The organism is Streptomyces sp. NPDC053474, from assembly GCF_044544845.1.
Lineage (GTDB): Bacteria > Actinomycetota > Actinomycetes > Streptomycetales > Streptomycetaceae > Streptomyces.
This window is the reverse complement of sequence record NZ_JBITXV010000012.1, coordinates 55,971-171,313: the sequence shown is the minus strand read 5'-3', so window position 1 is coordinate 171,313 and position 115,343 is coordinate 55,971. Positions and strand designations below refer to the sequence as shown.

Sequence of the window (115,343 nt, the reverse complement as noted above, 5' to 3'; positions counted from 1 at the left end):
GTGCCGCTGACCGTGCACACCGTGACCGCGTGTTCCTGGCCCGCCCCGCCGCGCGCCAGGACGCCGCGGATCGCGTCGACCGTGGCGTCGCGGCCGGTGAAGTCGGCGATGCCCGCCGGGAGCTGCTGGGGGAGCGGCCGGACCGGCGCCGCCGCGGCGGCCGGTGGTGCGGCGGAGTCCACCCGGCCACCGGCCCGGCCCTGCCCCGCGGGCCCCATCAGGCCCGGGTCGGCCGTGAGGATCCGCTGCTGGAGGTCCGTGAGCGAGGCGGAGGGCGCGACTCCCAGTTCGGTACGCAGGGCCTGCCGCACGGCACGGTGGACGGCCAGGGCCTCGGCCTGGCGCCCGCAGCGGTAGAGGGCGAGCATGAGCAGTTCGCTCAGGCGCTCGCGCAGCGGGAACTCGGCCACCATGGCCTGGAGTTCCGGCACGGCCCGCGCGTGCAGGCCGAGGTTGAGGGCGTGGCCGAAGCGCTCCTCGCGCGCCGTGGACCGCAGCTCCTCCAGACGGTCCCGCTCGCGCCGCGCCCAGGGGCCGGGCACGCCCGCGAGCGCGGCTCCGCGCCACCGGCCCAAGGCCGCGGCCAGCCGGTCGTGGCGGGCGTGGACGCTGCCGCTCCGGTCGGCCGCCTCCCGCTCGAACCGGACGGAGTCGACCTCGACGCCCTCGGCCCGCAGCGCGTATCCCCCGGGCACGGACAGGAGGACCTGACCGCTCTCACGGGCCTGCCGACCGGGTTCGAGCGCGGCCCGCAGCCGCGAGACGTAGGTGAGGACCGTGCGGCGCCCGGTACGCGGCGGCTCCTCGCCCCACATGCCGTCGATCAGCTCCGTCATGGAGACGGCCCGGCCCTCGGCCAGCAGCAGCATGGCGAGGACGGCCTGCTGCTGCGGCGATCCCACAGCGATCGGCTCGTCACCGGCCCGGCCGTCCACGGGCCCGAGCAGCCGAAAGGAGAGTCCGCCCTGCCGGTCGTGCACCTGGTGTTCCTCGCCGAGCTGTTCCCACGCCCCGCTCGGTGATGAGTGGGGCTCCCGGCGTTGACTCTAAGTCATGTTGCCTCCGGGGCACGGGACCGGCCCCGGAGGCCGGTCGAGCAGTGGCGGGCTTCGACTGTCGGGGTGCGGTGATCAGCGGTAGGCGGCGAGGAACACCCGGGTGCCGGCGGCGGCGTAGCGGTCGAGGTCGGCCTCGGTGTGCCGGGCGCCGCCGGTGAACATGGCCTGGTTCACCGGGATCCACAGCAGCAGGCCGGAGAAGTGGTTCGCGGCCAGGAGCGGGTCGTCGACGCGGAGCAGCCCCTGGTCGGACAGGCGCTGGAAGGTCGCCGCCAGCGTGGCGAGTCCTCGTTCGAAGCCCCGCTCGTACCACTTGCTGCCCAGATCGGGGAAGACGTCGGCGTTGGCGATGATCAGGCGCCGCAGCTGGATCACCCGGGGGTCGGTGAGGGCGGTCAGGAACTGACGGGCGAGCCGGGTGAGGCTCTCTTCCAGACCGGCGTCGTCGGTCGGGAGGTCGGCCAGCAGGTCGATGGTGGTGTCGAGCCGGTCGGTGGTGGCCAGGACGATGTCGGCGAAGAGCTTCTCCTTGTCGGAGAAGTGCTTGTAGACGGTCTGCTTGGACACCGCGGCCAGTTTCGCGATGTCGTCCATGCTCGTTCCCGCGTACCCCTTGTCCAGGAAGACGCTGGTCGCGGCCTCCCGGATCGCCTCGTGCTTGCGTGCTGAACGGCTGTCCATCATCGACTCCTTCTCCTGAGGCCTGCCTCCCGGAAGGGTACTGGACTGACCAGTACTCGCGTGAGTACTGTACGGTCCAGTACTAAACGCGGGGCTTCCGGCCCTGCGTACCGCACAGATTTTTTGGGGGTCTCTCATGGACAAGGTGTTCTCCGCCGACGGCACGGCCATCGCCTACGAGCAGCAGGGCTCGGGCCCCGCCGTCGTGCTCGTCGGCGGCGCGTTCATGACGCGCGGCGACTCCGCCGCGCTCGCCGGTCTGCTGGCCGAGCGCTTCACCGTGGTCACGTACGACCGCCGGGGACGCGGTGACAGCGGGGACAGCCCGGAGTACGACGTGCAGCGTGAGGTCGAGGACTTGGACGCGCTGATCGGGCGCGTGGGCGGCGAGGCGATGGTCTTCGGCATGTCCTCCGGTGCCGTACTGGCGCTCGAGGCCGCGGCGCGGGGCAGCGCCGTCTCGCGCCTCGCCGTGTACGAACCGCCGTTCATCACCGACGACAGCCGTCCGCCGCTGCCCGCCGACTACGTCGCCCACCTGACGGACCTCGTGCGGCAGGGGGCGTACGGCGACGCCGTGGCCTACTTCATGACCGCGGCCGTGGGCCTGCCCGCCGATGCCGTCGCCGGAATGCGCCAGGCCCCCTTCTGGGGCGGCATGGAGGCCACCGCCCGCACCCTGCCCTACGACGGCCAGATCATGGGCGACACCATGTCCGGCCGTCCGCTGCCCGCCGACCGCTGGCGGTCCGTGACCGTGCCCGTCCTCGTCGGCAGCGGGGACGCGGGCGCACCACAGATGCTGAGCGGGGCGCGGGAACTCGCCGCGCTGGCGGACAACTTCGTCCTGCACGTCTTCCCCGGCCAGGAGCACGCCATCGCCCCGGACCTCCTCGCTCCCGTACTGACCGGCTTCTTCGACGGCGGGGAGCGGGCGTGAGCCCGCACGGGACCCCTGGGTGCGGAACGGAATCCGGCGGCTGATCGACGACGGCGTCCGGCACGTCGAGGCTGGCAGAATGCGGAACCGACGAAGCTTGCGTGGTCGGTGTGTTGAGCGGAATCACCATGCCGACGGCGTGTTGCCAACAGCTCGGGGTCTCGGCCGCTCCGCCACTCGACGCTCGGAGGAGTCCATGTCGCCCATCGGCTATGACGGACCCGTCATCGACCCGCACATGCACCTGTGGGACTTCGCCGCCGACATCCACCCGTGGCTGTCCCCGGCGGACTGCGGCGTCCTGCCCGGTATCGACAAGCTCCACCACGACTACCTGGTCAACGACTACCTGGCCGACGCCGCAGAGCAGAACGTCGTGGCGAGCGTCCATGTGGAGGCGCTCTGGGACCCCGCCGACGACCCCGTCAACGAGACGCGATGGCTGGAGACCCTGCCCAAGCATCGAGGCATCGCCCGGCGCTACGTGGCCGCCTGTCCCTTCGGGACTCCGTCCACGGAGCGGACGCTGTCAGCCCAGGCCGCCTTCGACCGCGTCGTCGGAGTCCGCCAGACCATCGGCTGGCATCCCAACCCCGCGCGGTCCTGGGTCACCGACCAGTTCCTCACCCGCGATCCCGGCTGGCGTGCGGGCGTCGAGCAGGCACGCGAACGCGGATTGCTCGTGGAATTCCTGATGTTCCCCTGGCAGGCCGACCAGGTCGCCGACCTCGCTCGTACCTTCCCGGACGTCACGATGGTGGTCGATCACGCCGCCAGTCCCGTGGAACGCGACTCCGTCGCACTGGCCGCGTGGCAGGACAGCATCGCCCAACTCGCCGCGGCGGACAACGTGGCGATCAAGATCTCCGCCCTGGGCACCTACGACCCGGCCCCGACCGACGAGTCGTTCGCCTTCGTCATCGACACCATCGTCCACGCGTTCGGCGCCGACCGCGCGATGTTCGCCAGCGACTTTCCCGTCGGCAGCATCCAGATGTCGTTCGACGACATCTACGGCCTCTTCCGGCGCGTCGCCGCCCGGTACGCGCCGGAGAGTCAGACGAAACTCTTCCACGACACGGCTCAGCGCCTCTACCAGCTCTGAGCCGCCAGCCTCCCCCCCCCCGGGGGGCTGGCGAACAGCGGACGTCAGCCCTGGGCCTTCACGCACAGGGCGAGGGAGTCCGTCAGCCACAGATGGGACGCGCCGAAGGTGACGGGGTCGCCGCTGGCCTCGGCGACCAGGTGCCAGTAGCGGCGCATGCCGCGGTCGTGGTCGGCGGCCACGTCGGACAGGAGGCGGCGCCGGAACTGAGGGGTGTCGGTGGTGCCGCGCACCGACGCGTGCACGGCGACGAAGCGGTCGAGCTCGGGGCCCACGCGGGGTGCCTCGCCCGCCTGCACCCGGGGCTTGGCGAGGGCGCACGCCTCGCGGATGCCGTGGATCAACTCGTCCTCGTCGGCGATGAGTTCGGCGTTGGCCCGGGCCATGGCCAGCAGGCCGCGGGTCAGCACCCGGTCCCCGGTCAGGGCGACCAGCTCGGCGAACGCGACGACCTGCGGCGGCGTCGGGTCCGCGGGCGGCTCCGGCACCGCCATCGTCACGAAGGCGGAGAGCGTCGCCTCGGACACCGGGGCGACCCTCGTGCGCTTCCAGAAGTCGATCAGCGCGTCGCGGGCCGCGCCCCCGCCCGCCACGGCGGCGAGCAGTTCGAGGCGAGCGGCCCGGTCGGCCGGTTCGGCCTCCTCGACCGCGCGCAGCGAGGCCCGTCGCCAGGCCAGGTCAGCGAGCTGTACGTCGAGGGCGGCCCGCTCGGCGGCGACGACCTCCGCCACGGAGCGCTCGCCGACGAGCACGTTCCTGATGGACGGCAGGCCGAGGCCGAGCCCGCGCAGCCTTCGGACCAGATGGAGCCGCTCGACCGCCGACGGGTCGAACCTGCGGTGACCGCCCGTGCTGCGCACCGAGTCGACGATGCCCTCGTCGCAGTAGAAGCGAACGGTCCGCACCGGCACGCCGGTCCGTCGTGCCAGGTCGCCGATGCCGAGCGTGCCATCGAGTAAAGGCACTTGAACCTCCACTGGACTGGAGCTCCTACCGTACCGGCGTAGCCGCATGAGAGGAGATTTCGTGATGTCGTCGACGCTGCACACCGCACGGCTCGTGGCGGGCCTGCGGGAGCAGACCGGAGGGTTCGTCCGCGCGGTCGCGGGAAAGCCCCAGGACACGCGGGTGCCGACCTGCCCGCAGTGGCCGCTGCGCACCCTCGTCGGGCATGTCGGCCAGGAGCACCGGTGGGCGGCCGAACTGGTGCGCAAGGGTGCACAGCTGCCGGTCCCCGACCCGTGGGAGGCCGATCCCGGCAGTCCCGACGACTGGGCCGGGTGGCTGCGCGAGGGCGCCGAGGACGTGATCCAGGCGCTCCAGGAGACCGGCGCGGACACCGTGGTGCAGACGTTCCTGGGGCCCCGGCCCGCGGTCTCCTGGCTGCGCAGGATGCTCAGCGACACCTGCGTCCACCACTACGACGCCGCGCACGCGACGGGCACCGCGTTCGAGGTCGCCGACGACCTCGCCGCCGAGGTGCTCAGCGAACACCTGGAGCTCCTTGCCGCACCGGCGTGGGAGACGCTCAGGCCCGCCGTCGCCGAACTGCGCGGCCACGGCGAACGCATCGGACTCCGGCCGCCGTCCGGAGCGGGCTGGGTGATCACCCGCACGCCCGGCGGGGTGCGCTGGCGGCGCGGCCCCGCCGACGCCGACACGGAGGTCTCGGGCGCCCTGGCGGACCTCCTGCTGCTGGTGAACCGCCGGATCCCGCCGGAGGACGCCCGCGTGACGGTGACGGGCGACCACGCGCTACTGGACCACTGGCTGACCCACTCGGCGCTGTGACCTCTCAGGCAGGCGCTCCAAGGGCGGAAGTCCCTTGAGCGGGGAGGGATTTCGTTGAAAGGGCGAGAAGGAGGGGGTCTTAGTCTACACCAATCACGTCGATCCCAGTACCCTCATCCGTGGCCAGTAGCACACCATCCCCCCACCCAGGTTGCGTGCTGGCACGGGCGACACCCCCAGATCTGCCCCAAGCAGCCGGGTGACCTCCCCCTTCGCCGCCTCCAGGAGGATCACGGTGAACGTACGCACCAGAAGCTCGGCGATCGTCGGCGCCCTCTGCCTCGTCGCCTCCCTCGCCCTGACCACGGCCTCCGCCGACGAGCGCGTCGCCCCGCCGCGGGCGGCGAAGGTCGCGCTCACGAAGGTGGCCACCGCCCAGAACCCCGTCGCCGGAACCCCGGGACCGGGCGGCACGGTCTGGATAGCCGAACGCGCGGGCACCGTCAGGCCCCTGGACGCCAAGGGCCTCGGCAAGCCCGTCCTCGACATCTCGAAGGAGACCACCACCGACGGTGAGCGCGGCCTGCTGGGCATCGCGTTCGACAAGAGGTTCGCGCACTTCTACATCTCGTTCACGAACCTCGAAGGCACCAGCGTCGTGGACGAGTTCGCCGTACGGCACGGCAAGATCCGGCCGGACACGCGGCGCACCGTCCTCACCCAGACGCAGCCGTACGCGAACCACAACGGCGGCGACATCAAGTTCGGCCCGGACGGCTACCTCTACATCGCCTTCGGCGACGGCGGCGCGGGCGGCGACCCGCACGGCAACGGGCAGAACCTCGACACCCTCCTCGGCAAGCTGCTGCGGATCGACCCGAGGGGCGGCAAGCCGTACGCGATCCCGCGCGACAACCCGTTCGTCGACGACCCGAAGGCGAGGGACGAGATCTGGTCGTACGGGCTGCGCAACCCCTGGCGGTTCTCCTTCGACGCGGGCACGGGCGACCTGCTGATCGGTGACGTCGGCCAGAGCGCCTGGGAGGAGATCGACTGGGCCCCGGCCAGGAGCAAGGGCGGCGAGAACTACGGCTGGTCGCGGATGGAGGGCACCCACCCGTTCCGCGGCGGCACGGAGCCCGCGAACCACGTCCCGCCGGTCCACGAGTACGACCGCAACGGCCTCGGCTGCTCGGTGACCGGCGGATTCGTCTACCGGGGCCGGGCCGTTGCGGCCCTGCGGGGGCAGTACGTCTACAGCGACTACTGCGACGGCACCCTGCGCACCCTGAAGATCGAGAACGGCAAGGTGACCGGCACGAGCGACCTCGGCGTCAACGGCGGCGAGGTCGTCTCGTTCGTGCAGAGCCGCCAGGGCGAGCTCTACGTGCTCGACCTCGGCGGCAGCATCCACCGCATCGACCCGGCGTGACGTCGGCCCCGGGCGCGCGCGGCGCGTAGGCGAGCGCCCCGGCGGTCGACGGGGCTAGCCGGGCCGGTGCTCCCCGGCCCTCCCGAGTGCCGCCAGGCGGGTCAGCGCGGGCAGTGCCGCGGCCAGCGCCTGGCGGTCCTCCGGGGCGAGCCGCTCGACGAGCGGGGCCAGGTGCCGGGTGCGGTCGTCGTGGCGGGAGCGGCCGATGCGTCGGCCCGCCTCGGTGATGTGGACGAGGACGGCGCGCCCGTCGCTCGGGTCGGGTCGGCGCTCGACCAGGCCGTCGCGCTCCAGGCGGGTGACCAGCTGGGTGATGGCGGGCTGGGTGAGCTGCTCGGTCCGCGTCAGCTCGGTCAGTCGCCGGGGGCTGCCGCCGAAGGCCAGGGTGTCGAGCACCGACAGGGTCGTGAAGGGGTGCTTCTCCAGGGTGGGCAGCCGGATGTAGAAGCGATTGAAGTCCTCAAGGGCCGCGGTGAAGGCGTCCACGTCCAGGTCGGGGGTGTGCGGGGCGGCGCTGCCCCGCGCGGTGTCGGCATGCGCGTTGTGGTCCACGGCCAAAATATATCGCGTCTCTTATATAAGCGGCTTATGCTGTTCGTGGTGGCTGCCTCGCGGAGCGTGTGGCGGGGCGTGCCCGCCACTTCGGCACGCGCCCGCGCGGCACGCCACGGCTCGGCGTGCCGCGCGGGAGCGCCCCGCGCAAGGACGACCAAGGAGAGACCATGACTGTCCGCATCGGCGTCAACGGCTTCGGCCGGATCGGCCGCAACGTCTTCCGCGCGGCGGCGGCCCGCGGCGAGGACCTGGAGATCGTCGCGGTCAACGACCTCGGCGACGTGGCCACCATGGCCCATCTGCTCGCCCACGACTCCCTGCTCGGCCGCTTCCCCGGCGAGGTGACGGCGGAGCCCGGCGTGATCCGCGCCGCGGACACCACCGTCCGGGTGCTGGCCGAACGCGACCCGGCCGCGCTGCCCTGGGGCGACCTCGGTGTGGACGTCGTCATCGAGTCCACCGGCGTCTTCACCGACGCCGCCAGGGCGCGCGCACACGTCGACGGCGGCGCCAAGAAGGTCATCATCGCGGCCCCTGCCAGCGGCGAGGATGTCACGGTCGTGCTCGGCGTGAACGACGACGCGTACGACCCGCTGCGCCACACGATCATCTCCAACGCCTCGTGCACCACCAACTGCCTCGGCGTCCTCGCCAAGGTGCTGCACGAGGCCGTCGGCATCGAGACCGGCATGATGACGACCGTCCACGCCTACACGCAGGACCAGAACCTCCAGGACGCCCCGCACAAGGACCTGCGCCGCGCCCGAGCCGCCGCCCTCAACGTCGTGCCGACCTCCAGCGGCGCCGCCCAGGCCATCGGCCTCGTCCTGCCCGAACTCCGCGGCCGCCTCGACGCGTTCGCGCTCCGCGTGCCCGTGCCCAACGGCTCGGTCACCGACCTGACGGTCACCACCACCCGCCGCACCACGGCGGAGGAGGTCAAGGCGGCGTACGCGGAGGCCGCGGCGGGCGCGTACAAGGGGCTGCTGCGCTACACCGAGGCCCCGCTCGTGAGCACCGACATCGTCGGCGACCCCGCCTCGTGCGTCTTCGACGCCGAACTCACCCGTGTCGTCGGCCCGCAGGTGAAGGTCGTCGGCTGGTACGACAACGAGTGGGGGTACTCGAACCGGCTCATCGACCTGGCGCTGCTTGTGGGCGGCTCCCTTCCCGCGTGAGGAACTGCGTGGCGGCCAGCCGCCGGTAGAGGGCGTCGCCCGCCAGGAGTTCGGGGTGGGTGCCCACCGCGCGGACCCGGCCCTCCTCCATGACGACGATCCGGTCCGCGGCGGCGACGGTGGAAAGCCGGTGGGCGACCACCAGGACGGTCGTGGTGCGGGCCGCCTCGGCCACGGCGTCGCGCAGCGCGGCCTCGTTGGCGGCGTCGAGCTGCGAGGTGGCCTCGTCCAGGAGCAGCAGCCGGGGCTTGCGCAGCAGGGCGCGCGCGATGGCCACCCGCTGCCGCTCACCGCCGGAGAGCCGGCCCCCGCGGTGCCCGACGGGGGTGTCGAGGCCGTGGGGGAGCCGCCGCACCAGGGCGTCGAGGCGGGTGCGGCGCACCACGTCGTCCACCTGGGCGCCGGTGGGGCACGGGACGCCGTAGACCAGGTTGTCGCGCAGGGTTCCGGCGAGGACGGGGGAGTCCTGCTCGACGTACCCGATGGCCGTGCGCAACCGCGCCAGCTGCCAGTGGCGGGCGTCGACGCCGTCGACGAGGACCTGCCCGCTGTCGGGGTCGTGGAAGCGCTCGATCAGGGAGAAGACGGTGGTCTTGCCCGCTCCGGACGGTCCGACGAAGGCCGTCGTGCCACCGGCGGGCACGGTGAACGACACCTGGTGGTGGGCGGCGGCCCCGCCGTCGCGGTAGGCGAAGCACACCCGGTCGAAGGCCACAGTCGCGGGCCCCGCCCCCGCCCGGGGCGGCACGGTGGCGCCGGGGCGGGCGTCCACGGCCTCGGTGGCCATCGACTCGACCTCGTGGATGCGCGCGGCCGCCGCCGCGCCCATCTGGAACTGGCCCACGGCCTCGGCCAGTTGACCGACGCGCGGGGCCAGCGAGAAGAGGTACAGCAGGAAGGCGACCAGCGACGCGACCGGGACGGCACCGGAGGCCACCCGTGCGCCGCCGACCCCCAGCACGACCAGGAACGACAGCTGGACGGCCAGGGCGGAGGCGGTGGCCGCCGTGGACTGCCAGACCGCGGCGCTGACCCCGGTCCGCCGCGCGCGCTCCGCCACCGCGCGCAGCCGGTGGCTCTCCTGCTGCTCGGTGCCCGCGGCCTTCACCGTACGGAAGGCCCCCAGGGCGCGTTCGAGCCCGGACCCCAGGGCGCCGACGGCCTCCTGGGTCCGGCGGGTGGCGCGACCGATGCGGGGGGCCACCGCGCCGACCGCGAGCCCGACCAGGGCGATCACCAGCAGCGTGACGCCGAGCAGCACGAGGTCGAGCAGGCCCATCAGGACGAGGGTGGCGAAGGTGAGGACGGTTCCGGTGACGGCGGCGACCGTTCCCTCGACGGCGATCTGGCGCAGCAGCGTCGTGTCGGACGTGGCCCGGGCGATCAGTTCGCCCGGCTCGTGACGCTCCCACTCCGGTACGCGCAGCCGCAGCAGACGGTCCGTCAGGCGTTGGCGCGTGCCGCACAGGACGGCTTCGGCGCCGCGTTCGAGGACGTAGTAGCCCACGCCGACGACGAGCGCGCCGCACAGCACGAGCACGCCGAGGAGCGCCAGCGGCCCGGCCGTGGAGCGGCCCTGCGCGAGCCCGTCCACCAGCCACTTGGCCGCCAGCGGCTGGAGCAGCGCGAGCCCGCCGCCCACGAGGTTGAGCGCGGTGCCGGTGGCGAGGGCGGCCCGCTGGGGGCGCAGCGTGCGCAGCAGGGCCCGGCGGCCGCTGCCCGCGGGCGCCGCCGGTGCGTCGGGGCGCGGGGGCACGCCGTCTACTCCACGGTGAAGAAGCGCTGGAAGTAGTCGCGGGGGCAGCCCTCGCCCACGAGGACGCCCTCGGCCTCCACCCAGGCGTGCGCCGCGAACGGCGGGCGGGTGCGCACCCCCACGCACCACGTGGGCCACTGGCCGCGCGTCCGGCACAGCAGGACCGTGGCCAACGACCGCGCCAGACAGCCCTTCTGGCCCGCGCAGGAGAGGCTGACGGTGACCACCGTGGTGCGCGCCGCCTCGGCCTCGGCGGCCGTCGCGGGCCGGGCGCCGCGGCGCAGCAGGGTCAGCAGCGAGCGGATGCGGCCGGGCGGCTGGGCGGCCAGCAGATGGGCCAGCGCCACCGCGCACCGGGTGGCGAGCCGACCGGGCAGCGGGACGGAGCGCGGGTCGTGGGGAACCGCTTCGGACAGGGTCATGCGTCGTCGCCCTCCAGACTCACAAGCCGCGCCGAACGCAGCTCGTCGACGATGCGGGCGACGTCCTGCTCGGCGGTTTCGGCGGTCACGTCGTACTCCCCGGTCAGGGCCCGGACCGCGTCGTCGGTGGAGCGGCCCTGGACGAGGCAGCGCAGGACGCAGGCGGCGGTGGGGTTGAGGGTCCAGTAGTCGCCGCTGCGCTGGTCGAGCAGCGCGGCGCCGTACTCGGTCTCGGTCAGCAGGACGGTGGGCCGCAGTGCGAGCGCCATGTCTCACTCCTCGGGCGTGCGGATGAACCGCGAGCGGTGGTGGTCGTACGGGCGGTGCGCCGGACGGTCAGGGACCGGCGGGGGCGGGCGCCGTCCGCCGGGAGCGCAGCCACACCTCGCAGGCCACGGTCGGGTGCAGCAGGTCGCTCTCCAGCTCCGCCGACAGCGGCCGGGCACACCAGGCGCGCAGGGCCCGCGCGTCGATGAGCCCGAGCCGGGCCAGGTGGGACTGGTCGCACAGCGCGAGGAGACCGGCCCGGTGCGCCCGCAGACCGGCCTCCTCCTCGAAGGTGGCGTTGGCCTTGGTGGCGCGGGTGCGCACGGCTTCGGGCACGGTGCCGCGCATCGCCTCCACGATCAGCGGCTTGTAGCGCCAGGGCGTGATGCGTTCCCGCGGCGCCACCGCCAGGCAGGCCTCGACGACCTGGTCGTCGTAGTAGGGCGCGGCGAAGGTCACGCCGTGGGCAGCGGAGATCTGGTCGATGTAGCGGGCGGTCCGGGACAAGGAGGCCATCGCGGCCAGTTCGCGGTGCTCGCCGTGTCCGCGGCCGAGCGGCCGGGCCGACGGCGCCCGGTCGCGGAGGAGTTCGCGTACGGCCGCGACCGCGTCGGGCGTCGCCCAGGGCGGCATGCGCGGTGGCACGGCCCAGTCGAGCAGCGGTTCGTCCACGGCGGGCGGCGGGTCGGTGAGGTGGTCGGCGACGCGGCGCAGCCAGGAGCCGTAGCCGCGCCGGTCGCACAGGGCGCGCAGCACCCGGTGCCGGGGCCAGCGGTACTTCGCGGTGTAGCCGCGCAGCTGGCGCAGCGCGGCGGCCGGATGCCCGGGCAGCAGGGCGTGCAGCCGGGCGGGGGTCCCGGCGAGGAGTTCGTCCCCGCCGAGGCCGCTCAGATGCAGCCGGGACCCGCGTGCGGCGGCCAGCTCAAGCAGGCACATGCGCCGGTTGCGGTCCACGGTGATCGGGCTGGGGCCGTCCAGGACGTCGTCGAGCGCGTCCAGGCCGTCGTACGTCATCGGCACCGCGTCGGCGGATACGACGTGGTGCTCGACGGGGCCGCCCCCGTCGACGGCCGCCACGGCGGCGAGGGCGTCGATGGTGCGCCGGGCCCAGTGCACGTCGTCGCCGAGTGCGTCGTGCTGGGCCACGGTGTAGGCCACGACGGGCGTCCCGGAGCGGACGGCGGTGCAGCACACGGCGGTGGAGTCGAGGCCTCCCAGGTCGGCCGTCACCAGGTCGCGGCCGCGGGTACGCACGCGCACGGCGGCGCTGAGCGCGTCCCGCAGGGCGGCGGCCCCCACGGCGAGGGGCACCTCGCCCTCGGGCGGGGACCACCAACGGGTCTCGCGGGCCGCTCCGCCGGGGGGCAGCGTCAGGCTGTGGCCGCCCGCGACCGTGTGCACTCCGCGCCACAGGGGCTGCCCGGACAGCGGGTGCAGCATGTCGAGGGTGAGCAGCTCCACCGCGAGGCGCCGCTCGTCGAGCGGCGCCCCGATCAGGTCCGCCAGGACGTCGGCGCGGTCGCAGGCGAGCGTCACCGCGTCGCCCGCGGCACCGGTCCTCGCGTGGTAAACGCGCCGTACGCCGATGGCGCCGCACCGCACGCGTACCTGTCCGGCGACGGAGCTCACCAGGTGGAAGCTGCCCGGCCAGGCGGCGGCGCGGCGGTCGAGCGCGCCGGGGGATTCCGCCACGGCCGCCGCGCGGTCCGCCTCCCCGGGCGACACGGCGTGGTCACCGATGACCACGATCCGCGCCCGGCCCCGGCCCCCGCACGTCGCGGTGGACGGGGCCCAGCGGCCGATCAGCCACGGCCGTCCGGAGGGGTGGTGCAGCCGGCGCGTGGTGTGGGGGAGGGCGGCGCGTGCGACGGGGGCCGCGGCGTCGGTGTCGGGCAGGACGAGGAACCAGGCGGGCGCCGCCCGGAGGGAGAACAACGAGTCCACGGCATACCCCTCTTGGGGCCGCACGGCCACCGGTGGGCGACGGTCCGTGCGACGGATGAGCGGGGGCGGAAGGGCCGGGTGGCGGCCAGGAGCCACCACCCGGCGTCGGGCCGACTACGGCGCCGACCGGATCAGATCAGAGGAGCTGCTTGCGACCGAGAAGGTCCTTCGGACCCCTGCTTCCCGCGCCGGTCACCTTGCGGAAGCCACCGGCCTTGGCCAGTGTGGGGCGTTCGTAGGTGCGCATGAGATTCTTCCCTCCTGCTCGCTCGTTTTCGGGGACGTACGTGCCGCAGGTCACCTGCCATGGAAATTCTGAAGGGAATTGAGCGGTGCCTGTGCATTTCCTCCGAAGCGCCGCATGCCCTCCTGCGCGTCAGGTAAATGCAGAGATTCAGGAATTCCGGATCCGTTTCCTCCGGTCCGCGCGGATCTCACGCCACCGGAGAAGTGTGCCGGGCTCCGTGAATTCCTGTCCCGAATTTCCGGTGCCCTACGTTAGGGAGAGGGTCACATCATCACAATGGGTCGCGCAGGGTGCCGGGTTGCACTCCGCCGGACGTGCGCCCTGAGCCGCCGGAGTGCGCTCCCGCGTGGGCACTGCCGGTGGCGGAGGTGCGGAAAACACCGACAGGGCCCTGTCGTTACTCGAAGTCGCAGCCCGGGTTGGGCGCGTCCTGGGAGAAGGGCGCGCCGTGCGGCAGTACGTAGAGGACCTGGAGCACGAGGTCGGTGGTGCCGCGGTTCTGGCCGAGGTGCACGTGGTCGGCGCCCGGAGGCTCCTGGAGGGTGCTGCCCTCGGGATGCACCCCGCTGGAGGCGCAGGTGGCGTCGAAGTGGCTGAGGGTTCCCTGCTTGACGCGGGCGTACAGCGTGCCGTCGTGGTAGTGCCATCCCGTGGCCTGACCGGGCGGGATGGTGACCTCGCGCAGGATGTAGTCCCGGTCGCCGACGGTGGTCCGGGCGATGACCTTGCCGACGACGCCGGGTCCGCCGGGGGTCGCGTGGGCCGCGCCCGCGGGAAACGCGAGAGCGACGAGGACGGCGCCGATCGCTCCGAGCCGTGACAGATGGCGCATGACGGTCCCTCCAGGGTGGTGTGATGGACAGGCGTCCACCCGGCGGACACCGGGCGGACGGTGGTCAACAGTGTGGTGCCCCTGGGGTACTTGAGTCCGCCGAACCGCGCACCGGATGAGCGCCACTGGCGCCGCGTCCCCCGCGCGGAGCCGCCCGCGGGGAAGGGCGGCTCCGCGGAGGCGGGCGTCTCAGCCGAACTGGCCGGGCTTGTAGCTCCCGGCGGGCTGCTGGTTGATGACGTTGATGCGGTTGTACGCGTTGATGAGGGCGATCAGGGAGATCAGCGCGGCCAGTTGGTCCTCGTCGAAGTGCTTGGCCGCGTTCGCCCAGGCCTCGTCGCTGACGCCGCCCGCCGCGTCCGCCGTGCGGGTGCCCTGCTCCGTGAGCTCCAGCGCGGCGCGCTCGGCCTCGGTGAAGACCGTGGCCTCCCGCCAGGTGGCCACCAGGTTGAGCCGCCGGGCGGTCTCACCCGCGTGGGCCGCGTCGGTGGTGTGCATGTCGGTGCAGAACCCACAGCCGTTGATCTGGCTCGCGCGGATCTTCACCAGTTCCTGCGTCGCGCGCGGGAGAGCGGAGTCCGACACCACCTTGCTCGCCGAGTTGATGTGCTTGAGGACCTTGGCCCCGACTGCGTTGCCGAAGTAGTTCAGGCGTGCGTCCATGGTGTGCTCTCCTCGCCGTAGTGGTGGTTCACCAGTACTGACCGGACTGACCCGGTCAGTTGTGACAGGGCGAGGTGGGTGACCTGCGCCACACGCGGCGCGGTCCATGGAAGGGCGCGGAGGGCGCCCGCCCGCGGCGGGCTCAACGCGCCATGTACCGGTCGAGTTCGCGCGCCCGCTCCCGCAGTCGGGCCGACCACTCCTCGTCCTCCCACTCCGCCGCGACACCGGCCCGTTCGGCCAGGGCGAGCACCGTGGCGAGGAACCCGTCCGTCAGGGCGAGGACGACGGCGTGATGGGTTCTGCGGTGGTGGGCCACCAAGGCGTTGACGAAGTCGCCGAACACATCGGGGTCGATGTGTGACTCGTCGTTCTCCATCGGGCCGACGCCGGAGGGCACGCCGAGCTCCGCCTCGAAGACCTCCACCTGGCGCAGGAACAGCCGCGCCGCTCCGCCGGAGGGGTTCCACAGCGTCTCGTCGCCCATCTCGAAGTACTGGCTCACCTGGGGCCTTTCGGATCGGGTGGCAGGCAGCGGGATCAACGGCCAAGATCGTACGACGTACCGCGACCCAGCGTGATCAAACCTCGGAACTTCGCCCCGGAAAGCCACATCCTCACGGCCAAGCCGTCACTGTCAGTAGTGTGCGGTCGTCTCACCGCGAGGAGCCGGTCGTCGATCGCAGGGGTGCGCGCCCCGCGCCGGAACTCCCCGCGGCTGTCCGGAATGTGCGGGTGCCGTTCGTCGCGTCAGTAGCATTTCCCGGTAGCTGTACGAGGACGCGCCGTTACCGGGCACGGGGGACTGGAGGACTGGTGGACGCGCGGAACACACGAGCCGACGTCATCGCGTCGGGGCACGGGCCCGCGGTCGCGTCGCAGTCGACGCGTCAGCTGCGGGCCACCGGGATCGGGGCGGTGGCCGTCCTGCTGTGGGCGTCCCTGGCCCTGGTCACCACGCTGACCGGGCGGATCCCGCCGTTCCAGCTCACCGCCATGGCCTTCCTGGTCGGCGGGCTCCTCGGGCTGCCCCGGGCCGTCCGCGGCGGCGCGGCGCTCGCCCGCGGGCTGCCCGGCGGCGCCTGGGCGCTCGGCATCGGCGGCCTGTTCGGCTACCACTTCTTCTACTTCCTGGCCCTGCGCAACGCCCCCGCGGTCGACGCGGGACTCATCGCCTATCTGTGGCCGCTGCTCATCGTCGTGTTCTCCGCGGCCCTGCCCGGCGAGCGGCTGCGCTGGTGGCACACGGCGGGCGCGGTGCTCGGGCTCGGCGGCACCTTCCTGCTCGTCACCGGCGGCGAGGGAGTGCACCTGCGGGGCGAGTACCTGCTCGGGTACACCGCGGCCGCCGTCTGCGCGGTGGTGTGGTCGGCGTACTCGGTCGCCAACCGCCGGTATCCGCAGGTCCCCACGGACATGGTCGCCTTCTTCTGCCTGGCCACGGCGGCCCTCGCGGCCGTCTGCCACCTGGTGTTCGAGGACACGGTCCGGCCCGACGGCTGGCAGTGGCTCGCCGTGCTGGCCCTCGGCCTCGGCCCGGTCGGCGGCGCCTTCTACGTCTGGGACCACGGCACCAAGCACGGCGACATCCAACTCCTCGGCACCTTCTCGTACTTCGCTCCGCTGCTGTCCACCGCCCTCCTCGTCGCCACCGGCCGCGCGGACGCGAGCTGGCCCGTCGCCGCCGCCAGCGTGCTGATCGCCGGTGGTGCCACACTGGCCTCGGCGGACGCCGTGCGGGCGGCGCGCAGGCGGGGCCATGCCGGGCCCAGCCGCCCGCGAGGGGGCTGAGCCCGGCCGGGTCAGGCGTCCACCGGCCAGGTGCCCCGGCGGACCATCTCCACCACCTTGTCGGCGCCGTTGGCCCGGACGAGCAGTTCCAGACGCGCGCGCTCGATGTCCTCCGCGCTCCACTTGTCGGTGGCCATGGTCCCCTTCTCGTGCGACCAGCCGTTGTCGTAGTGGCGTACGACGTAGTCCTTCTGGAAGTCCCACATCTTCGTGCCCGGCAGCGGCGTGACGATGAAGGGGTTGGCGTAGGCCATGCCGTGGCCCATGAGCGTGACCGCGTAGTCGATGGTCTTCTCGATCTGCTCCAGCGACTCGATGTACGGCTCGTCCCCGGGTCGCTCGGGCGGGTTGACGAACCCGAGCATGAAGCCGCCGGTGACCTGGATGCCGTACTCGGTGAACATCTCCACGATGTCCCCGGTCGCCTTCTGGAAGGCGTTGAGCCGGGGCTTGCCCGACTCCACGAGGCTGTCCTCGTTGGCACTCTCCACCGCGAGGTAGACGCTGTAGCAGCCGCCGTCGGCCATGGCCTTGATCAGGTCCCGGCAGGTGAGCCCGGCCCGCATCGCCGCGAGGACGTTGCGGAAGTTGGGGTTGCGCCGCTCGGCCTCGTCCATGCCGTCCGCGAACTCGGCGCCCAGGTGCAGCAGCACGAGGTTGAACAGGCTCAGGCCGCCCTCCTCGACCCACGGCAGGTCGTGCTTGCGCAACAGCTTGAAGGTCTCCATCGCGTACAGCGGGTCGTGCAGCAAGTGGTCGTCCTCGATGAGGACCTCGGTCACGCCGTGCTTGCGTATCTCGGCCAGGTGCAGATCGAACCAGTCGGTCCCGAGCGCCCGCCACGGCCCGTTCACCATCGGGATGTAGCAGAAGTCGCAGCCCACGTTGCAGCCGATGGTCGAGAAGATCTGCGCCCAGGAGCCCCGGTCGCGCACCCGCTTGCCCGAGGAGTGGTAGGCCTGCTCGTACTGGCGCATGTCCAGCATGCCGAAGTCGGGCAGCGGCATCATGCCGAGCCGCTGGTCGAGGCCCTGGCGCTTGGGCAGGATCCGCATGTACGGCGACATGGCGGTCGTCCGCACGACGGACCCGTCGGCGCGCCGGTAGGCGACGCCCGGCACGGCGTCGACGTCACCCTCCGGCTCGGTCAGCGCCTGAAGGAGCGCGGTGAAGGTCTGGTCCGCCTCGTTGATGACCACGTAGTCGAAGGGGGAGTCCGGCACGGCGTACCGCCAGTCGCCGCTGGGGTGCGCGCCACCGGTGACGGTCACGATCTCCGGGGAGATGTCCTTGATCAGGTCGGCGAGGGCGCGCGCGTTGCCCCACTGGACGGTGTAGATGCACTGGACGCCGACGACATCGGGGTCGAACTCCTCGATGACGGCCCGCAGTTGCGTGTCGTCGAGGCCGTAGCGCACCAAGGTGCTGCCGCCCCCGAGGTCCACGAGCCGACGCTCCTGCTCCCACCCGGCGAAGGGCGAGTCGACGATGCGGACGTCGAAGCCGGAGAGGCGGGCGTTCGCCGCGATGCGCAGCAGCCCGATCGGTGTGCCCGCCCGCTTCATGACCTCGAACGTGTCCAGGCCGAGCGCCCGGAAGCTGCTCCTTTGCGGGGAGGGCTCCACGACGCGGGTGTACGAGGGGACGAGGAGCAGCACGCGGGGCGACTCCCCGCTGGCGCGCCGCCGGGTGCCCGACTTCGACGTACGCAGGGAGGGTCTGCCCAGGTGCCGCAGGGCGGCGCGTTCGGGCGCACTGGAGAACTTGATGGACGGTTTCTCTATGAGCACGGGCGCATGGGCATCGGTACGCGTCATGAGCGCTCCATCTGTCCGCGGAATGATGTCACCGGTGAGTTCGCTTGATCCGTCCGATCGACGTGTTCGCTTGATCCGTCTTCTTGACGTGGCTGCTGGATCTGTCCGCTTGACCTGGCCGATTCGAACGGAGAATTTGTTCAGATCGTGACCGTCTCCCCCCAGTGAGGACAGGGTTCCGCGGCGAATGGCGTGAACCAGCGCATGTGGCTTTGTCCAACTGGTCTGCGAGGATTTGATGATCTGCGAAAAGCGACCCAGGGGGCCCCATGCACCTCGCCACTCCCGCTGTCTCCCGGCTCGGCCGTCTGCTGGCCGTCGGCGGCGCTGCCACCGTCCTCGTCCTCGGCGGGAGCGCCGCCGCGCCCGCGCCCGCGGGGCGGACGGCATCCGCCGTCGGCGCCTCGGTGCACTCCGGCCCGTACGGTCAACTCCGCACCGTCGCCGCGCTCTCCGCCGACCGCCTCGCCACCGCCGACCTCGTCGCCGCGGCCAAGTACGGCACGGGCAGTCCCATCGACGACCCTGCCCGTGAGCAGCAGGTCCTGGACGCCGTGGCCCGCCAGGCGGAGGAAGCGGGCGGGAACCCGGAGGCGACCGTGCGCGTCTTCCGCGATCAGATCGAGGCGAACAAGCTCGTCCAGCGCGCCCTGCACCGGACGTGGGACGCCGCCCCCTCGACCGCACCCACCGAGCGGCCCGACCTCGGCAAGGTCCGCGAGGAGATCAATCGCGTCAACGGAGAACTCGTCCGCGCCCTCGCCGCGTCGACGCCCGCGCGCACCGCCCCGTACTGCGGCGGGCTGCTGACGGCAGCCGCCCTGCACGTACGGCACGAGAAGGGCCTTGACCCCGTGCACGCGACAGCTCTGCGGAGAGCCTTGCCGTCCGTGTGCGGATGAGCGAGCGGTGGCGAGAAGTCACCCCTGAATGGATGCACGTCGGCATACACCTCCCCCAGCACGTACGGAAAATGCGACCCTGAGGGATCAGCTGTTGTGAGGCCGGTGTGAGCCGAGCGTGGGGGAGTGTGCATGGGCGAAGTGTGGGTTGACGCGGGAGACGCGGCAGGGGCGGGAGCGCTCGCCGGATGGTTGCGGCGCGACCCCGGCGTGGCGCGGTCGGGCATCGAGATCGAGTCCAGAGGAACCGCCCCTTCCGAACCGTCCGGCGCGGACGGCGCGATGGGCGCCGTGGAGATGGTCACCGCCGTCTTCGACAGCACGGTCGGCGTCCTCTCGCTGCTCGTGGCCGTCGCCGCCTGGCGCCGCCCGCGCGGCGCCCAACCACCCCTGGTGCGGGTCATCGAGGACGACGGAACGGTGGTGGAGGGAACCGCCCAGGACGTGCTCGACACCGTACGGGCACGTCGTGAGCGCCAGCAGTCCGAAGCATGACCGTGCGCCTGTCGGCCCACACGTCCTCCCGAGCGGTCCTGATCGGGGTGCACGCCTACGCCGAGGAAGCAGGACTGTCCCCTCTGCCCGCGGTGCAGCGCAACATCAGCGCGCTCCGGGAGGTCCTGTGCGACGAGGTCGGCTGGGGCCTGTCGTCCGCCAGCTGCCGCGTCCTCGGCCCCGAGGCCACCGGCAGTGACGTCATGCGGGCCATCGACGAGGCGGTGCGCGCGGCGAGCGACACCCTCTTCGTCTACTACGCCGGGCACGGCCTGCTCCACCCCGACCGGCCCACCGAACTCCACCTGGCCCTGCACGACTCCAACGAGCGGCAGATGTGGCGATCGCTGCCGTACGCCTACATCCGCGACGAGGTGCGCGCGGCCCACCGCCAGCGCCGGCTGAAGTGCGCCGTGGTGCTCGACTGTTGCTTCAGCGGCGCGGCCGTCGAAGGAGGCATGAGCCACCCCGAAGCGCTCCTGAAGCAGGCCGCCGACATCGACGGCGTCTGCGTGCTCACCGCGAGCGCCGCCACCGAGCTCGCCTACGCGCCGCCCGGCGACGAGCTGTCCGCCTTCACCGGCGCCTTGGTCGACCTGGTCCGGACGGGAGTGCCCGAGGCCGGGCCCGTGCTCGACTTCGGCACGCTCCACGCGCGCCTGCACCAGCGCCTGAGCGCGCGGCAGCACCCCCAGCACCCCCAGCTCGGCACCCACAACTCCGGCGAGCGGATCGCCGTCTTCCGCAATCGTGCCTACGTCGAGCGGGCACCGGCCGAGGAGCACCGGAACGCGGCGGCGCCGCAGCCGCCCCCGGCGGAGCGCCTGTTCGGCCGCGACCGCGAGCTGCGGGAGCTCGCCGAGGACGCCGCCAAGGGGCCCGGGCTCCTCGTCATCCACGGGCCGCCGGGCGTGGGCAAGTCGGCCCTGGCCGCCGAGCTCCACCAGCGGCTCACCGGCCGCCGCCCGGGGCACGCCGAGGCCGGTTTCCCCGTCGTCCTCCTCGACGACGTCACGGACGCCGCCGAAGTGGCCCGGGCGGTCGAGGCCTCTCCCGACGCGCTCGTCGTGGTCACGAGTCGCGCCTCGCTCACCGAGGCGCGGCCCGGCACCCGCCGCTATCCGCTCGCGCCGCTCGCCCTACAGGACGCGGTCGAGATGATGCGGCACCTGTGCGGGCTGACCGGGCACGACACCGAACTCGCCGAGATGGCCCGGATGCTGAGCTGCTTCCCGCTCGCCCTGTACTCCGTCGCCGCCCGCCTTCGCCGCACGCCACCCGACCTCATGCTGGACGCCATGCGCGAGTCGGACCGGCCGCTGGAGCACCTGCGCTGGGACGACGACCGCGTCCGCGCCGCGTACACCATGTCGTACGAGGCGCTCGACGAGCGGCAGCGGCACGTCCTGCGCGCCTGCGTCAGCCACCCCGGGCCGGACTTCGACCGGCACTCGGCGGCGGCCCTGAGCCGGATGCCGCCCGGGATCTGCGGGCTGATGCTGGAGGAACTCGTCGACGCGGGGCTGCTCCAGCGCAGCGACGGGCGCTACGCGTTCCACGCCCTCTACCGCAGCTACTCGCAGACCAGCGCCGAGGAGCAGACCCTGTGCCGCACCTGGCTGTACCTGCACCTGCGGCGGCGCCTGAAGGTCACGCGCGAGGGCGGCGCCGACCGGGGCTGGCGCGTCGCGGCCCTGCCCGAGCTGCGCGCGGCCGCGCGGGCGGCGCGCCGGGACCGGTGGACCGTGGCGACCGAGCTGACCTGCGAGGTGGCCGACGCCCTCCGCGAGGAGCGGTGCCTCGACGAGGCCAGGGAGGAGGCCGAAGCCGCCTACCGCTACGCGGCGGGCCGCGCCGACGGCCGGGGCATCGCCCGCGCCCGGGGCTGTCTCGCCCTCCTGGGCGGCGAGCACGGGCCTGGTGACCAGCGGCAGCGCGCCCGCGAAGTGGCCGCCGTACAGCAGGAGGTGACGGCCGAGCTGCGCCGGGCGGCCGCCAGCGCGCGGCAGCGGCCGGGCGGCACGGCCGACCCGGCCGATCTCGGCCATCGGCTGATGGACCTCGCCGAGCGGGCCCTGGTCTCCGGGCTCGTCGACGACGCCATGCGGTTCCAGGCCGAGGCCCACGCCTGCTTCGAGGAGGCGGGGGACGACAAGCTCCTGGCCGAGTGCCTCGTCGGGCAGGCGGCGCTGCACACGTTCGCCGGGCGGTTCCCGGCCGCGGCGAGCCTGGCCGACCAGGCCGCCGGGCTCCTCGCCGCCCACAGCGACGAGGAGGGCGCCGCCCACGCCCACGCCTCGGCGGCGGAGGCCCTGCGCAAGGCGGGCGACCTCCCGGCGGCCGCCCAGCACGCCCATCGCGCGCTCACCCGGTTCCAGACGGCCGGTGACCCCGCCAGCCTCAACTACGCCTACCGCCTGGCCGCGAAGATCGAATGGGCGCGGCAGAACCACGCGCTGGCCCGGGACCTCCTGGACAAGGCCCGCGAGCTGCCCCGCTACCCCGGCGCCGCCGAGGAGGGCCCGTCCACCCGGGCCATCGCCCACCCCTCGCGGGCCGCCCGGGCGGAGCGGCAGGGGGAGAGCGGCGCGGCCCCCTGGACGGGGACGGCACCGGCACCGGGCCCGGAGTCCGGTCAGAGCGACCGCTGCCGTACGGGGTGACCTTCGGCGGAGCCGCGTGATCCGGGTGGCGCGTGCGGCGCGGTACCGCATGTAATACACCTGACACACCTGACACCTGTGCCGCACAAGGCACTTGAGCCGTACACGGCGCTTGAGTGCACGCAACGCCCCTGTGGAAAACCGGATCTTCCCCTTCCCCAATGACCTAAGGACGGCCCGCATGGCCAACAGTGCTCTTCTGGTGATGGACGTTCAGCGAGACGTGGTGGACATCGCGCACGGCAGAGGCGCGTTCGCCGTCGGCGCGTACGACGGAGTGGCGGCGGGTGACAGCTCGGAGTACCTCTCCCGTCTGGGCAAGGCGATCGACGGCGCCCGAGCCGCGGGCATCCCCGTCATCTACGTCGTGATGGGCTTGCGCGCGGACAAGGCGGAGGTGAGCCCGCGCAACAAGATAGTCACCACGGTCGCGCAGGCCGGGCTCTTCACGGAAGGCAACCCCGGCAACGAGATCCACCCGGACATCGCCCCTCAGGAGGGCGACGTCGTCGTCACGAAGCGGCGCGGCAGCGCCTTCTCGGGCAGCGACCTCGACCTGGCCCTCCGGGCCCGCGACATCAACAGCCTCGTCCTCACCGGCATCGCCACCAGCGGCGTCGTCCTCCACACCGTCTGCGCAGGCAACGACCTGGACCTCGACCTCACCGTCCTCGGCGACGCCTGCCTCGACCTCGACCCCGAAGTACACCGATTCCTCACGGAGAAACTGTTCCCGCAGTGGTTCGACGTGCTCACCGTAGAGGAGTGGATCACGGCAATCGCCCCCTGAGGTTCGCGAGGAGTCCGTCTACGGTGCTCCCGTGACAGGTTCCACGCCGCCCTGGGTCGACGGCGAGATCTCCGGCATGGACCGGCCCTGGGCGGCGGCCTGTCGCCCAGGGCCTACCGCCGGGTGGTCGGTCAGGTGCGGTCGTGCGACTGCGGCGGTCAGGGCCGTCGAGGTCAGAATGCTGTCCGGGATGACCGAGACCGAGCAGCCGGACGCGTTCCGGGCCCTGAAGGGCATGATCCACTCCCTGCGCGAGGGCGACGCCGGTCGATGGCCCGCTCCCCGGCGGCCGTCACGCCGCGCCGGGACAGGAGGGCGGGCAAGCGATCGGCGGCCGCGCTCGCCGAGGGGTCAGGCCAGCAGCCGGGCGAGCGCGGCCATGTCCGTCTCCGGGTCCACGACGGGCTGGATCACCAGCTCGTCGACCCCGGCCTTCTCCAGCGCGTCGATCCGCTCGATGACCTCGTCCCTGGTGCCGACCAGGCCGAACGTGTCCACCAGGGAGGGCACGATGAGCTCGCGGTCCTCGGGGGCGAGCCGCCCCAGGTAGTTGCGGTAGAGGGCCTGGTGACGCCGGGGATCGGTGGGGGTGGTGCCGCGGAGCTGGAGCAGGCGGTCGACCGCCGCGGCCTCCTCCGGAGGGAGGCCCGCGCGGAAGGCGGGGTTCTCCGCGCCGAGGATCAGTGCGCTCAGCGCGATGTGCCCCACCGCGTCCTTGACCGCGTCGCCGTAGCGGTCCTCGCCGTCGGCGAGGACGTACAGGGAGGACATGAGGTACGAACGGGCCTTCCCGGCACTGCCCGCGTCCCCCGCCGCCGCCCGCCGGGCCTGGCCGAGGGCCGACCAGGCCGCGGGGTCGTGCAGCCCGAAGGAGATCACTCCCGCGCCGAGCCGACCGGCGACCGCGGCGGCCTTCAGACCGAACGCGGCCACGACGAACTCCACCGGAGCCTCGGTGTCGACGTACGGCCCGACGTGCAGGAACCGCACCCTGCTCGACCGGGTCCCCTCGCGGTAGTCCGACTCGCGGCCCGCGGTGAGGTCCTGCAGGGCGGCCGTGAACGACTCCAGCTCCGCCATCTTGGTGGGCCGCATGCCGAGCGTACGGCGCGCCGTGTTGCCGGTGCCGACCCCGCAGACGACGCGGCCGGGGGCGAGGGCGTTGAGGCTGGCGACGGCCGCCGCCGCGGCGGGCGCGGAACGCAGTGCCGGTGAGGTGACACCGATGCCGAGCCTGATCCGGCGGGTGGCCCTGGCGCAGAGGGCGAGGCTCACGAACGGGTCGCCGTGGACCATCGGCGTGTCGTACACCCAGAAGCTGTCGAAGCCGAGTTCCTCCGCGCGGGCGGCCAGGTGTTCCACACCCGGCCCCGCTGTCATGACGATGCCGGTGCGCATGGCGGCTCTCCTCGCCGTCGAGTGAGGTGGCTGACGTGGCCTTCCCACCCCGGCCCGCTTCCACACATCGCGCGCCCGGGCACGGCCCGCACCCGCCGACCCGTCAGACACCTGTGAGCGTGCTGTTTGACCTTGACACCGTGGCAAGGTCTTCACTGCTCGTCCAGGAGGTGGTCTCGATGACGGTCACGAGGCAGGACGCGGACGGGACGCGGGCGGTTCAGGGGCTGGAGGACGGGCGGGCGTCCGTGCGGCTGCGGGCCGCGCTGGAGGTGGGGACGGCGCCCGACCCCCGCTTCGTGGACCGGGTCATCGAGCGGTGTGCGGTCGAGCCCGAGTTCTTCGTCCGGGACATGCTGACCTGGGCGCTCACCCGGTACCCGGTGGCGGTGACGCTTCCCGCGCTGCTGCGCGAGACACGTTCGGAGCGCCCGCAGGCGCGCAGCCAGGCGCTGCACACGCTGTCCAAGATCGGAGATCGGCGGGCGTGGCCCGCGCTCACGCGGACGCTGCTGTGCGACGGCGACGACGAGGTGGCGCGGAGCGCCTGGCGGGCCGCGGTCGTGCTCGTGCCCGAAGGCGAGGAGTCCGCGCTGGCCACGGTGTTGGCGACGCAGCTCGGGCGGGGTGGACGGGAGACGCGGCTGAGCCTCAGCCAGGCCCTCGCCGCGCTGGGGGAAGTGATCGTTCCGGTGCTGCGGGCTGCGACGATGGCCCCTGACCCGCGCGTGCGCACGCACGCGCTGGCCACGGAACGCCTGCTGCGCGACCCCGACGCCGGATTCGAGCTCGCGGTCGAGGAGGCGAAGCGCGTCGTGGCCCTCGGGGGGCCCGGCCAGGAGGGACGGTAGGACGTGTTGATCGGTGAGGTGGCGCGCCGCTCCGGAGTCAGTGCCCGCATGCTCCGGCACTACGAGTCGCTCGGTCTGGTGCGCCCTTCGGTCCGTACGGGCTCCGGCTACCGGGAGTACTCCGGGGCGGACGTCCAGCGGATCTTCCATGTCGAGAGCCTGCGGTCGCTGGGGCTCTCGCTGCGCGAGATCGGACGCGCGCTCGACGACCCCGGCTTCACGCCCGCGGCGCTCGTCGACGACCTCATCCGGCAGACGCGTGAGCGCATCGCGGCACAGACCGAGCTGCTCACGCGGCTGCGCCGGATCGACGCGGCCGACCCCGCCGACTGGGAGGGCGTCCTCCAGGCCGTCGCGCTGCTCCAGGCGCTGGCGTCGAAGCGGGCCGACGTACGCCAGCGGGCGGCCCTCTCCTCGGCCGACGAGGTGCCCGTGCCGGTGGAGGCCCTGGTCGAAGCGGCACTGAGCGAGGCCGACCCGAACGTCGCCGGGGCTCTTCGGTGGGCACTGGCGCGTTCGCGCGGCGACGGCCCGGCGCTGCTGGCCGAGGCCCTCGCCGCACCGGAGGCCGCGGTGCGCGAACGCGCCGTCCAGTGCCTCGCCGAGATGCCCGGCGACGAGGCGGCGGCCCGGCTGCACGACGCCCTCGCGAGCTCCGACGCCGTGGTGCGCGGATACGCGGCACTGGCCCTCGGGACATCCGGCGTGGCCGACGCCGCCCCCACGCTCATCGACATGATCGTGGAGGGGCGGCGCGACACGGACGCGGCCGACGCGCTGAGCGTGCTGGCGAGCGATGCCGCGGCGGCGGACCGGATCGCGAGCACGCTCGTCGACCGCCTCGCGCAGGAGGAGACCCCGGCGCCCGCACGCGGACGGCTGACCCAGGCACTGGCGGGCATCCCGGGAGAGACGGCCTCCCACGCCCTCGTGGAGCTGTCGCGCGACGCGGACCGTGCCGTGGCCGTGACCGCGGCGTATCTGTTGCGCCTGCGCGACGCTCGGTGAGGGCGCGTGCCACGGCACCGGCGCGGAAGGCGCCCGCCTACCGCGTGAGTTCGGCCAGTTCGTCCAGGCGCGTCAGCTTCCGCGGGTTGCGGACCACGTAGATCCGGGTGACCCGGCCGTGTTCCACCACGAGGCTCACCGCGGCGGGTTCGCCGTCGAAGGCGACGCGGCCCGCGGGGGCGCCGTTGAGCCAGACCGGCCGCGCGTCGAGCGCGGTGACCACCCGGTGGGCGCGGGCGAGCAGGGGCGCCACCGCGTCCGCCCCGTGGATCGGGGTCAGCGCGGCGGCGACCAGGCCCCCGCCGTCGGCGATCATGACCACGTCCGGGGCCATGACCTCCATCAGCTCCTGGAGGTGCCCGGTGCGCAGCGCGGCCAGGAACCGGTCCACCACGGCCCTCTGCTCCGACCGGCTCACCCGCACCCGGGGGCGTCGGGCCGCCACGTGTTCGCGGGCCCGCCGCGCGATCTGCCGCACCGCGGCCGGGGACTTCCCGACGGCCCCGGCGATCTCGCCGTACGGCATCGCGAAGACCTCGCGCAGGACGAACACCGCGCGCTCCGTGGGCGCGAGCGTCTCCAGGACCGTCAGCATGGCGACGGAGACGCTGTCGGCGAGCTCGATGTCCTCGGCGACGTCAGGGCTGGTGAGGAGCGGTTCCGGCAGCCACTCGCCGACGTAGTCCTCGCGGCTGCGGGACAGCGTGCGCAGCCGGTTGAGGGCCTGGCGCGTGACGAGCCGGACGAGGTAGGCCCGGGGGTCGCGCACCCGCGCGTGGTCGGCGTCGGCCCACCGCAGCCAGGACTCCTGCAACACGTCCTCGGCGTCGGCCGCCGAGCCGAGCATCTCGTAGACGACGGTGAACAGCAGGCCGCGGTGGGTGACGAAGGGGTCGTCGCTCATGACGCGGAGGCCGCGCCGGACGGCTGCGCACGGGCCGCCAGGGGGATCTCGCAGGCGGACGAGAAGCCCTGTGACTCGACGCCGTTCGCCACGTTGGCCCGGGTCGCCAGGTTGACGAAGGCGATGAACGCCGTGAGTTCGACCATCGCCGCTGGGCCGAGCCGCCCCAGCAGTCCCGCGTACAGCTCGTCGGTGACGGTGAGCGGCGTGCTGCTCATGGCCTCGGCGTACTCCATGACGTCCTGCTCAAGGGGGGTGAAGACGTCCGCCTCGCGCCAGCGCGGCACCTGGCTCGCCTTGGCCAGGTCCAGGTCGGCGTTGTGCGCCTGGAAGTAGCCGACGTCCAGGCACCAGCTGCACCCGACGAGGGCCGCGACGGCCATGTGCGCGAATGACTTGAGGCTCGCGTCGGCCGCGCCCCACGCGCCCACCTTGCTGCCGAACTCCAGGTTGTCCTGGGCGACCTGGGGGCTGTGCCAGAGGACTTCGACGTTCTCGGGCACGGCCCCGAGCTGGTCGGTCATGCTGCGGGTGAGCTCGGCGGGGAGCTCGGCCTTCGGGATGCGCAGGGCCATGGCGGTTCTCCTTGTACGAGTGCCTGATCGGCTGTTCGACATGAAGACACCGCCGGGCGCGCGGATGTGACACCCAGGGGCACCCCGGCTCAGGCCTCCGCCGCCACCTTCCGGGCCCACCGATAGTCCGCCTTGCCGCTGGGCGAGCGCTGGATGTGGTCGGTGAACACCGCGGAGCGCGGGATCTTGTAGCCCGCGAGACGGGCGCGGCAGTGGGTCTGGAGGGCGCCCAGGTCCAGCGGCGCGGCGCCGGGGCGGAGCTGGACGACGGCCGCGACCCGGGTGCCCCAGCGCTCGTCCGGGACCCCGGCGACCAGCGCGTCGTACACGTCGGGATGGGATTTGAGGGCCTGCTCGACCTCTTCGGGGTACACCTTCTCGCCGCCGGTGTTGATGCACTGCGAGCCGCGGCCGAGGACCGTGACGATGCCCTCGGTGTCGACCGTGGCCATGTCGCCGAGCAGGACCCAGCGCTCGTCGCCGCGCTGGAAGAAGGTCTCCGCGGTCTTCACGGGGTCGTTGTAGTAGCCGAGCGGGACGTGGCCGCGCTGGGCGATGCGGCCGGGCTCGCCGACGGCGACCGGCTCGTGGGTCACCAGGTCCACCACCTGCGTACGGGAGTTGACCTGGATGCGGAAGCCGCGCTCGGGGCCCGAGTCGTCCGTGGCGGTGCCGTTGAAGCCCGACTCGGACGAGCCGAAGTTGTTGAGGAGCATGACGTTCGGGGCGAGCTCAGCGAACTGGGCGCGGACCGTCTCCGACATGATCGCGCCGGAGGAGGAGACGCTGAAGAGGGAGGAGAGGTCGGTGCCCGCGCAGGGCCCGGTCAGCGCGTCGATCAGGGGACGCAGCATCGCGTCGCCCACCAGGGAGACGCTGGTGACCCGCTCGCGCTCGATGGTGCGCAGCACCTCCTCGGGGGCGAACCTGCGGTGGATGACCAGGCGTTGGCCGAAGTGGAAGCAGATGAAGGCGGTCAGCGTCGAGGTGCCGTGCATGAGCGGAGGCGTCGGGAAGAACGTGAGGCCGTCGCCCCCGGCCGCCACCCGCTCGGCCACCTCCTCGGGCCGGGTGACCGGCTCGCCCGTCGGCGCGCCGCCGCCGAGCCCGGAGAAGAACAGGTCCTCCTGGCGCCACATCACACCCTTGGGCATGCCGGTCGTGCCGCCGGTGTAGATGATGAACAGGTCGTCCGCGGAGCGCGGCGCGAAGCCGCGCGCGGGCGAGCCGGACGCCTCCGCCTCGGTGAAGGGCACCGCCCGCGGCCCCGCCGCGGCGGGGCCGCCGACCCGGATCAGCTGCCGCAGCCCGGGCGCGCGGGGGAGCGCCGCCGCCACCCGCCCGGCGAACTCGGCGTCGAAGACGAGCGCCGCCAGGTCCGCGTCCCGGTAGAGATAGGCCAACTCCTCTTCGACGTAGCGGTAGTTGACGTTCACCGGCACCAGGCGGGCCTTGAGGCAGCCGAGGACCGTCTGGAGGTACTCCACGCCGTTGTACAGGTGCAGGCCGAGGTGCTCGCCGGGGGTGAGGCCGCTGTCGATCAGGTGGTGGGCGACGCGGTTCGCGGCCGCGTCGAGCTCCGCGTACGTCAGGCGGCGCTCGGCCCCGGTGCCGGGGTGGTCCAGATACACGAGCGCCTCGCGGTCCGGCACCGCGTCGACGACTGACTCGAACAGGTCGGCAAGGTTGTACTCCACCGCTCCTCCTGACCCCGACGCCGTGACGTGCCGTGTGGCGGTCATCACAGCAGAGGGGCCCGGAAGGCGGAAGGGGCCGCGCGGAAGAAATCTGACTGAGTGTCAGAATGCTATTGAACTGGCACCTCGCCTCCTGCAACCTGTTCCAGGTCTGAATGACGGGAGGACGGCCATGGGTGGCACGGACCATCTCCTGGTGCGGCGCGAAGGCGCCACACTGGTGCTCACACTGAACCGGCCCGAAGCCAGGAACGCGCTCTCGCTGCCGATGCTGGTGGGCCTGTACGACGGCTGGCTGGCCGCCGACGCGGAGGACAGCGTGCGGTCTGTCGTCCTCACCGGGGCGGGCGGCGCCTTCTGTGCGGGCATGGACCTGAAGGCCCTGGCGGGCAAGGGGATGGAGGGCGCCGAGGACCGCGAGTGCCGCGCGCGGCTCGCGGCGGATCCCGACCTGCACTGGAAGGCGATGCTGCGCCACCACCGGCCGCGCAAACCCGTCCTGGCCGCCGTCGAAGGGCCCTGCGTGGCGGGCGGGACCGAGATCCTCCAGGGCACCGACATCCGCGTGGCGGGCGAGTCCGCGACCTTCGGGCTCTTCGAGGTCAGGCGCGGGCTCTTCCCGATCGGCGGCTCCACGGTGCGCCTCCAGCGGCAGATCCCGCGCACCCACGCCCTGGAGATGCTGCTCACCGGCCGCGCGTACACCGCCCGGGAGGCCGCCGACGTGGGCCTCATCGGCCACGTCGTGCCGGACGGCACCGCCCTGGAGCGGGCCCTGGCCATCGCCGAGCGGATCAACGCCTGCGGTCCCCTCGCCGTCGAGGCGGTCAAGGCCTCCGTGTACGAGACCGCCGACCTGAGCGAGGCCGACGGGCTCGCCGCCGAACTCAAGCGCGGCTGGCCCGTCTTCGACACCGCCGACGCCAGGGAAGGCGCCCGCGCCTTCGCCGAGAAGCGCCCGCCCGTCTACCGGCGGGCCTGACCCGAGGAGTCGGCGACATGCCCGACGCGCTCAGCGCCCCCATGGCCGTGGAGTTCCCCTTCACCCGCTCCCTCGGCCCCGTCCAGTCCGCCTTCCTGACCGGCCTGCGCGCCCGCACCGTGCTCGGCGTGCGCACCGCCGCGGGCCGCGTGCTCGTCCCGCCCGTCGAGTACGACCCCGAGACCGCCGATGAGCTACGGGACCTGGTCGAGGTCGCCGCCACCGGCACCGTCACCACCTGGGCCTGGAACCCCGCGCCCCGGCGCGGCCAGCCCCTCGACACCCCCTTCGCCTGGGTCCTCGTCCGCCTCGACGGGGCCGACACCGCGCTCCTCCACGCCTTGGACGCGGCGGGGCCCGACGCCGTCCGCACCGGTCTGCGCGTGCGCGTCCGCTGGACCGCCGAACGCACCGGCGCCATCACGGACATCGCCTGCTTCGAACCCTACGAGAGCGAGCCGACGGTCCATCAAATGCGAGTTCATACAGGTGAGTTCGCGGGTGAGGCCGTGACCGGGATCGTCGCCCCCGCCCGCCTCGACTACACCTACACCCCGGGCCGCGCCCAGAGCGGCTACCTGGCCGCCCTGGCCGAGCGCCGCGCCGTCGGCGAGCGCTGCCCGCGCTGCCGGAAGGTGTACGTGCCGCCGCGCGGCGCCTGCCCCACCTGCGGGGTCGCCACCGCCGAACAGGTGGAGGTCGGGCCGCGCGGCACCGTCACCACCTTCTGCGTGGTCAACATCAAGGCCAAGAACCTCGATATCGACGTGCCCTACGTGTACGCGCACATCGCGCTGGACGGCGCCGACCTCGCCCTGCACGGGCGCATCGGCGGCATCCCGTACGACCAGGTCCGCATGGGCCTGCGCGTCGAACCGGTGTGGACCGAGGACGGGCGCCACCCCGACCACTACCGGCCGACCGGCGAGCCCGACGCCGACTACGACACGTACAAGGAGCTGCTGTGACAGGTGAGTTCACCGGCGCGCCCAGGGACGTGGCGATCGTCGCCTGCGCACAGAGCGACCACCGGCGCCGCACCGACGAGCTCTCCGAGGTGGAGATGCTCATGCCGGTCCTGCACGAGGTCCTGGAGCGAACCGGCCTGACAGCCGCCGACATCGGCTTCACCTGCTCCGGATCCAGCGACTACCTCGCGGGCCGGGCCTTCTCCTTCACCATGGCGCTCGACGGCGTCGGCGCCTGGCCGCCGATCTCCGAGTCGCACGTGGAGATGGACGGTGCCTGGGCGCTGTACGAGGCCTGGGTGAAGCTCCTGACCGGCGAGGCGGACACCGCGCTCGTCTACGCCTACGGCAAGTCCTCGCCCGGATCCGTACGGGACGTCCTCACCCGCCAGCTCGACCCCTACTACGTGGCCCCGCTGTGGCCCGACTCCGTCGCCCTCGCCGCCCTCCAGGCCCAGGCCCTCATCGACGCGGGCCACACCGACGAGCCCGCGCTCGCCGCCGTGGCCGCGCGCAGCCGGGACGCGGCCGACGGCAACGCCCACGCGCAACTGCCCGGCGCCCGCCCGCAGGGGGAGTACGTCGTCCGCCCGCTGCGCACCGGCGACTGCCCGCCCATCGGCGACGGAGCCGTCGCCGTGATCCTGGCGGCCGGGGGCCGGGCCCGCGCCCTGTGCGCGCGCCCCGCCTGGATCCGCGGCATGGACCACCGCGTCGAGGCCCACTCCCTCGGCGTCCGCGACCTCACCGACTCGCCCTCCACCCGCCTGGCCGCCGAGCGCGCCGGAGCCTTCGCGCGTCCCGTCGACACCGCTGAGCTGCACGCGCCCTTCACCTCCCAGGAAGTCGTGCTGCGCAGGGCGCTCCGGCTCGACGACGACGTCCTCGTCAACCCCTCGGGCGGCGCGCTGGCCGCCAACCCCGTCATGGCCGCCGGGCTCGTCCGCGTCGCCGAGGCCGCCGGGCGGATCCACTGCGGCGCGTCCGACCGCGCGCTCGCCCACGCCACCTCCGGGCCCTGCCTCCAGCAGAACCTGGTCGCCGTCCTGGAAGGGGAGCCCCGTGCCTGAAGCCGCCACAGCGAAGGAGCACGTCGCGGTCGTCGGGATCGGCCAGACCAAGCACGTCGCCGCCCGCCGCGACGTGTCCCTCGCCGGGCTCGTCCGCGAGGCCGCCCGCCGCGCGCTCGACGACGCCGAGCTGGACTGGGCCGACATCGACGCCGTCGTCATCGGCAAGGCCCCCGACTTCTTCGAGGGCGTCATGATGCCCGAGCTGTATCTCGCCGACGCGCTCGGCGCGGTCGGCAAGCCCCTGCTGCGCGTGCACACCGCGGGCTCCGTCGGCGGCTCCACCGCGCTCGTCGCCGCAGGCCTCGTCGCGAGCCGCGTCCAGCGCACCGTGCTCACCCTGGCCTTCGAGAAGCAGTCGGAGTCCAACGCCATGTGGGGGCTCTCCTTGCCCATCCCCTTCCAGCAGCCGCTGCTCGCGGGCGCGGGCGGCTTCTTCGCCCCGCACGTGCGCGCGTACATGCGGCGCAGCGGCGCCCCCGACGCCGTCGGCTCCCTGGTCGCGTACAAGGACCGGCGCAACGCGCTGAAGAACCCCTACGCGCACCTGCACGAACACGACATCACCCTGGAGAAGGTCCGGTCCTCGCCCATGCTGTGGGACCCCATCCGCTACTCCGAGACCTGCCCGTCGTCCGACGGCGCCTGCGCCATGGTGCTCACCGACCGCGCCGGTGCCGCCCGCGCGCCCCGCCCGCCCGCCTGGGTGCACGGCGGCGCGATGCGCAGCGAACCCACGATGTTCGCGGGCAAGGACTACGTGTCGCCGCGCGCCGGGCGGGACTGCGCCGCCGACGTCTACCGGCAGGCGGGCATCGGCGACCCGCGCCGCCAGATCGACGCCGTGGAGATGTACGTGCCCTTCTCCTGGTACGAGCCGATGTGGCTGGAGAACCTCGGCTTCGCCGCCGAGGGCGAGGGCTGGAAGCTCACCGAGTCCGGCGTGACAGAACTGGACGGTGACCTTCCGGTGAATATGTCGGGCGGTGTCCTGTCGACCAACCCCATCGGCGCGTCCGGCATGATCCGCTTCGCGGAGGCCGCGCTCCAGGTGCGCGGCCAGGCCGGGGAGCACCAAGTCGACGGCGCCCGCAGGGCACTTGGGCACGCCTACGGCGGCGGCTCGCAGTTCTTCTCGATGTGGCTCGTCGGGTCCGCGCCTCCCACGACCTGATACGTACGCTTCCGCCCCGCCGCTGACCTGACGTCGCGGCCTGTGCGGCACCGGGGCGGAAAGCTAGGCTGGCGGCGGACGACGCACTGGGAGGAGCACGGACGTGGCCGACAGCACCACCACCACTCAGCAGCATCCGCTAGCGGGCTGGGAGAAGCCGGATCTGGACCTCAGCGCCGCCGAATGGCGGTCGAGCAGCGAGGGCCGCGGGGACGTGCAGATCGCCTTCGTCGAGGGCTTCATCGCGATGCGCAACAGCGGGCGTCCGGAGAGCCCTTCGCTGATCTTCACGCCCGCCGAGTGGGGGGCGTTCGTGCACGGGGCCCGGGAGGGGCGCTTCGACCTGACGTGACCGCCGGTGGCCGACGGCCACCGGCGGTCACGTGTCGGCCGCGCCGCCCCGGGCGGGCGCGGACCGGCCGGGCACGCCCGGCGCCGGGGCGGGCGCCCCCGTCGGGTCAGCCCGCGATGTCGCGCACCACGCGCAGCGCGACGTCCACGTCCCGCGGCGAGTTCATGACGCCGGTGCCGATCCGCGCGTACCCCAGGCTGTCGTGGTAGAGCGCGGACAGCCGGACCCCGCGCTCGGCCGCTTTCTCGACCACGGCGGAACCGGGCAGGTCCCGCACGCTGAAGCAGGTGATGCCCGCGGACATCCCGGGCGCCACGGGCGTGTGCAGCCGTACGCCCGGGATCCGGGCGAGCCCCTCCTTGGCCCGCGTCGCCAGCTCCGTGATCCGCCCGGCGACCCGGGAGCGGCCCAGGGCCTGGTGGAACGCGACGGACACCGGCAGGGCGAAGGCGTGCTCGTAGGCGAGGAATCCCCCCGGCGACAGCGCGGCGGCGCCCTCCTCCCCCATGAAGCTCGCGAACGTCGGGCGCACCTGGGCAAGCGCGTGCGGAGCCAGCCACACCAGGGCGGTGCCGCGCGGCCCGAGCAGCCACTTGTGCGTGCCCGCGACCACCACGTCGGCACCCAGGCGCGCGGCATCGGCGTCCACCGCGGCGAGCCCGTGCACCCCGTCGACGACCAGGAGGCAGCGATCGGCCTCCTTGCGGCCCCGGTTGGCCTCCCGGACCACCTCGGCGATGGCCTCGACCGGCATCCGCACCCCGGTCCTGGACTGCACCCACGTGACGCCGAGGACACGGGTCGTCGGGCGCAGCTGCGCCCGGACCGCGCTCACCACCTCCTCGGCGGTGGCCTCCCCGGAGTCGGCGAACCACGAGGCGAGGCGCACCCGGGCCCCGTGCTTCTCCGCCGCCAGGCGCGCGGCGCCCTGGTGCACCGAGTGGTCGTCCTCGCTGAGCAGGAACTCCTGGCCGGGGCGGACGCGCACGCCGTTGTACACGAGGCCGAGGCCGACGGTGGTGCTCGCGGCGAGCGCGATGTGGTCGGCCTCGCCGCCCAGGTACCCGGCGAGGGACGTCCGTACGCGGTCCCAGCCCGTCGGCCCGTCGGGCAGGTACAGCTTCGTCGGCACCAGCATCGGATCGGCGTCGAGCTGCCGGGCCAGATGGTCCACGGCCGCCCGCACCACCCGCGGCTGCGAGGCCAAGTAGAACGTCGCCAGATGGACCCAGGCCGGGTCGAGACGGAACTGCGCCCGCACCGTCCCCCAGTCCGGCCGTCCGTCAGGCCCCAGCAGCCGTCGGCCGCTCGCCGGGGCGGTGTCGACCGCCTCGGCGACCCCGCCGCCCCACGCGGCCACCGCCGCGGATCCGACCGCACCCGCCAGCACGCTCCGCCTATCCATCCAGATACCTCCAGAAATATCCCGACCGACGGTAGGCACTTGAACGGAACGCCGGGGAACCGTCAAGTCGGCGAACCGGTCACGCGCGACCCTGCGGAATCGTCAACGCCCCTATCTGTCACCGGACTTGAACTGCACAATGCTTCCTGTGCCGCCTTACGACTACCTGGAGTTCACCCTCGGGGACGGAGTCCGCGTCCGTCTCGAACTGGCTGCCGCGGGGGAAGCCCCCGCCGCGCCCGACGCCGTGGAGGCCGACCTGCCGCCAGGCATCTCCGGAGTGACCCCCGTGGGAAGCGGTGTGCGCGTGGGCACCCTCGCCACGGACGCGCTGCGCTCCGTCCTGAGCCCGCTGGGCCCCGTCCTGCAACAGGTGCACGACGCCGTGCGCGGCATCCCCGACCCGCCCCGCGAACTCTCCGTGGACTTCGGCATCCAGATCGGCCAGGACCTGCGGCTCGGCATCGTCGGCGCGGGCGGCCAGGCGAGCATGACCGTCTCGGCGACCTGGGAGCTGTCCCCGCGGACCGAGAGATGAACTGGTTCACGGCGACCGGAGACGACCGGCACGGGGACGCCCGCGGGGCACTGGTGCGCATCCTGAGCACGGACCGGACGCGCACCGCGGGCGCGGGCGTCTACCTCCGCGGACGCACCCTCCTGACCTGCGCCCACGTGGTCAACGCGGCCCTGGGGCAGCGGATGCTCAGCCCCCGGGACCCCGGTGGCGTCACGCTGGACGTGTCCTTCCCCGTGCTCTCCGCCGCCACCCCGCGCCCCGCCCGCCTGGTGGCGTGGATACCGCCCCGCGCGCACCACCTCGGCCCCGTCCCCGACGGCTCCCTGAAGTGGGAGGGCGACCTGGCCGTCCTGGAGCTGGGGGAGGAGCCGCCGCCGCCCGTCGGCCCCGTCCGCTGGCTGGAGATGACACGGGGGCAGGAGGTCAGGGCCTGGTACGGCGCCGGGCAGCCCTTCTCCTACGCCGACGCGCGCGTCGCCTCCTATGACGACGGCATCGGCTACCTCGACGGACAGCTCTCGGGCGCCGCCGTCGACGAGGGCTACAGCGGCGGACCCCTGTGGTGCCTCGCCGACGGCGCCGCCGTGGGCCTGGTCATGGGCCGCATCACCGCCCCGGACACCGCGCTCTCCGCCCAGCACACGGTCCGGCGCAGCTGGGGCCTCGGCTGGCAGTCGGTGCTGCGCGAACTGCGCCGCGCCGGAGCCCTGCCCGAGCCGTACCTGGCCGCTCTCGCGCGGTCCTCGGCGCCGCTCGCGGGGCCGGGCGGCGAGTCCGACGCGTACGAGACCGTGCGGGACATGATGGTCGGACCCCTGCACCTGCTGCTCGGCGACCCCACGGCCCGCGCCGCCCACGCCACCGTGCTCGCCGGTGAACTCGGCCTGCGCGCCCCCGCCGACGGCACCGCGCCCTCCGTGGCCGACCTGGCCCAGCTCCTCACCCGCACCGAGCGGGCGCTGCCCACCCTCGCCGAGTCCCTCGCCCCCACCGTGGCCGACGACCCGCGCGGCCGCGGCGAGCTCGACCGGCTGCTCGCCCTGGGGCGTCTGACGGGCGCCGCGCGACTGCTCTCGGTGGCCGAACACCGGTTGCTGCGCGCCAAGTTCGAGCACCTGTGCCGAACCGACCCGGGCCTGCTCCACCGCGCCGCGACCGCCGCCCTGCCCTATCTGGACCTGCCGCACTCCCTGCACGCGGCCCGGCTCGCGCCCGCCGCCGTCGACGGCGTGCTGCGCGAGCTGGAGACCTGGCCCGGCGACAGCTCCCCGGTGCCCGACGAGACGCCCCGCCTGCCCGCCCTCCTTCGCGTCGTCGAGTACGTGGCGGCCGAGACGGGCGGCCTGGCCTGCCGGGCCCTGCAGGAGTGGAGCGGCCGGGTCGCCGCCCGCCTCGGCATCCACGCCTCCGCGCTGCGCGAGCGCCGCGCCGACGCCGAGCGCTGGTCGCAGCGGTCCGCCCCGGCCGGGGCCCGGATCCTGGTGGAGCTCGACCGGCACGCCAAGGACCCCGCCGACCACTACCGCTGCGCGGTGTGGCGGCTGCGCGCGGACGGCACCGCGGCCCGCGCGGTCACCGGCACCGAACACCCCCGCGCGGGACGCGAGATCGCCCGGCTCATCCGCGAGGTCGCGGGCGGCACCGAGGGCGCCGAGCGCGGCGTGGCCCTGGTCGCCGTCTCCGTACCCCCGGACGCGCTGGAGCTGCCGGTGGACGAGTGGGACGGGGCGGGTGTCGACGAGTACATCCCCGCGCCGCTCGGCGAGGACTTCCACCTCATCCTGCGCTGCCCGCGGCTGCGGCGGCGCTCCCGCACCGGCGCCGCCGACCTCACCCGGCGCTGGAACGCGCGCCACCGCGGCGACGCGCTGCGCGCCGACCGCACCGTCGGCGGCCGGGCGGGCCTGATCGGCCTGCTCAAGACGGTCCACCGGGACACCGCCCGCGTCCTGGTCCAGGGCACGGCCGCCCAGCGCGGCGAACTGCTCCCCGTCTGCCTGGTGATGGGCGTGCCCATCGTGCTGTGGGACCGCGGCCCGCGGGCCCCCGAGGCGGACCCGGACCTCGACGGGCTGACCCCCGACGGGCCCGTCGACCAGCTCCCCGAGCGCGTCCGGCACTTCCGGGTGCGCGCGTACGCCGATCCGCGGACCAGCACCCGCCCCGCCCTGGTGTGGGAGGACATCGAGATGCCGCTGCCCGACGAACTGCAGCTCGCCGACCCCGCCGAGGGCCTCGGAGGCCCGGCGGACGGCGGCGAGGGAACGGAGCGGGCGACATGAGCGGGCACGACGACTGGCGGCTGTTCCGCGGCGACCGCGTGGCCCGCCGGGTGGAGCTGCCCGAGGCCCCGCCCTGGCGCCGCTTCCCCGACGGCTCCGGCGCCCGCCCCAGGGCCCGCCCGTACCTCATCGGCCGCGCCGAGGCCGACGTGGTGAGCGCGGCGCTGCACCTGCGCCGCCCCCTGCTCGTCACCGGCCACCCCGGCACCGGCAAGTCGTCGCTCGCGCACGCCGTCGCCCACGAACTCACCCTCGGCCCGGTGCTCCAGTGGGCCGTCAACAGCCGCTCGGCCCTCAAGGACGCCCTGTACGGGTACGACGCCATCGGCCGTCTGCGCGAGACCCATCTGCGCCGGGAGCGCGACGCGGGGGAGCCGGGCATCGGCACCTTCGTCCGGCTCGGCCCGCTGGGCACGGCCCTGGTGCCCCGCGACCGGCCCCGCGTCCTGCTCGTCGACGAACTCGACAAGGGCGACGTGGACCTGCCCAACGACCTCCTGACCGTGTTCGAGGAGGGCGAGTTCGAGATCCCCGAGCTGTCCCGGCTTCCGGACGACCAGTCCGAGGTGTCGGTCCTCACCCACGGAGCCGACGGCGAATGGGTCACGGTCACGCGCGGCCGGGTGCGCTGCCACGAGTTCCCCGTCGTGGTGATCACCAGCAACGGCGAGCGCGACTTCCCGCCCGCCTTCATGCGCCGCTGCGTGCGCCTGGCCCTGCCGGACCCCGACGAGGCCCGGCTGCGGGAGATCGTGTCGGCCCACCTCGGCGAGGAGGCGCTGGCCGGAGTGGACGACCTCCTGCACGCCTTCCTCAACCGCCGCGCCCCCGGCGAACTGGCCACCGACCAGCTGCTCAACGCCGTGTTCCTGCGCAAGGGCGGCGTCGACCTGGACGCCGAGGGACTCCTGGACGCGGTGCTGCACCGGCTCGGCGGAGCGCTGTAGATGCCCCCCGGTGGGGACCCCGCGGCCGGGCGGACCGACGGCGAACCGCCGCCCGCCGTCGGTGCGCCGTCCCCCGTGGTCCTCGGCGTGCTCGGCCGCCTGACCGGGCACGACCTGTCCATCCACGAACTGCTCGACGCCGTCTGGCTCGCGGCGCGCCTGCCCCCCGACGGGGACGCGCCCCTCGCCCGGGCGCTCGCCGGTACCGCCCTGCCCGCCCCGCCGCCCGGCCCGGCGCAAGAACCCGTGCCCGACGCCGACCCGCGCGCCACGGACGACAAGCCCGCCGACGGCACCCCGGCGCCCAGCACCCCGGCGCCGCCCCCGCCACCGGCCCAGCTGCTCGGCGCCCTGCACGCGGCCGCGGCGGCCCGCAGCGCCCCCGAGTTCGCCCGCGTCGGCGCGGCCGACCGGCTGCACGCGGACGACGGAGCGCTGCCGGTACGGGTGCCCGAGGAGAAGGCCCTCGGCGACGAGGAGCTGCGCTTCGGCCGGGCGCTGCGGCTCCTGAAGCAGCCCCAGCCGCATCCGCACCGGCGCGAGTTCGACGAGGCGGCCACGGCGGCGGCCCTCGCCGAGACCGGCCTTCCCGATGTGGTGACCCGGCCCGCCCGGCAGCGCTGGCTCGACCTGGTGCTGCTCATCGACGACGGCGTCTCGATGCTCCTGTGGCGGCGCCTGGCGACCGAGCTGCGCGCCCTCCTGGAGCGCCTCGGCGCGTTCCGCGGCATCCGCGTCCTCGGCCTGGACACCCGCTCCCGGCGGGCCCCGCTGCTGCGGGCCCGCCCCTTCGACGCGCACTCCTCGCTGCTGTCCCCGGCGTCGGCCGTCGACCCCTCCGGGGGCACCCTGGTCCTCGTCATCAGCGACGGCGTCGGCGCCTGCTGGCGCGACGGGCGCATGCGCACGGCCCTCGGCCGCTGGGCGCGCCAGGGGCCGACCGCCATCCTGCACGCCCTGCCCGCCCATTTGTGGGGCGGCTCGGGCATCCGCTCCGAACCCTGGCTGGTGACCACGCGGCGCCGGGGCGCCGCCAACGACACCTGGTACGTGTCCGACCCGCTGCTGCCCTCCGGGCTCGGCGAGGACTTCGCGGACGTCCCCGTCCCGGTGCTCGAACCCTACCCACCGGCCGTCGCCGCCTGGGCCCGGCTCGTGGCCTCGCCCGGCGCGAGCACCGAACTGCCCCTGCTGGTCCCGCCGCACGCCCCGACCCCGCGCGGCCGGGCCGACACCCGGGGCGCCGACGCGGCCACCGCCGTGCTGCGCTTCCGGGACGCCGCGTCGCCGGAGGCCTTCCGGCTCGCCGCGCACCTGGCCGCCGTGTCGCCGCTGACCGTGCCCGTGATGCGGCTCGTCCAGGCCGCGGTGGACTGGCGGGCCGACACCGCGCACCTCGCCGAGGTGTTCCTCGGCGGCCTCATGCAGCAGGTGGAACCGGCCGACGCGCGGCTGCCCGCGCAGCACCGCAGGTTCGGGTTCGCCCGCGACGCCCAGGACATCCTGCTCGACACGGCGTCCCCGATCGACCTGCTCCGCACCACCAGGACCGTCACCGAGCGCCTGCGCGCGCTCGTGGGCCGCTCCCCGGACTTCCCCGCCTGGCTCGCCCACCCCTCCGGCACCAGCGAACTCCTGCCCGGCACCCGGCCGTTCGCCTGGCTGGAGGACCGGCTCCTGACCCATCTGGGCGCCCGCCCCATGGCGGCACCCGCCCCCGAGGGCGCCGCGGCCGAGGAGGAGGTCCTGCTGCCCTCCGGCCTGGAGGCCGCCCCGTCCTGGCTGCCGCTGCGCCTCCAGGACCTGCACGCGCTCGGCCCCTACACGCTGCTGCGCAGGGACGGCGCCGGCGGCACGCCCACCGCCTACATCGCCGAGGACGAGGACGGCCTCCAGGTCCTGCTGCGCGTGTCCTCCTCGTCCGCCTCACCCGTGGCGCGGGAACTCCTGGACAACGAGCGCGGCGCGCTGCGCCGCATGGACGGCGTGTACGCCCCGGCCATCGTGGCCAGCGACCTGCGCGACGTGCCCGTGCCCTGGCTCGCGCTGCGCCTGGACACCCTCGGCGACGGGCGGCCCGCGCCGACGCTGCGCGCGGTCCTCGACGCGGCCGGGCCGCTGGCGGGAACCCCGCTGTTCCTGTGGCTCGGCTGGCATCTGACGCGGGCCGTGAGCCGCTGCCACCGCCGGGGCATCGTGCACGGCTCCCTGACCCCGGGCGCGGTCCTGGTGACCGAGTCGACCCTGCACATCATCAGCTGGACGTCCGCGCGCATCGACGGGGCCTGGAGCGCCTCGGTCTCGGCGATGCCGCCCGCCTCGCCCTACCGGGCGCCCGAGGTGACGTACTGGGGCGAGTCGCGGATCACGGCCGGAGACGTGTACTCCCTGGGAGCCGTGCTGCTGCGCGCCGCGACCGGCCGCGCCTGGCAGGGCTACGAGCACGACGCCCTGCGGCGCGACCCGTGGTTCGGCGAACTCGACGGGGAACTCGCCGACCTCCTGCTGCGCTGCGTCACCGCCGAACCGGAGGGCAGGCCCACCGTGCGGGAGGTGGCGGACGCCCTCGGCGCCCGGCTGCCCGGCGCGCAGCCGTGGGAGGAGACCGACGACGACGCGCTCGCCCCCGAGACGCCGCGGGAGCGGGGGCGCGCCGAGGAGCCCGAGGACGACGACAGCGAGACCTGGACCCGCACCGTCCGCGCGCCGCTCGCGCAGCCGCTGCGGATCGCGCTCGTCGGCGTCAAGGACGGCGCGGGCTGCACCACGACGGCGATGATGCTGGGCGCCGTCCTCGCCGACCAGCGCCAGGAGCGGGTCCTCGCGATCGACGCCGACAAGCACGCGGGGCGGCACGTGCGCATCGGCGGCCGCGTCTTCCGCGGCACGTTCGCGGGCCTGACCGATCTGGCGGCCTCCCTGCCCGAGGTGCGCCGCTTCGAGGACCTCAGCCTGTTCCTGTCGCCGCACCGCTCGGGCCTGATGGTCCTCGCGAACGACTCGGTGTCGCGGCCCTCGGCGGGCGGCCAGTACACCGACCAGGACTTCCGCGAGGTGGTGTGGGCGACGGGGCGGTACTTCCGCCTCACCCTGATCGACTCCGACAAGCCCGTGTCCCTGGTCCTGGAGCACGCCGACCGCGTCGTCATCGTCTCCCGCGCCGACCCCGCCGGGCTCACCCAGGCCCAGCAGACCATGGACCGCCTCGTCACCCTGAACCGTCCCGACCTCGTGGAGGAGGCCGTCGTCGTCCTCAACCACAGCCGCCCCGCCGCCGGTTGGACCCTCGACCCGGGCAACGTACGCGCCCTGCGCTCACGCTGCCGAGGCCTCGTCACCGTCCCTCGCGACGGCCACCTCGCCATGGCCAGCACCATCGAACTGTCCTGGCTGACCCCGGCCGCGTACAAGGCCTACCTGCGGCTCGCGGCGCTGCTGCTCGGGCGGCGGGCGATGTTCCCCTGAGGTGCCGCCGGAGACGGGGCGGGTGCGCCCTCGCTGAGGCCGAACCGGGCGTGGAAGGCGCGCAGGAAGCCGGGGGCGTACCAGGCCGAGCGGCCGAGCAGGCGCATCGCGGCGGGGACGAGGACGCCGCGGACGGCGAGGGCGTCGATGAGGATGGCCAGACCGCTGCCCAGGCCGAAGAGCTGCATGAAGCTGATCTCGGCCGTGCCGAAGGCGAAGAAGCTCACCGCGAGCAGGACGGCCGCAGCGCTGACGATGCGGCCCGTGTGGCCGAGGCCGTCGGCCACGGCGGACTCGTTGTCCGCGCCGAGGTCGTGGAGTTCCTTGATGCGGCTGGTGACGAACACCTCGTAGTCCATGGAGAGGCCGAAGGCGATACAGAACATCAGCACGGTCATCGACGTCTCCATGGGCTGCGGGGTGAAGCCGAGCAGGCCGGAGAGGTGGCCGTCCTGGAAGATCCAGGTCATGACGCCGATGGTCGCTCCGAGGCTGACCATGTTGAGGACCAGCGCGCGCAGCGGCTGCACGACGCTGCCGGTGAACAGGAAGAGCAGCAGGAACGTGGTGACGGCGATGAGGCCGATGGCGAGGGGGAGCCTGCTGCCGATGGAGTCGTTGGAGTCGACGAGCTCGGCGTCGGCCCCGCCGACCAGCGGGCGCGTCCCGGAGGGCGCGGCGACCGTCCGGACCCCTTCGACCAGGTCCTTGGCCGCGTCGGACTTGGGCGTCAGGGAGCTCACCACGGTGAGCCGCTGCGCGCCGGGGCGGCCGAGTGCCGCGTTGCCGGGGCCGGTCGCCGTGGACTTCCCGTCGGCGTAGACCCCGGTGCTGGTCTCGACGCGGGCCACGCCCTCCAGCGCGGACAGGCCGACCGCGTACGACTCCAACGGACCCCTGTCCACCGGCTCGTCGATGACGACGTGCAGGGCGGCGGCGTCGTTGCCGTCGAAGTTCTCCCGCAGCGCGGTGGCGACCTCGCGGCTGCGGGCGTCCTCGGGCAGCACGCGCTCGTCCGCCGTGCCGAAGGTGATGCCGAGCAGCGGGCTCGCCGCCGCGAGCAGCACCACGAGCACGGGCAGGGCGGTGAGCGCGGGCCGCCGCATCACGGTGCGGGCCAGGCGCCCCCACACCGAGGCCCCGGAGCCGGACCGCCCCGGCTTCGCCCACGGCATGCGCCCGCTGTTGACCCGGTGCCCCAGGACGGTGAGGAGCGCGGGCATCACGAACAGGGTGGCGAGGGCCGCGATGACGACGACCCCGACCCCGGAGTAGCCGAACGAGCGGAGGAAGTACTGCGGGAACACCATCAGCGCCGCGAGGGCGGCCGCCACCGTCGCGGCGGAGAAGGCGACCGTACGGCCCGCGGTGCTCATGGTCCGCCGGACGGCGTCCTCCACGCTCGCCCCCGCCGCGAGCTGCTCGCGGAACCGGCTGAGCATCAACAGGGCGTAGTCGACGCCGAGTCCGAGCCCGAGGGCCGTGGTCAGATTGATCGCGAAGACGGAGACGTCGGTGACGCTGCCGACGACGTAGAGCTCGGCGAACACCCCCACGATGGCGATGAGCGCGATGGCCAGCGGAAGCAGCGCGGAGACCGCCGTGCCGAAGACGACCAGGAGCAGCAGCAGGATCAGCGGCACCGCGATGGTCTCCGCCAGGACGAGGTCCTCCTCGGTCTGCGGCCCCATCTCGTGGCTCACCCCGGCGCTGCCTCCGGCCTTGACCGTGAGGCCGCCCTCGTGGCTGCCCGCGTACGTGTCGATGACGGCTTTGGCGTTCTCCTGCTGTTCCGCGTCACGGCCCTTCACGCGGGCGAGCACGAGGGCCTCGCTGCCGTCCTTGGACCGCAGATCGGGGCTGCTGGTGTCCCAGTACGAGACCACGTTGGTGAGGTCCCGCTCCTTCTTGAGGTCGGCCACCAGGGCCCGGGCGCCGCGCCGGGCGGCCGGGGCGTCGACGCGGCCCTGGGGGGTGCGGACCAGCAGCACCAGGTTGGTCTCTCCGCCGAACTTCTCGTCGATGACGTCCCTGGCCCGGGACGACTGGGAGGCCGGGTCGTCGAAGCCGCCGCTCAGCAGCTTCCCGAACGCACCGGCGCCCAGCGCGCCCATGAGGGCCACCACCACGGTGGCCACGATGAGGACCAGCCGGGATCGGCGGATCGCCAGCTCGGCTATGCGTTCGAACACGCGCTCTCTCCTTTGCGTTCCTGGGCAGCGGGTGCGGTGTCGCACGCTTCGGCGCCGCAGGACGACGGTAGGGAGATACAAGAAGATTTGGCAGTGTTAGATTTTCCGAGCGGTTCAAAGAATCCCATGACGCCGTCAAGTCCTTCGGCGTACGGTCGCCGTATGACCGCAACGGACGAACTCGCCACGGCCCGGCCCTCCTTGCGCGAGCGGCGCCGCGCCGCGGCCACCCGGGAGATCCTGGAGGCCGCCGAGTCACAGATCGCCGAACACGGCCCCGCGGCCCTGTCCCTGCGCGCCGTCGCCCGGAGCCTCGGCATGACGGTGCAGGCGCTCTACCACTACTTCCCGAGCCGCGACGACCTGGTCACCGCGCTCATCGCCAAGACGTACGACGACCTGGCCGCCGCCCTGCGGTCGGGCCTCGACGCGGCGGCCGACGAGCCGGGCACGCGGGGCGTGGTGGCCGTGACCGAGGCCTACCGCCAGTGGGCCATCGACCACCCCGAGCGGTTCCAACTCCTGTACGGCACGCCCCTGCGGTACTACGCGGCGCCGCCCGAGGGCCCCACCACCCAGGCCGTGCGCCGCATGGGCGCGATGTTCGAGAGCGAGCTGTTCGGCGGGTTCACCAGGGAGCAACTCGCGGCGGCCGACGTGCCGGAGCTCTCGCCCGCGCTCCGGGAGTACTTCGAGCAGCTGCCCGCGGACGGCATGGGGTCGCTGCCGCCGCCCGCGATCGCCCTGCTGATGAGCGCGTGGGGGCAGCTGCACGGCCTGGTCGTCCTGGAGGTGTTCGGGCACACCTCCTTCATCGGTGACCACCAGGCCGAGGTCTTCCGCCTGGCGGTGCGGACCATGGTCGAGGATCTGCACCGCCGGATCCCGCCCGCGGGCGTGGACGTCACGTGACGTTGACGGCCGCCCAGGCGGCGCCCACCGCGCGGTGTTCGGCGCTGTCCGTGCCGTACAGGGCCGCGGCGGCCGCGAGCGTCGCGGTGCGCGCGGAGCGGTAGGTGCTGGTGGACGTCATGTACAGGGTGAGCGCGCGGAACCAGATGCGCTCCGCCGCGGCCCGGCCGACGCCGGTGACGGGCTTGCCGTCGTACGTCGGGCTGTCGTAGCTGACGCCGCCCACGACCTTGGGGCCGCTGCCCTCGGCGAGGAGGTAGAAGAAGTGGTCGGCGGGCCCGGCGGAGTAGGCGGGCGGGAGCTGGCCGATGCCCGCGTACCAGTAGTCCTTGGACTGGCCGTCGCGGGAAGGGCGGTCCATGAAGCGCAGGGCGGTCTGGCCGCCCGCGTCGACGCGCTCGCCGAAGAGGTAGTCGCCGGGGTCGGCCGGGTTGGCCGCGCGGAACTCCACGGCGGCCGCGAGGGCGTCGCTCGTCGCCTCGTTGAGGCCGCCCGGCTCCCCGGAGAAGCCGAGCCCGGCGGTGGCCGCCGTGACGCCGTGGGTCATCTCGTGCGCGCCGACCTCGATGCGGACCAGGGGCCTGGCGGGGTTCGACGCGCCGTCGCCGTAGGTCACGCAGTTGGAGGTGGCTTCGTAGAACGCGTTGAGGTAGTCGCGGCCGTAGTGGACGCGGCTGCATCCGCCCTTGCCGTCGCCGCGCACGCCCTTGCGGCCGTGGACCTGGAGCAGGTAGTCCCAGAACACCGCGTGGATGTAGTGCGCCGCCACCGCGTCGGACTGACGGCCGCCCTCGCACCAGGTGTTGTCGTCGTCGGTCACCACGGTGCCGGACCCGCCGGTGCCGTTGTGCATGTCGTACGTCTTGTGGTTGCCGCGTTGGGGGTCGTTGAGCTCGTAGCGCCCGGTGGCCGGGTTGTACGTGGTGTCGAGCGGGACGCGGCCCACGTTCGTGCCGCAGCCGACCCCGGCCACCGCGCGCGGCCCGGCCGGGCTCGCGTCGGCGAGGCCGCCCTGGAGGGCCGAGGCCGCGACGACGGCGGTGGTGAGCAGGAGCCGGGCCGCGGTGCGGCGGGTGCGACGGCGGGGAGTACGGGGCGGGGCCATGTCGGCTCCTTCCGGCGGCTGGTGCGCGGGGCGGGTGGGGGAGTGCGCCGGGACGAGCCTGCCAGGGCGGCAGCAGATTGTCAGGATCGCGACAAGCCATCGCTGCCCGCCGTCAGCCCTCTCCGTGTGCCGCGCGGCCCGGAGGGCGGGCCACCGGATCCCCGGTCAGGCGGCGCCGTCGAGCTCCTCGCCCTCGACGAACGTCCGCACCACCTCGATGTCCCCGATGCGCCCCGGGTCCACCCGTCGCGGGTCATCGCCGAGGACCACCAGGTCGGCGCGCTTGCCGGGAGAGAGGCTGCCCGCGCTGTCCTCCCAGCGGCAGGCGTACGCGGCGTCGACGGTGTACGCGCGCAGTGCCTCCTCGACGCTCATGGCCTCCTTGGGGCCGATGATGCGGCCGGACGCGGAGGCCCGCTCGACCATGAACTGGACGGCCCGCAGCGGCGCGCCGTCGGCGACGGGCCGGTCGGAGCTGCCCGCGAGGCGCACCCCGTGGTCGAGGAAGCCCCGGCCCCGGTACAGCCACGGCGCCCGCTCGGGCCCCATGATCGTGGCGTAGTCGTCGCCGAAGTGCCGCAGGAAGCTGGGCTGTACGACGGCGATCGCGCCGAGCTCGGCGAAGCGGCCGAGCTGGTCCGGCCGGACGAGGCCCGCGTGCTCGACGCGGTGACGGGCGTCGGTGCGCGGCTTCGCGCGGCGGGCCGCGGCCAGGGCGTCCAGGGCGAGGTCGACGGCACGGTCGCCGATCGCGTGCACCGCGAGCTGCCAGCCCGCCCGGTGGCCCTCGACGATGGTCTCCGTGAGCACCTCGGGGTCGGCCTGGAGCTGCCCGCTGGCCGCGCCGCCCACATAGGGCTCGGTCAGCGCGGCCGTGCGCGCCATCATGCCGCCGTCGGTGAACACCTTCAGGGCGCCGAGCGAGAGGCGCCCGTCGCCGAAGCCCGTGCGCAGTCCGAGCCCGAACGACCGCGTCGTGGTGTCCTCGGGCGCGGCCTCGACCGGGCGCAGGGCGTCCGCCGCCACCATGAGCTGGACCCGCAGCGGCAGCCGTCCCGTCTCGTGGGCGAGCTGGAAGGCCGCGCCCTCGATGGGGCTGTGCGCGAACAGCTCGCTGCCGATGCCCGCCTCGGCGCAGGCCGTGATGCCCTGGGACCGGCACACCCGGCCGGACTCCGCGACGGCGTCGGCCAGTTCGGCCAGCGTGTGTGGCGGGCGCAGGGCGAGGGCGGCGCCCATGGCGTCCTCCGCGAGGAAGCCGTCCGGGCTCGCGACGTGCGGCGGCAGCTGCTTGAGGACGGCGGAGTTCACCAGGCACGCGTGTCCGGAGATGTGGCCCAGATACACCGTGCGGCCCGCGCTCACCGCGTCGAGCTCGACGGCGGTCAGCGGCCGGTCGAGCGTGCGCTGGTCGTAGCCCCCGAAGCTCACCCAGCCGCCCACGGGCGCGGCCGCCACCGCTTCGGCCACGACCGTGAGGATGTCGTCGACCCGCCTGCTGGGCGCGACGCTCGGCGCCCGCGCCTTGAGGCCTGCCCAGATGAGGTGGACGTGGCTGTCGATGAACCCGGGAAGGACCGTCGCGCCGCCGAGGTCGAGGACGCGCCGCGCCGGGAGCCCCGCCACGTCGGAGTCGAGCCCCACGATCCGGCCTCGCCAGATGCCGAGTTCCCGGGCGGTGGGGCGGGCCGGATCCATCGTGAGGATGGTGGCGTTGGTGATCCTGGAGCAAAGCACGAACAGATCCCTTCAGAGGAGTGAATCTTCGTCCCGCGCGCGTTATTGTTAGGTGAGGCTAGCCTAAGTTTTGATGGTGGTGGGTGGGGTGGACGAGAGACGGGTGGAACGTCGGCGCGCGGCCTGTGCGCACCGACTCGACGCCTGGGCCGATGGTGTGGTCGCGGGCCTCGACGCGCAAGAAGACGTCGAACGGTCCTTACGCACGGCCCTGCGGAGCGACCCGAGCCTGCGGGAGGAGACCGCCGTGCGCCGCGCCGACGCCCTGCGTGCCGCCGCGCTCGGCCTCGGTCCGGCCGGGTGCGCGGTGGCGGCGGGCGTCTCCCTTCGGATGCTCCGCAACTGGCGGGAGCAGGACCCGGCGTTCGCGGCCGCCATGGCGGCCGCGGCGGAGCTCGCGGAGCAGGAGCGGGAACGCGCCGCCGCGGCGGCGGTCGACGCCCCCGGGCTCGGTCCCGCCGCGCTGCGCGTGGTTCTCAAGGCCGTCAGGGAGGGCTCCGTCCAGTCGTCGGCGGCCGCCCTCGGCGGCTGGTCCGAGCAGTCCTTCCTCCGGCTGCGCCGCAAGAGCCCGGAGGTCGCCGCCCTGCTCGCCGCCGCGCGCCGGGCGCGCGCCAAGAAGGCGGACCGGCGCGGGCGCCCGCGCTTCGAGCGGGGATATCGACTGGTTCGCGTGGATGAGGGCGATATGGGCGCCCGCGCGAGCACCGGCCGGAGGAACGGCGAGGGCGCCGACGACGGGGCCGCTTGACCCCTGCGCGGACTTGAGCCGGGACCTCGTACGGCATCGACCGGACACGGCAGCGCCGCCACGCGGATCCCAGTCCGCGTGGCGGCGCTGCCGTGTCCGGTCCCTGGGACCGGTGAAGAGGGGGGCGCGTCAGGGGCGCTGGGTCAGGTAGCCGCCCATGGAGGTGAAGTACTCGGCCGCGGACAGCTCGCGGCCGTCCTCGGTCCGCACGCGCGTGATGGCCAGGCCGTGGTTGCGGCCGGTGCGGGCGTCGGCCCCGGCGACGATCACCACGCCCTCGCCCTCGCGGTAGAAGATGCGGCCGGGCGTGCCGCCGTAGCGCCCCTCGGAGACGACCGCGGCCACGACCTCCAGGCGCTTGCCCTTGTGGAAGGTGAAGGCGCTGGGGTACGGCTCCGACTGGGCGCGCACGAGCCGCTCCAGGTCTTCCGCGGGCCAGGTCCAGTCGATGCGGATGTCCTCGGCGGAGCGCTTGTGGAAGAAGCTCGCCTGGGACCGGTCCTGCTTGGTGAACTCCGTCTCGCCGGAGGCGATGAGGTCGAGCGCGGCGGTGGTGACCGGGGCGATGAGGTCGACCGTCTTGTGGAAGAGGTCGGTCGCGGTGTCCTTCGGGCCGACCGGCACGGCCTGCTGCCGGACGATGTCACCGGCGTCGAGCTCGTCGTTCATCATGTGCGCGGTGACGCCCACTTCGGTCTCGCCGTTGATCAGGGCCCAGATCAGCGGCGAGAAGCCCGCGTACTTCGGCAGCAGCGAGTCGTGGACGTTCAGCGTGCCGTGGCGCGGCAGGCCGAAGATGCGCGGGGGGATCCAGGTCCGCCAGTTGTTGGCGACGATGATGTCCGGGTCGGCCTCCTTGAGGCGCTCGAACAGCTCGTCGTCGTCGGGGCGGTTGCGGATGAGGGCCGGCACGTCGTGCGCCTCGGCGAGGTCGGCGACGGAGTCGCTCCAGATCTTTTCGTACGCGTGCTCGCTCTTGGGGTGCGTCACGACGAGGACCACGTCGTGCTCGGAGTCCAGGAGGGCTTGCAGGGTGCGGTGCCCCCAGGTCTGGTAACCGAACATGACGACCCGCATGGGGTTCCTCCTCAGAGCAGGGATTGACCGGCGGTAAGTAAAGCAAGGCTTACCTTGGTGTGCAATGGTCGCACGGGGTGCCGAAGTTGACGGCCGCCGGTGTGCGCGCACCACGACGGGCCTCTCGACCCCGGCATGAGTTTAGCTTAGGCTAGCCTAAGTGGAATGAGGGGGGGGCTGCCCGGGTGCCGACCGGCCCCGAGCCGCCGCCAGCTAGGGTGGCGGGCGCTCCGCAGCGCTCTGCCAGGGGACCAGGGCGGGGGCGGAGCAATGGGCGCGTTCCTTGCCGGACGCGAGGTGCCCCACAGGCCGTGCGTCCCCGCCCGAGCAAAGGGATAACGTACGTCGCATGGGCATAACTGCAGTTGAGCGCCTTGCGCCCACCGGTTCGTCAGGGCTGCGCCGACGGCGGGTCGTCGGTCTGGGCGTGCTGGTGGCGGTCCTCGTCGTCGCGGCGATCGCGTCCTTGGCCGTCGGTGCGCGCGCGTTGAGCCCCGCCGAGGTGTGGCACGGCCTCTTCGCCTCGCCGGAGGCCGACCAGCGGCTCAATGAGATCAGGCTCATCGTGCAGACCGTGCGGGTGCCCCGGACGGTCCTCGCGATCGTCGCGGGCATCGCCCTCGGCGTCGGCGGGGCGCTGATCCAGGGGTATACGCGCAACCCGATCGCCGACACGGGCCTGCTGGGCGTGAACGCCGGCGCCTCCTTCGCCGTGGTGTCGGTGATCGCCGTGTTCGGGTTCACCAACCCGTTCCAGTACGTGTGGTTCGCCTTCGTGGGCGCGGCCGTCGCCGGTGTCGTCGTGTTCTCGCTCGCGAGCATCGGCAGAGGGGCGGGCAACCCGCTGACCCTCGCCCTCGCCGGGCAGGGCATCACGGTCTTCCTCACGGCGATGACCACCGCGATCGCGCTGTCGGACCAGAAGTCGCTGAACGCGCTGCGGTTCTGGAACTCGGGCTCCGTGGCCGGTGTGAAGTTCGGCGTCATCTGGCCGATCGCCGGGTTCGTCGCCGTCGGCCTCGTCCTCGCGGCGATCACCCTGCCCTCGCTGAACCTGCTCAACCTGGGCGAGGACGTGGCGCGCGGCCTCGGCGTGAACATCGCGCTGAGCCGGACCCTCGGCATCGGCGCCATCACCCTGCTCGCGGGCGCGGCCACCGCCGCGTGCGGGCCCATCGCCTTCCTCGGGCTCATGGTGGCCCACATCGCCCGCCATGTGACCGGCCCCGACTACCGCTGGCTGGTGCCGTACGCGGGTCTGCTCGGCGCGGTCGTCCTGCTGGTCTGCGACATCGTGGGGCGTCTGGTGGTGCGGCCGGGCGAGCTGGACGCGGGAGTCGTCGTCTCCCTGCTCGGCGCCCCGTTCTTCGCGGTGCTGGTGTGGCGTGGAAAGTTCAAGAGCGCGTGAACGGGGCGGACGTCGTGAACGGGACAGATGTGAAGTCGTCGGTGGCGCCGGGCATCCGGATCGGCCAGGTGTCGTTCGTGTGGCGGCCGTGGGTCGCGTTCGTCACGCTCGTGCTCACGGCGGCGACCTTCGTGGTGTTCTGCCTGTCCATCAGCATCGGGGACTTCCCCCTGGAGCTGTCCCGGGTGATCGCCACCCTCTTCGGCCGGGGCGAGCAGGTCGACGAGTTCGTGATCATGGACCTGCGGCTGCCGCGCGCCCTCGCCGGGCTCGTCGTGGGCATCGCGCTCGGGGTCTCCGGCGCGATCACCCAGTCCATCGCCCGCAACCCGCTGGCCAGTCCGGACGTCCTCGGCGTCACCCAGGGCGCGAGCGCGGTCTCGGTGTTCCTGCTCACGGTGTCGGGCGGGGCGTCGGCGGCCGTCGTCGGCTCCGTGGGCCTGTCCGCGGCCGCGCTCGGCGGCGGTCTCCTCACCGGCCTGCTCGTGTACCTCCTGGCGTGGCGGCGAGGGATCGACGGCTTCCGGCTCATCCTCATCGGCATCTCGGTGAGCGCCGTGATGGAGGCGCTCACGACCTGGCTCCTGACCACGGCCGACATCAAGGACGTGGCGCGGGCGCAGTCCTGGCTCGTCGGCTCCCTGGACAACCGCTCCGCGGACGAGGTCTGGGTGGCGCTCTGGTGCTCGCTCGCGCTCTTCGCCGTCGTCGCGTGCGTCGCCTTCCAGTTCAAGCCCCTGCACTTCGGCGACGAGGTCGCCGCGGGCCTCGGCGTCCGCTTCCAGGCGGTACGGGCGATCCTGCTCCTGTGCGCGGTCCTGCTGGCCGCCGTGGCGGTGAGCGCGGCGGGCCCCGTCCCCTTCGTCGCCCTGGTCGCGCCCCAGGTGGCGATGCGTCTCGCGCGCTGCCCCACGCCGCCGATGGTGGCCTCCGGCATGACGGGGGCACTGCTCCTGATCGGCGCGGACCTCCTCGCGCGCACGGCCCTGCCGGGCACGCTCCCGGTCGGCGTGGTCACCGCCGCGGTGGGCGGCCCCTTCCTCATCTACCTCCTGGTGCGGGCGAACCTCAAATAGCCTGATACAAAGGTGAGGCATACCTAAATGCGCAGAGGGGGGCTTGTGGTCACTCAGTACATCACCGAGATCGAGTCCGACGTCGTCGACGACGCCGCCCGGCTCACGGCCAGGGGTGTCAGCGTCGGCTACGGCGCGAAGACCGTCATCGACGATCTCGACGTGGCGATACCGCCAGGGGTGATCACCACGATCATCGGCCCCAACGGCTGCGGCAAGTCGACGCTGTTGCGGACCCTCTCGCGGCTGCTCAAGCCGACCAAGGGGTCCGTCGTCCTCGACGGCGAGGACATCGTCCGGCTCAAGACCAAGGACGTGGCGAAGAAGATGGGCCTGCTGCCGCAGGCGCCCGTCGCGCCCGAGGGCCTGACGGTGTCCGACCTGGTCGCCAGGGGCCGCCATCCGCACCAGAGTTGGCTGCGGCAGTGGTCGTCGGACGACGCCGACGTCGTGGCGCGCGCCCTGGCCATGACCGGCGTGTCCGACCTGGCCGACCGGCCGGTCGACTCGCTGTCCGGCGGGCAGCGCCAGCGCGTCTGGATCTCCATGACCCTGGCCCAGGGCACCGATCTGCTCCTCCTCGACGAGCCGACCACCTATCTGGACCTGGCCCACGCGGTCGACGTGCTCGACCTCGTGGACGACCTGCACGAGTCGGGGTGCGCCGTGGTCATGGTCCTGCACGACCTCAACCTGGCCACGCGCTACAGCGACAACCTCATCGTGATGAAGGAGGGGACGATCCTGGCGCAGGGGCACCCCCGTGACGTCATCACCTCCGAGCTCCTTGACGAGGCGTTCGGGCTGCGCGCCATGGTGATCGACGACCCGGTGGGCGACCGGCCGCTCATCGTGCCCATCGGCCGTACGCACGTACAGCTGGGCTGAGCCCGGCTCCTGCGGGCCCGTCAGACCTTCCCCCCGCGCACGCTGGTGCCGCTCCGCGCGGGCTTGCCCCGGCGTGCGACCGCCCCTCGCGCGCGGTGGGGTTGAGCCCCCTCCTGCGCGCCTCGCCGCGCCCCGACCGGCTCCCACCTGCGGCTCCACCGTGTCCGCGCCCGGGCGCCCCGACTGACCCCGCGCACAGACAAGTTGAAAGTTAGGCTAGGCTTACCTCACAACCGCAAGGTAAGGTTTGGCTGCCCTGAGACAGGGGCGCACCGGACAGCGTGAAAGCAAGGGATTTCGGATGCATCTCCATCGAACGACGACCATGAGGCCCTGGCGGCGGATGGCGGCCGTGGTGTCCGCCGCGGCCCTCGGCGTCGGACTCCTCGCGGGATGCGGCTCGGAGAAGTCGGACAAGGGCGGCGACGACGCCGCTCCGGCCGCGGCCGGGGGCAAGTTCCCCGTGACCGTGGAGCACGCGTTCGGAACCACGAAGGTGGAGAAGGCCCCCAAGCGGGTCGTCACCGTCGGCTACACCGACGACCAGACGGTCCTCGCGTTCGGCACCAAGCCGGTCGGCATGACCGACCAGTACCCGAACCCGGCGGGTAAGTCCCCCGACATCAACACCCAGTGGCCCTGGGTGAAGGACAAGTGGGGCGACGCCAAGCCCGACGTCATCATGAAGAACGGTGACTCCGGCCCCAACTACGAGAAGATCGCCGCCCTGCGGCCGGACCTGATCATCGCGGTGTACTCCGAGATCGACAAGGCCGCCTACGACAAGCTCTCCAAGATCGCCCCGACCGTGGGCCGCACCAAGGGCGAGAAGGAGCCGTTCAGCGCTCCGTGGCAGGACAACGCCCTGCACATCGCCAAGGCGCTCGGCCAGGCCGAGAAGGGCGAGAAGCTCGTCAAGGACATCCAGGGCAAGCTCGACGCCGCCAAGAAGGCGCACCCCGAGTTCGCCAAGAAGAACGCCGTCGCGCTGTCCTGGTACAAGGACTCCGTCGCGCCGTTCACCTCCACCGACGTGCGTGGCCGCCTGGTGACGGGCATCGGCTTCCAGTACCAGACCAAGATCGACAAGGTCGCGGGCGGCAAGTTCTTCACCGTCCTGTCGCCCGAGCGCATGGACCTGGTCAACACCGACCGCATCTTCGTCATCAACGACAAGGCGGACCAGAAGGCGCTCAAGAAGTCCGAGCTCTTCCGGAACCTGGACGCCGTGAAGAAGGGCAACGTCTCCTACCTGCTGGACAGCGAGGGTCCCGCGGTCGGCGCGGCCATCTCCCAGGGCACCCTGCTCTCCATGCCCTACGCCATCGACGAACTCGTCAAGTCGGTCGGCTAGGTGTGAGCACCACCGCTACGAAGGCCGCCCCCGCGACCCTGCGCACGGCAGGCGGCCGCGAGGCCACCCGATGGGTCACCACGCACTGCCGTGAGGTCCCCTGGCTGACGACGGCCACCGTGCTCACCACGGTGGTCGGCGCGGCACTCCAGGTGCTCCCGGTGCTGCTGCTGGGCCGCGTCGTCGACGGCGTCGTCGAGGGCGAGTCGCGCTCGGTCCTGCTCACGGTCGGCGTCCTGATGGGGGCCGCCGCGCTGCTCGGCGCGGTGGCCACCGCGGCGTCGACGTATCTGATCGGACGGCTCGGCGCGGACCTGCTCGCGCGGCTGCGCGAAGGCGCCGTCCGCTCGGTGCTCGGCATGCCGAGCGCGCGGATCGAACAGGTCGGCCGCGGCGACGTCCTGTCCCGGGTCGGTGACGACGTGGCCGTCCTGTCCAAGGGCATCCGCATGGCCATCCCCACGGTGTTCTCCGCGGGCGTCCTCGTCTTCATCGCCACGGTCGGCATGTTCGGCCTCGACTGGCGGCTCGGCCTGGCGGGCGCGGGCGCGCTGCCCGCCTACGCCCTCGCCCTGCGCTGGTACCTGCCCCGGTCCGCCCCGCTCTACAAGAAGCAGCGAGTGGCCCAGGCCGACCGTGCGCAGGCGCTGATCAGCGGCTTGGACGGCATCGACACGGTCCGGGCGTACCGCCTGGAGGACTCCGTCCGCGAGCAGGTCACCAGCGAGTCGTGGCGCGTGCGCAACTACGGCATCGAGGTGTTCCGGTTCTTCGGCCGCTTCGTCGGCAGGGAGAACCGCGCCGAGTTCATCGGCCTCGTCCTCATCCTCGTCGTGGGGTACGCGCTCCTGGAGGCCGACGCCGCGACCCTGGGCGAGGTGTCGGCGGCCCCGCTGATGTTCCACCGCCTCTTCACCCCGCTGGGCGCCATCATGTTCACCTTCGACGAGGCACAGAAGTCGGGCGCCAGCCTGACCCGGCTCGTCGGAGTCCTCGGCGAGCCCGCGGAGGAGCGCCTCGTCGGCGACGCGGACGCCACCCCGGCGGACGCCACGCCCTACCCGGTGACGGTGCGGGGGCTGACGTACCGCTACCCCGACACCGAGCAGCCGGTCCTGAAGGACGTCGACCTGACGATCCCGGCCGGTGGCTCGCTCGCCCTCGTGGGCGCGACGGGAGCGGGCAAGTCGACCCTGGCCGCGCTCATCGCGGGCATCGGGACCCCGCAGGCCGGATCGGTGCGCATCGGCACGACCGACCTCGCCGGTCTGGACGAGGCCGGGGCGCGCGCGTTGGTGAGCATCCTGACGCAGGAGACCCATGTGTTCTCCGGCTCGCTCGCCGACGACCTGCGCCTGGCCGCGCCGCAGGCCACCGACGCCGAACTGACCGACGCGCTGCGCACGGTCGGCGCCGACGGCTGGGTCGAGGCACTGCCCGAAGGGCTCGACACCCTGGTCGGCGAGGGCGGCGAGCGCCTGGACGTCACCAAGGTCACCCACATCGCCCTGGCCCGCCTGGTGCTGAGCCGCTCGCCGGTGGTCGTGCTCGACGAGTCGACCGCCGAGGCGGGCAGCGAGGGCGCCGCCGAGCTGGAGCGGGCGGTGCGCGCCGCGTGCGCGGGCCGCACCACGCTGTTCGTGGCACACCGGCTCACCCAGGCCATGGCGGCGGACCGCATCGCCGTCCTGGACGCGGGCCGCGTCGTGGAGCTGGGCACCCACGACGAGCTGGTGGCCCTCGGCGGCCGCTACGCACGGCTGTGGCAGGCGTGGCGAGAAGGTAGTTAGCACATCTGACCCACGGTCAGGTCAACGTTCGTTCCTTGGAAGGAAACGCTGAGTCTTCGATGAACGCTGAGTCTTCGACGAGGGAACCGGGCGCTCGTCGCGTACGGCTTTCCCCCGCGGCCCTGGCCGACGTACGCCGTCGAACGGGTGACCACTCCGACCGGACCATCGCCGCAGCGTGCGCCATCGGTCTCGCGTACTGGGCGACGGGCGAGGGCCCCGACGGCATCGACCTGACCGAGGGCACGCTCTTCACCGACGTCCTCGCCTGGGTCGACAACGGCGGGGGCACGCCCACCGGCTGGGAGGCCGACGCGGACGGCCGCGGCATCGCCGTCCCCGAGGGCGTCGCGCTCGCCGAGGCGCAGCTCGCGCTCGACGACCTGGCCGACTTCCCGGACCGGCCGCTGGGCACCATCAGCCCGTCCGGCGCCGCGGCCCGCCTCGCCGCCCTGGCCGAGTGGAACGACACCCACGCCGACCGGGTCCGCCCGACCATCGTGGAGATGTTCCTCGAACAGGCGCGGAGCAGGCCGGACGCCGTCGCGATCGTCGACGAGCACCGCTCGCTGACCTACGGCGAGGCGGCCGCGCTGTCCAGCCAGCTCGCCCACCACCTCATCGAGCGCGGCCTCGACCACGAACAGGTCGTCGGCATCTCGCTGGGCCGCTCCGCCGAGATGGTCATCGGCCTCCTCGGCGTGCTCCAGGCGGGCTGCGCGTTCGTGCCGCTCGACCCGCAGTGGCCCGCCGCGCGCCGCTCCGTCGTCATCGCCGACGCCCGGGTCGTGCTCCAGCTCAACGACTCCGGCGCCCACGACGCGAGCGAACCGGAAGCCGTCGCCGTCGACCTCGGCGACTGGAAGTACGGCTCCTACCCCGCCGGGGGCACCGGCGTCACCGTCCTCGGCGACGCCCTGGCGTACGTCATCTTCACGTCCGGTTCGACGGGACGGCCCAAGGGCGCGATGATCCGCCACGAGGCGATCAGCGAGCGCCTGCTGTGGCAGGTGAACGAGATCCTCGGCTTCGGCCACGACGACGCCTCCCTCTTCAAGGCGCCGCTGTCCTTCGACATCTCCATCAACGAGATCTTCCTGCCGCTGGTGTGCGGCGGCCGCCTGGTGGTCCTGCGGCCCGGCGGCGAACGCGACCCGCACCACCTGCTGAGCGTGATCGCCGAACAGCGCGTCACCTTCACGTACCTGGTGTCGTCCATGCTGGACGTGCTGCTCGAAATGGCGGGCGAGTCCGGGCGCCTGGACAGCCTGCGCCACGTGTGGTGCGGCGGCGAGGTCCTCACCCCGGAGCTGTACGAGCGCTTCCGCACCCGGCTCGACATCCCCATGTACCACGGCTACGGCCCGGCCGAGACGACGATCGGCGTCTCCCACGTCATCTACCGGGGCGCGGCCGAGCGCCTGTCGACGTCGATCGGCAAGGCCAACCCCAACACCCAGCTGTACGTCCTCGACGACGAGCTGCGCCCGGTGCCGGTCGGCGTCGGCGGCGAGCTCTACGTGGGCGGATTCCTGCTGGGCCGCGGCTACGTCAACGCGCCGGGCCTGACGGCGTCCCGGTTCGTGGCCAACCCCTTCGCCGTCGACGGCTCCCGGCTCTACCGGACCGGTGACCTCGCCCGGTTCGCCCCCGACGGCTCCCTGGACTTCCTCGGCCGGGCCGACAACCAGATCAAGATCCGCGGCATGCGCCTGGAGATCGAGGACGTCGAGGCGGGCCTCGCCGAGCACCCCCGCGTGCGGCACACCTGCGTCGTCGCGAAGAAGAACGCGGCGGGCGGCACCTACCTCGTGGGCTACGTGATCCCGGCCGCCGGGAGCGAGGACCTGACGGCCGACGACGTCAAGGCGTGGGCCGCCGAGCACATGGTCGAGTACATGGTGCCCGCCCATGCCGTCGTGATGACGGAGTTCCCCCTCACCGCGAACGGCAAGCTCGACCGCAAGGCGCTGCCGGAGCCCGTGCTCGCCACCGGCTCCCTCGTCGCGCCCGCCACCGAGAACGAACGCGTGGTGTGCACGGCGGTCGCGGCCCTGCTCCAGCTCGACGAGGTCGGCGCCGACCAGGACTTCTTCCAGCTCGGCGGCGACAGCATCCTGGCGATCTCCCTGCTCAGCGCGCTGCGCGACGCGGGCCTGTTCGTCACGGCCCGGCAGATCTTCAGCAACAGCGTCCTCGGCGCCCTCGCCGCGGTGGCGAGCCGCGAGGACGTCGCCACCGTGGACCACGGCGACACCGCCACCGGCACCGTCGTGGGCTCGCCCATCGTGCAGTGGCTCGGCGAGACCACCGACGCCGTCGACGGCTTCGTGCAGTCGGTCGTCCTCAACACCCCGGCGGACCTGACCGCCGACACCCTCGACGCGGTCCTCGCCGCCGTCGCGGGGCACCACGCCATGCTGCGCGCCAAGCTGGTGCGCGGCGAGCGCTGGAGCTTCGACATCCCCGAGGCCGACCGGCCCGCCGTCGGCTGGCAGGAGAGCGACCGGCCCCTGGAGGAGTGCGTCGCGCTCGCCACCGAGGCCCTGGACCCGGCCAGCGGCGTGATGCTGCGCGCCGTCTGGCGCCGCGCGGCCCGCCAGCTGGTCCTGGTCGCCCACCACGTCGTGATGGACGGCGTGTCCTGGCGGGTGCTCATGGAGGACCTGGCCACCGCCTGGCGGCAGTGCGCCGAGGGCGCGCCGATCGAACTGCCCCCGACGGGCACCTCGTTCCGGCGCTGGACGCAGCTCCTCGGCCGGACCGGGTTCGACGCGGACCGCGCCTACTTCCAGCGGCCCCTGCCGGGCGCCGACCAGCCCGTGGGCAGGCGCGCCCTGTCCGCCGCCGACACCGTCGCACGGGAGCGGATACGCACCGTCTCCGTCGGCGCCGAGGCCACGGCCGCGCTGCTCGGCGAGATACCCGCGAAGTTCCACGCGGGCGTCAACGACGTCCTGCTCACCGCGCTCGCCGTCACCCTCGCCCGGTGGCGCCGCGACCTCGGGCAGGACCAGACGTTCGCCCACATCGAGCTGGAGGGCCACGGCCGCGAGGGCCAGTTCGTCGCCGACGCCGTCGGCTTCGAGCCGGACCTGTCGCGCACCGTGGGCTGGTTCACCACCCTGTTCCCGGTGACCGTGGACCCCGGCGCCACGACCGACCCGACCACGCCCGGCTACCTCGCCGCCGCGCTCAAGGCGGTCAAGGAGGACCTCGCCCGGGTACCGAGCAACGGCGTCTCCTACGGCGCCCTGCGCTACCTCGCCGACACCGCCTTCGACGCGCCCGCACCGCAGGTCCTCTTCAACTACCTGGGCCGCTTCGACGCGGGCGCCGCCGGGGACTGGCAGCTCGCGCACACCACCGGACAGCTGGGCGAGAAGCGCGACCCCGCGATGCGCCTGCCGCGCGCCCTGGAGTTCAACGCGATCGCCGAACCCGCCGCGAGCGGCGAGTACGAGCTGGTCACCACCATCTCCTGGCCCGACGGGATGTTCACCGACCAGGACATCACCACCATCGGCCGCTACTTCCAGGAAGCCCTGGCCGGGCTCGCTGCGCTCGACGAGGGCGGCCACACGCCCAGCGACTTCCCCCTCGTGCCCCTCACGCAGGCCGACGTCGACGCCCTGGAAGGACCGGCGCTGCGGGACGTCCTGCCGCTGACCCCGCTCCAGGAAGGCCTCTACTTCCACTCCGTCTTCGACGACGACTCCGCGGGCGCCTACGTCGAGCAGCAGCTCCTCACCCTGGACGGCGAGGTGGACGCCGACCGGCTCGCGGCCGCGGCCACCCGGCTGCTCACCCTGTACCCGAACCTCGCCGCGCGCTTCGTCGCCCTCGCCGACGGCCGCGTCGTCTCCGTCCTGGACGGCGGCGTCCAGGCGCCCTTCACCACCCTGGACCGCCCCGGCATCACCGACGCCGAGCTGCGGGAGTACGCGGAGCAGGACCGCCGCGCGGGCTTCGACCTCGCCACCGGGCCCCTGATGCGCTACACGCTCATCCGCGCGGGCTCCGGCCGCACCGTCCTCGTGCAGACCGTGCACCACATCATCGCCGATGGCTGGTCGGTGCCCCCGATGCTGCGCGCGCTCCTCGCCGAGTACCACGCGCCCGGCACCGTGTACCCGCTCGGCGGCTTCGCCGACTACGTGCGCTGGCTCGGCGCACGCGACGACGACGAGAGCGACCGGGTCTGGCGCGAGGAACTCGCCGACCTGCCCGCCGCCTCCTTGGTCGCCGAGGGACACACCCCCTCCGAGCGGTTCGCCGACACCGTCGTGGAGCCGCAGGAGGACCTCGACGCGGCCGTCCGCTCAGCCGGCGTGCCGCTGAGCGTGGCCGTGCACAGCGCCTGGGCGATCACCCTGGGCGGCATCCTGCACGGCAAGGACGTGGTGTTCGGCTCCACGGTCTCCGGGCGTGACGCGGACGTGCCCGGCATCGAGGACATGGTGGGCCTGTTCATCAACACCATTCCCGTACGGGCCCGCTGGTCCGAGGCCACCACGGCCCGCGACCTGCTCGCCGCCGTGCGCGAGCACCAGAGCGCGGTCCTTGCGCACCAGCACGTCTCGCTCGCCAGGATCGGCCGCCAGACGGGCTCGGGATCCCTGTTCGACACCCTGGTCGTCTTCGACGTCGCGACCGACGTCGAGGCCCTGCGGCGCCCCGACGACACGCTCGTCGTCGCCGACATCGTGAACGAGGGCGCCCCGCACTACCCGCTGACGCTGGTGGTGGAGCGCGCCCTCGACGGCCGACCGCGCTTCAACCTCATCTACGACGGCGAACTCCTGGGCGAGACGGCCGCACAGGCCGTCCTGCACACCTTCGCCCGGACCCTCACCGGCCTGCTCACCCGCCCGGACGCCCTGGTCGACGACCTGGCCGCCGAGAGCGACCGGCATCCGGCCCCGGTCGCTCCGACCACCTTGGGCGCCCTGTTCGACGCCGCCGCGCTCCGCGACCCCGCCGCCACCGCCGTCACCCAGTGCGGCCTCGACGGCGACACCAGGTCGCTGACCTACGGCGAGCTCGCCGCCGCGAAGGACGACCTGGCCGCGGCCCTGCGCGCGGCCGGGGTCGGACCGGGCAAGCGGGTCGCCGTCGCCGTGCCGCGCTCCGTCGAGCAGGTCGTCGCCCTGGTCGCGATCGTCAGCGCGGGCGGCGCCTACGTACCGCTGGACCTGGCCTACCCGGACGACCGCCTGGAGTACGTCCTCGCCGACGCCGCCCCGCAGGTCGTCCTCGTGGACGCCGACCAGCGGGACCGCTTCACGGACCTGCTCGCCCGCGCCGACGTCACGGCCCGCGTGCTCGTCCAGGGCGACGAGCCGCCGCGGGCCCCGGCCGGACCCGCGCCCGAGGCCCGCTGGCACGACCCCGCGTACGTGATCTACACGTCCGGTTCGACAGGACGGCCCAAGGGCGTCGTCGTCCCGCACTCCAGCGTGGTGACGCTGCTCGCCAACACCCGCGCCGACATGGACTTCGGCCCCGACGACGTCTGGGTGCAGTTCCACTCCTACTCCTTCGACTTCGCGGTCTGGGAGCTGTGGGGCGCCCTCGTCCACGGCGGCGAACTCCTCGTGCCCGAGTACGCCCTGACCCGCTCCCCGGTCGACTTCCACCGCCTGGTCCGCGAGCGCGCGGTGACCGTGCTCAACCAGACCCCGTCGGCCTTCTACCAGTTCATCGAGGCCGACCGGATCGCCGAGCGGCCGGTCACGGCGCTGCGCCGGATCATCTTCGGCGGCGAGGCCCTCGACCTCGGACGCCTGCGCGGCTGGGTCGAGCGGCACGGCACCGCCGCGCCCGAGCTGGTCAACATGTACGGGATCACCGAGACCACCGTGCACGTCACCCACCGGGTGCTCACCGACGCGGACTTCGGCCCCGGCGACGACGTCAGCCCCATCGGCGGACCGATCCCCGGCCTTTCGACCTATCTGCTCGACGACCGGCTCCGGCCGGTGCCCCCGGGCCGCGTGGGCGCCATCTACGTCGCCGGTGACCAGGTGTCGCTCGGCTACCTGGGCCGGGCCGGGCTCACCTCGGGCCGGTTCGTGGCGGACCCCTTCGCCGCCGACGGCTCCCGCATGTACCACACGGGTGACCTCGCCCGCCGCACGCTCGGCGGCGAGCTTCAGTTCGCGGGCCGCGCCGACGACCAGGTGCAGCTCAAGGGCTTCCGCATCGAACTGGGCGAGGTGGAGTCCGCGGTCAGGGAGCTCGACGGCGTGGTCGACGTGGCCGTCACCGTGGCGGGCACCGGCGACCACCTGGTCGCCCACGTCGTGGGCCGCGTGCCCGGCGACTTCGCCGCGCTCCTGGCCGCGAAGCTGCCCGTGCACATGGTGCCGGGCCGGGTCCTGACGGCGGCCGCGCTGCCGCTGACCGTCAACGGCAAGCTGGACCGCCGCGCTCTGGCCGAGCGGGCCGAACAGTCCGAGGGGGGCGTCGTCCCCGTCGCGTCGTCGGCCGCGGGTGCGTCGGGGCCGGGCGCGCAGTTCCCCGGGCGCGACACCGCATCCGTGCTCGCCACCCTCGTCGACCTCTTCGCCCAGACGCTGCCCGGCTCCGCCGTGGACGCCGACACCGACTTCTTCAAGGCCGGGGGCGACAGCATCGTCGCCATCACCCTGATCAACCGGGGGCGGGCGCTCGGCCTGCACTTCGCGCCCCGCGACGTGTTCCTGTTCCGGACGCCGCGCGCGCTCGCCGAGCACCTGGACGCGCACGTGCCGCAGACGCCGGTCGCCGGGGCCGCGCCCGCCCGCCGCGCGGACGGCCCGCTGACCCCGACGCCGATCATCCTGCGCCAGCGCGAACTGGGCGGCTCCCTCGCCCGGTTCGCCCAGGCCAGGACCCTGGTGGCGCCCGAGGGCACCGGATTCGCCGACGCCGAGCGCGCCGCGAACGCCGTGGTCGCCGCGCACCCCGCCCTGCGCCTTCGGCTGCGCGCCGAGCACGGCGCCTGGGCCCTGCACACCGAACCGGCCCGCGACGTCACCGTCGTACGGCCCGCCGCAGCAGAGGCGATGGACGCGACGGCCGTGGCGAACGACGCCGCCGGACGCCTCGACCCCGAGACCGGGGACGTCATCGCGTTCGCCTGGCTGGAGGCCAGCAGGACCCTGGTCGTCACGGTGCACCACATCGCCGTCGACTCGGTGTCCTGGCTCGTCCTCCTGGACGACCTGGCCACCGCCATGAAGGGGGCGGACCTGGCGCCGCCTACCACCTCCTACGCCGAGTACGCCGAAGCGCTGACGCTCCGGTCCACGCAGGCGATCGACGGCCTCGGGCACTGGATCGAAACGCTCCGGGCGCCCGCCCTCGTCCCGGCGGTGGGGGAGGTGCGCGAGCGGACCGTCGTGCTCGCGCCCGAGGTGAGCGACCGCGTGACGCGCACCGCGCCCGCCGCGCTCGGCGTCGACCTCACCGAGCTGCTGTGCGGCGCCCTGCGCACCGCGCTGACAGCGGTCCAGGCCGCGCCCACCGACCTCGCGGTCGACCTGGAGCGGCACGGCCGGGTCCCGGTCGAGGAACACCACGACTACACCCGTACCGTCGGTTGGTTCACCGCCATCGCACCCGTGCGGCTGAGCGCCCACACCGACCCCGTCGCGGCCGCCCGCGAGGTCGCCGAACGCCAGCCCGACGAGGACGGACACGTCGCCTACGGCAGGCTCAGATACCTCAACCCGCAGACGGCCCCGCTGCTCACCGCCCGCCCGCAGGTCCTCTTCAACTACCTCGGCCGGGGCAGCGAGTCCCAGGCTCTGCACCTCACCGGCGGCGACCAGGGCAGCCCCTACGCGGTCGAGGTCAACGCCTGGACCGACGCGGCCACCGGCAGCCTGCACGCGGCCTTCACCCTCGCCGACGGCATCCCCGACGCGATCACTGAGCACTGGCTGAGCGCCCTCGCCCGGGTCGCGGAGGCCGCCACGACGGCCGAGCGCACCGCTCCCGTCACCCCGCTCCAGCGCGGCCTGTACTTCCAGGCCCAGCTGGCGGGCGCCGCCGGACACTACGTCGCGCAGAGCTACTTCACCTTCGACCGGCGCCTGGACACCGACGTCCTGGCCGACGCCATGGCGCACGTGATCGCGCGGCACCCGGTCGTCGGCGCGGGCTTCGCCACCGACGTTGACGGCAACCCCGTCCAGGTCCTCAAGGCGGGCCGACGCGTCGACGTCCGCACGGTCGACCTGGCCACCGACGCGGAGGTCGAGGACCTGCGCGCCCGGGACCGCGACACCGGCTTCGACCCGGCCGAGCCGCCGCTGATCCGCCTCACCGTGGTCCGTAGGCCCGACGGGCGCGACGGCCTGCTCCTGAGCTACCACCTGCTGCTGTGGGACGGCTGGTCCCGCGAGATCGTGCTGCGCGACCTGTTCGACGCCTACGAGGCCATCGGCGCGGGGCGGACCCTCGACGCGACCCCGGCCACCCCGGGCTTCGAGGACTACGCCCGCGCGCTCGACGCCAAGGACGCCGCCGCCTCCGAGCGGTTCTGGGCACAGCACCTGGCGGGCCTGGCGGGCCCGACGCTGCTCGCCGGGCCGACCCCGGCCCTGTCGGACGACCTGCCGCGCGCTCTCGTGCACACCCTGACCGCCGAGCAGTCGGACCTGCTGCGGGACGCGGCCAAGACGCACGGCGTGACCTTGAACTCGGTGCTCACCGGCGCTTTCGGCCTGCTGCTCGGCGCCCACACGGGCCGCAGCGACGCCGTGTTCGGCGTGACCGTCTCCGGCCGTGACGGCGAGGGCCTGTCCGACATCGTCGGCGTCCTGCTCAACACCGTGCCCCAGTGGACGCGGGCCCGCCCCGGCGACACCGTCCGGGACTACCTGGAGGCCGTGCAGACGGCCCGGGTCGAGGCGATGGAGCACGAGCACGTCGGCCTCGGCGAGATCCAGCGCGCCAGCGGACACGACACCCTCTTCGACAACCTGTTCGTGCTCCAGAACTTCCTGGACATGGACGCGTTCGCCGCGATGAACTCCCGGCACGGCATCACCTCCGTGCGGGCCGACGACTCCACCCACTACCCGTTCACCTGGGTCGTGACGCCGGGCGAGAGGCTCACGGTCAAGCTGGAGCACCGCGACGGCGACACCGCGGGCGCCCGGCGCCTGCTGGCCGACTACGTCCGCGTCCTTGAGGACCTGGCCCGCTCGACCGGCCCGGTCGGCGCCCTGCCCGGCCTGGGCGAGGAGCCCCGGCCCGCCGAGCGCACGGACATCGGCACGGACACGGTCGTCGACCGCTTCGACCGGGCGGCCGACCGGGACCCGCAGCGGGTGGCGCTCGTCGCCCACGGCGCGACCATGACGTTCGCCGAGCTGCGCGACCGCAGCCGCGCCGTGGCGGGGGTGCTCGCCGCGCGGGGCATCGGCCCCGAGACGACCGTGGGTCTCGCGATCCCGCGCTCCCTCGACTCGATCGTGGCGCTGTTCGCCGTGCTGCGCGTCGGCGCCGCGTACGTACCGCTGGAACTGGACCACCCGGACGAGCGGATCGCCGCGATCGTCGACGACGCGCGGCCCGCGGTGATCCTCACCGTCAGCGCCGTGGCGCACCGCCTCACCGGCGACCTGATCGAACTCGACCGCCCGCTGCCCGCCGCCGAGCCGTTGGTGACCTTCGCGCCGGACGACCCGGACCGGCTGCGGCACCCCGCGTACACGATCTACACCTCCGGATCGACCGGCAAGCCCAAGGGCGTGGTCACCGAGTACGCCGGGCTCACCAACATGCTGATCAACCATCAGCGGCGGATCTTCGAGCCGGTCCTCGCCGACCACGGCCACCGGGTCTTCCGGATCGCCCACACCGTGTCGTTCGCGTTCGACATGTCGTGGGAGGAGCTGCTGTGGCTCGCCGACGGCCACGAGGTGCACATCTGCGACGAGGAGCTGCGCCGCGACGCGCCGCGCCTGGTCGAGTACTGCCTCCAGCACGGGATCGACGTCATCAACGTGACGCCCACCTACGCGCAGCAGCTGGTGGCCGAGGGCCTGCTCGACCACCCGGAGCGGCGCCCGGCCCTGGTGCTGCTCGGCGGCGAGGCCGTCACCCCGACGCTGTGGCAGCGGCTCGCCGAGACCGAGGGCACGGTCGGCTACAACCTCTACGGGCCCACGGAGTACACCATCAACACTCTCGGCGTCGGCACCTTCGAGTGCCAGGACCCGGTGGTGGGCGTGGCCATCGACAACACCGACGCCCACGTGCTCGACCCGTGGCTGCGGCCGCTGCCGGACGGCGTCCCCGGAGAGCTGTACGTGGCGGGCATCGGCATCGCCCGCGGCTACCTCGGACAGCCCGGCCAGAGCGCCGACCGCTTCGTGGCGTGCCCGTTCGGCAAGCCGGGCGAGCGCATGTACCGCACCGGCGACCTGGTCGTGCGGCGGCCGGACGGGAACCTGATGTACCTGGGCCGCACCGACCAGCAGGTCAAGATCCGGGGGCACCGCGTCGAACTCGGCGAGGTCGAGGCTGCGTTCGCCGCGCACCCGGCGGTGCGCTTCGTGGCCGCGGTCGCCCAGGCGGACCCGCAGGTCGACGGCGCCCACCGGCTCGCCGCGTACCTCGTCCTGGAGGGCGCCGACCTCGCGGCGGTGGCCGCCGACGTGGGCACGGGTCTTCCGGACTTCCTGCGGCCGACGCACTATGCCCAGGTCGACAGCATCCCGCTGACGGTCAACGGGAAGGCGGACACCAAGGCGCTGCCGGAGGCCAAGCCGCTCGGCGCGCTGACCACGGCGACGGAGCGGCGCCCGGCGACCGAGACCGAGACCGTGGTGTGCGAGTACTTCGCCGAAGCACTCGACCTGGATGATGACGAGGTGAGCGCGGTGAGCGACTTCGTGTCCCTCGGGGGGCACTCCATGCTGGCGGTGCGGCTCATCGGGCTGCTCCGCCGCGAGTACGGACCTGTGATCACCATCCGCGACCTGTTCACCCTCAAGACCCCCGAAGCGATTGCCCGCCACCTCGATGACCACTCCTGATACGCAGCGGCCCCGCCCCGGGGCCGACATCCTGCGCACCGCACTGCGCCGCAACGTCGGCGCCATGGCCGCCGGTACCGTCCTCATGGGCCTGTACCAGGCCGGGGAGACCGCCTTCCCGATCGCGCTCGGCCTGATCGTCGAGCACACGATGAGGGACCGCAGCCTCGGTGCCCTCGGCCTGTCGATCGGCGCGCTCGCCGTGATCATCACGACGGTCTCGCTGTCGTGGCGGTTCGGCATGCGCGTCCTGCAGAAGGCCAACACGACCGAGGCGCACCGCTGGCGGGTGAAGGTCGCCTCCTGCGGCCTCCAGCCGGTGGCCCGGGACGTCGACCTGAAGTCGGGCGAGGTCCTCACCATCGCCACGGAGGACGCCGACCAGACCGCCGACATCGTCGAAGTGGTGCCGCTGCTGATCAGCTCGCTGGTCGCGGTGGTGGTCGCGGCGGTCGCCCTCGGCCTCGCCGACTACCGGCTCGGCCTCCTGGTCGTCGTGGGTACGGTCGCGATCCTGTCGGTCCTGAGCGTGATGTCGAAGCGGATCGGCTCCAGCACCCAGGAGCAGCAGGCCCGCGTGGCACGAGCGGGTGCGAAGGTCGCCGACCTGATCACCGGCCTGCGTCCGCTGCACGGCTTCGGCGGCAACCACGCGGCGTTCCGGTCCTACCGGAAGGTCAGTACGGAGGCGAAGCACCAGGCGATCACCGTCGCCCGGGTGAACGGCGTGTACGCGGGCACCGCGCTCGCCCTCAACGCGATCCTCGCCGCCGCGGTGTCCATCACCGCGGGGTGGCTGGCGTTCGAGGGGCAGATCACGATCGGGGAGCTCGTGATGGCCGTGGGCCTCGCGCAGTTCATCATCGAGCCGCTCAAGATGTTCTCCGAGATGCCCAAGTACGTGATGATCGCGCGCGCCTCGGCCGCACGCATGGCCCTGGTGCTGTCCGCCCCGCCGCTGATGACTCCGGGCCCCGGCCGCCCGGCCCCGGGCGGCGACCTGGAGGTGGACTGCGTCCGCCACGGCGCGCTGCGCAAGCTGAAGTTCCAGGTGGCGGCGGGCGAGTTCGTGGCCATCGCCCCCTACCAGCCGCGCGCGGCGGCCGACCTCGCGTCGGTCCTCGCCGTGCAGGTCCCGCCGCACGCGTACGACGGCGTGGTGCGGGTCAGCGGCCAGGAGCTCGCGGACCTGTCGACGGAGGCCGTGCGCGAGCACATCCTGGTGAACCCCTACGACGGGGAGATCTTCGCGGGCAGCCTGCGCACGAACATCGACCCGTCGGGCACCAGCCGGTCCGTCGACGAGGCCGTGGAGGCGTCGATGCTGACCGACGTCGTCGCCCTGCACCGCGACGGCCTCGACTACCCGGTCCGCGACCGCGGCGCCAACCTCTCCGGCGGGCAGCGCCAACGCCTGTCCCTGGCGCGGGCCCTGGCCGCCGACACCGAGGTCCTGGTCCTGCACGACCCGACGACGGCCGTCGACGCGGTCACCGAGCAGCTCATCGCGCGCAACGTGGCGAAGCTGCGCCGGGGCCGCACGACCCTCGTCATCACCAGCAGTCCGGCCCTCCTGGACGCCGCCGACCGCGTGCTCGTCCTGGACGACGGCGTCATCACGGCCGAGGACACCCACCGGAACCTGCTCGCCACGGATGAGGGGTACTGCCGGGCCGTGGCACGGTGACGGCCTGACGTGCTGTGACGTCCTGACACCCGTACGACGACAGCGGTTCCGGGGAGGTGGAGAACCTCCTGGGAACCGCTGTTGTCGTACGGGGCCGTCGCCGCGGCCAGGCGGCCAGGCGGTCGGCCCGTCAGCCGGTCAGGCGAGCGCCCAGGCGACGTCCCGGAGCAGCGCCTGCCGCCAGCCCGCGCGGTCGTGGTCCGCCGCGGAGCGGGAGACCCGCACGGTCGCACCGGCCTGTTCGGCCAGGGTCTCGGTCAGCTCGCAGTGGGGCAGCATCCGCGTCTCGTGTTCCCCCACGTCGAACGCGATCCGCAGCCCGGACAGGTCGGGGCGCTCCCGCAGCCGCGCGGCGACGGCGCCGCCGACCGGGCCGCCCAGCGGGTCCGCCGCGTCCATGGCGTCGGGCGTCCACCAGAACGACCCCGACTGGCAGGCGACGCGGGACACCAGGTCCGGGTACTCCAGGGCGGCGTGCAGCGCGCTCAGCCCGCCGAGGCTCTGCCCGGCGACCACGAGCCGGTCCGGCCGCGCGGGCACGCCGGACTCCGCGACCAGCGGCAGGAGTTCGTCGCGGACGGCCTCCCACAGGTCGCCGCGGCATCCGAACTCGGCCGCCCTGTCCTTGGCGGGCAGGAAGACGAGGGTGCAGGCAGGCATCTCACCCGCCGCGGCGGCCGCGTCGAACGCGGTCATGGCGGGGTGCAGGTACAGCCAGTCGTCCCCGTCGAGCAGCAGCACCACGGGCCCGCCGCCGCCCACGGGGTGGACGCGCACCGTGCGCCGCCCACCGAGCCGTTCACTGGCCCAGCGCACCCGGGTGCGGGGCAGCGGCAGGACGTCGTCGGGGCCGACGAGGGGCCAGTGCGGCTGGGCCGGGGCGTCCGGCGTGGCGGCGATGGAGCGGTCGCCGCCCGCGCCGGCCGGGTTGAAGGGGTCGGCGTGGGCCGCGTCGTCCGCGCGGAACTGATAGGTGACGCGCAGGCGCGCGGGCATGCGCACCTTGGCGTACCAGCAGTCCGTGTCGTCCCAGCGGAGCAGCGGGACCGGTGCCGACCAGCTCTCGAAGTCGAGGGTCGCGGGGGAGCCGCGCCACAGGAAGAGGGTCACCCAGCCGCCGTCGCCGTCGGGGACCGACACGGGAGCTCCGACAGCCGCCCAGAACGCTTCGGTGCCGGGCGCGCCGGGCAGACCGAACTCGGCGAGGGGGGCGTCGATTCCGGCGGCGAGGCCGGAGGCAGGTTCCGTCACGACAGGACCGCTCCTTGTGAGAGGGATGGGGAAGGAATAGGCTAATCTTAATTAGGTGAGCCTAACCTAATTGTGGCGCGCCTCTCCCTTTCCGGCGCGTGCCGACGAGCTGAAGAGCACGTTCGACGCGGCTGACGCCGGCCCGTCGACCCCGAGGAGACAACGAACATGAGCACGAACCCGTTTGACGATACCGAAGGCCGCTTCCTGGTCCTGGTGAACGAGGAGGGCCAGCACTCGCTCTGGCCCGCGTTCGCCGAGGTCCCCGGGGGCTGGACGGTCGTCTTCGAGGAGAACTCCCGAGACGCGTGCCTGGAGTACGTCGAGACCCACTGGACCGATCTGCGCCCCCGCTCCCTCGCGGCGTCCATGGACGCCTGACGAGGTCGAGCCGATCGGCCGCCCGCCGGTGCGGCGCGGACCGGGCACGTGAACGGTAAGGCTGACCTTACTTTGATGCCCCGTCAGGGGAACGCGGCCACGCGCCGCTCTTCGATCGTGGAACCGAGGAAGGAAAGCCTTGATCACGGCTACGCCGCGCCCTGCGCCGCAGGAGCACGCCCGGCCCGCGCCACCGCACGCCGTGCGCACCGCCCGCCAGGAGGACGCGCCCGCGCTTGCCGAACTGTCCCGCCCCTTCGTGCGCTCGGGCGCGCTGCGCGAGCGGCCGGTGGAGCTCTACGCCGCGCACGCGGCCGACTTCCTGGTGGCGGAGGCGGCCGACGGCACCCTCGCGGGCTGTGTGGGACTGCGAACGCACCGGGCGGCCCCGGCGCAGGGCGGCGGCCGCGCGGGCGTCGTGTACAACTTCTGCGTGGCCGGGGATCGGCAGGGGAGCGGCGTGGGGGCCGCCCTGCTGCGGGCCGTGCTCGCGACGGCGCACGCCGAGCGTCTCGGCGCCCTGTTCACGGCCACCACCGGCGGTGGCGGCCTGTTCCTGCGCTACGGGTTCGCGCCCACGACGGCGCGCCTGGCGCCTCCGTCGTGGGCGGCTTCCCTGGATCCGCGCCGCAACGCCCGGATCCTCACGAAGTGCTTGTGAGCGAAGTCCTTGTGACGGTTCGCCGCTCGGGCGCCAAGGTGTCGTCGGCGACCACGGTGGTGCCGGGGCTCACCGGTGCGAGGACGCTGCGGAGCACCGCGTGCGGCACCCGGCCGTCGACCACGTGCGCCTTGCGGACGCCGCCGCGGACGGCGCGCAGGCAGCCCTCCATCTTGGGCAGCATCCCGCTCGCCAGGCCCGGCAGGAGGCCGCCGAGGGCGTCGGCCGTCAGGTGCTCGATGACCTCGGTGCTGTGCGGCCAGTTCGCGTACAGGCCCTCGACGTCGGTGAGCATCACCAGGCGCTCGGCGTCGAGGGCCACGGCCAGGGCCGAGGCCGCGAGGTCGGCGTTGACGTTGTAGACCTGCCCGTCCTCGCCGCGCGCCACGGGGGACACCACCGGGATGTGCCCCTGCTCCAGGAGCGAGCGCACCATGTCCGGGTTCACGTCCACGACCTCGCCGACGAGGCCGATGTCCACCGGCTCGCCGTCCACCCACGCCGGTCGCGGGACGGCGGTCATCGTGTGGGCGTCCTCGCCGGACATGCCGACGGCGAAGGGGCCGTGGGCGTTGATGTGGCCGACCAGTTCCCGCTGGACGCGGCCGGTCAGCACCATGCGGACGACGTCCATGGTCTCCGGCGTCGTCACCCGCAGGCCCGCTTCGAACCGCGTCTCCAGGCCCAGGCGGTCGAGCATGGCGCTGATCTGCGGTCCGCCGCCGTGGACGACGACCGGGCGCAGGCCCGCCTGCCACAGCTCCACGACGTCCTGGGCGAACGTGCGTTGCAGATCCGCGTCCACCATGGCGTTGCCGCCGAACTTGACGACGACGGCGCTGCCTTGGAGCTCCTCCGGCCAGGGAAGGGGGTCGCCGGATTCACTGATCGCGGCGGGCACCCCGCTGGTGGGCCATCCCCGGGCAGCGGTCACGCTCACGGAGCCACTCCATTTCATGGGCGGGCCCACCTCTTCAAGTGGGCCGATCAAGATTGGGTTTAGCTTAGCCTAACCTAAGTTCTATGGTGGGCCCGTATTCTGCGCCGCAGTTCGGTGGAGCACTCAACGGCCTTTCGGGAGGCGGGATCTGTCGACCGGGAGACTTTTCATTTTCCGTCGCCGACCGCGCGTGCGCACGAGCGAAGTGACTGATGTGTGCCGTATGTCCGCGCGCCCGGCGGCGGGGCGCCCGTGTCTGTGAGTGGCGAGGGATCGTGTACGTTCAACGTGCCGTGGCGACGGTGGCCGGAAATCTTCGGCGGCCTTCAAGTGTCCCGCCGCTCGGCGCCGATCGAACCGGGTGGCGAAATCGGCCACCTGGTCGCCCTGGGTCCCGTGTGTGCGTGGTCACTTCCTCGGGTAGGTGCGCCGCCCTCGAAGTGAGGAGTGGTGGGGCCTGCTTCCCGTCCAGGGCAAGGCGAGGCGCCCTCGGAATCAAGCAAGGTCCGCGGCGCCCGGCGCCCCCGGATCCGCTGGCCGGAGGCGGCGTCCCGCATATGATTCCTCCTCAGACATTGCAAGGTAAGGCTAACCTTATCTACGATGTGGCTGCTTAAGGAGGCGATGAAGCGGGTGAATGCCGTGCACAGTGGGCCGGAGACGCGTGATGAGCACAGGGGGACGGACGTGATGTATGACGTCCTGGGGATCGGATTTGGGCCATCGAACCTGGCGCTCGCGATCGCGGTCCACGAACACAACGCGCGGCTCGGCGAGAGCGACCGGATACGCGCCGGATTCCTGGAGAAGCAGCCGCGGTTCGGCTGGCACCGGGGGATGCTGATCGACGACGCGACCATGCAGGTGTCCTTCCTGAAGGACCTGGTCACCATGCGTGATCCGAAGAGCTCCTTCAGCTTCCTGTGCTACCTGCAGGAGCGCGACAGGCTGGTGGACTTCCTCAACCAGAAGACACTGTTCCCGCTGCGCGTCGAGTTCCACGACTACCTGGAGTGGGCCGCGGCCCGCGTCGACGACCTCGTCGACTACTCGGCCGAAGTCGTCGCCGTACGCCCCGTGACGGAGGACGGCGAGATCACGCACTTCGAGGTCGTCAGCCGCGACGCGAAGGACCCGGAGCGGACCGTCGTACGCCGTGCGCGCAGCATCTGCGTGGCCACGGGCCTGGAGCCGCACCTGCCGCCCGGCATGGAGAACTCCGAGCGGATCTTCCACAACAGCCAGCTGATCCCGCGCGTGGCCGCGCTCAAGGAGACCGCGACCCCGGTGCGCCGGGCCGTCGTGCTCGGCGCCGGGCAGAGCGCCGCCGAGTGCGTCGACTACCTGCACCGGAACTTCCCCGACGCCGAGGTCTGCTCGGTGTTCGCCAAGTACGGCTACACGCCCGCCGACGACAGCCCCTTCGCCAACCGCATCTTCGACCCCGAGGCCGTGGACCTCTTCTACCACGCGCCCCGGGAGGTGAAGCAGTCGCTGTTCGACTACCACCGCTCCACCAACTACTCGGTCGTGGACATCGACCTGATCGAGTCCCTGTCGAAGACCATGTACCAGGAGAAGGTCCAGGGGCGGCAGCGGCTGCGCATGCTGAACGTGACCCGCATCCGCGACATCGACGCGCACCCGGACCGCCTGGACATCGGCGTGGAGTTCCTGCCCACGGGGGAGCGCGAGACGCTGGCCGCCGACGTGCTCGTCTACGCCACCGGCTACCGGCCGCGCGGCCTCGGCGAACGCCTCGGCGAGGTCGACAAGCTGTGCCGCCGCGACGACGAGGACGAGCTGGTCGTCAGCCGCGACCACCGCGTGGCCACCAACGCCAACGTCAGCGCCGCCGTCTACCTCCAGGGCGGCACCGAGCACACCCACGGCCTGACCTCGACGCTGCTCTCCAACACGGCCGTGCGCGCGGGGGAGATCCGGGACTCACTCCTCGCCCGCCGTCAGCGCCAGAGCGCCTGACAGGCGTACGCAACCGCCGGCGTGGTGCACCGGCGGGCGCCCGCCCGCCGCGTGCCACGCCCTGGTCACCCCACCGACGACCAGGGCGTGGTCGCCCACCAGGAGTCTCCGCCCGCCGCGGGACCTCGCGGTCCGTCACTCGACTCCCTCCCGTATCTGCGCGAGGGTCAGGTCACCGGCCCGCAGCTCGATCTCCGCGCCGCGCGGCGAGGTCTCGCCCGGGCCGAAGGCCTTCAGATGGGCGCGCCAGTCCGCCAGGGCACCCCGGGCGTCGGCCAGGGCGTGGCGGCTGACGCCCCGCAGATAGAACACGTCCGGGTCGTCGGCGCCCAGGGCGGAGACCGCCACGTCGAGGTCGGCGAGCGCGCGGCGGTGCTCGCCCAGGTCCTGCAACGCCACGGCACGGTTGGCCCGCAAGGTGGCGTCGTCCACGATGCGCAGCGCCGCGTCCAGGTCGGCGACGGCCTGCTCGACCCGGCCGCCGGCGTAGGCGAGCACGGCGCGGTTGGCCCAGGCGGGCACGAACGCGGGCTCGGCCACGAGCGCCGCCGAGTAGCTCTCGTACGCGGCCTCCGGGTCCCCGGTCGCCTCCAGGAGCGCGCCCTGCGCGGCGAGCAGCGGGGCGTGGCGCGGCTCGATGGCCAGGCCGTGCTCCACGTCGCGGCGGGCCCCGGCCGTGTCGCCGCGCTCCAGGAGCAGCTCCGCGCGGTGCGTGAGGGAGTCCAGGTGGCCCGGTTCGAGGTCCAGGGCGTAGTCCAGGTCCCGCAACGCGCCCTCGTCGTCGCCGAGTTCGAGCAGCAGGTCGGCGCGGTTGAAGTGCGCCTCGTAGAACGGCGGGGTCAGCCGGATCGCCGTGGCGTAGTCCCGCAGGGCCTCGTCGTGGCGGCCGAGGGCCCGGTACTGCGCGGCGCGCTCGAAGTAGTAGTCGCCGTAGTCCGGGTCGCGGCGGATCACGTCGTCGTAGTCGCGCAGCGAGGCCGTGTGGTCCTTGCGCGCGGCCCGCACCTGCGCGCGGTTGTACAGCAGGACGGAGCGGTGCAGCAGCTGCTCGTCCGGGCCGAAGCCGGCGTCGGTGAGGGCGATCGCCTCCTCGACGAGCGCGAGCGAACCGTCGACGTCACCGCGGTGCAGCTCCACGAGGGCGCGGGCGTTGCGCATGAACGCGCGGGCCAGCACCCGCCGCTCGGGGTCGGGATGGCTGTCGGCGAACGCGATGGCCGTGTTCACCCAGGCGAGCGCCAGGTCCTCGTCGTGGGCCTGGCGGGGCAGGAAGCGGGTGTGGAGCATCGCCGACAGATAGGCCGTGCCCATGTGCACGTCCGGGTCGACCGTGGCGCGGCGCATCTCCTCCAGATAGGCGAACGCCTCGTGGCCGCGCCCCAGATAGCACAGGCACGCGGCGGCCTTGTGCGTGAAGGTGCGGTACGCCTTCGACCAGCCGCCGTCGGCCGCGAGCCGCCGCCCGCGCGCGGCCAGGTCGGCGACGGCCTCGTACAGACCCGCGGCGAAGCAGCTGTTGACGGCCTCGACGAAGGCCGCGACGCCCGCGCCCGCCGGGTCGTCGCCGTGCTCCAAGTGGTACGGGATGGCGCCGAGGCGCAGCGTCGGATCGTCCAGGTCCCTCAGGGCCTCGGCGCGCGCGGTGTGCCTGCGGGCCCGCTCCGCCGGCGGCAGCGCGGCATAGGCGTTCCGGACGGCCGGGTCGCGGCTGGTGCCGTCGGAGTCGATGAACAGCTGGGCCAGATCGGCCTCCGCGCGCCGGGGCGACGGGGGCCGGGGCGCCCGCGCGGCACGGACGGTGTACGTGGTGAGCGCGCGGGTGAGCGCGTCGTCGCGGTCGCCATGGCTCTCCGCGACCACGGTCAGCCGGGCGGGGTCGCAGCGGCGCAGCAGGATGGCCACGAGCTCGCGGTCGGTGGGGTCGGCCTCGTCGACGTCGTAAAAGGCGATGACGGCGCCTTCGGGACGGAGCAGACGCGCCCAGTCCAGGGCGAGTTCGGCCACGCCGTGGGCGATGCGCAGGGCGCGCGGCGCGGGGTAGAAGCGGGTGCGCTCCTTGGCGTCGGCCAGCTGGGTGAGCGTCCGCGGAGTACGCGGGACCAGCGGCGCGAGGTCCGGGGCGATCACCGTGATCTCCGTGGCCCGCGCGGCCACCGACTCGGGATCGCGGGCGAGCAGTTCGGGCACGACGCGGCGCAGCAACGAGCCGCCGCCGGTGAACGGCCCGCGCAGCCGCCGGTGACAGCCGACCTCCAGGTCGGGGCGCGGGGGCTCGGGCAGCTCGCCGGTCGGCTCCGGCTCTTCGGCGGTGAGGATCCAGCGGTGGTGGGGCGGCAGGGCGGTCATGCGGATGACGCTCCTCGGCGTGAGGCGGTGGCGGTGCGGGCCTTGGCGCGCCGGTCCCGCACGGTGACGTAGAGCAGGAGGCTCAGTTCGAACGCCGTCAGGGCGACGAAGAACGCGGCGTCGAGAAGGTCGGCGACCGGCGTCCCCGCTCGGGTGAACCGGTCGACGGCCGTGGACCAGAAGGTCAGCGCGGTGGGCACGGCGGCCCAGGCGAGGCTGGCGAGCGAGAAGGCGTAGCCGGACACCAGGACCGGTGCGTAGCGGCGCGCCATGGCGCGGTCGTGGTCGGACCACTCCCGGTCGGCCCGTGGCGGCGGGCGGCGCAGCCGTCGCCGGACGAGGGCGCGCAGGTGGAAGCGGGTGGCGTTCTGCAGGTCGGTGCAGCGCAGCGCGGTGGTGGCGACGTAGTACAGATCCGTCTCCAGATAGAACAGGAACTGCCAGACCAGCCGCAGCACACAGGTGAAGGAGACCGCGAGGCACAGCGCGGGGACCCAGTCGGGCGCACCGGTGCGGCTGAGCCCGGCGGAGGTGAGCGTGAGCGCGCTGACCAGCAGCACGTCCGCGAGCATGCCCGCGAGGAACGGCAGGTAGCGGCGGCGCCGTTCGACGCTGAGGAGCGTGTCCATGCGGGTCTCGGCGACGAGGTAGTACAGCCGCCGTCCGATGCCGAGCGTCGAGGGCAGCCCGAGCCTGCGGCCCGCGAGCGCGTGGAAGCCCTCGTGCGCCAGGATGCAGGGGATCGCCGCGGTGAACAGACTGACGGCGATCAGCGAGAGGTGGCTCGTGAACATCAGCTGGTGGTACGAGGGCCGCAGCGCCGGGTCGTGTGCCATGGCGGCGAGTGCCGCCACGACGAGCACGCCGTAGCACGCCCCGGCGGGGCGCGAGAACGTCCAGCGGCCGAGCCGCTGCCAGCGCACGGGCCCGGACTCCCTGGGGTCCGGGGCGTCCCCGTCGGCGCGCAGGAAGCCGAGGTCGTCGACGGCGGCCAGGAAGTCCTCCATGTCGAGGGTCTCGCCGCAGGTGCGCGCGTACCAGTCGGCGGCGTCGGCGACGGTCCCCCCGGCGTCGAGCAGCCGCAGGACCTGGGCGCCTTCCTCGGGGAACACCGCGTACGAGCCGGTGTCGGGGCGGCCGACCATGACGCCGTCGGCCTCGGCGACCATCGTCAGGCGGTGCAGGCGGACGGTGCCACCGCCCGGTACGGTCACGCTCATCCGGCGTGCCTCTCTGCCATGCGGCCGGGCGGGCCCGGCCGGGGCGGGCGGGGACGGAGCCGGGCCCGGACCGGGGCCCGGCTCCGCGGTGCTCAGTGTTCGGCGCACGCGTAGTAGCAGGCGGTCGTCAGACGGATCGGACCGGCCTTGCGGATCGGCATCTTCTTCATGGGTCTCCTCCTCTCGGTGGCTGGTGCCGGTGGGTTGCGTGACCTGGCGGCCGGCGGCCGGGCCGGGGCCGATGGCTCAGCCGGTGAGCCGGTGAGCCGTGGAGTCGGCGGCGGAGGGGAACTCCGCCGCCCGGAGAGGAATGACGCCCGGATCCGGCGTCGCCAGGTCACTCGGTGGAACGGGCCGTGCCGCGGCCGACTCCGGATGGGATGATTCCGGGCCGCATCCAGACGGCGCGCGCCATGGCTGTTCCCTTCTTCGGGTGGCAGCCCCGGGTGGCACGCCCCCGAATGGAAATGGGGCGCGGAAAGCCACCGCGGGAAATGTGCCAGGATCCCAGTGAAATCGATGGGAGTGGCATATCTGGATCCCTCGTCACTGGTCCACGGACAGCTTGGTGGGGCGTCGCCTTTGATGTCAACCCGGGAATGCGGGCATCCGTATACCGCCTCCGCGAGGCCAATTCAACGGTGGGCAAAGTCTCTTGAGGTGTCTCCGGCGTGCCTGTGAAGGCACAGGTCACGGGCGTGCGAGCGGCCCGAAAGGCAAAGGAATGCCCGCTTCGGAAATCTCCCTATACCTTTGGACAGTTAACGCGCCCGCGCTTTAAGTCAAGGAATTCTCTTCCCGGTGCGGGGCGTTCGGCGTGGCGCGGACGGCTCAGCGCAGCACCACACAGCCGCGGGCGCGCAGGGCCGCAACGGTGGGGTCGTCGTCCGGTACCTCGTTCCAGCGGAGATCGAGTTTCTCCAGGGCGGGCAACTCGGTGAGCCAGTGGGGAAGTCCGCGCAGTCGATTGGCCCGCAGATCGAGGCGCCGCAGCAGGGGGAGCCCGCGCAGCGCGTCGGGCACCGCGGCGAAGGCGTTCTCCCGCAGCTCCAGTTCGCGCAGCGCGCTCAGCTGCCGCACGGCGGCGGGCAGCGAGCTGAGGGCGTTGCCGCGCAGCCACATCTCCCGCAGGGAGCGCAGGCCGCCGAGCGAGGCGGGGAGCGAGGCGAGCCGGTTGTGCTGGGCACGCAGCTCGACAAGGCCTGTCATGGCGCCGAGGGTGTCCGGCAGCTCGGTGAGCCGGTTCTCGCCGACGTTCAGATAGGCCAGGCGCGTCAGACGGCCCAACTCCCCGGGCAGGGAAGTGAGGCGGTTGTCGTGCAGGTACAGGAAGTCGCTCAGCGCGGTGAGGTCGCCGAGCTCGCGCGGCACGGACGTGAGCTGGTTGTGGCCGAGGTCGAGGGTGCGCAGCGAGGCCAGCGTGCCGAGGCGGGCGGGCAGTCGCGTGAGCTTGTTGTCGGGCAGCAGCAACACGTCCAGGCGCGGGTGGCGCCACACCTCGTCGGGTACGTCGGTGAGCCCGGCCTTCCAGTAGTTCAGTACGGTCGCGCTGGTCACCGGCGCCTCTCTCCGGGGCGCGCCCGCGGCCGGGCGGCGCCCGCCGCGAAGGGCTCCCGGGTGCGGCCCGGTGGACTCTGGACCCGGCCCTCGGCGGGCTGTGCGGGAAGCCCGCCTCATGGATGTGGCGGAACCTATCATCAGCCCATGCCCGCTCCGCCCCAGGTCTCCGCGCCGACGCCGACGCCCGGCCCCACCCGGCTGACGCTCGACCTCGCCGCCACCGTCCGCCACGACGGGCGCGGCGGCGTCGCCGACGACCTCGACACGCCCGAGGGCCTCACCGCCTGGGTGCGCGACCACGCCGACGCGCTGCCCGAAGCCCTGGCGGCGCGCCGCTACCGCGCGGACGCCGCCGGGCTCGACCGTGTACGGTCGCTGCGCTCCGCCGTCCGCGCGCTCTTCGCCCGGGCCGTGCTTCCGGACGCGCCGAGCCCCGCCGACGCCCACCGCCTCCCGCCGCCCGCCGAGGCCGTCGCCCGGCTGAACGAGGCCGCGGCGAAGGTCCCCACCGTGCCCGTGCTGACCTGGCCGGGCGGCGCAGCTCCCCGCGTGCGGGACGAGCCCGTGCCCGGGCCCGCCTCGCCCGACCGGCGCGCGGACCTGCTCGACGCCGCCCTGGCCCGGGCCGCGCACGCCTTCCTCGCCGGACCCGACCGCCGACGCCTGCGCGCCTGCCACGCGCCACGCTGCGTGCGGTACTTCCTCAAGGAGCACCCGCGCCAGGAGTGGTGCAAGCCGTCCTGCGGCAACCGGGCCCGCGTGGCCCGCCACCACGAGCGCGCCCGCGGCCCGGCCTGACGGCGCGCGCGGCGATCTCGCGCACCCCCGGCGCCCGCCGTGACCACGGGTTTCTCCCTCGCGGCCCCCGCGCCGGAAACGCCTCCGCGGGCACGTACCATGGCCGCATGTCCTTCCTCCGCCGCCGCAGCTCCGCCACCCCCGCCGGGCCGGACTTCGATGTCCTCGCCATGGACCCGGGCGACTGGCCCGGCAACCTCGGTGCGGGCCTGCTGCCCGCCCCCGACGGCAGCTGCCAGGGCGTCTTCCTGCGCTACGACCTGTTCGGCGGCCGCGGCCCCGCGATGATCATCGGCAATCTGCCGGAGGGCTCCCCGGCCCGCGAGCTCGCCGACGGCGAGGTGCCCTTCGAGGTGGCCCAGCTCCTGCTCGCGCTGGAGAACGACGAGGAGGTCACCGTCGTCTCCAGCGAGGACGTGCCGGTGATGCAGGGGGACAACCTCCTGATCGTGCGCCGCCTGCGCCTCTCCGAAAGCCGCATCTCCTGCGTCCAGTTCGACCGCAGCGACAACGTCCTGGTGACCATCGCGGCCTGGGACCGCCCGATCACCGACGACCTGTACGCACTCCTCAAGCCCCTGCCCGCCGAGCTGTTCCAGCAGGGCTGAGCCACCGCCCTTCCGGCCCCCGCGCGACGGCGTCACGCATCTCGGTCCGCGCGGGGCGCGCCTCCCCGTCCCGACTGGCCGGTACCGCTCCTGGACAAGGCCCCGGGCCCGTCGGCGCGGCGCAGGATTCGCGCCGCCTCGTCCCCCCGTGATGGGCGCCCCGTACCGCCCAACGGGCTGGTGGAGAGCTTTTGTTGCATGGCGGTTTCCTACCGTTCGTACCCCCATGTTCAGGCTGGCGCGCTTTGTTCTCAGGCGCGGGGCGCCACCGCGCCTAGCGTCGTGGGGGAGCGGGGTGTCCGCCCATCTCGACAGGGAGGGAAGTCGCGTATGAGCAACAACGACATCTATCCGAACACACCGTCGAGCACGATCTACCGCAACATGGCCTGGACCTCCGGGAACGGCCACACGCTGCTCCGGCTCCAGGAGGACGGCAACTTCGTCGTCTACCGGGACAGCGTCGAGAAGCCCGTGTGGTCGCCGGACACCCGCCCGGACGGGTACCGCGCGGTCATGCAGGGCGACGGCAACCTCGTCGTCTACGCCCAGGACGACCGCCCCGTGTGGGCGTCGAACACCTCCGGGCGCCACGGGGCCATCCTGTCCGTCCAGGACGACGGCAACGTGTGCATCTACTACCAGGGCCAGCCGATCTGGGCGACGGACACCGCCGGCTGAACCGCGCGGCCGCACGTCCTCGGTAGCGCATGCGCCGGGCCCGGACCTGCCCCCACGACAGGCCCGGGCCCGGCGGTTCCCCTAGGTGCCGGACGGCACCACCGTGACGTCGGCGGCGCGCACGAACGCCACCCGGTGGCCGAACTGGATCTCGTAGTAGACGTCCTTGCCGCGCACCACCCGGTGCGGCTTCAGGTCGAACGTCGGCGCGTAGAAGTACTCACCGGGCACCTTGTCCCCGATGGCGTACTTCTGGCCCGCGAGCAGCTTGTACGGCAGCGGGGAGACCGACTGCACCGGGACCTCCGGCGGATACGCCTCCTTCTCCGGGTAGGCGCGGCCGTACACCGGGACCTCGCTCGCGCCGTCCTTCGGCGTCACCGTCCAGCCGCGCGCGTCGACGGCCGTCGGCTGCTTCCTCGGGTTCTTGAACCACGCCTTCTGGCCGAGGTACCACACGGCCGTCCAGTCGCCCTGGCGGTCGGCGACCGCGTACCGCTGGCCGGTGGACAGGCGCGAGCCCATGTCGTTCACGTCGATCGTGGACGGCTCGCCGCCCGGGCGGAGCCCGATGTCCTTGACGAGCGGCGCGTCGTCGCGGGGCTCGGTGCGCACGCGCACCGCGCTGGAGCCGTGCGGCACGCACGTCTCGCCCGGCTTGACGCAGCCGGTGAACTCCACCTGGTTCCTGCTGAACTCGGGCGCCACCGTCACCAGGCCGCCCTTCGGGCCCGCCGTGCGGTGCAGCGGCTTGCCGAGGAGCTGGAAGTAGTGCTGCCAGTCCCAGTACGGGCCCGGGTCGGTGTGCATGCCTCGGATGGTGGCCGCCGTGGTGCCCGGGACGGTGTCGTGGCCGAGGATGTGCTGCCGGTCCAGCGGGATGTCGTACCGCTTGGCGAGGTACTTCACCAGGCGCGCCGAGGAGCGGTACATCGCCTCCGTGTACCAGGTGTCGGGCGCCGTGAGGAAGCCCTCGTGCTCCAGGCCGACGGACTTGGAGTTCACGTACCAGTTGCCCGCGTGCCAGGCGACGTCCTTGGTGCGCACGTGCTGGGCGACATGGCCGTCGGACGAGCGGAGCGTGTAGTGCCAGGACACGTACGTCGGGTCCTGGACGAGCTTGAGGACGCCCTCCCACCGGCCCTCCGTGTCGTGCACGACGATGTACTTGATGCCCTGGGAGCCGGGCCGCTCGGCCTTGTCGTGGTTGCCGTAGTCGTTGTCGCCGAACTCCTCGTACGGAGCCGGGATCCACTCGCAGGCGAGGGACCTGGGGCAGTCCGTCTCCGCCGTCGGCGCCCTGCGCAGGCCCATGCGCTCGACCTGCGCCGCGTCGGGCCTCAGCCCGGGGCGCGGGGCGAGCCGCACCCGCTGCCCGGAGTCGGTCGTGCGCCGCTCGCCGTCGCGGATCACCGCGAACACCTCATTGGCGTACGAGGCGGCGCCCGCCTGCTCGTCCGCGCCGGAGAACGCGGCGACCGCCCCGTACCAGTCGGCCGGGTCGTCGCTGAACGGCCTGTCGAGCCGCTTCTGCGCGGCCGCGAGGAGGGCGGCGCCGCCGCGGACGTTCGCCGCGGTGTCCTCGCGCAGCTCCCGCTCGGGAATGCCGCTGAGCCGCGCGGCCCGCTTCAACGTCTTGAGGCGGGCGGGCAGTCGGGCTGCGTCGGGCACCTGGCGCGGCTTCAGCGCCGGGCGGGACGCGTCGCCGCGCGGGTCCTCGTCGCCCTCGCTGTGGTGCGGGGCCGAGGCCAGCGCGGTGCGCGCGTCGGTGAGGTGCATCGGGCCGTAGCCGCCGGTCACGCTCGGGGCGCCGTCGTGCGCGTCCCAGCGGGACTGGAGGTAGGAGACGCCGAGCAGCACGCTCTGCGGCACGTCGTACTCGGCGGCGGCCGCCGCGAACGCGCGCTGGAGGGAGTCGGGTCCCGCGGGCGCGGCCGCGGACGGCGCCGGGGCGGCGCCGATGAGCGGCACCAGCAGGGCGGCCGACGCCAGGGCGCCCGCCGCTCTCACGGTGCGTCTGCGCGCGGCGGATTCGGGACGGTGGGCGGATCCTCGCAAGGCAGCCTCCTGAGACCTCTGGGCCGGTGCAGCGGGACGGGGTACGCGGGGCCGGGCGTGCGTCAGTGGTACCCGCTCTCCGACGATCCGTCAATCAGGCCCAGGGGAAGGGATTTCCCATGTCAGCGGTGTTTCCCCGGGTTTTCGCCCCAAGTAGCGCGATCGCCTGCCGCGCGTCAGTGGAATGGACCAATGCGGGGGCGCGGGCGCCCCACCGCTCGCGGTCCGGCGCGGTCAGGCGTCGGTACGTACCATCGCCACGCCACTGACCTCGACCAGGAACTCGGGCTTCGCCAGGGCCGACACCTCTAGGACGGTGCTGGTCGGGGGAGGGTCGCCGAGCCGCCGGTCGCGTACGGCCGACACGGCGGGCAGCGAGGCCATGTCCACGACGTAGACGACGACGCTCACCAGGTCGGCGAGACCGCCACCGGCCGCGGCCAGGGCCGCGTCCAGGAGGTCGAAGACGCGTTCCGTCTGGGCGCCGACGTCCCCGAGGGCCGTCGGCTGCCCGGCAGCGTCCTTGGCGACCTGGCCGCTGACGAAGACCTGCGCCGTTCCGCCCGGCAGCGGCACGACGACGACCGGTGCGTACCGGGCGGCCGTCGGCGGATGGTCTTGCGGGTACAGGGGAAAGAACGGGGCGTCCATGGAAGTCCTCTCTGGGGCGCGGATGCCGACGGGCCGTGGCCCGGCCGGAAGGGAAGCGTGGTGGGGCCCATGCGGGTGCTGGTCGTGGACAACGGGAGCCTGTCGGTCGGGGCGCTGACCGGTCGGCTGGCCCGGCTCGGCGCCGAGAGCGACGTGGTGGGCTGCGGGGAGGTGCCCCGCCGCCTCGTGAGCGGCCATGGCGCCCTGGTGCTGAGCGGCACCAAGGTGCCCGCCGACCGGGGCACGCACGCGCGCGGAGCGTACGGCCCGCTCGTGGACCTGGTGGAGAGCTGCCGGGTCCCCGTGCTCGGGGTCTGCGGCGGGATGCACATCATGGGCCTGGCCCGCGGCGGCTCGCTGGTCCGGCGGGAGCAGCGGGTGGGCGGACACGAGGTGACGGTCGACACCGGCGACCCCCTCTTCGCCTACGTGGGCGACACCGTGCGGCTCTTCCAGCGGCACACGCGCTATCTGTCGGGCCTGTCGGACGGTCTGGCCGTGACCGGATGGTCCCCCCAGTGCCCGGTGGAGTTCTTCCGCTCGGCGGACGGCCGTCTCGTGGGCGCGCAGGCTCATCTGGAGTTCCGCACGGACGGTGAGCTGATCCTGCGGCGGTTCCTGGAACTGGCCGCCGCGTTCTGAGCCCCGGCCCGCAGGGCTCCGGGGCCGGGCGGTACGGCTCCGCTCGGCGCGGCCTCGGGCAGGTCGTCCGGGCACGGTCCGAACAGCGCGGCCAGCTGGCCTCGGCCGCTGAGCCCGAGCTTGCCGTAGGCCCGGTGCAGGTGGTTGTCCACCGTGCGCACCGAGAGGCAGAGGAGCGCCGCGATCTGCTGACTGGTCAGGCCACCGGCCGCGGACTGGGCGACGCTGCGCTCGCGGGGCGTGAGCCGCGCCGAGCCGTCGGAGGGCACGGTGACCGCGGGCGCGCCGCCCGCGCGGTCCAGGAGCACGGCAGCCCGCGCGCGGAGCCGCTGGGCCTCGCCGTCGCGGCCCGCCGACCGGCGCGCCACGGCCGCGTCGGCGTACGCCTCAGCCGCGTGCAGGTACATGGCGCGTTCGGTGTACCGCGCCGCCACCTTCACCAGGCCCGCCGCGTCCCGGTCGGCCCCGGCCTCGGCGTGGGCGCGCGCGAGTCCGGCGCAGGCGTGCCGGGCGTCGCCGCCCAGGGTCCGCAGCCGCCGCGCGGCGGCTGCCGCCTGGCCGAGGCGCACCGCGTCGTGCAGCGCCAGCGGTGCGAAGCCCGCGAGGTCCGGGTCCCGCGCGACCTCCGCCGCCACCGCCCACGCGGCCCGCCCGGCGCGGGTCCGGTCGCCCTCGGCCAGGGCCGCCCACGCGCGGGTCAGCCGCGCCCACACGCCGGGTGCGGTGTCGAAGTGATCGTGTCCCTGCGCGGCGGCGGCCTGCTCCAAGGCGTGCGCGGTGAGGCGGGCGTCACCGGCGAGGGCCGCGAGGGCCGCGTGCTCGCGGTGCAGCGACGGCACCGCGGGCGCCCCCGCCGTCCGCGCGTCGAGCAGGCTCAGACCGTCGTGCACCGCGCGGCGGGCCACACCGATCCAGCCCTGGAGCCGCGCGGCCCGCGCCAGGTCCACGCAGGCCCGGAGCAGCGCGCCGGACCACTCCCGGGCCAGGGCGTCCTCGTAGGCGTCGGTGGCCACGCGCACCGCCTGCCGGGGCTCCCCGCTCAACAGGTAGGTCTCGCACCGGACATGGGCGAGCACCGTCCGCAGCCAGGGGCAGGCGGTCGCCGCCCTGGCCGTCGCCGCGTCGGCACGATCCAGCGCGGCGAGCGCCGCCGGGTACTGGCCCTGCCGGGACTGCACCACCGCCTCCGCGCACCACGCGAGCACCGCGGGCTCCGGTGGGGGTGCCTCGCGAGCCGCACCCACGCCGGGGGTGTCCGCGCGGTCGCCCGCGGTGCGTTGGCCCGTGGCGCGGCTGTCTGTGGCGCGCCAGTCCGCGCCCCCGCTGTCCGTGGTGCGCCAGTCCGTGTCCCGGCTGTCCGTGGTGCGCCAGTCCGTGTCCCGGCTGTCCGCCGCGCGGCGCAGTGCCTCCCGTGAGCGGCCCGCGCAGGCGAGCATGAACGCCTCGGCCGCCCGCAGGCGTTCCGGCGCGACCGTCGTGCGCGCCGCGGCACGCAGCATCCGCAGCGCCTCGGCCTCCCGCCCCGCGCGGCAGAACACCGCCCAGGCGTCCCCCAGCGCCAGTTCGTCGCGCACCCGCGCACAGGGGTGCGCCCGCAGGGAAGCGGCTGCCGCTGGCACACCGCCCCCCGCCGGGGCATCGATCTCCGCGTCCAGCAGCCCGGCGCGCCACAGCAGCGAGGCGGCCTCCGCGCCCTGGGGGCCGACCCCGCAGACGTGCCCCGCCGCCGCCTCGGCCGACCGCGCGTCAGCGGCCAGGGCCTCGGTGGCGATCTGATGGGCCTGGGAGAAGTCGCCCGCCGCGTACGCCTCGCGGGCCGCGTGCACCAGGAGCGCCGGCGGCACGGCCACGCCGCCCGCCCGGCACAGGGCCACCGTGCGCGGCGGCACCGGGCCGCCGGTCCGCAGCGCGGTGTCCAGGTCGGCGGACGCGAGCAGCGCGAGCCGCCGCCGTCGGCCCGCCGCCCGCAGGGTCGGGCAGCGCGCCCGTACCGCCTCCGCCAGCAGGGGGACGGGCAGCGTCACCAGGGGCCCGTCCGGTGAGTTCACGGTGCGGATCGCCCCCGTGGCCTCGGCCGCCTCCATCTCGGTGGCGGTGAACGCCGCCGTGAGCAGGGCGAGGGGCAGGGGGTCGCCGTGGGCCACGGTCTCGACCAGCTCCAGCGCCCGGCCCGCCGGCCGTCCCAGCCGCTCGTCGGCGAGTTCGGCGAGGCGCGCGCCGACGGTCCAGGGGCCGCGCCACGTCCAGACGCCCGAGACGGGCACGAGCGCGTCCGCCGCCCGCCCGGCGGCCACGAGTTCGCTCAGCATCTCCTGCTCGCCGCCGGTGGCCCGCCACATCCGGTCCGCCGTGGGCCGGGCGACGGGGCCGCCGAGGACCGCCTCGGCGAAGTCCCGCGCGCCGTCGCGTGCCAGCGCCGAGGTGACCAGGTCAACTGCCTTGCCCTGCTTGCCGAGTTGCCGGAAGGGGGCCGGGAGCTGGGGCCGGGCGCGGGTGGCGAGGAGCGCGAGGCACCGCCCCTCCGACGCCATGCGGTACAGCAGCGCGGTGGACACCTCGTCCAGGAACTGCGCGTCGTCGGCGACGACGACCAGGCGGCGCCGGCCGGAGCGGGCGCACAGCGTCTCCGTCGCGGCGCGCAGCAGGGACGACGCCCTGGCGGGACCGCCGGGCGGCAGCACGTGGGCGAGCGCCCCGAGCGGCAGGCAGTGCGTGCCGGACGTGGTGAGCGCCTGGACGACGCGGTGGCGTCCGGTGGAGCCCAGCTCGTGGGCGGCCCGGGACAGGAGCCAGGACTTGCCGGTGCCCGGAGGGCCGGTCACCAGGACGGCACCCGGCGCCGGGGCCCCAGACGCGTCCGCGCCGGGCCGGGCGGCGGCCGCCGCCCGGATCACCGCGAGCCCGCCTTCCTCCGGTGCGGTCCCCGTGGACGCTTCACGGCGCGCGAAACCCGAGAGACAGACGTCACCGGAGTCATCCGGGTGCCGCGTGAGCACGGCGTCCAGGGGGCGGGTGCGGAACGGGGGAGAGGGTTCGGTCGCGGCCAAGCGCGTCACCTCCGCCAGTTGGGCGTTGGCCTGCCACGGTGCACCCGTACGGAAGAACCCTACGCAGGGACCGGGAGCACCCGGAAGGCGGCTCTCGGCCGAGGCCGCCGCCGCGGCGGGGCGGCGCCGCTGAGGGGGCGGCCGTCCGCCACCGGGAGGGGAGCGTCGCGCCGGGCACTGAGCAGCGCGGCGGCCCGCATTGAGCAGTTCCCTACTCAGGGCATTTCCCCGGACGTGTGCTGGACTGCCCTCTTGTGCGGCCCTCGTGGGCCGAGCCGAGCGGCACGAGAGCCCGAGCGGAACAGGGGGTGCCGCGGCCCGGCACCGGGGGCCCGGCCGAGGCCGCCGATGCCCGAAGGACAATCACCGTGCCCGCAGCCAGCAGTGCGTCCGCCGCTCCCGTCCCTTCCCCGCCCGGCTCGCCGCCGCCGCGGACCCGCCTGCCGCGCGTCTCCGACGCGACGCTGCGCGACTCCGCGCACATGGCCGGTGTCGAGTTCTCCCCGCCCGGCGCCGCGGCGGTCGCCGTACTGCTGCGCCGCGTCGGCATCGACCTGGTCGAGACCGGGTTCCTCACCGGAGCCCACTGCGCCGACGCCCCGCTGGTGGAGGCCGTCCACGAGGCCGTCGGCCCCGGCCACTGCGTCTCCCTGGTGGCCGTGCGCTCCCGGGCGCAGGTGGTCACGGCCTTGGACGAGGCCCTGCGGCTCGGCTGCCGCAGTGTGATGCTCTCGCTGCCGACCTCCGCCGAGCACGCCGGACTCAAGCTCGGCTCTCCCAGCCTGCGGCGCCTCATGACGCTGGCCCGCGTCGCGATCGGGGAGGCCAAGGACCGCCGCCTGCACGTGACGTTCAGCGGCGAGGACGCGGCGCGCACCCCACTGGACCGCCTGACGGAGTACGTCGCGTCCGGCTTCGCCGCGGGGGCCGACCGCTTCCGCCTGGCGGAGACCGTCTCCTCGCTCACCCCCTGGAGCTGCGGGGAACTCGTCGCCGCGCTAAGGAAGGACGCCTGCCGCGACGCGACCGACGAAGTCGAGGTGCACTGCCACAACATGCTGGGCATGGCGGTCGGCAACTCGCTCGCCGCCCACGCGGCGGGCGCGGACTGGATCTCGGTGACCACCGCCGGCATCGGCGAACGCGGCGGCAACACCCCGCTCGCCGAACTCCTGTGCTCCCTGCGCGTGCTCTACGACGACGACCGCCACGCCCTGGAGCACCTGCCCGAGCTGACCGCCGAAGTGCACCGGCGGGCCGGCCTCGACCAGCCGTTCGTCTCCGGCCCGGCCACCGATCGCGCCTTCGCGTACGAGATCCTCGGCCAGCTCACCCACCCCGCGGCCTACGAGTCCATCGCCCCCGAGCAGGTCGGCAACCACCGCACGCTGCGGGTCCGCACCCGCTTCGGGCCACCCCTGCTGACCTGGGCACTGGGCGACGCCGCGGACGGCCTCGACGTGGACGCCTACTGCGCCTGGCTGCGCGCACACCAGGAACGCCACGGGCGCCCCGCCCTGGACCGGGACGGCATCCGCCGCCTGGCCGAGACCTTCAAGGCCGCGTCCGGCACCGGCGGCGCACCCCCAAACGCTCCGGCCGCGCACGCCACGGCCCCCCGGGCGGGGCTGTCATGAGCGCCCTCACCGCCCTGTGCCCCGAGTGCGAGACCGAGATGTCCCTGCCCCCGCTGACCGAGGGCGAGACGGTGGGCTGCCCCGAGTGCCTCCTGACCCTGCGCGTCACCCGGGCCGCGGACGGGCGTGCCGAACTGGAGATGGTGGAGACCGAGCTGAGGGACTGGGGCCAGTGACGGCACGGCGAGCGGAGGCCGGAGCGGACCCCGTCCCGGAGGAACGCCCGGGCGCCACCGTCGCCGTGGTGGCCGACCGGGTGGGCTGGGAGGAACGCAGGCTCCTCGACGCGCTCGGGGCGACGGGGCTCGACGGGCGCTGGGTCAACGACGAGGCGCTCTCCCTGGGCCTCCCCAAGAGCAGCCCGCCGTCCTGCGCCCTGGCACTGATCCGCAGTCGGAGCTACGTACGCGGCCGCCTGCTGGCCACCGCCCTGACCGCCAGCGGCGTCCCCACCCTCAACAGCCCGCGGACCATCGCCCTGTGCGAGAACAAGCTCGACCTGCTCACCACCCTGCACCGGACGTCCGTGCCCGCGCCTGCCTTCCGGCTCGTGCTCTCCCGCGCCGACCTGCGCGCGGCCCTCGCCGAGTTCGGCACGCCCACGGTGGTCAAGCCGCTGTACGGCGGCAGGGGCCGCCGGGTGTTCCTGCTGCGCGACCGCGATCTGGCCGAGTCCTTCTACGACTATGTGGAGGACCTCGCGCACGGCTACGAACAGGCCTACCTGGCCGAGCCGTTCCTCGAAGGACCCACGCTGCGCTGCCTGGTGGCGGGCGAGCGCGTCGTGGCGACCGTCCGCTTCGGACGCCCACCGGGGGAGTGGCGGCGCAACGCGGCCACCGGAGGCGACCCGCACCATCTGACCGACCGCCCCGACGCCGAGGACGTCGCCCTGCGCGCGGCCGCCGCGCTCGGCCCCGGCGTGTACGGCGTCGACCTCTTCGACCAGCGCGACGGCCCCCTGGTCGGCGAGGTCAACCACGTGCCCGGCTTCCGCACGCTCGCCGCCGTGGCACCGGTGGACCCGGCGCGGGCGCTGGCCGCGTACATCCGCCGGGTACTCGGATGACCCGCGTGAGCGTGATCGGCGCCGCCGGGCTGAGCGGCGGCGAGCTGATCCGGCTCGTCCACCAGCACCCCGGACTCGACCTCGTCCACCTCGGCGGCCACCGGCACGCCGGACAGCGCCTCTCGGCGGTCCACCCGGGGCTGCGCCTGCGCCCCGACCCGCTGATCGAGAAGGTCACCGACGACCTGGCGGCCCGGCGCTGCGACGCCGTACTGCTGGCCACGCCCGCGCCGGTGTCCGCCCGCCTCGCGCCCCGGCTCTCCCGCACCGGCGCCGTGGTCGTGGACCTCAGCGGCGCCTTCCGGCTGCGCTCGGCCGCGGCCCACGCCCGCTGGTACCCGGACGCCGACCGGCCACCGGGACTCGTGGACCACTTCGTCCACGGCGTACCCGAACTCGTCCGCGACCAGCTGCCCCAGGCCGCGCTGATCGCCCTGCCCGGCTGCTACGCGACCGCCGCCACGCTCGCCGTCGCCCCGCTGGTGCTCGGCATGGACCTGTGCCCGCGGCGGCTCCTGATCGACGCCAAGGGAGGCTCGAGCGGCGGCGGCCTCACCGGCCGCACCGCCGACGCGCACCCCTACCGCGACGGCAACATCACTCCCTACGCCCCGGCGGGCCACCGGCACGCCGCGGAGATCGAGGAGTTCTTCGGCCGCCGCACGACCGAAGGCCCGCGCGTCAGCATGTCGGCGTACGGCACCGGGGGAGTACGGGGCCTACTGGTGAGCTGCTACGCCTTCACCGAACTCGGCGGCGACAGCGACGCGGCCGACGCGGCCGACGCGGGCGACAGGACACTGCTGCGCGCCTACATCCGCTTCTACCGCGACCACCCCTTCGTGCGCTTCCGGCGGCAGGGCGAGACCGCCATCCCCGTGCCCAGCCCCAAGGCGGTCAACGGCTCCAACTACTGCGACGTGAGCGCGGTGCACGACCCCGACGGCGAGCGCGTCATCGCCCTCGCCGCGCTCGACAACCTGATCAAGGGAGCGGCGGGGCAGGCCGTACAGGCGCTCAACCTGCGCTTCGGCTATGCGGAGGACACCGGTCTGGCCATGCTGCCGGTGGTGCCCGTATGACCACCGGCGGCGGAGCGGAACCGCGCGCGGCGCCGCCGCGGCCGACGGACGCCGTTGTCGTGAAGTTGGGCGGCAGCATCCTGCGGGACCTGTCCGCCGCCTGGTGGGACGACTTCGCCGGGACCGCCCTCGCGCATCCCCGCACCGTCCTCGTGCACGGCTGGTCGCGGGAGCTGGCCGCGCTCGACCCGGCCCACGGAAGGCCGGAGGCGTTCGTACGGGACCGGTACGGCAACCGCAGCAGACTCACCACCCCCGGCGTCCTCGACGACATCGAACGCGTCAGCGCCGACATCGCCCGCCGGGTGGCTGCCGAACTGTCCCGCCAAGGCCCCCGCACCCTCCACCATGTGCTGGGCCACCACGGCCTGTTGACCGCCGGAGAGGGCGAACGGCTGTGGTGGCGGGACCGCGTCCTCGTCGAACTGGACAACCTGGTCGGCCCGCCCCGCCACGTCGACCTCGCCCACTTGCCGGCCCCCGGGCACACCGTCCTCGTCACCCCGCTGGCCCGCGACCCCCGGGGCCGCACCGTCAACACCGACGCCGACCGCGCGGCCGCCGCCCTCGCGGGCGCCCTCGGCTCCTCCTGCCTGGTGCTCGTCACCGACGTCCCTCACGTCCGGGTCGACGGCGCACCCGTACGCGCGCTCGCCGCCGAAGACCTGTCCGCGCTGCGGCACAAGGGCGTCACCGGCGGCATGCGCAAGAAGCTGCACGCCGCCGCGGAAGCGCTCCGGGCCGGCGTGGAGACCGTGGTGATCGGGAACGGCCCCGTCGGCGCGCTGCGCACCGGCCGCCTCGGCACCGTCATCGCGCGCGAGCGCGGTGCCGGACACGACACCGAACGGGAGACAGCGGTCCACCCGGCGCGGCCGGGCAGCCCGCCCGGAGGATGAGGAGGACACCACGTGGGCGGTCGCGCGTGGGCGTTGTTCGTGACCGCCGCGGTACTCGGGGGAATGCCGTACCTGCTGATCAAGGTGGCGCTGGCCGACTACCCGCCCGCGTCCGTGGCGTGGCTGCGCTGTCTGGTGGCCACCGCCGCCCTGTGCGCCCTCTCGCTGCGGCGGAGCCTGCTGCGCTGGCTGCGGCGGCGCTGGCGGGCCGTCCTGACGCTCGCGCTGGCGCAGATCACCGTTCCCTTCCTCGCCATCGCCACGGGCGAACAGCGGGTCACCTCCTCCGTCGCCGGAGTCCTCATCGCGACGGAGCCGCTGTTCGTCGTCGTCCTGGTGCGCTACCTGACCCCCGCCGAGCGGGTCGCGCCCGGTCAGATCGCGGGCATGCTCATCGGCGTCTGCGGCGTCCTCACCCTGCTGAGCGGCGACGGCGGCGGCTCCTCCACCGTCGTGGGCGCGGCTCTGCTGCTGCTCGCGTCCATCGGCTACGCCACCGGCGTGGTGCTGGTCCAGCGGTCCTTCCAGGACGCCTCACCACGGGAGCTGGCCACCGCGACGCTCGGCGCCAACACCCTGCTGCTCGCGCCGCTGGGCGCACCACCCGTACTGACCCGCGCCCCCCAGCCCGACAGCACCGCAGCCGTGGCCGTACTCGGCCTGGTGTGCACGGCCGTCGCCTTCCTCGTCTACTACGCCCTGGTGCCCGCGGCCGGAGCGACCCGCGCGGCCGTGGTCACCTACCTCAACCCGGCCGTCGCGGTGCTCCTCGGAGCGCTGCTGCTCGATGAACCCGTCGGCCCGGCGACCGTCCTCGGCTTCCTCCTGGTCATCGCCGGTTCCTGGCTCGCGACTCGGCGATGGGGCGGCGGCCGCTCCGCCACGGTCCGTGCCCGCGGCACCCCGCGAGCGGCCGGACGCACCGGCCGTCGCTGACCTCGGCCCCGCCGCGCGGAGTCCTGGGCTACCGGCCCTTCGCCGCCCGGGTCACCGCCTCCGCCAGGCGGTGGTTCTCCGGTCCCGCGCCGTAGCCGGACGGGAAGCCGAAGCGGCGGCGCGTGTAGGCGTAGGCCACCCCGGTCGCGGGGTCGGCGAAGGCGAGGGAGCCCGTCGCACCGCTGTGGCCGAAGGCGTCGGGGCCGAGGAACGCGTAGCGTCCGCCGAGCGATTCGAAGCCCAGGCCGAAGACGTCGTCGTTGCCGGTGACGAGGTCCCTGCCGCGATGGCTGAGCCGGGCGAACTCGGTGATGGTGCGCGGGGTGAGCAGCGGCTCCCGGCCGTCCACCTCGCTGATCGCGGCCGCGTACATCCCGGCCACGCCGCGCGCGGTGCCGACCCCGCCGGACGAGGCGGGGCCGAGGGCGCGCACGGCACGGGTGTTGGCGAAGGCCACCAGGTCGGTGGGCGGGGACGCGTTCTGGTTGAAGGCGATGCCCTCGACGCTGTCCGGGGCCGCGGCGTCCTCCAGGAGCCGTTCCAGTTCCTCCTCGGTGGGCTCCAGCGGCAGCACCTGTGCGTAGCGCTCCTCCAGCTCCTCGGGCAGACCGAGGTGGAAGTCGAGTCCGTACGGGGCCCGGATCCGCTCCTCGTACAGCTCCTGGAGGGTACGGCCGGTCACCCGGCGCGCCACCTCGCCCGTCAGGGCCCCGATGACGAACGCGTGGTAGCCGTACGCGGTGCCCGGCTCCCACAACGGGCGGTGACCGGCCAGGCGCGCGGCCGAGAGACGGTCGTCGGCCAGCTCGGCGAGGGTGAAGCCGCCGTCCACGCCGACGGCACCGGCCCGGTGCGCGAGCAGCTCACGCAGCGTCAGCCGGTCCTTGCCCGCGGCCCCGAACTCCGGCCAGTAGGAGGCCACCGTGCGGTCCAGGTCGAGGGTCCCGTCCTGCACGAGGAGCGCCAGCACGAGGTGGGCGGCGCCCTTGGTGACGGAGTACAGGCACGTCAGCGTGTCCGCCGCGGTGCCGGGCCCGCCCCACAGGTCCACCACCCGGTGCCCGTCCACGTGCACGACGAGCTGTGCCTCGGGCGCCTGCCGCTGTTCACCGAGCACCTCGGCGAACGTCTCCCGTACGCCCTCGAACCCCGCGGCCACGGTCCCTCGCACCTGCTCCATGTGTCCCCTCCACGCCGATCATGTACTGGCCAGGGGCGACAACAGGGCGTTCCCACGGCTTGTTCCCTAGGTCGCCGGGTCCAGCTCGCCCTCGAAGCCCGTGTGGAACGCCGCCCCGTACGCGGCGTCGCCGAGGAGGTCGCGGGCCTGCGCCTCGCAGGTGGCCCGCGCGGCGGTGAGGTCCTCGACGCCGGCGCGGGCGCTGCCGATGTCCTGCCAGAGCCGGTCGGCGCTGCCGAGCAGCCGGGCGGCGCGCTCGCCGTCCCCGGAGGCGACGGCCGCGGAGGCGAGCAGGTCCACGCAGAGAGCGGTGCCGAGGCTGTCGTGGAAGTGGCACTTGCCCCGCATCGCGGCCTGGGCGTGGGCCGTGGCCGCGTCGGCCCGGCCCCGGAAGAGCTCGGCGAGGGCCAGCATGTAGTCGCCGTAGGCGCGCAGCCAGAGCTCGCCGTGGCGCTCGCTCTCGCCGCACAGCTCCGCGGAGACGGCCGCGGCCTGGTCGAACTGCCCGAGGAAGACGTGGGAGAAGGCCCGGGCGGACCGGATGAGACCCCACGCCGAGTCGTAGTGGCCGGGGGCCGGGCGGGCCCGTGGTGCCGCGTCGAACGCGGTGAGCGCCTGGGCGTGCTGGTTGTCCAGGTTGAAGACGATGCCGCTCAGATAGGCGACGGCCTGCGGCACGGTCTCGTCGTCCCGTGCGGCCGTGGCCTCCCGGAAGGCGGTGGCGCACCGGTGGGCCGTCTCCCTGTCGCCCTGGCTCATGGCGATGAGGAAGCGGGCCCACAGCGCCTTGCCGCGCACATGGTCGGGGGACGCCTCCAGGGCCAGGGCCCGGTCGAGATAGTGGCGGCCCTCCGTGGTGAAGCCGCAGGCGAACCAGACGAACCACAGGGACCCGCTCAGCTCCTGGGCGCCGTGCCCGTCGCCCTCGGCGAGGCAGAAGTCGAGCGCGGCACGGAGGTTGGCGTGCTCGGCGTGCGTACGGCGGTACCACTCCACCTGGTCCGGGCCGAACCAGGCGGCGTCCGCCGTGCGGGCGAGGTCCAGGCAGTGGCCGAGGTGGCGGCGGCGGACCGCGTGCTCCTCGCCAAGGCCGCGCAGCCAGCACGCGCCGAACTCACGGATGGTGTCCAGCATGCGGTAGCGCGACGCGGCCCCTTGCGGCACCCACTCCACGATCGAGCTCTGCACGAGCGACGCGAGCAGGCCGGGCACGTCCTCGACGGGCAGGCGGTCGTCCGCGCAGACCCGGCGGGCCGCCTCCTCGTCGAAGGTGCCGCAGAACACGGACAGGCGCGCCCAGGCGAGGCGTTGCGCCGGGGTGCACAGCTGATGGCTCCAGCCGATGGCGGTGCGCAGCGCCTGGTGCCAGGGCGGGTCCGCCGCGTACACCGGCTGCCGCGACTCGCCGAGCACCTCGAAGCGGTCCTCCAGGCGCCGGTTGAGCTCGGCCGGGGACATCTCCCGCAGCCGGGCCGCGGCCAGCTCGATGGCGAGGGGCAGCCCTTCGAGGCGCCTGCACAGCGCCGCCGCCTGGCCGGAGCCCACGGTGGGGCGGCCCGGCGCTGCCTCGCCCACCCGCCGGGCGAGCAGGGCCAGCGCGTCGGCCTCGGGCAGCGGGTCGAGCGCCACGACGTCCTCGACGGGCAGGCCGAGCGGGCGGCGGCTGGTGGCGAGCACCCGCAGGTCCGGCGCCGTCGTCAGCAGGGAAGCCACCGCGTCCGCGCACTCCTGGACCACGTGTTCGCAGGTGTCGAGGACGAGCAGCAGCTCACGCCCCGCCAGGTACTCGGCTACCACCTCGAACATCGGTCGGGTGCTCTGGTCGACCAGGGGCAGCGCCTCGGCGAGCGCGTACGCCAGCATCGCGCCGTCCTCCAGCGGGGACAGCTCGACCCACCAGACGCCGTCGGGGAAGCGCGGCCGCAGCTCGGCGGCGGCACCGCGGGCGAGCCGGGTCTTCCCGACCCCGCCGACCCCGCTCACCGTCACCAGGCGGTGCCGGGCGAGCCGTCCCGCGACCTCCGCCAGTTCGCTCCGCCGCCCGACCAGACCGGTGTCGCCGCCGCGCGGCGGGCCTTCCACCCTCGGTCCGTGTGACTTCGTCACCTTCGCCCCCCTTGAGCTCCGTACGCGAGACGACCCGGGCAGCGCGCGACGCTACCGGCGCCGGGGCAGCGGTGCGCGGGCTGTGGCGAATTGGCCACGGACCGTCATCGAAGCTGGCACAGTACCCCGCACGCGGGGGGCGTACGCGCACATCCGAACTTCACCAGACGACCAGGGGGACGCAGTGGAAACACGGCACAAGTGGCTCGCCGCGGCGGTAGGGGCACAGGCGGCCGTGGCCACGGTCATGAGCCTCGCCCATGTGCCCCTGCACGCACTGCTCCTGCTCGGGCCGCTCCTTGCGGCCCAACGGCTCTCGGCGCGGGTGACCGCTGTCCTGGGCACCCTCGCCGTCGGCCTGGCCCTGCTGGACTCGCCGCCGATCTCCCTGCGCGATCTGGCGTCCCTCCTGAACATCGCGGCCGTCTCGGTGTGGGCCGTGGTGACGGCGCACTCCCGCGTGCGCGCCGAGCGTGCGCTCGACCGGATGACCCGACTCGCCGACACCGTGCAGGAGGCCCTGGCCCGCCCGCTGCCCGACCGCGTCGGCCACGTCGGTCTCGCCGTGCACGCGCGGCCCGCCGACCCGCACGCCCGCGTCGGCGGTGACGTCCACGACGCCGTGCTCACCTGCGCGGGCCCGCGCGTGCTGCTCGCCGACGTCAAGGGGCACGGCGTCCAGGCCCTGCGGGTGGCCGCCGCCGTCCTGGCCGCCTTCCGGCGCACCGCCGCCACCGAACCCGACCCGGTCCGGCTCGCCCGGACCCTCGACGAGCACCTGGGCCCCGAACTCGGCTCGGAGGACTTCGTGACCCTGCTGCTCGTCGACTTCCACCCCGGCGAGGCCCGCATCGTCAACTGCGGTCACCCACCGCCCCTGCGCACCGGCCGCCGCCTCCACCTGCTCTCCCCGCCGCGGCCCTCACCCCCGCTCGGCCTGCGCCCCGCCCCCTGTCTGCAACGGGTCCAGCTGGCACCGGGGCAGCGCCTGCTCCTGTACACCGACGGCCTCACCGACGCCCGTGACGCCGACAGCGCTCCCTTCCCGCTCGACGGCCCGCAGTGCCACGCGGCCCTGACCGCGCCCGACCCGCACGACGCCCTGCGGTGCCTGACCGACCTGCTGCACCGCCACACCGGCGGCACCCCGCTCGCGGACGACCTCACCCTGCTGCTCGCCGAGGCCACCCCCACGCCGCTCGGCCGACCGCGCGAGGCGCCCCCGAGGCCGGCGGGCCGCTCCTGGACGGCGTGACTGCGACCGTGTCCGCCGACCGCCCGCGAAGCACCGGGCCGGACCCGCCGCCCTAGCGGCCGCCCCCCGCCCGCAGCGCGTTGTCCACCAGGCGGAGCGTGGCGGCGTCCTGAGCCTCCTGCCGGGCCTCGTCGGTGCGCAGGGTGAACGTCGCCGTCGTCACGGCGCGGCTGCCGTCCCCGGTGACGCCGGACTCGGAGACCACACCGAGGTGGGTCCCGCCGTGGAACCAGAGGCCCGAGCCGCTGCCCGCCACCGGCCGCCAGGCGATGCCGAGGCCGTAGCGGACGCCCTTCGCCCGGATCCAGTCCTCGGCCGGGACGGTGCGCCGCATCGCCGCCAGCTGCGCGGGGCGCAGCAGCCGTCCGGCCATCAGGGCGCGCAGGAACACGGCGTGGTCGCGGGTCGTGCTGATGAGGGCGCCGTCCGCACCGCCGACGGCGGCGAGCGTGGTGTCGGTAAGGCGCGTGCCGCCGGGGAACTGCGTGTACGCCGTCGCCGTCGGCTGCGGGACGTAAGGGGAGGTCCCCGGGATCAGCGTGTGCCGGAGGCCGAGCGGTTCGATGACGCGCTCGTGGACCTCCTGCGCCCACGGACGGCCCGTCACCGCCTCGATGACCAGGCCCGCGACGACGTAGTTGGTGTTGGCGTAGCCCCAGCGCCGCTCGGCCGCCGGGGCGTCGCGGCGCGGCAGCCACCGCGGCGGCTTCGTGAGCGCGGCCGCCAGCTGCTCCCGGGGCGTGTGCGTCCGGAACCGTCCCGCGCGGTACGCCTCGGGCGTGAACTCCCCTTCCGGGAGCGCGACGTAGTCGTTGAGGCCGCTGGTCTGGCGCAGCAGATTGGCGAGGGTGATCCTGCCGCCGTCGTTGCCGTGGCCCCGGATCACGCCGGGCAGCCACCGCTCCACCGTGTCGGTGAGCGCGAGCCTGCCCTCGCCGACCAGCTGGAGGGCGACCACGGCGGTGAAGGTCTTGGTGTCGCTGCCGATGCGGTAGTACGCGTCCCAGGGCACCGGTCGACCGGAGTCCAGGTCCGCCACTCCGGCGCGTGCCGTGGTGCGGCCGTGCGCGGTCTGCACCTCGGCGAGGACTCCGGTGGCCCCGGTCGCCCGGACCGCGTCGACATCGGCCTGGAGGGCGTGGCGCGCGTGCCCCGGGGCGTCGTGCGGGGCCGCCGCGGCCTGCGGGGCCGCGCCCGCGAGCAGGGCCCCGGCGGCGGCCGCCATGGTCGTGCGTCGGCTCATCGCCGGGCCGGTCCCCGTCATCGGGTCACCTCCGTGGCGGCGCAGGTCACGTCGGTGGCGGGCAGATCCCCGCCGCGCAGATAGTCGTTGACGGCCCGCTCGGCACACGGAACGGGGCGGTATCCGTCGAGACCGCGTCCGTACACGCCGTGCGCGCGGATGTCCGCCGTCACCAGCCGGGAACCGGTGAGCTTGCGGTGCAGGGCGAGACCGCCCTCGTAGGGAACGTTGTTGTCACGGCGGGCCTGGAGCATCAGGACGGGCACGCTGTTGCCGATCCTGGTGCCCGGCTCGCGCGGCTCGGCGCCCCAGAAGGCGCACGGGGCGATCATGCCGTTGACGTACGGGCCGAAGACCGGCTGGGTGGCGCGGCTGCGCACGCTGTTGCGCCAGTACGTCTCGGGGTCCGCGGGCCAGCCGCCCGCGGGCCAGCCACCGTCGCCGCACATGAAGACCGCGCCGCCCACGAAGCTGTCCGCCAGTTCGGGGGAGGAGAGCAGTTCCAGCATGGCGGCGAGTTCGGGTCCCGGCTCGACCGGCTTTCCCGCGGCGGCGTCGACGAGGTCCCGCACGATGGCCGCGAGGGCCGGATCGTTCTCCTGGTGCTGGATGGGCTGCTTCAGGATCAGCCGCAGGACGGGCGCGTTGAGCCGCTGCCCCGCGATGCCGACGGGCCGCCGCTCGGCCCGGTCGAGCAGCCGCCGCACGGTGGCCCGTACCTGGGCCGCGGTGCGGCCGAGCCGGTAGGTGCCGTGGTGCCGGGCGGCCCACCCGGCCCATTCGTCGAGGGACTTCTCCAGCGGCTCGCCGGAGCGCCGGAACAGTTCGTACTGCGTGGCCGCCGGGTCCGTGGAGGAGTCGATGACCATGCGGTCGGTGCGGCGCGGGAACATCTGCGTGTACACGGCGCCCAGATCGGCGCCGTAGGAGACCCCGTAGTACGACAGCTCGCGCTCGCCGAGGGCGGCCCGGATGGCGTCCATGTCCCGTGCCACGTTGCGGGTGGAGGCGTGCGGCAGGAGCTCGGCGTTGTCGCCGTGCTCGCGGCAGCGCCGTGCCTGGTCCCGGGCGGACCGCACCGAGGCCTCGAAGTCCTTGCGGGCGGACGTCTTCGGACCGGGCGGTGTGGGCGGCCCGGCCGGGGCGCAGGCGATCGGGCTGCTGTCGCCGAGGAACCGGGGGTCGAAGCCGATCAGGTCGTAGCGGTCCGCCACGTCCTTCAACGCCGGGCGCAGGGCGAGGGTGGTGGCGAGCCCGGCGCCCCCCGGGCCGCCGGGGTTGGACAGCAGGATGCCGCGCCGCTCGCTGCGGTTCTTGGCCTTGACGCGGGAGATCGCGAGCTGGATCGTACGGCCGTCGGGCCGGGCGTAGTCGAGGGGGACCGTCACGTGGGCGCACTGCGCGCCCGCCTCGTTGAGCTCCTTCTGCTCCGCCGGGCAGGCGCGCCAGTCGAGGCGCTGGTGCTGTGCGGAGCCGACGGGGGGCGGGGCGGGGGACGCCGTCGCGGGGACGGCTCCGGCCAGCAGGCCGACCAGGCCGAGGCCGATGGTGACGGCGGGGGCGACGCGCATGGTGCTCCTTTGGATCAAGCGGTGTCGCCCTTGACGCTAGGAGCGCGCGCCGCGCCACGACATGGGGCTACCCCTAGGTCTTCGGCTGGGGGCAACCACAGGGGCGGCAGGGAGAGTTGCCTCGGCGACACGGCGACACGGCGACACGGCGACACGGCGACACGCGCACACGGCCCCTGCGCGCACGCGAAAGCCCGTGGCCCGCCCCCAGCAGGGCGTACCACGGGCGTACGTCCCCGTCAGCGCGTGCCGACCGCCGCCCGCACGGCCCGCCGGGCCATCTGGCAGTCGTCGTGCAGCCGCCGAAGGAGCAGGCGCTGCTCCTCGCCGGACGGCACAGCGACCGGGTGGGGCATGCCCACCGGTGCCGTCGGGGCGGCGTCGTGCAGCGTGCGCTGCACCGCCGTCTCGCACCTCCTGATCTCGCGCGTGAGTACCAGCATCAGGTTGACGAGGAACGCGTCGCGTGCCGCCGGGCCCGCCTGCTGGGCGAGCTGGCTGATGTCGCGGCGCGCCACCGGGGCGTCCCCGAGGACCGCCCACAGCGTCGCCAGGTCGTAGCCGGGCAGGTACCAGCCCGCGTGCTCCCAGTCGACGAGCACGGGACCGGCCGGGGAAAGCAACACGTTCGACAGGAGCGCGTCCCCGTGGCAGAACTGCCACATGGCCTGCGGCTGCGAGGCGTACGCGTGCGCTATGCCGCGCAGCAGCTTCTGGAGGTCGCCCATGTCCCGGTCCGTGAGCAGCCCCAGCTCGTGGAAGCGCGCGATCCGCCGGGGGTAGTCCAGCGGCTTGCCGAACATGTCGTTCGGCGGGCGCCACTGGTTCAGGCGGTGCACGGCGCCCACCGCCGCCCGCACGTCCGCCCGGGGCGGGGCCTCCGTGGGGTGCCGCAGCAGCGCCGCGACCCGGCCCGGCATCCGCTCGATCACCAGGGTGCAGTCGTCCGGGTCGGCCGCGATGAGCCGCGGCGCGCGCACGGGCGGACGATGCCTGACGAACGAGCGGTATGCAGCTATTTCGTGCCTGATGCGCTCGGTCCAGCCGGACGAGTGGTCGAGGAGGCACTTGGCGACGGCTGTGCTGCGGCCCGTCGTGCCGACGAGCAGGACGGTGCGGCCGCTGCGGCGCAGCACCTGCACCGGGTGGAACTCCGGACAGATGCGGTGCACCGACGCGATGGCCGAGCGCAGCTGCGCGCCTTGGGGGCCGGACAAGTCGAGTCTCCCGCTGAGCGGCCCGTTCGCGGTCGCCGGCGCGCGCCGCGGCCGACCGGGAGCGAGCGTCCCCGACGCGGCGCGCGCCGGGGCCAGATAGGGGCCGCCGCCCTGGAGCGGGGCCTCCGCCGGGCGGGCGGGACCGCGGGACGGCGAGTGGGGGCGCAGCGGCCGGGGCGGGGCGGACACGGAGGACGATGCTGCGTACATGGGCGATACAGATCCCTTCGTGTGCCTGCGAGTTGCGGCGCCCTCCCGTCCCGGCCTTCCGTGGGTGCACCCTGGGGAATGCCCCGTGGGGGCCGGGTCGGGGTGGCGCACTCCTACCTGACACCCCGAGGCCCCTGGCACACCATGTGGCGCACCCTGGCGAACCCTGGCGAATAGTCGCTCAGCAACTGACAGACGGTTACTGTCAACTCAGCCGAGAACCTGGGGGCTTGACGTGAACGGACAACCCAACACCCGCCTGTCGGACCTCTTCGGCCTCGCCGGCTGGTCCAAGGGCGAACTCGCCAGACTGGTGAACCGGCAGGCGGCCGCGATGGGTCATCCGCAGCTGGCCACCGACACCTCACGGGTGCGGCGCTGGATCGACATGGGAGAGATCCCGCGCGATCCCGTGCCACGGGTTTTGGCGGTCCTGTTCACCGAGCGTCTCGGCCGTGTCGTGACCATCGAGGACCTCGGTCTGGTCCGGCACGGGCGCGTAGGCAAACAGCGCGCCGACGGGAGCGTGGAGCACCCGGACGGCGTGCCGTGGGCGCCCGAGCGAACCGCCGCGGTCCTCACCGAATTCACGGGAATGGACCTCATGCTCAACCGACGCGGCTTGGTGGGCGCGGGCGCCGCGCTCGCCGCCGGCTCCGCACTCACCAGCGCCATGCACGACTGGCTGCACACCGATCCGACCCTGAAGGCCGACGCTCCCCGTCTCGACGATCCCCTGTACGCCGATCCCGCCGGGTTCGACCGCTATGAGGCCGCTCCCATCGGCTCCGAGGAGATCGAGGAACTGGAGCGCTCGGTCGAGGTGTTCCGCGCCTGGGACGCGTCCCGTGGCGGGGGCCTCCAGCGCAAGGCGGTGGTGGGCCAGTTGAACGAGGTGGGCGGCATGCTCGCCTACCGACACCCCGACCACCTCCAGCGGCGCCTGTGGGGCGTCGCCGCCAACCTCGCCGTCCTCGCCGGGTGGATGTCCCACGACGTCGGCCTCGAACCCACCGCCCAGAAGTACTTCGTGATCGCCGCGCACGCGGCCCGCGAGGGCGGCGACCGGCCGCGCGCCGGAGAGGCCCTCTCCCGCGCCGCGCGCCAGATGGTGCACCTGGGCAAGCCGGATGACGCCCTGGACCTGATGAAGCTAGCCAAGTCCGGCTCGGGCGAGCAGACGCTGCCGCGCACCCAGGCGATGCTGCACACCATCGAGGCCTGGGCCCAGGCCTCGATGGGCAAGGGCCAGGCGATGCGGCGCACGCTCGGCCGCGCCGAGGACCTGTTCGTCTCCGACAAGGGGGACGTGCCGCCGCCCAGCTGGATGCAGATGTTCGACGAGGCGGACCTGCACGGCATGCAGGCGCTCGCCTACCGGACCCTCGCCGACCACGACCCGTCCGTCGCACACATCGCCCAGCGCCACGCCAAGGAGGCCATCGCCCTGCGCACGAAGGGCCACGACCGCTCCACGATCTTCGACTACATCTCGTTGGCGTCGGCCTGCTTCATCGCCGACGACCCCGAACAGGCCGACCGGTACGCCCGGCTCGCGCTGGTGTCGATGGGCTCGAACTCCTCGCACCGCACGTGGGACCGGCTACGGGAGATGTACCGGCTGACCGCCCAGTACGCGGGCTACCCGAAGATCAAGGACCTGCGCGAGGAGATCAAGCACGCCCTTCCCAAGGCCGTGGGCAGGCCCGGAGGAGGGAAATGGGCGCGGGCGTGAGGAGCGTCGGCCGCGGCGGCGGGAAGCCGGGGCCAGGGCTTCGTGACCCTAGGTGTCGACCCTGGCCACCAGCAGACAGGCGTCGTCCTCGCGCGGGGCCACGCCGAACTCCTCGACCGTGAGGCGCACACAGTCCTGAGCCGTCCTCGCTTCGGCGAAGCGCGGCGCGAGGGCGAGCAGTCGGCTGGTCGCGGCATCTCGGGAACGCCGCGGCACCAGGCCGTCCGTGTGCAGCAGGAGCAGGTCACCGGGGCGCAGCGCCTCGTCGGCCTGGTCGTACGCCGCGCCGGACGTCGCGCCGAGGAGCACGCCGTCCGGAGGCGTCAGGGGGCGCCCCGTCCCGTCGCGGAACAGCAGCGGGGCGGGGTGTCCGGCCTGGGACCAGGTCAGCACGTGCCGCTCGGGGTCGTACAGACAGCAGACGGCGCTGCCGAGGGCGGGCTGCGCCGAGGCGTCGAGGAGTTGGTTGAGCCAGGCCATCAGCTGGCCCGGCTGCGTGCCCGCGACGGCCATGCCGCGCAGCGCGCCGAGCAGCATCGCCATGCCCGAGGTCACCGTGACGCCGTGGCCGGTGAGGTCGCCGACGCTCAGCAGCATCCGGCCGTCGGCCAGCTCCAGGGCGTCGTACCAGTCGCCGCCGATGAGGGCGCTGGACGAGGACGGCAGATAGTGGGCGGCGAGGTCGAGCCCCGCCGGGCCGCCCTGCGGGAAGCGCAGCGAGCCGTGCCACGGCGGCAGTACGGCTTCCTGCAGCTCGACGGCGAGCCGGTGCTCGGTCTGGGCGAGGTGGTGCTGGCGCTGGAGCGAGTCGCGGCTCTCGCTGACCGCCCGCTGGCTGCGGCGCAGCTCGCTGACGTCCCGCAGGACCGCCCACATGGAGGCGGTGGAGCCGTCGGCGGCGAGCACGGGCTCGCCCATCATGTGCACCTGGCGCTCGCTGCCGTCGGCGCGCACGACGCGGAACTCGCCGTCGATCGGCTTGCCGTCGACCAGGCAGTCCGTGACCATCGTGGTGAGCAGCGCGTGGTCGTCGGGGTGCACGAGCGAGGGCAGCTCGTCGAGGGACAGCGGCGGCGCGGCCGGGTCGCGGCCGAGGATCTGGAACAGCTCGCCGGACCAGGTGGCCTCGTCGGTGAGGAGGTTCCACTCGGCGCTGCCCACGCGGCTGAGCAGGGAGCCGGGCGGCGGCTCCGGCCGCGCGGCGCCGCTGTGCGGGCGGTGCGTGCGCGGCGGGCCGTCCCGCAGCTGGGCCAGGTGTCCGTGCAGGTCGTTGAGTTGATGGACGGCGAGGTCGCACAGGGCGCGCTGCCAGCGGCCCGTGGGGTCGCTGTGGTCGGCGGTGGCGTCACGGCGCACGGCGTCGACCTCGCCGCGGAGCCTGCGCGCCTGCGTGATCAGCGCGTCGACCGGGCCGCGCTCGGGCGGCTGGGCGGTTCGGTCCGCGAAGACGTGGGACGGCATGGGGGCTCCGTAGGCGATGCGATGCGGCCGGGCCGGCTCGCGGGGGCCGCGCTGGTGGGGGCGGCGGGCTTCCTGGCTGGCCGCGCTGTCGGCTTCCGTGCTGACTTCAGAAACAACTCTTCGACCGGTAACGACTCTGGCACAGCGGACTCAGGCACGTAAGGGATTTGGCAACACCCGATGTGGTGGTGCTGGCGTCATATGCCGGTGTCCTTAGGTGAAAGGCTGACCGTCCGCACTCCGAGGCCGACGGTACGGGGGATGCGCCTGGTGGTTCCCGGCCGCCACACCGCGCTCCCGGACGCGTCCGTCGGCATGGCGCACCCGACGGTGGCACGGCTTCCACGCGAACGGAACATGGCGCGAAGGTGCTGGTCCTCCGGCTTGTTCGCCACACCCGGCGCATAGTGCGGGCTTTCGGTGGAGGCCGGAGCCCTCGGTCGTCGCGCTCAGTACGCTGGTGTCCGAAAATCGCGGGTGGAGCCCCAACTCTCTTACCGAGGAGGGGTGTTGGGGGGGAGTGCATGGACGTGGCCCACGACGTGCTCCGCATACTGCTCACCGGTGAACCGGGGCTCGGCCGGGACGCCGCACGGCCCGAGCACCCGCTCGTCACGAGCGCCCGGGCCCTCGCGGCGGGCGAGCCCCGGCGGGCCCTGCGCCGCCTCGCGGGCGTGCGCGAGCCGGGAGCCGTCGACGACATGGCCGCGGCGCTGCGCGTGGCGGCCCACGCCCTCGACCTGAACTGGTACCCCGGCGACGGGGGCGCCGTCCTCGCCGAGGGCGACGCCGAACGCCTGGCCGCGGGGGCGCCCCGGACGCCCGCCCCGGAGGCGGCCCTGGTGGAGTTCTGGGCCGCCCGCTTCCTGCCCCGGCTCCTCTCGGCCCGCGGCACCGTGGAGAACGCCCGTACCAGCGGCGACCACTGGGCCATCGCCCACGTGCTGCGCGACACGGAACGGCAGGCGAACGACGTGCCGGGGGTGGACGCCGCGCTGGTGCGCTGGGTGCGGGCGCACGTCCACTTCGCCGCCGCCGACGTGGCCCGCCGCGCGGGCCGCGACGCCGACGTCCTGGCCGCCCTCGACCGGTGCCGGTACGACGCACACGGCGACCCCTGGGTGCTCGCCCGGGTCTACCTCCTCCAGGGCGACGCGGCCCTGACGCCGTGCTCCCACCCCGACCTCCTGGGCCTGCGGCTCGACCCGGGCCCGACGACCCGACCGGGCAGCGCCTGCGACGACATGCCCGTCGACCCGGCCATGGCCCGAGCCCACTACGAGGCGGCCGACTCCCTCTACGCGCGCCTGCCCGCCCCGCGCGGCCGTGCCCGCGTCGCCTTGCGCCTGGTCCACCTGCCCCGCACGCGCGGCGGCGGGCCCGCCCGCGTGCGTGCGGGCGAGTGCGCCGCCGCCCTGGCCGAGCAGTCGGGCGCGGGCGCGCTCACCGCGCTCGCCACCACCCACCGCCTGCTCGACCGCCTCGCCGACGGCCACGACGCCGACCGCAGGGACCTCGACGAACTCGCGCGCTGGTGCCGCGACGACGGCAGCGTCAGCTACCTCAAGGGCCTGGTCCGCCTGCTGCTCGCACGGGCCGCCGCCTGGCAGCGCGACGGACTGACCCTGGCCGCCCTGCGCTGCCTGCGGGCCGCCCGCTTCGTCACCGCCCGGATCACCGCCCCGCCGGAGGCGGACCTCACCGACCGCGCGTACGTCGACCTCGTCGACCGGCTCACCTTCCGCCAGGCATCGACCGTGCTCCTCGCCGCCGACACCGCGCACGCCACGGCCGCGCTGCGCGAACGGGGCGCCGACGAGCGCGGCTGGCTGCGCGCCGCCGAACTCGCCATGGCGCTCGACCGGGCCGTGGAGGCGCTCGCCGACCCCGACCTGAAGGGCGTCGCCCAGGCGCGGCTCGGCGAGGTGGCCGCCACGGCCGAACGCCTCGCCGGATCCTGGGAGCCCGCGCGGCAGGCCGTCGGCATCGTGCGCGAGAGCCTGCGGCGCGCCCCCGCCCACCTGCTGTACCACCGGGGCCGCAGGGCTCTGGAGGCGGGCTTCCGCGACGAGGCGCACGCCGTGCTCCGCGCCGCGCTCGACCGGGCGGGGGACGACGCGCTGCTGCGGACGACCCTCCTGTACGAACTCGGTCGACGCCAGCAGGCCCACGCCCTCGCCTCCCGCCTCTTCCGGTCCGGCGGCCTGCACCCCGACCACGCCGTCAGCCTCTTCCTGCGCCTCGGCGACCCGCACACCGCCCGCCACGCCCTGGCCGTCCTCGACGAGACGTCCTGGTGCGGCGACCCGGAGCGCCCCTGGGAGGACCTGGCGCGCCGCGCCGAACTCGCCGAGGCCTTCGGCGACCACACCACCGCCGCGCGGATGGGCGAGGACGCGGTGGCCCGCTTCGAGCACTGGTCGGACCAGCTCGTCCGGGACGTCCTGCGCACCTCCATGACCGACGACGTGAATGTCGCGGCGATGTACCACATCACGGCCCGCGCCCACCTCGGCCGGGCCGACGAAGCCCACCTCGGCCGGGCCGACGTAGCCCCCCGGGGCCCGGCCGACCAGCCCCCCGAAGGCCCCCACGACACCGTCGACCCGGACGCCGAACGCGCCCTCGCCTTCGACCTCTCCGACCGCTGCCGCGGCATCGCCGTCGACGTGCTGCGCGCCCTCGACGACCTCCCACAGGGACCGCCCCTGGACGCGGCCCGCCGCTGGCTACGCGCCGGTTCGGCGTGGGCGGCCGCCTACGAGGGACTCGTGGACAGCGTGACCGGCGACGTCGCGCACCCCCCGTCCTCCGCGCGCCTGCGTGCCACCGTGCTCGCCGCCGAGGACGAGCTGGAGGCCGCCGAGACCCACGTGGCCACGCACGCGCCGGGCCTGCTGCGCGGGCGCGCGCACGGCGAAGGGCGCGCCCGCGGCACCCGCCTGAACGCGGTGCGCGCCGCCCTGCCCGACGACGCGCTGCTCTTGATGTACGAGACGTTCGACGACGACCTGGTGACCTGGGCGGTCGACCGGCACGGCGCCCGCCACATCCGCAGGACCGTGCACCACCGCGAACTCGCCTGCGCCGTACGGAGGTTCCACTCCGCGTGCGCGAGCGGCCACCAGGACACCGCGGACACGGGCGCCCTCGCGCGGCTGCTCCTCGACCCCGTCGCGGACGCCGTGCGCGGCAGCCGCCGCCTGTACGTGGTGCCGCACCGGGCGCTCACCCTCGTGCCGTTCGCCGCCCTGCCCCTCGGCGACGTGCCGCTGGGGGAGCGGTGCGTGCTCTCCCAGCTGCCCTCGGCCTCCCTCATCACCCGGCCCGGCGGCGACCGGCCCCCGCGCCGCGACGCGTCCGCGCTGCTCGTCGGCGACCCCGCCCACGCCCCCGGACGCGGGCTCGCCCGACTGCCCGGAACAGCGACCGAAGTGCGGGCCATCGCCCGGCTCCTTGGCACCGAACCGCTGCTCGGCGACGCCGCGACGGCCGCCGCCGTCACCGCGGCCGCCCCCGGCCGCGCCGTCCTGCACCTGGCCACCCACGGCGTGCTGTACGAGCGCGGCCCGCACCGCAGCCACGTCGCGCTCGCCGGACACGACCGGCTGACCGTCGGGGACGTCACCGGACTCGACCCGACCGCCGACCTCGTCGTGCTCTCCGCCTGTCACACCGGACGCGGCACGGCCACCGCGGGAGGGGACGTCATCGGCCTGGTCCGCGCAGTCGTCGCGGCGGGCGCCCGGCACGCGATCGTGTCGCTGTGGCCCGTCGACGACGCCTCGGGAGCCGTCCTCATGACGTACTTCTACGAAGCGCTGCTCGCCCGCCCCGGCGCACCGGTGGCCGACGCGCTGACCACGGCGCAGCGTCGCGTGCGCGCCCTGGACGCCGACGGGCGCGCCACGGCGTACGAGCGCCTGCGCGAGCTGACCGGCGGCGCCGCCGCGGCCGCGTGCGCACGCGACGGCCGCCCGCCCACGCCCCTCACCCGGCACACGTCCCCGAGGCCCTACCACTGGGCTCCGTTCATCCACATCGGCGCCTGACACGTGGAGCGGACGCGGGGGCGACGGTATGGACGCGTCCAAGCCGCCATTCGGGCTGACACACGGGCCCCTCGCTCGACGCCCGCACGGCTCAGCGCAGCTCCTGGATCCGGATCAGGTTGCCCGCGGGGTCGCGGAACGCGCAGTCGCGGACGCCGTACGGCTGCTCGGTCGGCTCCTGGACGACCTCGGCGCCATCGGCCTGCACCTTCTCGAACGTGGCGTCGAGGTCCGGGGTGGCCAGCAGGATCCAGCCGTAGGTGCCCTTGGCCATCATCTCGGTGATCGTGCGGCGCTCGTCCTCGGTGATGCCGGGGTCGGCGGCGGGCGGCGCCAGCAGGATGGACGTGCCCGGCTGACCGGCCGGGCCGACCGCGATCCAGCGCATCTTGCCCTGCCCGACGTCGCTGCGGACCTCGAAGCCGAGGACGTCGCGGTAGAAGGCGAGCGACGCGTCCGGGTCGTCGTGCGGAAGAGAAGCCGTATGAATGGTGATGTCCATGGCGAGCAGGCTAGACGCAGCTCTGTGAGCGCGCTTCTCGATTCCTGGCGCGCGGCCAGGGCCGCCACGCGGGGATCGGGGGACCGGCCGAGGCGGTCCCACAGGGGAGTGCCGCGCGGGACGGCCCGGCGCGGGGTTCATGCCCGGTACACCGCCCGGCCCGGCAGCTCGCGGCCGTCGACGTGCGCCCACAGCCGCAGCCCGGCGAGCACCTGGCCCTTGCGGCCGCCCGCGTCCAGGGGGATGTCGTTGCCCCCGGTGCGGCGGCGGGCCTCGCGATAGGTCGGGGCGAGCACCTGCACGGCGACGTCCGCGCCGCTGTCCCGCACCCGGCGCCGCAGTTCGAGCACGGCCCGCTGGGACGCCTCGGCGACCCGCGCCCACCAGCTGCCGGGCGCGGCGGGCGGCAGATGGAGGACCGAGCACAGCGCCTCGTCCACCGCGAGGGCGGCCCGCAGCTCCTCCGGGGAGCCCGGCGGCTGCCGGGCCAGGCGCCCGAGCCGCTGGGCGAGCTCCAGGCGGTAGGCCGCGCGGTGCTCGGCTTCGCACAGCGGCGCCACGCCCCGGCGCGTCACGCTCTCCAGGCAGTGGTGCAACTGGACGTCCAGGCAGGCCAGCTCGGTCACCCAGCTGGCGAGGACCACGCAGACGGCGAGCGGCGACCGCAGCTCACCGGCGGCCTTGGGCGCGCCCTCGTCGCCGTCCGCGGCGGCCACCGCCCAGTGGGCCAGGGACCCCGTCGCGCCGAGGCGCACGCCGGTGACCCCCGCCCGAGGCAGAGGCGGCAGGAGGACCTCGACGCCGTCGAGCGCCCGCCACTCGTCCCACCGCTCCTCGGTCGCGTCCCGCGCCGCCACCGCCAACTGGTCCGCCCGCGCGCGCCACCGCGTCGCGTACGCGCCCGGCAGGCGCAGCAGCGTCAGCTGGAACCACCGCCACAGCGCGGCCGTGTCGGCGTCCCCGGGCACGGCCAGCGGGCCGAGGAAGGTGGCGCTCTCCTGGCTCCGCGTCAACTCCGCGGCCAGGGCGGCCAGCTCGGGGTCGACGGCCGGGGAGGGCCGCACCACCGGCTCCGGGGGTACCGAGGCCACCGGCTCCCGCGGGACCGGCACGGGCGTGCCCATCGGCGGGGTGCTCTCATCGGACGCCGCGGCTGTGGGGGAGGCGCCCATGGCTTCCGCGGCTTCGTCGGACCCAGAGGCCCGCCCCGGAGACGAGCCTGCCGCCCCCTCCGCCAGCGCCGCCGTCACCTCCGCGAGCGCGGCCCGGCACTCCCGCGCGCCCGCGTCGTCGGGCAGCGCCTCCAGGGCCACGCCCAACGCGGCCCGCAGGCCCGCCAGATGGGCCCGCGCCAGCGCCGCCAGATGCGAATCGGGCCGTCGGCTGAGCCTGCGCAGCGCGTCCACGGCGGTCAGTGCCCGCCGTTGAACGGGTCGCGCTCGGCGACGTACGAGGCCTTCGTGTCGCTCATGTCCACCCGGAACACCGAACCCGGCGCGCCCCACATTCCGGCGAGCGAGTCGGCCCTCCAGTACGGCACCGGCGCCCGGTGCACCCGCAGCCGCCCCTGCTCATCGAGCGTCGCCACGTACGGGACCCCCTCCTCGGCCTCCACCCCTTCCGTGCCGTACGTCCCCTCCGTGCCGCTCCGCTCGGGCACCGGCACGACGCCGAGCAGGTCCCACTTCCGGTCGGGCTCGCCGGGGTAGCGCAGGTAGAACGACCAGCCGTCGTACGGGGGCGGGCCGAGCGGGCCGCTCGTCATGCCCCGCACCGCCCGCGCGCCCGGCCCCGCGTCCGGCACCCGGAACACCTGGTCGAAGCGCGGCGCCTCGGCCCCCGCCGCGCCGGGGCGGCGCGGGTCCTGCGGCAGGCCGAACACGACCACGCCCTTGTCCGGACGGTCCCCGGCCACGCGGTTGTCGGCGACGATCTCGACCGGCACCCACTGGCCTCCGGCGCCGCCGAGGTCGACCTGGACCGGGGCCGGTCCGTCCACCTCGTACTGCGGCGCGCCGCGCGCGAGGTGCACGGCCAGGTCGAGGTCGGCGTTCACCTCCACCTGGAACGTCGCCTCGCGGGTCCACTCCGCCATGTTCAGGCGGAAGCCGGGCTCCTCCAGGCGCACCCAGGCGTCCGGGTCGAAGGCGCCCCACTCCTTCCAGCCGGTGCCGATGTTGCGGTGGATGCGCAGGCTCGCGGGCAGGCTCTGCCACTTGCTGCGCACGGCCCAGGTGCCGCCGGGGCCGATGGGGCTCAGCCGCGCGCCGACCTGGAGCAGGGCGTGCGTGGGGTCGTTGGCCGCCAGCTGGTACGTCGGCCCGAAGTCGCACGGCAGGTAGTAGCTGAGGTTGTCCACCTCGATGCGCAGCACATAGCGGCCGCGGCCGAGGACGCCCTGGGCGTTGCGCACGGTGTGGGCGAAGCGGCGGACGTGGTGGCCCCAGCAGGCCCCGATGGACGTCGCCTTCTTGCCGTACTCCTCCTCCACGGCGATGCCCGCGGGGTTCCAGCGGACCTCCCTCTCCTGCCGCAGCCGCCGCTCCAAGGTGTGGCGCACCAGCGGCATCCGGCTGCTCTTGCCGGTGAGGAGGATCCGGTCGAGCTCGGTGGCCGTCACGATGTTCTTCGTGAGGGCGACCACGAGATCCATGATCTCCTTGAGGTCCGGCGCGAGGAGCCCCGCGAACGTCGCCGCGTCGAGCACCGGCACCCACGCCCCGCCCGCCTCGCCGTGCGCGTCCGCCGCCCCCAGCCGCCCCAGGAGCACCTCCAGCGTCTCCGGCAACGGCTGGTACGCGGCCTCGCCCGCTCCGAGCCGGAACTTGGCGTCCTCGGCGAGCTCCCACAGCAGCCAGAACGTCTGCTCCGCGTCCTCTCGGGAGGCCGTCACCACCGTCTCGGCGCTCCACCGCGTCGGCACCACGCGGTCCACCAGGTCCGCCGGATAGCCCTCCGTCTCGGGGTCGCGGTCGAGCAGGGTGCGCGGCACATAGCGGCCGTCCACGGCGTACGGGCCCTTGAGCGAGCCCACGACGTGCTCGAAGCGCTCCGGCTGGCTGGTGAGCAGATGGTCGGCGAAGGCCGCCTTGTACCAGCGGAAGAGGCGCAGCGTCATCAGGTCGCCGCCCAGCTGGAGGTGCCCGGTGGAGCCGAGCAGCGTGGGCGTGAGGACGTACAGGCGGCCGGTGAACCGGGGGTCCTGACCGGGTAGCGGGTCGGGCGTCGCGTCCTTGAGCCGCAGATTGATCAGGGCGAGGTCGGTGGTGCCCCCGCCGATGTCGATGACCAGGACGTTCTGCTGCCAGGCCCGGTCCGTGCCGGGCAGCGGTCGGCAGCGCGCCCGGAACGCCTCGACACCGGCCACGAAGTCGCCGCCGAAGTCCCGCATGATGAAGAACAGCGCGGCCGCCACCGCCTCGTCGAACTGGGTGTCCACCAGCGTGACGCCGAGCCCGTCGCCCGCGCCGCCCGCCCCCGCCCCGACCAGCTCGCGCAGCCTGCGGCGCACCGCGGGCGGCGCCACCGTCGGGTACGTCATGACGACGTGGTCGAGCCTGCCCTGGTGGAACTCCTTGGGGTTGGCGGCCAGGTATTCGTCGGTCTGGTCGAGCAGATAGCGCAGGCCCTCGCGGATCAGGTCGTCGGCCGTGAAGGGCTCGAGGCCCGGCATCACGTGATCGCGGCCCAGGTACTGCTTGACGCCCCGGTGCGACTGGGCCCCGCCCATGGGCAGGCCCCCCACCGGGATCCGCTCCGGGCCCATGCGCACCCGCAGCTCCGGATCGGTGGCGACGACCTCGATGCGGCTGGCCAGCTCCGTGGTGCCCGATTGGTCGAGGTCCACGGGGAACAGCCTGAGTACATCGAGCGGCAGCACGTCGAAGGCCCGGTGGTAGCACTGGTGCAGGAGCGGGGCCGCCGCCCGGCGCAGCCGCTCGTCCCGGGAAGCGACCCGCAGTTCGAGCGCGGTGTACAGCGCGTGCACCCAGCCGTCGCCGCCGTGGCCGCTCTCCAGGGCGTCGGCGAGCGCCTGGCCGCCGTCCGCCCCGGGGCGCGGAGCGGAGCCGTCCGCGAGGTACTGCCGCGCGACGTCGGTGAGCAGCTCGCGCCACTGCGCCCGCTCGCCGCCGCACGCGTCCGGATCGGCGAGCAGCTCCCTCAACTCCTCGCGCAGCCGCGCCTCCTGGTGCCGCGACATGGCGCGTACGTCGAGCTGGCGCATGTCGTGGACGGTGACCGTGGAGTTCGTGGTGCCGAAGTCCACCGCCGCGAAGCCGAAGTGCCGCACGGCACCCTCCGGGACCCGGCGCGCACCGGGGCCGCCGGGCGCCGGGGCGGGGGAGGGCGGCACGCTCTGGGAAGGCTCGCTTACCGCGTGCGCGGCACCGGCCGGGGCCCGCGACCACAGCGTGGCGTCGTACCACTGCCCGGAACCGGAAGTCTGCGCCGGAGCGGCCTGGGAGACCGGCGGGGCCGGAGGG

The 115,343-nt window shown here is 74.0% G+C and carries 86 protein-coding genes (2 of these 86 cut by a window edge); 46 read left to right on the top strand and 40 right to left on the bottom strand.

Annotation, left to right across the window (positions count from 1 at the left end):
* Positions 1–980, bottom strand: the 5' portion of a protein-coding gene (locus ACIG3E_RS27720; protein ID WP_399621829.1) for an AfsR/SARP family transcriptional regulator. 1,660 nt of this gene lie to the left of the window's left edge; the window shows 980 of its 2,640 coding nt (coding positions 1–980); the start codon lies at positions 978–980; its stop codon lies beyond the left edge, outside the window.
* Between the two features lie 150 nt (positions 981–1,130).
* Complete coding sequence (locus ACIG3E_RS27715; protein ID WP_399621825.1) at positions 1,131–1,739, bottom strand: TetR/AcrR family transcriptional regulator; 609 nt, start codon at positions 1,737–1,739, stop codon at positions 1,131–1,133.
* A 136-nt stretch (positions 1,740–1,875) separates the two neighbouring features.
* On the opposite strand from ACIG3E_RS27715, the gene ACIG3E_RS27710 reads away from it, so the two are divergent.
* Both ACIG3E_RS27710 and ACIG3E_RS27705 read left to right on the top strand, forming a co-directional pair.
* Positions 1,876–2,679: an alpha/beta fold hydrolase gene (locus tag ACIG3E_RS27710; RefSeq protein ID WP_399621823.1), complete on the top strand. Its 804-nt coding sequence runs from the start codon at positions 1,876–1,878 to the stop codon at positions 2,677–2,679.
* Between the two features lie 196 nt (positions 2,680–2,875).
* Complete coding sequence (locus ACIG3E_RS27705; protein ID WP_399621821.1) at positions 2,876–3,784, top strand: amidohydrolase family protein; 909 nt, start codon at positions 2,876–2,878, stop codon at positions 3,782–3,784.
* A gap of 44 nt (positions 3,785–3,828) precedes the next feature.
* Here ACIG3E_RS27705 and ACIG3E_RS27700 read toward each other — a convergent pair whose 3' ends face one another.
* Positions 3,829–4,749 carry a MerR family transcriptional regulator gene (locus ACIG3E_RS27700; protein ID WP_399621818.1) on the bottom strand — a complete coding sequence of 307 codons (921 nt, stop codon included), beginning with the start codon at positions 4,747–4,749 and terminating at the stop codon, positions 3,829–3,831.
* 64 nt (positions 4,750–4,813) lie between these two features.
* Between ACIG3E_RS27700 and ACIG3E_RS27695 the strand changes: the two genes are divergently transcribed.
* Together ACIG3E_RS27695 and ACIG3E_RS27690 are read left to right on the top strand one after the other, a co-directional pair.
* Positions 4,814–5,575, top strand: a complete 762-nt coding sequence (locus tag ACIG3E_RS27695) for a maleylpyruvate isomerase family mycothiol-dependent enzyme (RefSeq protein WP_399621816.1) — start codon at positions 4,814–4,816, stop codon at positions 5,573–5,575.
* Positions 5,576–5,810: 235 nt separating this feature from the next.
* Entirely contained in the window at positions 5,811–6,947 is a 1,137-nt protein-coding gene (locus tag ACIG3E_RS27690; protein ID WP_399621813.1) for a PQQ-dependent sugar dehydrogenase, read from the top strand.
* A gap of 54 nt (positions 6,948–7,001) precedes the next feature.
* Here ACIG3E_RS27690 and ACIG3E_RS27685 read toward each other — a convergent pair whose 3' ends face one another.
* Positions 7,002–7,499: a MarR family winged helix-turn-helix transcriptional regulator gene (locus ACIG3E_RS27685; RefSeq protein WP_399621811.1), complete on the bottom strand. Its 498-nt coding sequence runs from the start codon at positions 7,497–7,499 to the stop codon at positions 7,002–7,004.
* A 170-nt stretch (positions 7,500–7,669) separates the two neighbouring features.
* Here ACIG3E_RS27685 and gap point away from each other — a divergent pair, with 170 nt between their 5' ends.
* A complete protein-coding gene (gap, locus tag ACIG3E_RS27680) occupies positions 7,670–8,680 on the top strand; it encodes a type I glyceraldehyde-3-phosphate dehydrogenase (RefSeq protein WP_399621808.1) in 1,011 nt (336 codons plus the stop codon).
* On the opposite strand, the gene ACIG3E_RS27675 is transcribed toward gap, so the two are convergent.
* The 8 genes from ACIG3E_RS27675 to ACIG3E_RS27640 all read right to left on the bottom strand — a co-directional run bounded on the left by ACIG3E_RS27675 (position 8,637) and on the right by ACIG3E_RS27640 (position 15,316).
* The gene (locus tag ACIG3E_RS27675) at positions 8,637–10,436 is read right to left on the bottom strand and encodes an ABC transporter ATP-binding protein (protein ID WP_399621805.1); all 1,800 of its coding nucleotides are present in this window, start codon (positions 10,434–10,436) and stop codon (positions 8,637–8,639) included. The genes gap and ACIG3E_RS27675 overlap by 44 nt on opposite strands.
* Before the next feature lie 5 nt (positions 10,437–10,441).
* On the bottom strand, positions 10,442–10,858 hold the full coding sequence (locus tag ACIG3E_RS27670; RefSeq protein WP_399621803.1) for a lasso peptide biosynthesis B2 protein: 417 nt from the start codon (positions 10,856–10,858) through the stop codon (positions 10,442–10,444).
* Entirely contained in the window at positions 10,855–11,127 is a 273-nt protein-coding gene (locus tag ACIG3E_RS27665) for a lasso peptide biosynthesis PqqD family chaperone (protein WP_399621801.1), read from the bottom strand. The genes ACIG3E_RS27670 and ACIG3E_RS27665 overlap by 4 nt, the downstream gene beginning before the upstream one ends.
* Positions 11,128–11,194: 67 nt before the next feature.
* Entirely contained in the window at positions 11,195–13,069 is a 1,875-nt protein-coding gene (locus ACIG3E_RS27660) for a lasso peptide isopeptide bond-forming cyclase (protein WP_399621799.1), read from the bottom strand.
* A gap of 136 nt (positions 13,070–13,205) precedes the next feature.
* Positions 13,206–13,316, bottom strand: a complete 111-nt coding sequence (locus ACIG3E_RS27655) for a keywimysin-related RiPP (protein WP_399621796.1) — start codon at positions 13,314–13,316, stop codon at positions 13,206–13,208.
* A 397-nt stretch (positions 13,317–13,713) separates the two neighbouring features.
* Entirely contained in the window at positions 13,714–14,148 is a 435-nt protein-coding gene (locus ACIG3E_RS27650) for a cupin domain-containing protein (protein ID WP_399621794.1), read from the bottom strand.
* Positions 14,149–14,337: 189 nt separating this feature from the next.
* Positions 14,338–14,811 carry a carboxymuconolactone decarboxylase family protein gene (locus tag ACIG3E_RS27645; RefSeq protein ID WP_399621791.1) on the bottom strand — a complete coding sequence of 158 codons (474 nt, stop codon included), beginning with the start codon at positions 14,809–14,811 and terminating at the stop codon, positions 14,338–14,340.
* 142 nt (positions 14,812–14,953) lie between these two features.
* Positions 14,954–15,316: a DUF6086 family protein gene (locus tag ACIG3E_RS27640; RefSeq protein ID WP_399621788.1), complete on the bottom strand. Its 363-nt coding sequence runs from the start codon at positions 15,314–15,316 to the stop codon at positions 14,954–14,956.
* Positions 15,317–15,627: 311 nt separating this feature from the next.
* Here ACIG3E_RS27640 and ACIG3E_RS27635 point away from each other — a divergent pair, with 311 nt between their 5' ends.
* Entirely contained in the window at positions 15,628–16,602 is a 975-nt protein-coding gene (locus tag ACIG3E_RS27635; RefSeq protein ID WP_399621785.1) for a DMT family transporter, read from the top strand.
* 11 nt (positions 16,603–16,613) lie between these two features.
* Here the strand turns inward: ACIG3E_RS27635 and ACIG3E_RS27630 are convergent, their stop codons facing one another.
* Complete coding sequence (locus ACIG3E_RS27630; protein WP_399621782.1) at positions 16,614–18,419, bottom strand: B12-binding domain-containing radical SAM protein; 1,806 nt, start codon at positions 18,417–18,419, stop codon at positions 16,614–16,616.
* 269 nt (positions 18,420–18,688) lie between these two features.
* Between ACIG3E_RS27630 and ACIG3E_RS27625 the strand changes: the two genes are divergently transcribed.
* The 4 genes from ACIG3E_RS27625 (at position 18,689) to ACIG3E_RS27610 (ending at position 23,269) form a co-directional block, all read left to right on the top strand.
* On the top strand, positions 18,689–19,321 hold the full coding sequence (locus ACIG3E_RS27625) for a chorismate mutase (RefSeq protein WP_399621779.1): 633 nt from the start codon (positions 18,689–18,691) through the stop codon (positions 19,319–19,321).
* Positions 19,322–19,453: 132 nt separating this feature from the next.
* On the top strand, positions 19,454–19,816 hold the full coding sequence (locus ACIG3E_RS27620; protein ID WP_399621777.1) for a hypothetical protein: 363 nt from the start codon (positions 19,454–19,456) through the stop codon (positions 19,814–19,816).
* Complete coding sequence (locus ACIG3E_RS27615; protein ID WP_399621774.1) at positions 19,813–22,479, top strand: caspase family protein; 2,667 nt, start codon at positions 19,813–19,815, stop codon at positions 22,477–22,479. The genes ACIG3E_RS27620 and ACIG3E_RS27615 overlap by 4 nt, the downstream gene beginning before the upstream one ends.
* A 181-nt stretch (positions 22,480–22,660) precedes the next feature.
* A complete protein-coding gene (locus ACIG3E_RS27610) occupies positions 22,661–23,269 on the top strand; it encodes a cysteine hydrolase family protein (RefSeq protein ID WP_399621771.1) in 609 nt (202 codons plus the stop codon).
* Between the two features lie 18 nt (positions 23,270–23,287).
* Here the strand turns inward: ACIG3E_RS27610 and ACIG3E_RS27605 are convergent, their stop codons facing one another.
* Complete coding sequence (locus ACIG3E_RS27605) at positions 23,288–23,506, bottom strand: hypothetical protein (RefSeq protein ID WP_399621768.1); 219 nt, start codon at positions 23,504–23,506, stop codon at positions 23,288–23,290.
* A 114-nt stretch (positions 23,507–23,620) separates the two neighbouring features.
* Positions 23,621–24,667, bottom strand: coding sequence for an LLM class flavin-dependent oxidoreductase (locus ACIG3E_RS27600; protein WP_399621765.1), 1,047 nt, complete (start codon positions 24,665–24,667; stop codon positions 23,621–23,623).
* Between the two features lie 179 nt (positions 24,668–24,846).
* On the opposite strand from ACIG3E_RS27600, the gene ACIG3E_RS27595 reads away from it, so the two are divergent.
* Positions 24,847–25,518: a HEAT repeat domain-containing protein gene (locus ACIG3E_RS27595; protein WP_399622220.1), complete on the top strand. Its 672-nt coding sequence runs from the start codon at positions 24,847–24,849 to the stop codon at positions 25,516–25,518.
* A 3-nt stretch (positions 25,519–25,521) separates the two neighbouring features.
* Positions 25,522–26,526, top strand: coding sequence for a MerR family transcriptional regulator (locus tag ACIG3E_RS27590; RefSeq protein ID WP_399621763.1), 1,005 nt, complete (start codon positions 25,522–25,524; stop codon positions 26,524–26,526).
* Positions 26,527–26,563: 37 nt separating this feature from the next.
* On the opposite strand, the gene ACIG3E_RS27585 is transcribed toward ACIG3E_RS27590, so the two are convergent.
* From ACIG3E_RS27585 to ACIG3E_RS27575, 3 genes are all read right to left on the bottom strand, one after another.
* Complete coding sequence (locus ACIG3E_RS27585) at positions 26,564–27,430, bottom strand: RNA polymerase sigma-70 factor (RefSeq protein ID WP_399621761.1); 867 nt, start codon at positions 27,428–27,430, stop codon at positions 26,564–26,566.
* Positions 27,427–28,005, bottom strand: a complete 579-nt coding sequence (locus ACIG3E_RS27580) for a carboxymuconolactone decarboxylase family protein (RefSeq protein ID WP_399621758.1) — start codon at positions 28,003–28,005, stop codon at positions 27,427–27,429. The genes ACIG3E_RS27585 and ACIG3E_RS27580 overlap by 4 nt, the downstream gene beginning before the upstream one ends.
* 89 nt (positions 28,006–28,094) lie before the next feature.
* Positions 28,095–29,702 (bottom strand): acyl-CoA synthetase, encoded by a 1,608-nt coding sequence (locus ACIG3E_RS27575; protein WP_399621755.1) that lies wholly within the window; start codon positions 29,700–29,702, stop codon positions 28,095–28,097.
* 172 nt (positions 29,703–29,874) lie between these two features.
* Between ACIG3E_RS27575 and ACIG3E_RS27570 the strand changes: the two genes are divergently transcribed.
* From ACIG3E_RS27570 to ACIG3E_RS27550, 5 genes are all read left to right on the top strand, one after another.
* Complete coding sequence (locus tag ACIG3E_RS27570; RefSeq protein WP_399621752.1) at positions 29,875–30,684, top strand: crotonase/enoyl-CoA hydratase family protein; 810 nt, start codon at positions 29,875–29,877, stop codon at positions 30,682–30,684.
* 17 nt (positions 30,685–30,701) lie between these two features.
* A complete protein-coding gene (locus ACIG3E_RS27565) occupies positions 30,702–31,652 on the top strand; it encodes a Zn-ribbon domain-containing OB-fold protein (RefSeq protein WP_399621751.1) in 951 nt (316 codons plus the stop codon).
* Positions 31,649–32,722 (top strand): thiolase domain-containing protein, encoded by a 1,074-nt coding sequence (locus ACIG3E_RS27560; RefSeq protein WP_399621748.1) that lies wholly within the window; start codon positions 31,649–31,651, stop codon positions 32,720–32,722. Before ACIG3E_RS27565 ends, ACIG3E_RS27560 begins: the two co-directional genes overlap by 4 nt.
* Positions 32,715–33,896 (top strand): thiolase domain-containing protein, encoded by a 1,182-nt coding sequence (locus ACIG3E_RS27555; RefSeq protein WP_399621746.1) that lies wholly within the window; start codon positions 32,715–32,717, stop codon positions 33,894–33,896. The genes ACIG3E_RS27560 and ACIG3E_RS27555 overlap by 8 nt, the downstream gene beginning before the upstream one ends.
* A gap of 103 nt (positions 33,897–33,999) precedes the next feature.
* Positions 34,000–34,248 (top strand): DUF397 domain-containing protein, encoded by a 249-nt coding sequence (locus ACIG3E_RS27550; protein WP_138965071.1) that lies wholly within the window; start codon positions 34,000–34,002, stop codon positions 34,246–34,248.
* A gap of 106 nt (positions 34,249–34,354) precedes the next feature.
* Here the strand turns inward: ACIG3E_RS27550 and ACIG3E_RS27545 are convergent, their stop codons facing one another.
* Entirely contained in the window at positions 34,355–35,653 is a 1,299-nt protein-coding gene (locus ACIG3E_RS27545; protein ID WP_399621743.1) for an aminotransferase class V-fold PLP-dependent enzyme, read from the bottom strand.
* Between the two features lie 148 nt (positions 35,654–35,801).
* On the opposite strand from ACIG3E_RS27545, the gene ACIG3E_RS27540 reads away from it, so the two are divergent.
* The 4 genes from ACIG3E_RS27540 to ACIG3E_RS27525 are packed head-to-tail and all read left to right on the top strand — an operon-like array spanning position 35,802 to position 42,867.
* Complete coding sequence (locus ACIG3E_RS27540) at positions 35,802–36,191, top strand: CU044_2847 family protein (protein ID WP_399621740.1); 390 nt, start codon at positions 35,802–35,804, stop codon at positions 36,189–36,191.
* Positions 36,188–38,455, top strand: a complete 2,268-nt coding sequence (locus ACIG3E_RS27535) for a trypsin-like peptidase domain-containing protein (protein WP_399621737.1) — start codon at positions 36,188–36,190, stop codon at positions 38,453–38,455. The genes ACIG3E_RS27540 and ACIG3E_RS27535 overlap by 4 nt, the downstream gene beginning before the upstream one ends.
* Positions 38,452–39,402, top strand: a complete 951-nt coding sequence (locus ACIG3E_RS27530; RefSeq protein ID WP_399621734.1) for an AAA family ATPase — start codon at positions 38,452–38,454, stop codon at positions 39,400–39,402. The genes ACIG3E_RS27535 and ACIG3E_RS27530 overlap by 4 nt, the downstream gene beginning before the upstream one ends.
* Complete coding sequence (locus ACIG3E_RS27525) at positions 39,403–42,867, top strand: SAV_2336 N-terminal domain-related protein (RefSeq protein WP_399621732.1); 3,465 nt, start codon at positions 39,403–39,405, stop codon at positions 42,865–42,867. It abuts the gene before it with no gap.
* Here the strand turns inward: ACIG3E_RS27525 and ACIG3E_RS27520 are convergent.
* Positions 42,816–45,059 carry an MMPL family transporter gene (locus tag ACIG3E_RS27520; protein WP_399621729.1) on the bottom strand — a complete coding sequence of 748 codons (2,244 nt, stop codon included), beginning with the start codon at positions 45,057–45,059 and terminating at the stop codon, positions 42,816–42,818. The genes ACIG3E_RS27525 and ACIG3E_RS27520 overlap by 52 nt on opposite strands.
* A gap of 162 nt (positions 45,060–45,221) precedes the next feature.
* On the opposite strand from ACIG3E_RS27520, the gene ACIG3E_RS27515 reads away from it, so the two are divergent.
* Entirely contained in the window at positions 45,222–45,971 is a 750-nt protein-coding gene (locus ACIG3E_RS27515; protein ID WP_399621726.1) for a TetR/AcrR family transcriptional regulator, read from the top strand.
* Here ACIG3E_RS27515 and ACIG3E_RS27510 read toward each other — a convergent pair.
* Positions 45,964–47,076: a M4 family metallopeptidase gene (locus ACIG3E_RS27510; protein ID WP_399621724.1), complete on the bottom strand. Its 1,113-nt coding sequence runs from the start codon at positions 47,074–47,076 to the stop codon at positions 45,964–45,966. The two genes, ACIG3E_RS27515 and ACIG3E_RS27510, sit on opposite strands and share 8 nt — an antisense overlap.
* Positions 47,077–47,241: 165 nt before the next feature.
* Positions 47,242–48,813 (bottom strand): amidohydrolase, encoded by a 1,572-nt coding sequence (locus ACIG3E_RS27505; RefSeq protein WP_399621719.1) that lies wholly within the window; start codon positions 48,811–48,813, stop codon positions 47,242–47,244.
* 88 nt (positions 48,814–48,901) lie between these two features.
* Between ACIG3E_RS27505 and ACIG3E_RS27500 the strand changes: the two genes are divergently transcribed.
* Positions 48,902–49,561, top strand: a complete 660-nt coding sequence (locus tag ACIG3E_RS27500) for a hypothetical protein (RefSeq protein WP_399621716.1) — start codon at positions 48,902–48,904, stop codon at positions 49,559–49,561.
* Between the two features lie 129 nt (positions 49,562–49,690).
* Here the strand turns inward: ACIG3E_RS27500 and ACIG3E_RS27495 are convergent, their stop codons facing one another.
* Positions 49,691–50,638 carry a methionyl-tRNA formyltransferase gene (locus ACIG3E_RS27495; RefSeq protein WP_399621713.1) on the bottom strand — a complete coding sequence of 316 codons (948 nt, stop codon included), beginning with the start codon at positions 50,636–50,638 and terminating at the stop codon, positions 49,691–49,693.
* A gap of 349 nt (positions 50,639–50,987) precedes the next feature.
* Here ACIG3E_RS27495 and ACIG3E_RS27490 point away from each other — a divergent pair, with 349 nt between their 5' ends.
* From ACIG3E_RS27490 to ACIG3E_RS27460, 7 genes are all read left to right on the top strand, one after another.
* The gene (locus ACIG3E_RS27490; RefSeq protein ID WP_399621711.1) at positions 50,988–52,046 is read left to right on the top strand and encodes a FecCD family ABC transporter permease; all 1,059 of its coding nucleotides are present in this window, start codon (positions 50,988–50,990) and stop codon (positions 52,044–52,046) included.
* Between the two features lie 14 nt (positions 52,047–52,060).
* Complete coding sequence (locus ACIG3E_RS27485; RefSeq protein WP_399621708.1) at positions 52,061–53,122, top strand: FecCD family ABC transporter permease; 1,062 nt, start codon at positions 52,061–52,063, stop codon at positions 53,120–53,122.
* 45 nt (positions 53,123–53,167) lie between these two features.
* Positions 53,168–54,010, top strand: coding sequence for an ABC transporter ATP-binding protein (locus ACIG3E_RS27480; RefSeq protein ID WP_374120759.1), 843 nt, complete (start codon positions 53,168–53,170; stop codon positions 54,008–54,010).
* 301 nt (positions 54,011–54,311) lie between these two features.
* A complete protein-coding gene (locus tag ACIG3E_RS27475) occupies positions 54,312–55,364 on the top strand; it encodes an iron-siderophore ABC transporter substrate-binding protein (protein WP_399621705.1) in 1,053 nt (350 codons plus the stop codon).
* A 2-nt stretch (positions 55,365–55,366) separates the two neighbouring features.
* Positions 55,367–57,154: an ABC transporter ATP-binding protein gene (locus tag ACIG3E_RS27470; RefSeq protein WP_399621702.1), complete on the top strand. Its 1,788-nt coding sequence runs from the start codon at positions 55,367–55,369 to the stop codon at positions 57,152–57,154.
* A gap of 59 nt (positions 57,155–57,213) precedes the next feature.
* Positions 57,214–68,190 (top strand): amino acid adenylation domain-containing protein, encoded by a 10,977-nt coding sequence (locus tag ACIG3E_RS27465; protein ID WP_399621699.1) that lies wholly within the window; start codon positions 57,214–57,216, stop codon positions 68,188–68,190.
* Complete coding sequence (locus ACIG3E_RS27460; RefSeq protein ID WP_399621696.1) at positions 68,177–69,877, top strand: ABC transporter ATP-binding protein; 1,701 nt, start codon at positions 68,177–68,179, stop codon at positions 69,875–69,877. Before ACIG3E_RS27465 ends, ACIG3E_RS27460 begins: the two co-directional genes overlap by 14 nt.
* A gap of 138 nt (positions 69,878–70,015) precedes the next feature.
* Here the strand turns inward: ACIG3E_RS27460 and ACIG3E_RS27455 are convergent, their stop codons facing one another.
* Positions 70,016–71,128, bottom strand: coding sequence for an alpha/beta hydrolase-fold protein (locus tag ACIG3E_RS27455; protein WP_399621693.1), 1,113 nt, complete (start codon positions 71,126–71,128; stop codon positions 70,016–70,018).
* Positions 71,129–71,296: 168 nt separating this feature from the next.
* On the opposite strand from ACIG3E_RS27455, the gene ACIG3E_RS27450 reads away from it, so the two are divergent.
* Together ACIG3E_RS27450 and ACIG3E_RS27445 are read left to right on the top strand one after the other, a co-directional pair.
* A complete protein-coding gene (locus ACIG3E_RS27450) occupies positions 71,297–71,509 on the top strand; it encodes an MbtH family protein (RefSeq protein WP_399621690.1) in 213 nt (70 codons plus the stop codon).
* 139 nt (positions 71,510–71,648) lie between these two features.
* Positions 71,649–72,170: a GNAT family N-acetyltransferase gene (locus tag ACIG3E_RS27445; protein WP_399621687.1), complete on the top strand. Its 522-nt coding sequence runs from the start codon at positions 71,649–71,651 to the stop codon at positions 72,168–72,170.
* Here ACIG3E_RS27445 and argB read toward each other — a convergent pair.
* On the bottom strand, positions 72,154–73,110 hold the full coding sequence (gene argB, locus ACIG3E_RS27440; protein ID WP_399621684.1) for an acetylglutamate kinase: 957 nt from the start codon (positions 73,108–73,110) through the stop codon (positions 72,154–72,156). The genes ACIG3E_RS27445 and argB overlap by 17 nt on opposite strands.
* A gap of 624 nt (positions 73,111–73,734) precedes the next feature.
* On the opposite strand from argB, the gene ACIG3E_RS27435 reads away from it, so the two are divergent.
* Positions 73,735–75,093, top strand: coding sequence for a lysine N(6)-hydroxylase/L-ornithine N(5)-oxygenase family protein (locus ACIG3E_RS27435; protein ID WP_399621681.1), 1,359 nt, complete (start codon positions 73,735–73,737; stop codon positions 75,091–75,093).
* A 135-nt stretch (positions 75,094–75,228) separates the two neighbouring features.
* Here ACIG3E_RS27435 and ACIG3E_RS27430 read toward each other — a convergent pair whose 3' ends face one another.
* The 3 genes from ACIG3E_RS27430 to ACIG3E_RS27420 all read right to left on the bottom strand — a co-directional run bounded on the left by ACIG3E_RS27430 (position 75,229) and on the right by ACIG3E_RS27420 (position 80,198).
* The gene (locus ACIG3E_RS27430; protein WP_399621678.1) at positions 75,229–77,439 is read right to left on the bottom strand and encodes a tetratricopeptide repeat protein; all 2,211 of its coding nucleotides are present in this window, start codon (positions 77,437–77,439) and stop codon (positions 75,229–75,231) included.
* Positions 77,436–78,659 carry a hypothetical protein gene (locus tag ACIG3E_RS27425; protein ID WP_399621674.1) on the bottom strand — a complete coding sequence of 408 codons (1,224 nt, stop codon included), beginning with the start codon at positions 78,657–78,659 and terminating at the stop codon, positions 77,436–77,438. Before ACIG3E_RS27425 ends, ACIG3E_RS27430 begins: the two co-directional genes overlap by 4 nt.
* 831 nt (positions 78,660–79,490) lie before the next feature.
* Positions 79,491–80,198, bottom strand: a complete 708-nt coding sequence (locus ACIG3E_RS27420) for a leucine-rich repeat domain-containing protein (protein ID WP_399622218.1) — start codon at positions 80,196–80,198, stop codon at positions 79,491–79,493.
* A gap of 165 nt (positions 80,199–80,363) precedes the next feature.
* Between ACIG3E_RS27420 and ACIG3E_RS27415 the strand changes: the two genes are divergently transcribed.
* From ACIG3E_RS27415 to ACIG3E_RS27405, 3 genes are all read left to right on the top strand, one after another.
* Positions 80,364–81,017, top strand: coding sequence for a CGNR zinc finger domain-containing protein (locus tag ACIG3E_RS27415; RefSeq protein ID WP_399621671.1), 654 nt, complete (start codon positions 80,364–80,366; stop codon positions 81,015–81,017).
* A gap of 107 nt (positions 81,018–81,124) precedes the next feature.
* Complete coding sequence (locus tag ACIG3E_RS27410; RefSeq protein WP_030675137.1) at positions 81,125–81,625, top strand: hypothetical protein; 501 nt, start codon at positions 81,125–81,127, stop codon at positions 81,623–81,625.
* Positions 81,626–81,955: 330 nt separating this feature from the next.
* Positions 81,956–82,306 (top strand): hypothetical protein, encoded by a 351-nt coding sequence (locus tag ACIG3E_RS27405; RefSeq protein WP_399621667.1) that lies wholly within the window; start codon positions 81,956–81,958, stop codon positions 82,304–82,306.
* Between the two features lie 81 nt (positions 82,307–82,387).
* Here ACIG3E_RS27405 and ACIG3E_RS27400 read toward each other — a convergent pair whose 3' ends face one another.
* A complete protein-coding gene (locus ACIG3E_RS27400; RefSeq protein ID WP_399621665.1) occupies positions 82,388–84,364 on the bottom strand; it encodes an N-acetylmuramoyl-L-alanine amidase in 1,977 nt (658 codons plus the stop codon).
* 234 nt (positions 84,365–84,598) lie between these two features.
* On the bottom strand, positions 84,599–85,015 hold the full coding sequence (locus ACIG3E_RS27395; protein ID WP_399621662.1) for a RidA family protein: 417 nt from the start codon (positions 85,013–85,015) through the stop codon (positions 84,599–84,601).
* Between the two features lie 69 nt (positions 85,016–85,084).
* Between ACIG3E_RS27395 and ACIG3E_RS27390 the strand changes: the two genes are divergently transcribed.
* The gene (locus ACIG3E_RS27390; RefSeq protein WP_399621659.1) at positions 85,085–85,657 is read left to right on the top strand and encodes a gamma-glutamyl-gamma-aminobutyrate hydrolase family protein; all 573 of its coding nucleotides are present in this window, start codon (positions 85,085–85,087) and stop codon (positions 85,655–85,657) included.
* On the opposite strand, the gene ACIG3E_RS27385 is transcribed toward ACIG3E_RS27390, so the two are convergent.
* A complete protein-coding gene (locus ACIG3E_RS27385) occupies positions 85,588–88,704 on the bottom strand; it encodes a LuxR C-terminal-related transcriptional regulator (protein WP_399621655.1) in 3,117 nt (1,038 codons plus the stop codon). The two genes, ACIG3E_RS27390 and ACIG3E_RS27385, sit on opposite strands and share 70 nt — an antisense overlap.
* 368 nt (positions 88,705–89,072) lie before the next feature.
* Here ACIG3E_RS27385 and ACIG3E_RS27380 point away from each other — a divergent pair, with 368 nt between their 5' ends.
* Genes ACIG3E_RS27380 through ACIG3E_RS27355 form a run of 6 tightly spaced genes read left to right on the top strand, consistent with a single transcriptional unit; the run spans position 89,073 to position 94,327 of the window.
* Complete coding sequence (locus ACIG3E_RS27380) at positions 89,073–90,341, top strand: isopropylmalate synthase (RefSeq protein ID WP_399621652.1); 1,269 nt, start codon at positions 89,073–89,075, stop codon at positions 90,339–90,341.
* Positions 90,338–90,517 (top strand): lysine biosynthesis protein LysW, encoded by a 180-nt coding sequence (locus tag ACIG3E_RS27375; protein WP_399621649.1) that lies wholly within the window; start codon positions 90,338–90,340, stop codon positions 90,515–90,517. Before ACIG3E_RS27380 ends, ACIG3E_RS27375 begins: the two co-directional genes overlap by 4 nt.
* Positions 90,514–91,410, top strand: coding sequence for a RimK family alpha-L-glutamate ligase (locus ACIG3E_RS27370; RefSeq protein WP_399621646.1), 897 nt, complete (start codon positions 90,514–90,516; stop codon positions 91,408–91,410). The genes ACIG3E_RS27375 and ACIG3E_RS27370 overlap by 4 nt, the downstream gene beginning before the upstream one ends.
* Positions 91,407–92,492 carry an N-acetyl-gamma-glutamyl-phosphate reductase gene (gene argC, locus ACIG3E_RS27365; RefSeq protein ID WP_399621643.1) on the top strand — a complete coding sequence of 362 codons (1,086 nt, stop codon included), beginning with the start codon at positions 91,407–91,409 and terminating at the stop codon, positions 92,490–92,492. Before ACIG3E_RS27370 ends, argC begins: the two co-directional genes overlap by 4 nt.
* Positions 92,489–93,391 carry an acetylglutamate kinase gene (locus ACIG3E_RS27360; protein ID WP_399621640.1) on the top strand — a complete coding sequence of 301 codons (903 nt, stop codon included), beginning with the start codon at positions 92,489–92,491 and terminating at the stop codon, positions 93,389–93,391. The genes argC and ACIG3E_RS27360 overlap by 4 nt, the downstream gene beginning before the upstream one ends.
* A 12-nt stretch (positions 93,392–93,403) precedes the next feature.
* Positions 93,404–94,327 carry a DMT family transporter gene (locus tag ACIG3E_RS27355; RefSeq protein ID WP_399621636.1) on the top strand — a complete coding sequence of 308 codons (924 nt, stop codon included), beginning with the start codon at positions 93,404–93,406 and terminating at the stop codon, positions 94,325–94,327.
* Positions 94,328–94,355: 28 nt separating this feature from the next.
* On the opposite strand, the gene ACIG3E_RS27350 is transcribed toward ACIG3E_RS27355, so the two are convergent.
* Both ACIG3E_RS27350 and ACIG3E_RS27345 read right to left on the bottom strand, forming a co-directional pair.
* Positions 94,356–95,507, bottom strand: a complete 1,152-nt coding sequence (locus ACIG3E_RS27350) for a serine hydrolase domain-containing protein (protein WP_399621633.1) — start codon at positions 95,505–95,507, stop codon at positions 94,356–94,358.
* A gap of 66 nt (positions 95,508–95,573) precedes the next feature.
* Positions 95,574–97,613 carry an ATP-binding protein gene (locus ACIG3E_RS27345; protein WP_399621630.1) on the bottom strand — a complete coding sequence of 680 codons (2,040 nt, stop codon included), beginning with the start codon at positions 97,611–97,613 and terminating at the stop codon, positions 95,574–95,576.
* Positions 97,614–97,797: 184 nt separating this feature from the next.
* On the opposite strand from ACIG3E_RS27345, the gene ACIG3E_RS27340 reads away from it, so the two are divergent.
* Positions 97,798–98,868, top strand: a complete 1,071-nt coding sequence (locus ACIG3E_RS27340; RefSeq protein WP_399621627.1) for a PP2C family protein-serine/threonine phosphatase — start codon at positions 97,798–97,800, stop codon at positions 98,866–98,868.
* Between the two features lie 52 nt (positions 98,869–98,920).
* Here ACIG3E_RS27340 and ACIG3E_RS27335 read toward each other — a convergent pair whose 3' ends face one another.
* From ACIG3E_RS27335 to ACIG3E_RS27325, 3 genes are all read right to left on the bottom strand, one after another.
* Entirely contained in the window at positions 98,921–100,111 is a 1,191-nt protein-coding gene (locus ACIG3E_RS27335) for a serine hydrolase domain-containing protein (RefSeq protein ID WP_399621622.1), read from the bottom strand.
* Between the two features lie 17 nt (positions 100,112–100,128).
* Positions 100,129–101,682: an alpha/beta hydrolase gene (locus ACIG3E_RS27330; RefSeq protein ID WP_399621620.1), complete on the bottom strand. Its 1,554-nt coding sequence runs from the start codon at positions 101,680–101,682 to the stop codon at positions 100,129–100,131.
* 239 nt (positions 101,683–101,921) lie between these two features.
* Positions 101,922–103,109, bottom strand: a complete 1,188-nt coding sequence (locus ACIG3E_RS27325) for an aminoglycoside phosphotransferase family protein (RefSeq protein WP_399621617.1) — start codon at positions 103,107–103,109, stop codon at positions 101,922–101,924.
* 235 nt (positions 103,110–103,344) lie between these two features.
* Here ACIG3E_RS27325 and ACIG3E_RS27320 point away from each other — a divergent pair, with 235 nt between their 5' ends.
* Positions 103,345–104,844 (top strand): hypothetical protein, encoded by a 1,500-nt coding sequence (locus ACIG3E_RS27320; protein WP_399621614.1) that lies wholly within the window; start codon positions 103,345–103,347, stop codon positions 104,842–104,844.
* Positions 104,845–104,892: 48 nt separating this feature from the next.
* On the opposite strand, the gene ACIG3E_RS27315 is transcribed toward ACIG3E_RS27320, so the two are convergent.
* Positions 104,893–106,305, bottom strand: a complete 1,413-nt coding sequence (locus ACIG3E_RS27315; RefSeq protein ID WP_399621611.1) for a PP2C family protein-serine/threonine phosphatase — start codon at positions 106,303–106,305, stop codon at positions 104,893–104,895.
* A 524-nt stretch (positions 106,306–106,829) separates the two neighbouring features.
* On the opposite strand from ACIG3E_RS27315, the gene ACIG3E_RS27310 reads away from it, so the two are divergent.
* Positions 106,830–110,357 (top strand): CHAT domain-containing protein, encoded by a 3,528-nt coding sequence (locus ACIG3E_RS27310; protein ID WP_399621608.1) that lies wholly within the window; start codon positions 106,830–106,832, stop codon positions 110,355–110,357.
* Positions 110,358–110,448: 91 nt separating this feature from the next.
* Here the strand turns inward: ACIG3E_RS27310 and ACIG3E_RS27305 are convergent, their stop codons facing one another.
* The 3 genes from ACIG3E_RS27305 to ACIG3E_RS27295 form a co-directional block, all read right to left on the bottom strand.
* A complete protein-coding gene (locus ACIG3E_RS27305; protein ID WP_399621605.1) occupies positions 110,449–110,859 on the bottom strand; it encodes a VOC family protein in 411 nt (136 codons plus the stop codon).
* A 137-nt stretch (positions 110,860–110,996) separates the two neighbouring features.
* Positions 110,997–112,265 carry a hypothetical protein gene (locus tag ACIG3E_RS27300; RefSeq protein ID WP_399621602.1) on the bottom strand — a complete coding sequence of 423 codons (1,269 nt, stop codon included), beginning with the start codon at positions 112,263–112,265 and terminating at the stop codon, positions 110,997–110,999.
* Between the two features lie 5 nt (positions 112,266–112,270).
* Positions 112,271–115,343, bottom strand: partial view of a hypothetical protein gene (locus ACIG3E_RS27295; protein WP_399621599.1) — the 3' portion only. The gene runs 434 nt beyond the window's last position; the window shows 3,073 of its 3,507 coding nt (coding positions 435–3,507); its start codon lies beyond the right edge, outside the window; the stop codon is at positions 112,271–112,273.

Excerpts from the sequence above, each read along its gene's own strand:
- ACIG3E_RS27710 (WP_399621823.1), top strand. The coding sequence starts at position 1,876 with ATGGACAAGGTGTTCTCCGCCGACGGCACGGCCATCGCCTACGAGCAG.
- ACIG3E_RS27375 (WP_399621649.1), top strand. The coding sequence starts at position 90,338 with ATGAGCGCCCTCACCGCCCTGTGCCCCGAGTGCGAGACCGAGATGTCC.
- ACIG3E_RS27430 (WP_399621678.1), bottom strand. The coding sequence starts at position 77,439 with ATGACCGCCCTGCCGCCCCACCACCGCTGGATCCTCACCGCCGAAGAG.
- ACIG3E_RS27525 (WP_399621732.1), top strand. The coding sequence starts at position 39,403 with ATGCCCCCCGGTGGGGACCCCGCGGCCGGGCGGACCGACGGCGAACCG.
- ACIG3E_RS27305 (WP_399621605.1), bottom strand. The coding sequence starts at position 110,859 with ATGGACATCACCATTCATACGGCTTCTCTTCCGCACGACGACCCGGAC.
- ACIG3E_RS27600 (WP_399621765.1), bottom strand. The coding sequence starts at position 24,667 with ATGCGCACCGGCATCGTCATGACAGCGGGGCCGGGTGTGGAACACCTG.
- ACIG3E_RS27325 (WP_399621617.1), bottom strand. The coding sequence starts at position 103,109 with ATGTACGCAGCATCGTCCTCCGTGTCCGCCCCGCCCCGGCCGCTGCGC.
- ACIG3E_RS27495 (WP_399621713.1), bottom strand. The coding sequence starts at position 50,638 with ATGCGGGTCGTCATGTTCGGTTACCAGACCTGGGGGCACCGCACCCTG.
- ACIG3E_RS27450 (WP_399621690.1), top strand. The coding sequence starts at position 71,297 with ATGAGCACGAACCCGTTTGACGATACCGAAGGCCGCTTCCTGGTCCTG.
- ACIG3E_RS27715 (WP_399621825.1), bottom strand. The coding sequence starts at position 1,739 with ATGGACAGCCGTTCAGCACGCAAGCACGAGGCGATCCGGGAGGCCGCG.
- ACIG3E_RS27605 (WP_399621768.1), bottom strand. The coding sequence starts at position 23,506 with ATGCCCTTCAGGGCCCGGAACGCGTCCGGCTGCTCGGTCTCGGTCATC.
- ACIG3E_RS27655 (WP_399621796.1), bottom strand. The coding sequence starts at position 13,316 with ATGCGCACCTACGAACGCCCCACACTGGCCAAGGCCGGTGGCTTCCGC.
- ACIG3E_RS27585 (WP_399621761.1), bottom strand. The coding sequence starts at position 27,430 with ATGAGCGACGACCCCTTCGTCACCCACCGCGGCCTGCTGTTCACCGTC.
- ACIG3E_RS27435 (WP_399621681.1), top strand. The coding sequence starts at position 73,735 with ATGAAGCGGGTGAATGCCGTGCACAGTGGGCCGGAGACGCGTGATGAG.
- ACIG3E_RS27310 (WP_399621608.1), top strand. The coding sequence starts at position 106,830 with ATGGACGTGGCCCACGACGTGCTCCGCATACTGCTCACCGGTGAACCG.
- ACIG3E_RS27405 (WP_399621667.1), top strand. The coding sequence starts at position 81,956 with ATGAGCAACAACGACATCTATCCGAACACACCGTCGAGCACGATCTAC.
- ACIG3E_RS27335 (WP_399621622.1), bottom strand. The coding sequence starts at position 100,111 with ATGAGCCGACGCACGACCATGGCGGCCGCCGCCGGGGCCCTGCTCGCG.
- ACIG3E_RS27595 (WP_399622220.1), top strand. The coding sequence starts at position 24,847 with ATGACGGTCACGAGGCAGGACGCGGACGGGACGCGGGCGGTTCAGGGG.
- ACIG3E_RS27545 (WP_399621743.1), bottom strand. The coding sequence starts at position 35,653 with ATGGATAGGCGGAGCGTGCTGGCGGGTGCGGTCGGATCCGCGGCGGTG.
- ACIG3E_RS27645 (WP_399621791.1), bottom strand. The coding sequence starts at position 14,811 with ATGGACGCACGCCTGAACTACTTCGGCAACGCAGTCGGGGCCAAGGTC.
- ACIG3E_RS27610 (WP_399621771.1), top strand. The coding sequence starts at position 22,661 with ATGGCCAACAGTGCTCTTCTGGTGATGGACGTTCAGCGAGACGTGGTG.
- ACIG3E_RS27705 (WP_399621821.1), top strand. The coding sequence starts at position 2,876 with ATGTCGCCCATCGGCTATGACGGACCCGTCATCGACCCGCACATGCAC.
- ACIG3E_RS27530 (WP_399621734.1), top strand. The coding sequence starts at position 38,452 with ATGAGCGGGCACGACGACTGGCGGCTGTTCCGCGGCGACCGCGTGGCC.
- ACIG3E_RS27695 (WP_399621816.1), top strand. The coding sequence starts at position 4,814 with ATGTCGTCGACGCTGCACACCGCACGGCTCGTGGCGGGCCTGCGGGAG.
- ACIG3E_RS27315 (WP_399621611.1), bottom strand. The coding sequence starts at position 106,305 with ATGCCGTCCCACGTCTTCGCGGACCGAACCGCCCAGCCGCCCGAGCGC.
- ACIG3E_RS27565 (WP_399621751.1), top strand. The coding sequence starts at position 30,702 with ATGCCCGACGCGCTCAGCGCCCCCATGGCCGTGGAGTTCCCCTTCACC.
- ACIG3E_RS27580 (WP_399621758.1), bottom strand. The coding sequence starts at position 28,005 with ATGGCCCTGCGCATCCCGAAGGCCGAGCTCCCCGCCGAGCTCACCCGC.
- ACIG3E_RS27425 (WP_399621674.1), bottom strand. The coding sequence starts at position 78,659 with ATGAGCGTGACCGTACCGGGCGGTGGCACCGTCCGCCTGCACCGCCTG.
- ACIG3E_RS27625 (WP_399621779.1), top strand. The coding sequence starts at position 18,689 with ATGCACCTCGCCACTCCCGCTGTCTCCCGGCTCGGCCGTCTGCTGGCC.
- ACIG3E_RS27490 (WP_399621711.1), top strand. The coding sequence starts at position 50,988 with ATGGGCATAACTGCAGTTGAGCGCCTTGCGCCCACCGGTTCGTCAGGG.
- ACIG3E_RS27410 (WP_030675137.1), top strand. The coding sequence starts at position 81,125 with ATGTCCTTCCTCCGCCGCCGCAGCTCCGCCACCCCCGCCGGGCCGGAC.
- ACIG3E_RS27510 (WP_399621724.1), bottom strand. The coding sequence starts at position 47,076 with ATGGCCCCGCCCCGTACTCCCCGCCGTCGCACCCGCCGCACCGCGGCC.
- ACIG3E_RS27570 (WP_399621752.1), top strand. The coding sequence starts at position 29,875 with ATGGGTGGCACGGACCATCTCCTGGTGCGGCGCGAAGGCGCCACACTG.
- ACIG3E_RS27415 (WP_399621671.1), top strand. The coding sequence starts at position 80,364 with ATGCCCGCTCCGCCCCAGGTCTCCGCGCCGACGCCGACGCCCGGCCCC.
- ACIG3E_RS27620 (WP_399621777.1), top strand. The coding sequence starts at position 19,454 with ATGGGCGAAGTGTGGGTTGACGCGGGAGACGCGGCAGGGGCGGGAGCG.
- ACIG3E_RS27460 (WP_399621696.1), top strand. The coding sequence starts at position 68,177 with ATGACCACTCCTGATACGCAGCGGCCCCGCCCCGGGGCCGACATCCTG.
- ACIG3E_RS27330 (WP_399621620.1), bottom strand. The coding sequence starts at position 101,682 with ATGCGCGTCGCCCCCGCCGTCACCATCGGCCTCGGCCTGGTCGGCCTG.
- ACIG3E_RS27665 (WP_399621801.1), bottom strand. The coding sequence starts at position 11,127 with ATGGCGCTCGCACTGCGGCCCACCGTCCTGCTGACCGAGACCGAGTAC.
- ACIG3E_RS27515 (WP_399621726.1), top strand. The coding sequence starts at position 45,222 with ATGACCGCAACGGACGAACTCGCCACGGCCCGGCCCTCCTTGCGCGAG.
- ACIG3E_RS27535 (WP_399621737.1), top strand. The coding sequence starts at position 36,188 with ATGAACTGGTTCACGGCGACCGGAGACGACCGGCACGGGGACGCCCGC.
- ACIG3E_RS27390 (WP_399621659.1), top strand. The coding sequence starts at position 85,085 with ATGCGGGTGCTGGTCGTGGACAACGGGAGCCTGTCGGTCGGGGCGCTG.
- ACIG3E_RS27395 (WP_399621662.1), bottom strand. The coding sequence starts at position 85,015 with ATGGACGCCCCGTTCTTTCCCCTGTACCCGCAAGACCATCCGCCGACG.
- gap (WP_399621808.1), top strand. The coding sequence starts at position 7,670 with ATGACTGTCCGCATCGGCGTCAACGGCTTCGGCCGGATCGGCCGCAAC.
- ACIG3E_RS27630 (WP_399621782.1), bottom strand. The coding sequence starts at position 18,419 with ATGACGCGTACCGATGCCCATGCGCCCGTGCTCATAGAGAAACCGTCC.
- argC (WP_399621643.1), top strand. The coding sequence starts at position 91,407 with ATGACCCGCGTGAGCGTGATCGGCGCCGCCGGGCTGAGCGGCGGCGAG.
- ACIG3E_RS27475 (WP_399621705.1), top strand. The coding sequence starts at position 54,312 with ATGCATCTCCATCGAACGACGACCATGAGGCCCTGGCGGCGGATGGCG.
- ACIG3E_RS27615 (WP_399621774.1), top strand. The coding sequence starts at position 19,813 with ATGACCGTGCGCCTGTCGGCCCACACGTCCTCCCGAGCGGTCCTGATC.
- ACIG3E_RS27350 (WP_399621633.1), bottom strand. The coding sequence starts at position 95,507 with ATGGAGCAGGTGCGAGGGACCGTGGCCGCGGGGTTCGAGGGCGTACGG.
- ACIG3E_RS27360 (WP_399621640.1), top strand. The coding sequence starts at position 92,489 with ATGACCACCGGCGGCGGAGCGGAACCGCGCGCGGCGCCGCCGCGGCCG.
- ACIG3E_RS27650 (WP_399621794.1), bottom strand. The coding sequence starts at position 14,148 with ATGCGCCATCTGTCACGGCTCGGAGCGATCGGCGCCGTCCTCGTCGCT.
- ACIG3E_RS27465 (WP_399621699.1), top strand. The coding sequence starts at position 57,214 with ATGAACGCTGAGTCTTCGACGAGGGAACCGGGCGCTCGTCGCGTACGG.
- ACIG3E_RS27670 (WP_399621803.1), bottom strand. The coding sequence starts at position 10,858 with ATGACCCTGTCCGAAGCGGTTCCCCACGACCCGCGCTCCGTCCCGCTG.